The following is a 103095-nucleotide window of genomic DNA, read 5'->3' on the forward strand; positions in this document are numbered from 1 at the left end:
CGTCCGCGCCGCTGGTACACCTCGGGCAGTTTCAACCCCTACTCGGAACGGTTTGCCAGCAACGCCGAGCAATTGCGCACCCTGGGCATCCCCACACCGCAGATCCTGGGCCTCTATGGTCTGCGCGATGCCAGCAGCGCCGTCAGCTACACGCCACTGCCCGGACTGACCCTGCGCCAGGCCCTGCAAAGCCTGGACAGCAGCCTGCGCGAGTCGCTGATCGAACGCTTTGGCCAGTTCATGGCCCAGCTGCATGAGCGCGGCGTGTACTTCCGCTCTCTGCACTTGGGTAATGTGCTGCTGATGGATGACGGTGAGTTCGGCCTGATCGATATTGCCGACCTGCGCATCTTCCCGTCGCCGCTGCGCAATGCTTTGCGCCAGCGCAACCTGCGTCATATGCAACGCTACCCGCAGGACCGCGCCTGGTTGTTCGAGACACACTTCGAACAGCTCGCCAAAGGTTATGCGTCCGTTGCCAGCCAAGGCGCCACAGCCAAGATCCGTGAGCAAGTGCTGGCATTGGCCAGTCCCGCCGCCTGATAAAAAAGGCGACTATCACTGCTGATAGTCGCCTTTTTCATTCCCCTCGCTACCTCACTTCTTGAGGGGCGCCAGATATAACCGCACCAACCCGCGCAAGGTCTTGCGCCCCCAGAACTTCAGCGGGATCTGCTTGAGGATCTCCCGCGCCAGTGGCCGATCACGATCGGCCGTCTTGAGGAACATCGAGTTCAGGAAGTTGTAGCGCACCGCGTCATAGGCCGGGTGATCGCTGAACTTGGCGTAGGTCTTGAGAATGTTCTGGATCATGTAGCGGTGGTTCTTGTAGGTGTTGGCCGCATGCTGCCGATAGCGCGCCATCACCACGGCGAGGGCGTCGATGGTGTAGCCCGCGGCGGTGATTTTCAATTGGATCAGCAGGTCTTCAAGGGGAATCTGCGGATCGAACCCACCGACTTCCTCCAGCACTTCCCGGCGAATCAGCATGGTCGGCGCCGGCGGAAAAGGCTTGCGGTCCATGAACATGTCGTCGAAATCCAGGCTGCGGAACGGCACGTCGCGGCGCTGTTTTTTCTCCGGGTGCAGGTTGCCGTCGCCATCGATCAGCTCGATGTTACCCGCACACATCCCCACCGTTGGCTTGCCTTCCATGTAGGCCACCTGGGTGGCGATGCGGTCCGGCAACATGATGTCATCCGACCCGAACGGGGCGATCAGGCTGCCCTTGGCGCGGGCGATGGCACCATTGAGCGTGGCGGTGAGGCCCTGGTTCTGCTGCACCTGGAAATCAAAACCGTGCTCGGCCTGCAGCCGCTGGATGCGCTCGACACTGTCATCCTTGGAGCCGTCGTCCACCACCAGCAGCTCGATATTCGGGTACGTCTGGCCAAGCACACTGAGGATGCTCTCTTCGATATACCGGCCGTGGTTGTAGGACGCGATAATCACCGAGACCAGGGGTTGCTGCGCTGTCATGCTCTACCTACTTCTTTCAAACCGGTTTCAATGAGGTTCAGGTACTTCTGCTGGAATTCGGCCAGGGCGTGGTTTTCTTCCAGGTAACGGAACACCTGTTCACCCTTGGCGCGCAATTGTTCGTCACTCATGGCCAGGTAAGTGTCCAGGGCCACTGTCAGTTGCTCGACATTGCCGGGCTCGTGGGACAAACCGCCCGCCCCTTCCACCAGCGGCAGCATGGCCGGCCCGTTGGAAGCAATCACCGGCAAGCGCCCGCTCATGCCTTCCAGCAGCGCCAGGCCCAGGCCTTCAAGCAAGGAAGGCATGGTCCAGATATCGAAGGCGCGCACATACTTGAGACCGTCTTCGCGAAAGCCCAGCAGGTGCGCGCGGCCGGTGAGGCCCAGGCGCTCGATGTCCGCACGCAAGTCTGCTTCGGCACGGCCGGAACCGATGATGCCGACCTGGGCATTGGGGTATTTGTCCTTGAGACGGGCAAACGCCTGCAGCAGGTGCGTATGGCCCTTGATCGGCACCAGGCGCCCCAGCGCACCGATGATCCGTGCGTCGAGCGGCAGCCCGAGTGCCTGGCGCGCTTGCTCACGCGGCAGCTGCAAGGCTTCGGCCTGGGGAATATCGATGGCGTTGGTGACGAAGGTGGTGTTCTCGCGGGTGAAGCCGCAGTTGAGGCCGATCAGGTAATCCCTGACCGCCGCCGACACCCCGACAAACCGCCAGGCCGGGCTGACCAACCGGCGGGTCTGACGCCGGCGATAGGCGCGCTCGTACTCGCCAAAACCATGGGAGATCCCGATGCACAATGGGATCTTCAACCAGCGGTTGAGGGACAGCATCATGTTCACCGATTTGAAGCGGTTACAGATGACCACGTCAAACTTCTGCTCGCGGCAATACTTGTAGATCTCCCACATGGCGCCCAGGCGAATGCCCTTGAGCGCCTTCTCGGGAAACTCGAAATACTTGGAGTGGTCCGCCACGCTCAACGGTTGGCCCGGCTGCGGTCGCCCGCTGAGAAAGGCCGACGTCACCTCAAAGCGCTCCGTCGGCAGCGCCTTGACGATCTGCTCGCCGAGGTCGGCGAAATCATTGAGCTTGACGTTGTAGTCCGGCTGCAACTGCAAAACCTTGAAACGAGGCTTCATATCACTCCATGAGGCAATCGGGCTGCTACGCGCGGGCAGCCCGACGAAAAAAGTCAATTTCAGTCCTGCTTCAGCACCCAAAGCAGCTCGTGACGGCGCACGGCCTTGCGGAAAAATTCGTTCTCGCCGTAAGGCGATGGACCACGCCCCGCCAGTAATTGCTGCAACAGGCGACGTACCCGACGCTTGAACGGCGCACGGGGCTGCAGGTCATGCATCATGCCCAACGCCATGGCCTTGTCTTGCTGCTGGCTCAGGCTCAGCACCCGGCAATAAGGCTCAAGCACCTGGGCGGCATCGAACTGCGGCGGCAAAGCGATGCCGGCGCCTGAATCACCCATGGGCCAGCGGTCATTATCATGCAGATGGTTGGCATAGCCGAGCAAGGTACCCGGTTGCCACTCAAGCCCCTGCAACGCTTGCACCACCGCAGTGTGTGCACAAATATGGTCCGGGTGAGGGTCGAGCACCGGCGTCGGCAACACAATCACCTCGGGGCGCGCCTTGAGCAGCACCGCGCGCAGGTCGGCAATCAAGTTGTCCCAGGTCGGCGCGCCGTCCACATCGCCCGGCAACGCCAAGGCATTGAACTGGCGGAACAGCCGCGTATCGTCCAACTGCGCTTCGCGCGAGACCTGGGGCTGATCGGGGGCGTCGCGCATAGCCGGCAGCTGCAGGCAAAAGTACCCCAACTGCACGCAGTGCGCCTCGGGCACGCCGGCCCAACGCGGCACGGCAATGCTGTCCCAGGCACGCAGGCGCCCTTTGATCCGCGCCGCTTCAGCCGTGGGCATGCCCATCTGCTGATAGTGTTCGGCCTCGATTTCACCGGCGGTCAGGGTCACGATCCAGCTTTCATCGGCCTGGCCATACAGGCCGAAGGCGGCCAGTTCAGCATCGTCGGCATGGGGCGCGATCACCATCACCCGCTGACGGGCAGCGTCCGGCTGACGAAAGACCCACAAGACAGGCTGGCCGATCACGCGGCAAAAACGACCGCGCAGGCGCAGTTCACCGCCGGCCAATGCCGCCGCCGAACCGGTGAGGTTGAGGTAACGCTTGCCGGCCACGCCGCGCTCGAACGCCTGGCGATCGTCCAGAAACTCAACCGCAGGATCAAAGAAACGGCCCCATAGGTTGCTTTTGAGCTGTACTTCGACGATCAGCGTTTCATCGCCAGCCAGCTCGAGCGGCGTATCGGCGAGCAACTTGCCGCCTTCCAGACGCAAGCCGACCTGCTGGCCACTCGACGCAAAACGGTAGTGGTAGTCATCCTTGGGCGAATAAAACAGATGGTCGGCAAACCAGGCTTCATGGGCCACCCACAGCACAATCGCGAGGATCAACGGCAGCCACCAGGCCACCAGCACACCGGCCGCAATCAACACCAGCAGGCCGATCAGCAGCGCAATGCGTTTATTGCGGCGGTGGCGCTTGAGCAGTTGCTGTTTACGGCTCATACGCTGAACACCGGCACTCGGTTGCACCAGCGCTCCTTGTACTCGCGGTCGGCACGCCCGAAGGAAAAGCGCAGCGGTTTCTCCACCGCCCGCGCCTGTTCCCAGGCGCTTTGCGTATTGAGAAAACTCAGTACGCTGCCGGGGCTGAATGCACGGGTTTCAGGGTCGACACCGCCGTTGACGTATTCAATGCTGACCCACTCAGGCGACTCGACGCGATACACCAACTGCACGGCAATCGGCGCATCGTTGAGAAACAGCACCGAGCCCATCAGGAAATCCTTGAGCAACGCCAGCACCTCAGCCAGGCGCTCGGCGCCGGTGGCGGGGAAACCCCAGCGGCGCTGGAACAGATCGCAGTAGATGGCCGCCAGTTCCGTACTGGAAAACTCATTCACCGCCCGCACCACGCCACCCGCCTCTTCCAGCAGACGCAATTCGCGGCGCTGGTTGTAGCGAAATTTCTTCGACAGGTCTTCGGGGGTGCGCGCCATGGCCAACTGCTCGGCCTGCGGCTTGAGGGTGCTGATGCGGCCCTCGTTCAGCGCTGACAAGTAGCGCCCACGATGGCGCACCGGCAACTGCGCATCGGCGGCGATCGGCAGGATGATCTCGGCATTGCCGAGGTCAAACAGGCCTTTCTTGCCGCTGCGCTTGAGCACGTCCTTGGACAGGGCCAAGTCGCGTCCCCAGGTGGCAATTGCCCCCTTGAGTTCGCCGTCCTGTTCCCAGCCCAGGTAACGCACCGGAATCTGCGCCAGGTTCGCCAACCGCTCGACAACCTGCGGATGGGTCGCCACGCTGCCGCCAAACCGCTGCCAGGCCTGGGCGTAAACCTCGGCCTCGACAGGCGCCCAGCCACGCTCACGCCAAGCCTGGAAGCGGTTCAGCATTTAGACCACAGCGTCATAAGGGTCCACGCCGTCCTTGACGACCAGGATGTCTTCCATGATCAGGTACTGCAGGTCGGAGCCGAAGAACATGTTCAGCGCGTCGGTCGGCGAGCAGATCATCGCTTCGCCACGACGGTTGAGCGAGGTGTTCAGCGACACGCCGTTACCGGTCAGTACTTCCAGCTCTTTCATCATGTCGTAGTAGCGCGGGTTGTACTCGCGCTTGAGCACCTGGGCGCGGGAGGTGCCATCTTCGTGGACCACTTCCGGCACGCGGGTTTTCCACTCTTCCGACACTTCAAAGGTGAAGGTCATGAACGGCGCCGGGTGATCGACCTTGATCATCTGCGGGGCCACGGTGTCGAGCATCGACGGGCAGAAAGGCCTCCAGCGCTCGCGGAACTTGATCTGGTGGTTGATGCGGTCAGCCACGCCGGTAGCGCTAGGGCAACCGATGATCGAACGACCGCCCAAGGCACGCGGGCCAAACTCCATGCGCCCCTGGAACCAGGCCACCGGGTTGCCGTCGACCATGATCTTGGCGATGCGCTTAGGCATGTTTTCGATCTTGCGCCAGTTCGGCTTGCTCTCGTGCTTGGCGCACGCGGCAATCACGTCTTCGTTGCTGTAGGACGGGCCGAGGTAGACGTGTTCCATCTTCTCGACCGGCACACCACGGGCGTGGGACACATAGGCCGCCGCACCTACCGCGGTGCCGGCATCGCCGGACGCCGGCTGCACGAACAGCTCTTTCACGTCGTCACGGGCGATGATCTTCTGGTTCAACTTGACGTTCAGTGCACAACCGCCGGCGAAGGCCAGCTTGCCGGTGTCCTTGAGGATGTCGCCCAGGTAGTGGTCGATCATCTGCAGGGCCAGCTTCTCGAACAGCGCCTGCATGCTGGCCGCGTAGTGGATGTACGGTTCGTCGGCGATATCGCCTTCGCGCTTCGGACCCAGCCACTCGATCAGTTTGGGCGAGAAGTAGAAACCCTTGCCCTTCTCTTTATAACGGCGCAGGCCGATGACGTTGGCGTAGTCGGTGTTGATCACCAGTTCGCCGTTTTCAAAGGAGGCCAGACGCGAGAAGTCGTATTTGCTGGCGTCGCCGTACGGCGCCATGCCCATGACCTTGAACTCACCGTCGAGCATCTCGAAACCGAGGAACTCGGTGATCGCGCCGTACAGGCCGCCGAGGGAGTCCGGATCGTAGAATTCCTTGATCTTGTGGATCTTGCCGTTTTCGCCGTAGCCGAAGAACGTGGTGGCGTACTCACCTTTACCGTCGATACCGAGGATCGCGGTTTTTTCCTGGAAGCCGGAACAGTGGTAGGCGCTGGAAGCGTGGGCCAGGTGGTGTTCAACAGGCTCGATCTTGATTTTCTTCGGATCGAAGCCCAGTTGCTCCAGGCACCAGACGATCTTGTTGCGATAGCGCTTGTAGCGACGGTTGCCCATCAGGATCGCGTCGAGGGCGCGGTCCGGGGCGTACCAGTAACGTTTGGCGTAGTGCCAGCGCGCCTCGCCGAACAGGCTGATCGGGGCGAACGGGATCGCCACCACGTCAACGTCGGAAGGCTTGATGCCGGCCTGCTCCAGGCAGAACTTCGCCGACTCGTAGGGCATGCGGTTCTTTGCATGTTTGTCGCGCACGAAGCGCTCTTCTTCGGCGGCCGCGATCAGCTTGCCGTCGATATACAAGGCTGCGGAAGGATCATGGCTAAGGGCGCCGGACAGGCCAAGAATCGTCAATGCCACAGGGGTCTAGCCTCTTTTAGTCTGCATGCAGGCGGGTTGCGCCTGAAAAAAGTGTGCTTCCCGCCTGGGCAGGAAACAGCTAAAGGGCGGGATTATAGCGTAAAAGAGGTGGGAAACTGTTAGCGGCAAGCGTCAAGAGGGACTAGCGGAAGATCTCGATGCTGCCGTCCTTGTTTTGACGGTAGATCGTGTAGGGCAGCACCAGCGTGTCCAGCACGCCGGAGGCCACGAATTCGATGGCGATGATAGGGACGGCACCGGCACCGAGGTCTATCAGGCTTACATCGTTGAGGCTTTTTTCAGGCTTGGGTTCGCCATTGAGCGTACAGAACCCGTACATCACCCCGCTGTAGATGCGCGGCACGTTTTCGCAGTGAGTGCGCGAATCCTTAAGGTTCTGACTGGCCACGGCGTCCGGACGGAAAACGGTGTTGATGGTTCCGCAACCGGCAAGCACCAGGCAGGCAACCAGCCACAGGACGTTCGATGCATTCCTCACGAACCACTCCTTTTGACCCATCGGCCATTGTCGACGAAGCGGTTCACGCTACCATCGACGGGCCTGGAGCCCCAGTGTCGAAGCACCGATTCGCACCGTAGGCTGATTCCTAAATGATAAAAATCGCCTGACTCACTAAACTCGCGACCTTTTGCGCGTTTACACACTAAGCGCCACGGATTCCGGCTGACTCATGAACAACCTCACCCGTCTTACCCTGTTGTTGCCCAGCCTGCTCGCCTTGTGCGACACCGCCCAGGCAGACGACACAGCCCTGATCCTCGACCCCAGCGTCGTCACCGGCTCGCGCAGCGCCAGCCCGACCTTCGATCTGCCCTACTCGGTGGACGGCATCAGCCACGAGCAGATCAGCGACGGCCAATTGGGCATCAACGCCTCCGAAGCCCTGTCCCGCGTGCCCGGCCTGGTGGTGCAGAACCGTCAGAACTATGCCCAGGACCTGCAGATTTCTTCCCGTGGCTTCGGCGCCCGCTCGGCCTTCGGCGTGCGCGGACTCAAGCTGATCGCCGACGGTATTCCCGCCAGCACCCCGGATGGCCAGGGCCAGGCAGCCACGTTCAACCTCGACACCGCCGAACGTATCGAAGTGCTGCGCGGCCCGGCAGCCACCTTGTATGGCAGCAATGCCGGCGGCGTGATCCAGATGTTTTCCCGCGACGGCGAAGGCTCGCCCCGTATCGGCGCCGAGACCCTGGTGGGCAGCGACGGTCTGAACAAAAACCACCTGACCGCCGAAGGCGCCGCCAACGGCGCAGGTTTCGTGCTGGACGCCTCGCGGATGGACACCAACGGCTATCGCGACCACAGCAGCGCGCGGCGAGACCAGACCTTTGCCAAGCTCAACTTCCGCCCGGATGACGACAGCAAGCTGGCGCTGGTCTACAGCAGCCTGGAGCAGAACGGCACGCAGGACCCGCTGGGGCAGACGTGGGCGGCGTACAAGGCTGATCCGCGCTCGGTGAGTGCCAACGCGCTGACGTACAACACGCGTAAAAGCATCGATCACCAGCAATTGGGCATGAATTACGCGCGCTATTTCGGGGATGCGACGTTGCAGGTGAATGGGTATACGGGGCGGCGGAGTGTGATTCAGTATTTGTCGATTCCCGACAGGTTTCCCACCAGTGGCGCGATCAACCCTGCGAACGCCCGTGGCGGCGTGGTGGCTTTTGACCGTAAGTTCTACGGCGGCTCCATACACTGGCTTCAACCCATCACCAGCGCTCCTGGCGATCTGACGCTGATTGCTGGCCTCGATTACGACCGCAGCGTGGATGATCGCCAAGGCTACTCCAACACCGTCAAAGGTGTGCAGGGTGTCAAAGGTGCCCTGGGCCGTGACGAAATCGACACCGCCACCAGCCTCGACCCATTCGTTCAAGCCAACTGGCTGCTGGGTGACTGGACCCTGCAAGCAGGGCTGCGCCACAGCACCATGGAAATGGAGGTGGGCGACCACTTTCTCAGCGACGGTAACGACAGCGGCAGCAAGACGTACCAAAAGAACACTCCGTCGGTCAGCGTTATGTACGCCTTCACCGAGGATTTGCACGGTTACGTCAGCGCAGGCAAGGGTTTCGAAACCCCAACCCAGGCCGAATCGGCGTATTCCAGCACCGTCAACGGTTTCAACTTCGCGCTCAAGCCATCGGTCAGCAAACAATATGAAATCGGCGTGAAGGCGCGGGTCGGACAGGACACCCGCGTCAACGCCGCCATCTTCCAAATCACCACCGAAGACGAGTTGGTGGTACAGCAATCCAGCGGCGGCCGTACCACTTACCAAAACGCCGGCCGCACCCTGCGTCGCGGCTTCGAACTGGGCGTCGAAAGCCAACTCAGCGAACAGTGGTCCGCCAACCTCGCCTACACCCGCTTGCAAGCCACCTACGACAGTGACTTCGTCAGCGGCGGCAGCACCGCCGTCGACAAGGGCAACTACCTGCCCGGCGTGCCGCAAACCACGCTGTTCGCCGAGCTGAACTGGAAACCCCGCGACTGGGTCAGCACTGCCATCGAAGGCCTGTACCGCAGCAAGGTCTACGTCGAGGACACCAATAGCCAGCACGCCGCACCGGCCTACAGCGTATTCAACTGGCGCGCCCGTTTCGAACAGAAGGTCGAACACTGGACCTTCCACCAGACCCTGCGCCTGGATAACCTGCTCGACCGCCAGTACGTCGGCTCAGTGATCGTCGGCGACGGCAACAACCGCTACTACGAAGCGGCGCCAGGGCGCTCCTGGTATGCCGGCGCCGGTGCGGAGTACCAATTCTGATCACTACGCCCGCACAAAAAACCCTGCGGGCGGTCGAAAGCCCCTGATCACCTGTCTTCTCTGCAAGGAACGCTCATGAAACACATCGCGGTTATCGTCGCCCTGGGCCTGCTCAGTGGTTGTGGCGGGCAAGGCATGAAGCACGGCGGCACGGCCGAGGCCCCGTATAAAGACATGCTCAAGAAGCCGCTGCTGGCCGACTCGGTCATGCGTGACGGCGACGACCTCAGTTATCAGGTTCACGTCACGCTGACCGACAATGTCGCCGTGCCGGATATCGCACAGCTTCAGGCGTCCTGTGCCACCCCGAGCGGGAGCCTGTTGTATATGGAGGCACCCGGCACCCCAGGTGCCGATGGCCAGCCCACGCGCATCACCGTCATGCGCAACCTGGCGCCGGAAGTGATCGGCGAACTGCAACAGAACGCCAGCTTTACCGACGCGTGCGCCCGCACGCCGCGCCCGGACTGGCGCCTCGTCAGCACGACAGACACCCAACGCCAATTGTTGATCGACCGTGCCAGCCTCAAGACCGTGGGCGAGAAAATCGAGTTCTGGGGCGCCTACGATGAGCCGCTCATTCTGATCAATACACTCAAAAAAATGCCCTATGCCCAGACCCGCCTGCACTGGGAGGTCAGTTGCAGCCGCCAGACCTATCGGACCCTGGCCGCCTTCAGCCTCACGCCGAAAAACACCGTGACCTTCGGCAACGTGGTAGCCGTCCCCATCGACCAGCCCTTCAGCACCGCCGAGGCGGACACCCGGACCCTGCTCAAGGCCGCGTGCTCGCCAACAGCAGCGCAGCTGCCGGTAGCCGTTACGCGCACCAAGCTCATGCAAACCCTGACACCCGCGCCTGTCCCGGCAACGGTGACGGAGGCGATCTCCGCACTGGGCATGCCCGCCCCAGCCAAGCCTCTGCACCACCTTGTGGAGAAGCGCGAATTGGGCTCCTCCAGCTTGCGCACTGAGGTGTTCATTGAGCCCGGGGCGGGGAACAACCTGCTTAAACTCCGCCGTGCCACCCCATCCTCAAGTGCCAAGATCACGACATTCAGAGGCTTGTTCAGCCTCACCTTCCAAAGCGAATTTGAACTGCGCGGGATGAACGTCTCGGCCGCCAGCACGGTTGAGCAACTCAGTTTCAGCGGCGACTGGAAGCACATGCCGATCGGGACAACGCTGGGGTTCAAGCTCAAAGAGCTCAATCGCAACACGGCTGAAGAGGACCGCGTGCTGTCACGCGACGCGACGTGTGTGGTAGCACGCGAAGTGCCGGCCAGCGACATCAACTCGGCGCTGAGTGGCACTGCCAAGGCGCTCAATTGCACCACGACGGGTGATAACTACCAGGCGACCAACACCGTCATGTACCTGCAGGACTACGGGTATTTCTTCACCCAACAGGACGTCGTCAAGGGCAAATACACAACCCGCACGACGCTGGTCAACGCACAATAGCGCCGATCAATAGCGCTCAAGCAGGCGCCGACTGGCAAAGCTGAAGGTCAACACCCCGAAAATCAGCACACCGGTCGCCACCTGCTGCCAGTAGAAATTCCAGCCAATCAGCAGCAGGCCGTTGGCGATTACATTGATGAACAGCACGCCCAGCAGGGTCCCTGGAATATTCGCCCGACCCTGTCGGCTCAGGGTTGTGCCGATGAACACCGCGCCAATCGCGTTGAGCAAAAATGCGTTGCCGGACAGCGGCACATAGGCGCTGACCGTTGAGCTGAGCAGCACCCCGCCCACCCCACACGCCAACGCAGTGGCCAAGGCCACGACGGTGACGATACGCCGCACCGACAACCCTGAGTAATACGCCAGCAGCGGCTGCGTACCTTGTGCGAGCAGCTCCCGCCCCAGGCGTCCGCGCGCCAGTGCCACACCGTAGAACAGCGCCAGCCCCAACACGATCGACAACGGCGCCAGCCCCGTCAGTTCAGGTTTCAGACCTTGGACGATATAGATGGGCTGGCCCCCGTCCGAGAGCAATTGCTGGGCGCTGGTGCCGATGAACAATGTGCCCAGGGTGGCAAGGAACGGGCTGATCCGCAGCCCGGCGATCAGCCCCGCGTTCACCAGGCCCACCAGCAGCGCGGCAAGCAACGCACCGGTCGCGGCAAACGCCCAGCCATGCCCGCCATTGAGCAGCACCACAAAGCTGAAACTGGCGAAGTCCAACGCCGTGCCCACCGACAGATCAATGCCGCCGGCCGCCACGGCGTAGGTCATGCCGATGGCCACAATCGCCAGCAACACGAAATTGTTCAACACCAGGCTTTGCAGGTTACCGGCGCTGAGGAAGCCCGGCGCCTGCAACGCAAACACGCCGACGATCAGCGCGAACACCAGGGGTAATGTCAGCGGTAACCAGGCGCGCAGGTTCATGCCGTCGCTCCCCGGTTCAGCGCGCTGGACGCCGCGACCACCAACAAGATCAACACGCCCTGTCGATTTCCTGCAGGTAATGGGAGATGTACAGAATCGACAGGCCTTGGTCGCGCAGGCGCTTGACGATGCGCAGCAACTGGTCGACCTCGCGCTTGCCGGCCAGCACCTTGATCAACGTCGACTTGCCTGCGCCGTTCTCGCCGACCAGGCCATGGATGGTGCCGCGCTCGACCTTGAGGCTCGCATCGTCCAGCGCCAGCGTGGCGCCAAAGCGTTTGTGCAGATTCTGCAGGTGCAACGCCGCCATCAGTCACCCCGCAGTGCTTGGACCTGCGCCAGGTTGTCGGCGGTGGTCAGCAACGTGGCCACATGGGTCTCCTTGGGCAAGTCACGTTGCCCGGCCAGGTAACGCGCCACGTTCTGCACGGCGGTCTTGCCGATCAGCGCCGGTTGTTGCGCCACCACTGCACCGACCGGCGAGTTCGTCTGGCTGAGCAGCGCGAGCACTTCGGGGGTGCCGTCGACGCCATAGGTCTTGATCTCGGTACGCTTGGCATCGATCAACGCCTTGCTCGCACCCAACTGCGGGATGTCCCACGCCGACCAGATCGCCGAAACACTGCCCGCCGGGTACTTGTTGAGCAGCGCCGACACCTGGGAATAGGCATCCTGCACGGTATTGGGGATCACATCGCGCAACTCGGGCTGGATGATCTCCAACTGCGGGTGGTCCTTGAGTGCCAGCTTCAACTGGTCATAACGGATCGCACACACCGGCACACCGTAGAAGCCGTTGAACACCAGAATCTTGCCCTTGCCGCCGGCGTCCTTGATCAACTGATCGGCCAGCGCCTTGCCGGTGGCGACGTTATCGGAGGTGGTGTTGTTGAGGCTGTATTGCGACGGCGCGTCGATGGTGAACAGCGGAATGCCGGCCTTGCTGATGCGCTTGAGCCAGGGATCGATCACGCTGAGGGTGCCGAGGGTCTGGATCACCGCGTCGGGCTTCTGGGTGACCACGGTTTGCAGCTGCGTCACCAGGTTCTTGTCGTTGCGCCCGGCATCAAGGGTGATCGGCGTGCCGCCCAGGCGCTTGATCTCATCGACCTGCGCCTGGAATGCCTTGATATCGAAGTAGTGACTGGTGCCGGTCATGCTCACAGCGATGCGCTTGCCGGCCAGGGACGGCACGGTGTCGTCACCGTCTGCGGCATAGGCCGCACCGCTCAACAACAGCGCGGCGCCGAGGCAGATCAAACGGGAAAACGAGGAAAGGCTGGAAGGCATACAGGGCTCCTGAGCCACCGGTGAAAGGGTTCACCCAGTGACATTGCAGAGCCCGTGCCAGGATTTTTATCGCATTAAATCAACGATATAAAAACCCTGGATGAAAATAGACTGTCGTTCTTGGGCACAACTGCCCACCGACTGTTGCTCACGCAACACTTGCAGGCGATGAGCATAGGTACCTACACATCTTTTGATGGGAGCACGAGCATCCTGTAGTGAGCGGGCTTGCCCCGCGCTGGGTGGCGAAGCCGCCCCAAACCCAAGCACCTCGGTCTTGCTGAAAAAACGCGGCGGTTTTATTAGGGCGGCTTCGCCACCCAGCGCGGGGCAAGCCCGCTCACTACAGTGGTAGACGATGAGGCCCTTGAGCCTTGCTGCGGCACCTACAGGGGTCCGGTGATCTGCTTAGGCAAGCGCTGATCAATCAGTTGGTACAACGCACTGTCCTGCGGCCAATTACGCATGAACCGCGCACGGTCCTTGGCATACGCCGGGGCGAAGCTGGCGGCGGAGGTGTGTTGGCACATCGCATCAAGGTCGATCAGCGACCAGCGGTCCTGGTCCCAGAACAGGTTGTGGCCCTTGAAGTCACCATGGCTGATGCGCTCGCGGATCAGTTCGGCGAACAGGTGATCCAGCGCCTGCAGTTCGTTCTCCGGCGCTTCACCGCTTTCAACATACGGCGCGAAGCGTTCGATGATGTCCGGGCCCGGCAGGTATTCGGTGATCAGGTACGCGCGGCTGCGCAGCCAGAAAAAGCGCTTCTCCAGCACGGCCAGCGGCTTTGGCGTGGCAATACCGAGGAACGCCAGGCGGTTGCCTTCGCGCCAGGAATGCCAGGCTCGACTCGGGCGCCAGAAACGTTTGAGCCAATGGGCAAAACCCTTGATGTTGTAGCGCTTGATCACCAGCGGCCGGCCAGCGACCTCGACTTTGGCGACGCTGGCGGCGCCGCCGGTTTTATACAAATGGCCTTGGTCCAGCAGCGCATCGGCCTGCTCAAGCACCGGCAACATCGCCGGCGCTTCTTCACGACGACTCGCGCGCAAAGCAAAGGCGCCACGCACCACGCTGAACAGCGTGCATTCGCGGCCGGTCTTGTTCAAAAAGTCCTTGAGGCGCCAGGCGCTGACTTTGCGCACCTGTTTCTCCAGGGCTTCCAGCGGCAGGGCGTGCTCGCCGTTGCTCAGCAGGTAGTACACCAGCAGTTCTTCGGTAAACGGCTCGAGGTTTTTTGGCAACTGAGCGAAAAACACCCCGAGGTTTTCCAGCACGCGGTTGCGCGACAGCGGCTTGCCGGCCTCTTCGACGCGAATCCCGGCACCGTCGATCAAATACAGCTTGCCGTTCTGGCGCAGCAGGTTGTCCAGGTGCAGGTCTTCCTGCCACAGCCCTTTGGTGTGCATCTGCGCTATCGCACCCAGCGCTTCAGCCAGCACGGCGGTTTGTTCGTCAGCCAACGGCGGCAACGCTTCGACGGCGTGCCAGGCATCTGCCAAGCTCTCGGCGCCCTCGATGAATTCGAACAGCAGCCAGCCGCCCTCGCCTTCCTGCAAGCCATCGGCCAACAACAATGGCGTGGTCAGGCCTTGCTCGGCCAGCAAACGCACGCCGCTGAGTTCACGCTGGAAGTGCCGCGCGGCCTTGCTGCCCACCAATAACTTGGCCAGTACCGGACGCCCGCGCCATACCGCTGCGCCGACATACCGCTCGCCCGGCAACACGCGCAGCAGGCTGAGCAGTTGCAGTTGGCCAGGGCCTGCGGCATCCGCCAGGTCCAGGGTAAGGGGCAGGCTCGGGGTGCGGCCGGCGCTTTTCAGCTCGGACAGGCGCATCAACGGTTCTCCTTGTGGCTACGTCGGGCCGTCAGGCGCTGCAGCCAACTGCCGACCAGTGCACTGTCCTCAGGCTGATCGAGGTAAGCGGCCAACAGCTGACGCACCTGCGCGTCCGACCACTGCGGCGCCCGGCGCAACAGCGGCTCGAGGTCCTTGACCCGGTCACGCCAGCCAAACAGCAACGGGCGGGTTTTCTCCAGGTCGATCAATTGCGCGGCATAACCGTCACCGGTCGCCTGCAGGAAAATATGCTTGGGGTAAAAACAGCCGTGCACCTGGCCGACGCTGTGCAGCCGGCGTGCCAGTTGGCCGCAGGCCAGCAGGATTGCACAGTGCTGGGCGTCGCTCAGTTGCGACCACTGCTCCAGCAAGGAATCCAGGTCATTCCAACCGTCGAGCGCGCGGGTCAGCAGCATCGCGCGGTGCTCGCCAGCGACCTTGCGCTCCCCGTAGAACGCCGCCTGCAACGCTGGAATGCCAAGGGTGCGGTAACGGCTGATATTGCGAAATTCGCGGGAAAAACTCGGCTCGCCAAACGGACGGTGCAGGCTGCGCGTCAGGTAGTTGCTCTGGCGCTTGAGGTAGTAGCCGTGGCCGTCGAGCTCCAGGCGAAACACACTGCTCCAGCCGCCACGGCTGGTATTGGGCTCGTCCACCGCCTCCAGCTGCTTGGCCCACAAGGCGTCGAACGTCGCCAGGCCGTTGCGCTCCAGCAGCGCACGGTCTTCAGCCGCCAGGAAATCACTCATTCGCGTCCCTCGAAAAACTTCACCACGTGGCGAATACGCCGTTTGTCCGACGCACTCAGGTGCCGGCTCTGACGGTACTGCAGGTAGAAGCGCAGGCGCTGGGTGGCGGACAGGTGATACTTGGCCACCTTGTCCAGGCAGGCCAGGTCTTTAGTGATACGGTACTTGAGCCAGAACCCGCGCCAGAAATCGCCGTTGGGGCAATCGATCAGGTACAGCGTGGACTGGTCGTCGATCAGCAGGTTGCGCCACTTCAAGTCGTTATGGGTAAAGCGGTGATCGTGCATGGTGCGCGTGTATTCGGCGAGCTGGCGGCTCACCGCGTCGACCCACTTGGGGTCGCGCAGGCGTGCATCGTTACGCTCGGCCAATACCGAAAGGTCTTCGGTTTTCGGCAACTCGCGCGTGATCATCGCGCCGCGCTCGTAGGCCAGGCCCTTACGCTCCAGCCCCCAGGCCACGACGTCAGCGGTGGGAATGCCCCACTTGGCGAAACGCTTGAGGTTCTGCCATTCGGACTTGACCCGCGGCTTGCCCAGGTAACGCCGCAGGCCCTTGCCGGCGCCGGTGTAGCGCTTGACGTAGTAATTGATCCCGCCGCGCTCCACGCGGATCACTTCCGACAACGGGTCGCGGGTCAGCCGCTCGCCTTGCAGGGCGAATACCGCTTCGAGGCTTCCAAAATCATCCGCCAGGGTGGCGTAAGCAGGTTCCAGGTTCCAACCCGCCATCAGATCGCGTCCCCATAACGTTGCTTGCGCGCATACAGCTTGTCGGCCTTGCGCTGCATCAGGCTCAACGATGCCGATTGCTCGGCCAGGATCTGGCGCAATGGCTGGCGGAAGTAACCCTTGAGGAAGCGCAGTTTGTCGCGACGGGTCAGGCCGATCTCCAGCGCCGAGTAGTACAGCGCGGACAGGTCCTTGTCGCGCCAGCGCAACGGCAGATGGGCACGCAGTTGGGCGCGGTGCAGGTCGATCACCGACAGCTTGATGTTGTTCGCATCAATGGGGCTGGAGGTGTCCAGCAAGAAGTGGCACAGGTAGCAATCGCGGTGATTGACGCCACCCCGGTGCATGTCGCCGACCATGCGCGCCAACTCGGCCGTGAGGGCGTGGCGCAACGCAGGTGTTGGCGGTTCGGCGACCCAGTTAAGGGTCACGTCTTCGAGGCTGATGGTCGGCGCCAGCTCTTCGGTGATGATGAACGAGTGCTGGTCTGCCGGGTTGCTGCCTTTTTCGCCGAAGGCCACGCCGGTCATGGTCGGTACGCCAAGCGCCTGCAAGCGGTGGATGGCGTCCCACTCCAGGCCGGCACCCAGTACCGGCAACTTGGCGGTGATCAGGTTCTTGAAGATTTCCGCCCAACCAATGCCGCGGTGGATTTTCACAAAATACGGGCGGCCAGCGACCTCGGTGCGCAACGTGCGACGCGCCGCCAACTCACGGAAGACCTGGCCTTGCAGTTTCTCGACTTCGGCAAAGGCATCAAGCCCGGCCCACAACGTCTTGAACGGTTCGGCAAGAATCAATTTCATCGTTTTGGCTCCGCCAGAATCACATCCGCAGCGTGCTGCGGCATGCTGTAGAGGTCGGCCGTCTCGGCAAAGGCCAACCCATTGCGGCTCCAGGCCGCGCGCTGTGCAGTGTCGGTGAGCATGTGCGTCAGGTACTGGTTGAGCTGGCTCTGCTCGAACGGCTCGTCCAGCACCAGGCCGCTGTCGGCTTCGGCAATGTAATGGGCATACCCACACACGGCCGAGACCAGCACCGGCAACCCGGCCACCAGGGCTTCGAGCAATACGGTACCGGTGTTTTCGTTGTACGCCGGGTGGATCAACAGGTCGGCGCCCAGCAGGAAACGCGGGATATCGCTGCGGCCCTTGAGGAACTGCACGTTGTCCCCCAGCCCCAGCGTCGCGCTTTGCAGTTGGAATACTTTGGGGTCGTCCTGGCCGATTACAAACAGGCGCGTGCGTTTTTTCAGCTCAGACGGCAGCGCGGCCACGGCCTTGAGGCTGCGGTCGACGCCTTTGGTCTTGAAGCCCGAGCCGATTTGCACCAGCAGCAGGTCGTCGTCGCCGAGGTTGAATTCCTGACGGAAACCCTCGCGAATCTCGGCGGCATTCGGCGGCGCACGGCGGTCCTGGGCAATGCCCGGCGGCAGCAGGTGGAAGCGCTCCAGCGGCGTGTCGTAATGCTTGATGAACAGCGGTTGCTGCACTTCGGAAATCATCAAGACCTCCGTCTTGGCGTCCTTGGCGAACACCGCACGCTCGTACTCGGCGAAGTGCTTGTAGCGACCAAAATAGCGGTAGAGCGAGTGGCGCAGGTTTTGCGCCTTGTCTTCAAAGCAGCCGTCGGCGGCGTAGTACACATCCAGGCCGGGCATCTTGTTGAAGCCAATCAAACGATCAACCGGGCGCTTGGCCAGGTCGGCTTCCATCCAGGCGCTGAGCTTTTCATTGCGCCGATGGTTGAAGAACGCCTTGACCGGCGCCACCAGCACTTCGAAGCCAGGCGGGATGTCGCCTTCCCAGATCAACGTGTACACACGAATCTGATGGCCGCGCTGCTGGCACTCCAGGGCGATGCGCATGAAGTCACGCTGCAGGCCACCGAAGGGGAAGTATTTGTACAGAACAAAAGCCAGTTGCATCAGTGCAGCTCCTCAGCCAATAACAACGTGCTCAGTCGGCTGGCCACACGCTCAGGGTTCAGGCGCGTGAAGCACAGGGGCGACTCGCGCTTGAGGTCGAACCGACGCAGGTCGTCGGCCGTCGGTTGGTAGGTACAGTGTTTTTGCAGGCACGGTGCGCAGGGGAAGTCACTCGCCAGATGAATCTGGCCCTTGCCGTAGGCGCCGGTGAGCCCGGGGTTGGTCGGGCCGAACAGGGAAATGGTCGGCACATCCAGCGCGGCAGCGAGGTGACCGAGACCGGTGTCCACCGCCACACAAGCACGAGCGCCGGCCAATACACGGGCGACACCGGCCAGGTTCAATTTGGGCAGTACTTCAGCGTTTTGCAGGCCCTGGGCCAGGCGCTCGGCGCGGGCCTTTTCATCAGCGGTGCCCCACGGCAACTTCACGTCCACGCCCAGTCGCCCCATGCGTTCGGCCAGCTCACGCCAATAGGCTTCGGGCCAATGCTTGGTGTCCCAGGTGGTGCCGTGCAGCAGCAACACGAACGGTTTTTTCGGCGGCAGGCCGAGCAATTTGTCGACACTCAGGCCATAGTCGCCCAGGCCTTTGGGCAAGTCGTAGCCGAGGGCGACGGCAAACAACTGGCGCAGGCGCTCCACCGCATGTTGCCCACGGGCCACGGCCAGGCGCCGGGAATAGAAGCGCGCGGCGATGGGCTCGCGGGCCGAGTGCTTGTCGAAACCCGCCACCGGTGCCCGCACATAGCGGGTCAGCCAGGCGCTTTTGAGCAGGCCCTGGGCGTCGATCACCAAGTCGTATTTGGTCGACTGGATGCGTTGCTTGAAACGCCGCCATTCGCCACTTTTAAGGGTCTGCCAGAGGTTTTTGCGCCAGCGGCGGATCGCCACCGGGATCACCTTGTCGACCGCCGGATGCCAGGTGGGAATCTCGGCGAAGCCTTCTTCCACCACCCAGTCGAATTGAATGCCGGGGATCGCCCGCGCGGCATCGGTCAGTGCCGGCAAGGCATGGATCACGTCGCCCAGGGATGAGGTCTTGATTACCAGTACGCGCAAACTATCGGACCTCGACCGCAGAGCCCTGCAACCGCTGCAAGGCCTCGTTCACCGGCTGCGGCAGCAACTGGCGCATGCAGTTGTAGTGGCCGAAACGGCAGGTGCGATCAAAACACGGGCTGCAATCCAGGCCCAGGCGTACCACTTCGACCTGGTCGGCCAATGGCGGGGTGAACCCCGGCGAGGTGGAACCGTATACCGCGACCAGCGGGCGGTTCAGCGCGGCAGCCACGTGCATCAGCCCGGAGTCGTTGGACACCACCGAATCGGCGCAGGACAACAAGTCGATGGCCTCGGCCAGGGACGTGTCGCCGCTGAGGTTCACCGCCTCTTCGCGCAGACCGGGGATCAGGCGCTGGCGAATGTCTTCACCCACCGGGTGGTCCTTCTTCGAACCAAACAGCCACACCTGCCAGCCTTCGCGGATCTTGGCCTCGGCGACCTTGGCGTAGTGTTCCGACGGCCAGCGCTTGGACTCGCCAAACTCGGCGCCGGGGCACAGCGCCAGGACCGGACGATCAAGTGCCAGGCCGAACTTGGCCAGGGCCGCGTCGCGGCTCACCGGGTCAATTTGAAGGCTGGGGCGCGGGTACGGCTTGGGCAACTCGGCGCCCGGCTCGTACGCCAGGGCCATGAAGCGTTCGATCATCAGCGGGTAGCGGGCTTTATCCAGCGTGCGCACATCATTGAGCAGCACGTAACGAAACTCGCCACGCCAGCCGGTGCGTTTTGGGATGCCGGCAAAATACGGCACCAGCGCCGATTTGAGCGAGTTGGGCAGCAGGATTGCCTGGTCGTATTGCCCCGCCAGGGATTTACCGATGCGACGGCGGGTCGCCAGTTCCAGGGCACCGTGGCCGAGCGGAAAGCTCAAGGCCTTGCGCACCTCGGGCATGCGCTCGAGGATCGGCCGGCTCCACTCGGGGGCGAGCACGTCGATCTGGCAGTCCGGGTAGCGCATACGCAAACACTGGAACAGTGTCTGCGCCATCACCATGTCACCGACCCAACTGGGCCCAACGATCAGAATATTCATGTAGTTTCCACAAACGATGCGGGGAGGCTTATGCCTCCCCGCCCTAATAGTGTTTCAGCTCAACCCCAGCGCCTGCCAGATTCGCATCACTTGGCGCCGTTCGTCGGCGAACTGATCCCCGGCCACCGTACCGGCCTCGTTCTGCAAGGCCTGGCGGTGTGCAGCGGAACGGTAGGCCTTATACACCTCACGCAGCAAATGGGCATCGGCGGCGGGCATCAAACCCACCTGCTCCAAGCCTTCCAGAATGCGGATATTGTCGGTGTAGCGCAGCAACGATGGATGCTGCGCAGACCACGCCAAAGCCGCGTATTGCACCATAAATTCAATATCGACGATACCTCCGGCGTCCTGCTTGAGGTCGAACGCCGCCGTGGCTTCAAAGGCGTTGGCGCCGGTGCCGGCCGTCGTGGCCTTGGTGCCCAGGTTGTCACGCATTTTCGCGCGCATCTCGCTGACCTCCTGGCGCAGCTTCGCCAAGTCCCTTTCGCGCCCCAATACTTTAGCCCGCACCTGCTCGAACGCCTGGCCCACGTCCTGGCTGCCGACCAGCACCCGCGCGCGGATCAGGGCCTGATGTTCCCAGGTCCAGGCTTCATTTTGTTGATAACGATCAAATGCGCCCAATGAACTGACCAACAGCCCGGACGCGCCGGAAGGTCGCAGGCGCATGTCCACTTCATACAGCTGGCCCGAGTTGGTCTGGGTGGTCAGCAGGTGAATGATGCGCTGGCCCAGGCGCGTGAAAAACTGCGCACCGTCGATCGGCTTGGCGCCATCGGTTTCAGCCTGCGGGTCGCCGTCATGGATAAACACCAGGTCCAGGTCCGAACCATGCCCCAGTTCGATCCCGCCGACTTTCCCATAACCGACAATGATGAACCCAGGATCGCACAGGGTGCCGTCCAACCGCTGCGGCGAGCCGTGGCGCGCAACGGTCTGGCGCCAGGCCAGGGCCAGCACTTGCTCGAGGATGGCCTCGGCGAGCCAGGTGAGATAGTCACTGACTTTCATCAGTGGCAGGCTGCCGGCGATTTCCGACGCGGCCACGCGCAGGCGGTGGGCCAACTTGAAGTGACGCAGGGCTTCCATCTGTTGCTCAAGGTCATCTTCGGGGATACGCGTGAGGCGCTCGCGCAGCTCGGCGGCCAACTCCGGCGCCAACGGTGGCTTGAACAGGCGGCCTTCGTTGAGCAATTCGTCGAGCAGCAACGGGAAGCGCGTGATCTGCTCGGCGATCCACGGGCTGGCGGCGCACAGGGTCAACAGGCGACGCAGGGCGTCGGGGTTTTCCGTGAGCAGTACCAGATAGGCGGAGCGCCGGGCCACGGCTTCCACCAGCGGCAACACGCGCTCCAACACCAGGTCCGGGTTGGCATGTTCGACGGCCTGGGCGAGCAGGCGCGGGATAAATGCATCCAGGCGTTCGCGGCCCAGGCGCTGCATGGCACGCAATTGCGGGCTGTTGCGCAGGCCGGTCAGCGCTTTGAGGGCCTTGGTCGCATCGCTGAAGCCGCCTTCGGCCAATTGGCGGCACGCAGCTTCGTCGTCTTGGGATTCTTCCCACAGCGGCAACCACTCACCGCCCACGACCAGTTCGCTCTCTTCACCCTCTTCTTCGTCTGGATCGGCAATGACTTGGCGGAAGTGCCAGTCCACCCGCCCGCGCCAGTACATCAGGCGCTCATGAAACGCGGCCCAGTCGGCGAACCCCAGCATAAAGGCAATGCGCGCCTGATCTTCCGGGTCGTCCGGGAGCATTTGCGTCTGGCGGTCGGCGATCGCCTGGATGGCATGTTCGGTGTAACGCAGGAATTCATAGCCATTGCGCAACTCGGCAATCACCGCCGGTGGCAAGTAACCCTGGCCCTCCAGCGTGCCGAGCACCTTGAGCAGCGGCCGCTGTTGCAGGCTGAGGTCGCGGCCGCCATGGATCAGTTGGAATGCCTGGGCGATAAATTCCACTTCGCGGATGCCGCCCGAGCCCAGCTTGATATTGTCGGCCATGCCTTTGCGCCGCACTTCCTGCTGGATCAACTGCTTCATGGTGCGCAGCGCTTCGATGGCGGAAAAGTCCAGGTAACGGCGGTAAACGAAGGGCCGCAGCATGTCGAGCAGTTGCGCACCGGCCACCTGGTCGCCGGCAACCACGCGCGCCTTGATCATGGCGTAGCGTTCCCAGTCACGCCCCTGGTCCTGGTAATACTGTTCCAGCGCGTTGAAGCTGAGCACCAGCGCGCCCGCCGAACCATAAGGACGCAGGCGCATATCGACGCGGAATACGAAGCCGTCGACGGTCATCGGGTCAAGGGCCTTGATCAATTTTTGACCAAGGCGGATAAAAAATTCCTGGTTGTCCAGGGCGCGTTTGACGCCGACGGTTTCGCCGCCCTCAGGGTAGGCGAAGATCAGGTCGATATCCGACGAGAGGTTCAGCTCCACCGCACCGAGCTTGCCCATGCCGAGGATCACCATGTGCTGCGGCTCGCCGCTGCGCCGCCCGGTAGGCGTGCCGAACTGTACGCAATGGCGCAGGTACAGCCACTGGTAAGCCTGGTCGATGCTTGCATCGGCCATGTCGGAGAGGTCACGGCAGGTTTGCACCAGGTCAGCCTGGCGGGTCAGGTCGCGCCAGATGATGCGCACCTGCTGGCGCGTGCGCTGGCGACGCAGGACACGGCCCAGTTGGTCTTCTGTTTCTGCTTGTTGCACGGCGCCAGCAATCTGCCCACACAGCTCGCCGGGCGCGAAACCACGGTCCAACTCGCCCCAGGCCACCAGTTCGAGCAACATCAAAGGGTCACGAACACTCTGTTCAATCACGAAATCACTGGCGGCGCACACGCGGGTGAAGTCGGCCCACCGTTGCGGCGTCCACGCAGAAAGTCCATGATCGTCGTCCAGCGCGGCCACGGCGTCACGAAATGACTGCTCGGCCCGCTGGGCTTTTGGCAAGAGAATGGCCGGCAGTTCGGCCAGTGTTGGCAGGCTCATGGTCTATCCTTGATCGGCGCGTAAATGGCTTGTTGCTGTGGACGTGATACCGGCGCTACATGAAGGACTGTCGAACAAAGGTTATAAATAGCTGAAAATTCATAGTTGTTGGCAGGGAACATTAAACTTCTACCTTTTCTTGTTCGCAAAAGATCAACAATAACGATTATGCTCACCAGCCAGACCGAGCCATACGCTCAGTCTTGTGTAGTTTTACTACTCGTATATACATTCGAAAGGCTGAAATGGCCGACGATTTGTAGTAAAACTACAGGACGCCGAAGCAACCTTCGGCCATCCAAGAATTTATGTCGTCTGCCCACAAGGCCAGTCGCAAACTTCAGGCAACCGATTCTGGTAGCCTTTCCGCCCTGGAGCAAGCCATGCAAGACCTCGATCCCGTCGAAACCCAGGAATGGCTGGACGCCCTGGAATCGGTTCTCGACAAAGAAGGCGAAGACCGTGCTCACTACCTGATGACCCGTATGGGCGAACTCGCGACCCGCAGCGGCTCGCAACTGCCTTACGCCATCACTACGCCATACCGCAACACCATCCCCGTTACCCACGAAGCACGCATGCCTGGCGACCTGTTCATGGAACGCCGCATTCGCTCGCTGGTACGTTGGAACGCCATGGCGATGGTAATGCGCACGAACTTGAAAGATTCGGACCTGGGCGGTCACATCTCCAGCTTCGCTTCCAGCGCAACCCTGTATGACATCGGCTTCAACTACTTCTTCCAGGCCCCGACCGACGAACACGGCGGCGACCTGATCTACTTCCAGGGCCACACCTCCCCAGGCGTCTACGCCCGTGCGTTCATGGAAGGCCGCATCACCGAAGAACACATGAACAACTTCCGCCAGGAAGTGGACGGTAACGGCCTGTCGTCGTACCCGCACCCTTGGCTGATGCCTGATTTCTGGCAGTTCCCGACCGTTTCCATGGGTCTGGGTCCAATTCAAGCGATCTACCAGGCACGTTTCATGAAGTACCTGGAAGCCCGTGGCTTCATCCCTGAAGGCAAGCAGAAAGTCTGGTGCTTCCTGGGCGACGGCGAGTGCGACGAGCCGGAATCCCTGGGCGCTATCTCCCTGGCCGGCCGCGAGAAGCTCGACAACCTGATCTTCGTCATCAACTGCAACCTGCAGCGCCTCGACGGCCCGGTTCGCGGCAACGGCAAGATCATCCAGGAACTCGAAGGCGTGTTCCGCGGTGCTCAGTGGAACGTGACCAAAGTCATCTGGGGCCGTTTCTGGGACCCACTGCTGGCCAAGGACGTCGACGGTATCCTGCAACGTCGCATGGACGAAGTCATCGACGGCGAGTACCAGAACTACAAGGCCAAAGACGGCGCGTTCGTGCGTGAACACTTCTTCAACACGCCTGAACTCAAGGCGATGGTTGCCGACCTGTCCGACGACGAGATCTGGAAGCTCAACCGTGGCGGCCACGACCCGTACAAGGTCTACGCGGCGTACCACGAAGCGGTCAACCACAAAGAACAACCCACCGTCATCCTGGCCAAGACCATCAAGGGTTATGGCACCGGTGCCGGCGAAGCGAAGAACACTGCGCACAACACCAAGAAAGTCGACGTCGACAGCCTGAAGTTGTTCCGCGACCGCTTCGACATCCCGGTCAAGGACGAAGAGCTGGAAAACCTGCCGTTCTTCAAGCCGGAGCCGAACAGCGCCGAAGCCCGTTACCTGAGCGAGCGTCGTGCCGCACTGGGCGGTTTCGTGCCACAGCGCCGCGCCAAGTCCTTCGACATTCCTACACCGCCACTCGATACCCTCAAGGCTATCTTGGACGGCTCGGGCGACCGTGAAATCTCCACCACCATGGCCTTCGTGCGGATCCTCGCGCAGCTGGTCAAGGACAAGGAAATCGGTTCGCGCATCGTGCCGATCATCCCGGACGAAGCCCGTACCTTCGGTATGGAAGGCATGTTCCGTCAGTTGGGCATCTACTCCTCCGTCGGCCAGCTCTACGAGCCAGTCGATAAAGACCAAGTGATGTTCTACAAGGAAGACAAGAAGGGCCAGATCCTCGAAGAAGGCATCAACGAAGCGGGCGCCATGAGCTCCTTCATCGCTGCCGGTACTTCGTACTCCAGCCACAACCAACCGATGCTGCCGTTCTACATCTTCTACTCGATGTTCGGCTTCCAGCGTATCGGCGACCTGGCGTGGGCAGCTGGCGACAGCCGTACCCGTGGCTTCCTGATCGGCGGCACCGCCGGCCGTACCACGCTGAACGGCGAAGGCCTGCAACACGAAGACGGTCACAGCCACATCCTGGCTGCCACCATCCCGAACTGCCGCACCTTTGATCCAACCTACGGCTACGAGCTGGCGGTGATCATCCAGGACGGCATGAAGAAGATGACCGAAGAGCAGCAGGACGTTTTCTACTACATCACCGTGATGAACGAGTCCTACCAGCAGCCAGCCATGCCGGCCGGTGTCGAGGAAGGCATCATCAAGGGCATGTACCTGCTCGAAGAAGACACCAAGGAAGCAGCGCACCACGTACAGCTGATGGGCTCCGGCACCATCCTGCGTGAAGTGCGTGAAGCGGCGAAGATCCTGCGTGACGAGTTCAACGTCGGCGCTGACGTGTGGAGCGTTACCAGCTTCAACGAACTGCGTCGCGACGGCCTGGCCGTAGAGCGCAACAACCGCCTGCACCCAGGCCAGAAGCCACAACTGAGCTATGTCGAAGAATGCCTGAACGGCCGTAAAGGTCCGGTCATCGCGTCCACCGACTACATGAAGCTGTTTGCTGAACAAATTCGCCAGTGGGTCCCGTCCAAGGAATTCAAAGTCCTGGGCACCGACGGTTTCGGCCGCAGTGACAGCCGCAAGAAGCTGCGTCACTTCTTCGAAGTTGACCGTCACTTCGTGGTGTTGGCAGCCCTGGAAGCCTTGGCTGACCGTGGTGAGATCGAACCTAAGGTGGTGGCTGACGCTATCGTCAAGTTCGGGATCAACCCGGAAAAACGCAACCCACTGGACTGCTGAGGAGACTTTTTGTGAGCGAACTCATTCGCGTACCTGACATCGGCAGCGGTGAAGGTGAAGTAATCGAGCTGTTTGTGAAGGTCGGCGACACCGTCGAAGCCGACCAGAGCATCCTGACCCTGGAGTCGGACAAGGCGAGCATGGAAATCCCTGCTCCCAAGGCCGGCGTGGTCAAGAGCCTGAAAGTGAAGCTGGGCGACCGCCTGAAAGAAGGCGACGAACTGCTGGAACTGGAAATCGAAGGGGCTGCTGATGCAGCGCCTGCGGCGGCGCCTGCCGCCGCTGCCGCACCCGCGCCTGCTGCTGAAAAACCTGCTGCTGCCGAGGCCCCTGCAGCCTCTGCGGCTGCAGAACCTGCCGCCGCCAGCGTTCAGGACATCCACGTCCCGGACATCGGCTCGTCGGGCAAGGCCAAGATCATCGAGCTGCTGGTCAAGGTCGGCGACACCGTCGAAGCCGACCAGTCGCTGATCACCCTGGAGTCCGACAAGGCCTCCATGGAAATCCCTTCGCCGGCCGCCGGCGTGGTGGAAAGCATCGCGGTCAAGCTGGAAGACGAAGTCGGCACCGGTGACTTCATCCTCAAGCTGAAAGTACAAGGCGCTGCGCCTGCAGCCGCTCCAGCACCGGCCGCCGCTCCGGCTGCCAAGGCTGAAGCTGCTCCGGCTGCTGCCGCCCCTGCGCCTGCTGCAAAAGCTGAGGCCGCTCCGGCCCCTGCTGCTGCCGCGCCTGCGCCAAGTGGTGCCAAGGTTCACGCCGGTCCTGCCGTGCGTCAATTGGCCCGTGAATTCGGCGTTGAGCTGAATGCTGTGTCGGCAACCGGCCCTCACGGCCGCGTGCTGAAGGAAGACGTGCAGGTCTACGTCAAATCCATGATGCAAAAAGCCAAGGAAGCGCCGGCTGCCAGTGGCGCTACCGGTGGTTCGGGCATTCCGCCAATCCGCACCGTGGACTTCAGCCGCTTCGGCGAAACCGAAGAAGTGCCGATGACCCGCCTGATGCAAATCGGCGCGTCGAGCCTGCACGCGAGCTGGCTGAACATCCCGCACGTGACTCAGTTCGACCAGGCCGACATCACCGACCTGGAAGCTTTCCGCGTTGCGCAGAAAGCCGTGGCCGAGAAGGCCGGCGTGAAACTGACCGTGCTGCCACTGCTGCTCAAGGCGTGTGCGCACCTGCTCAAGGAACTGCCGGACTTCAACAGTTCGCTGGCGCCAAGCGGCAAGGCGATCATTCGCAAGAAATACGTACACATCGGCTTTGCGGTCGACACCCCGGAAGGCCTGCTGGTACCGGTCATCAAGAACGTCGACCAGAAGAGCCTGCTGCAGCTTGCCGCTGAGGCTGCTGCGCTGGCTGCCAAGGCCCGCGACAAGAAGCTCACCGCAGACGATATGCAGGGCGCATGCTTCACCATCTCCAGCCTCGGTCACATTGGCGGCACTGGCTTCACGCCAATCGTCAACGCGCCGGAAGTGGCGATCCTGGGTGTGTCCAAGGCCACTATCCAGCCAGTGTGGGACGGTAAAGCGTTCCAACCGAAGCTGATGCTGCCACTGTCGTTGTCCTACGATCACCGCGTGATCAACGGCGCCGCAGCTGCACGCTTCACGCAGCGCCTGAGCCAACTGCTGAACGACATCCGCACTATCCTGCTGTAAGCCACAGCGGCCTCCTCCGCACCGAGGAGGCCTGTCGGCAACGATTTTCGAGCGCCACGCTCGTACCTCAACCCCGCCACTTGGCGGGGCTTTTTTTGCCTGCGTTCCGCGCCTGAATTTGGACAATACAAACAGGTTTGTACACCTTCCATCGCTCCGATTGAAGAAACCCCTCACGCGGCCGATAACCCCCTTATAGCACTTAGCCTTCATCCTCTCTTGTCAGCCCGCGCCGCATGATGCAACCTTGCCGCAGGCAACCGAAAAGAGGGCGTGAGCCCGGCGCCAAGTGCGTTATTTCAAGTGAGTCTCCCCATGAAAAGCCAGCCCGATGTCGCCCGAATGGCGGCCGAGGTAGTGACGCAGTTACCGGTGCCTTCGCGCCTCGGTATGCTGCGTTTCGAGCGGCTTAATGAGGCAAGCTGGGCCCTTCTTTACCTCGACCCCAATTGCGAACGCCAATTCGGCCTGTCAGCCGTCGAGCTTTGCGCCCTGATCGGTACGCCATATGCCAGCCTGATGGAGCCCCAGGCGCGCTACGAATTGCACGACACCATCCAGCAGCAACTGGCCCTGAGCCCTCACTATCTGGTGCGCTACACCCTTCACACCAGCGACGGCCCACTGAGCCTGCTGGAAATGGGCGAAGCCTACAAACAACACAATCGCCATCTGCTGCGCGGCTACCTGATGGTGGTCGATGGCCTGTTCAGTGAAATCCCCACTGCCGTTCCCACGGCAGACCTGGAAAACCAGAACAGTCGCCTGCAGATCGCCCTGGAGCTCAACCAGCGCGCCCAACAGGAACAGCTGCAGCATCTGGAGCGAGTCCGCGCCCAACAGGAGTTGATCCTGCTGCTGGCCCGACAGCGCTACACCACCCATAACTCGTTGCAAGAAGCGGCGGAGCTGATCACCCGCAGCGCCTGTGACATCTACCGGATCGACTGCGCCAGCATCTGGAACCTCGAAGGCCAACGCCTGGTGCCCATCTCGGCCTACCACCGCGACGACCAGCAGCACCACCTGCCCGAATCCATTGACGCAAGCTGCTTCCCGGATTACCTCGAAGCCCTGCACACCAGCCGCGCCATTGACGCCACCAACGCCTTACGCGATCCGCGTACCCGGGAAATGGCCGAGAACAAAGACATTCACGCCATGCTCGACGCGAGCATCCGCGTCGATGGCCAGGTAGTCGGCGTGCTGTGCCTGGAACAAAGCGGCTGCACGCGCGCCTGGCAGGCCGATGAAATTGCCTTTGCCGGCGAGCTGGCGGACCAGTTCGCGCAAGTCATCAACAACCACAACCGCCGCACCGCCACCAGCGCCCTGCACCTGTTCCAGCGCGCCGTGGAGCAAAGTGCCAACGCCTTTCTGCTGGTCAACTGCGACGGCGTGGTGGAGTACGTCAACCCGAGCTTCACCGCGATCACCCAGTACAGCGCCGAAGAGGTCCACGGCCACCGCCTGGCGCAATTGCCGGCACTGGAGAACCTCAGCGAATTGCTTTTCGACGCACCGTCGAGCCTCGCCAAGAGCAACAGCTGGCAGGGTGAATTCAAGAGCCGGCGCAAGAACCTCGAACCCTACTGGGGCCAGTTGTCGATTTCCAAGGTGTACGGCGACAACCGAGAGCTGACGCATTACATCGGCATCTACGAAGACATCACCCAAACCAAGCTGGCCCAGCAGCGCATCGAGCGCCTGGCCTACACCGACAACCTGACCAACCTGGGCAACCGCCCGGCGTTCATCCGCAACCTCGATGAACGCTTTGCACGTGACAGCGACAGCCCGATCAGCCTGTTGCTGGTGGACATCGACAACTTCAAGCGCATCAACGACAGCCTCGGCCACCAGACCGGCGACAAACTGTTGATCAGCCTCGCCCGCCGTTTGCGCAATAGCCTGAGTACCGGCGGCAGCCTGGCGCGCTTTGCCAGTAACGAGTTTGCGGTGTTGCTCGACGATACCGACCTGGAGACCGGCCAACTGGTGGCCAGCCAACTGCTGGCGACCCTCGACAAACCGATGTTCGTCGACAACCAATTGATCAGCGTCACCGGCTCCGTGGGCCTGGCCTGTGCGCCGCTGCATGGCCGCGACCCGCAAACCCTGATGCGCAACGCCGGCCTGGCCCTGCACAAGGCCAAGGCCAACGGCAAACACCAGGTACAAGTGTTTACCGAAGCGCTGAACGCCGAGGCCAGCTACAAGCTGTTCGTCGAGAACAACTTGCGCCGCGCCCTCACCCAGAACGAATTGGACGTGTTCTACCAGCCCAAGCTGTGCCTGCGCAGCGGCCGCCTGTTGGGCATGGAAGCACTGTTACGCTGGAACCATCCGGAAAAGGGCATGATCCGCCCCGACCAATTCATCAGCGTGGCGGAAGAGACTGGCCTGATCATCCCCATCGGCAAATGGATTGCGCGCCAGGCTTGCCGCATGAGCCGGCAGTTGACCGCCGCAGGCATGGGCAACCTGCAGGTGGCGATCAACCTGTCACCCAAGCAGTTCTCCGACCCGGACCTGGTGGCCTCGATTGCCACGATCCTCAAGGAAGAACGGCTGCCGGCCAACCTGCTGGAGCTGGAGCTGACCGAAGGCTTGCTGCTGGAGGCCACAGAAGACACGCGCCTGCAACTCGACCAGCTGAAAAGCTTCGGCCTGACCCTGGCCATGGACGACTTCGGCACCGGTTACTCGTCGCTGAGCTACTTGAAAAAATTCCCCATCGATATCATCAAGATCGATCGCAGCTTCATCCACGAAATCCCGGATAACCAGGACGACATGGAAATCACCTCCGCCGTGATCGCCATGGCCCACAACCTCAAGCTCAAGGTCGTGGCCGAAGGCATCGAGACCGCCGAGCAACTGGCGTTCCTGCGCCGGCATCGTTGCGACGTGGGCCAGGGTTACCTGTTCGACCGGCCAATCCCCGGCGCAGAGCTACTGGCGATGCTCAAACGTTACCCGCGCGGGCCAATCGCCTGACAGCGTCGTAACACTCGGGCACACTGGCGGTCTGAATCTTTACTGCTAACTCAACCTGACGAGAGGACTGATCATGGTCTTGCGCTCGGAAATTCTGGTGAACAAAAACGTGCTGCCTACTCAAGAACAAGCTCTGCCTGGTCGTGAAACCCCAATGGCGCTGCCAGAGACGCACTTCGTCAACGGCAACCCGCTGCTGGGTCCGTTCCTCGATGACGTCGGCTTTGCAATCTTCGGCCTGGGTTGTTTCTGGGGCGCCGAGCGCAAGTTCTGGCAACGCGACGGCGTGGTCAGCACCGTGGTCGGTTACGCCGGCGGCTATACGCCGAACCCGACCTATGAAGAAGTCTGCTCGGGCCTGACCGGCCACAGCGAAGTGGTGCTGGTGGTGTATGACCAGGCCAAGGTGAAATACGAAGACCTGCTGAAAATGTTCTGGGAACTGCACAACCCGACCCAGGGCATGCGCCAGGGCAACGACATCGGCAGCCAGTACCGTTCGGTGATCTATGCGACCACCCCGGAGCAACTGGCGGCGGCAAAGGCCAGTGCCGAGGCTTATCAAGGTGAATTGACCAAGGCCGGCCTGGGTGTGATAACCACAGAGATCGAAGAGGCGCCGACGGTGTACTTCGCCGAAACGTATCACCAGCAGTACCTGGCGAAGAATCCGCAGGGCTATTGCGGGATCGGCGGCACGGGCGTGACCTGCCCAATCTGACGCTATACCCAGACGAACAGGGTCATGTAGTGAGCGGGCTTGCCCCGCGCTGGACTGCGAAGCAGCCCCAACACCTCACACTGCGGTTTACCTGAAACATCTCAGTGGATTTATTGGGGCTGCTACGCAGCCCAGCGCGGGGCAAGCCCGCTCACTACAGTTATTCAGCGATCAGCCAATCCATTTGCCACCCACCCTGGGTCTGGCCAAGCTTCTTGGACAACCACGGCAGCAGCTCACGCAGTTCCTCTTCCAGACCCCACGGCGGGTTGGCGATCGCCAGGCCCGAGCCGGTCAGGGTGTTGGGGGTGTCCAGCGGGTGCACCAGCAATTCCACACGCAACAACTTTGGTGCACCGGTACCGGCCAGGTCCTGGTAGAAACGGCGCAGCATGCGCTGGTCCTTGACCGGGTACCAGATGGCCGCGACGGTCTGGCGCATGCGGCCCACGGCTTCCTTGAGGGATGCGGCGCAGCGTTGCATTTCGTCGAGCTTCTCGAACGGCGGATCGATCAGCATCAACGCGCGCTTTTCCGGCACCGGCAGCAAGGCACGCGGCACATGCCAGCCTTCGCCCAGGTGCACTTTGACACGGCGATCACCCTTCATGTTGTCCTTGAGCAGCACGCCGTCTTCCGGGTGCTTTTCATTGAGCAGCACTCGGTCCTGGGGCCGCGTCAGGCGTCGCGCCAGCTCCGGCGAACCGGGGTAGTAGCGCAACTCGCCATCCGGGTTCATCTCATGCAGCACGCGCATGTAGTCGGCGGTCAGCGGCGGCAGGTCGCTTTCGCCCCACAGGCGGGCGATGCCTTCCAGGTACTCACCGGTGCGGTTGGCCTGGTCGCCCTGCAGGTCGTACAGGCCAATGCCGGCGTGGGTGTCGAGGTAGGCGAACGGCTGCTCCTTGCGCGACATCAGGGCGATGAGACGGGTCAAGGTCAGGTGTTTGAAGACATCGGCATGGTTGCCGGCGTGAAAGGCGTGACGATAATTCATGGTTGCTCCTGCGCAGGGGGCGAAGTTTACCTTTTACGCGGGCTCAAGTGCAGGGCGGCGTGCCGGGCGGTGCTTATGTCGAAAAGGCAGGCTTGCGACTGAAAAAAATCTAAATGCCGGCGCCGGGGCGGATTTATTGTGGCGATCCACCATCCAGGGAGGTCAGTAACCCCATGAAAGACGCCACCATCGCGCTGCACCACGGCTTCAAGTCGGACCCGACCACCAAGGCCGTCGCCGTGCCGATCTACCAGAACGTCGCGTTCGAATTCGACAACGCCCAGCACGGCGCCGACCTGTTCAACCTGGATGTGCCTGGCAACATCTACACGCGGATCATGAACCCCACCAATGACGTGCTGGAGCAGCGCATCGCCGCGCTCGAGGGCGGTATCGCAGGCCTGGCGGTATCGGCGGGCAGCGCGGCCATCCACTACGCGATCCAGACCCTCACCCGGGCGGGCGACAATATCGTCACCACCCCGCAGCTCTACGGCGGCACATACACCTTGTTCGCGCACTTGCTGCCGAGCTTCGGCGTCGATGTGCGTTTCGCCCGTGATGACTCTGCCGCCGCCATCGCGGAACTGATCGACGACAATACCAAGTTGGTGTACTGCGAAAGCATCGGCAACCCCGCGGGCAATATCATCGACATCGAAGCCCTGGCCAACGTCGCCCACGCCCGCGGCGTACCGCTGGTGGTGGATAACACCGTGGCCACGCCGATCCTGTGCAAGCCGATCCAGTTCGGTGCCGATATCGTGGTGCACTCGGTCACCAAATACATCGGCGGCCATGGCAACTCCCTGGGCGGCGTGATCGTCGACAGCGGCACCTTCCCCTGGACCGATTACCCGGACAAATTCCCCGGCCTCAACACCCCAGAGCCCGCTTACCACGGCGTGGTCTACACCGAAAAATTCGGCCCTGCCGCTTTCATCGCCCGCGCTCGCACCGTGCCGCTGCGCAATACCGGCGCGGCGCTGGCACCGATGAATGCCTTCCTGCTGTTGCAAGGCCTGGAAACCCTGGCACTGCGCATGGAGCGCCATACCGAAAACGCCTTGAAAGTCGCGCAGTTCCTGCAAGGGCATGCCGATGTGGAGTGGGTCAGCTACGCCGGCCTGCCGGATCATCCGCACCACGCACTGGCGCAGAAATACCTGCAGGGCAAACCCTCAGCGATCCTGTCCTTTGGTCTGAAGGGTGGCTACGACGCCGGTGTACGCTTCTATGACGCACTGCAAATCTTCAAGCGTCTGGTGAACATCGGCGACGCCAAATCCCTGGCCTGCCACCCCGCCTCCACCACCCACCGGCAGATGAACGAGCAGGAACAAGCCAAGGCCGGCGTAAAGCCGGAGATGATTCGCCTGTCGGTCGGCATTGAGGCGATTGAAGACCTACTCGAAGACCTGCAGCAGGCGCTGGGTTCAACTCAGCTCTGAGGCCAGGTAGTCGGCCAGCGCCTGATAGTGGGTATCCGCACCGCGCGCGAAGTAGGCGACCTTGTGCTGCAAGGTCGTCGGTGCACAGGCGGTGTAGAGGTCGGGTCGTTGCTCTTCGAGCCATTGCAACAGGTTGTGGATAAGGGTGTGTGGCGATTGCTCAGCCAGGTGCTCCAGTAACGCTGATGGCACTCGCCACCATGGGCTGGCCTTGGCCGCAGTGACCGGGCCCGTCGCGCCCGCCAGCGACTGGCCATTGATCAGGTAGCGCTGGAAAACCGGCAATATCTCATCACTTCGCTGCTGAATGATCGGCAGAAACTGCGCCCCATCCCAAAAGCGCAAAAACACTTCCTGGCCATCCGGTAGGAACACCTTGGTCAGGCTTTGCAGGTGTGCAATCACGCTTTCCAGCGGGCTGGACGATACGGCCAGCCAGCCCCAATCCATAGCATCAGTGGAAGCGGCCCACTCAAGGAATGGGCTGTCCGGCTCGACAACAGCCACATAGGGCATGACCTCCGCCCACGTCGCATAGGCCGTGCCGGCCCACACGGATTGTGGCGAGGTTCCGGCGGCAAGCGCTCGCCAAGCCTCCAGGGGCTTGGCGTCACTGGCAGCGCCCATGACCGCGAAGATCTGTTCACCCGCACGCAAGGGTTGAAGCATCGGCATACAGTCCTTTTAAGGTTGGGGTGCATTGCTGTGTCGGAGGAGATCGCACTGGCCGTTCTTGCAGCGCTCACACTCTTCGCAAAACGGTGCGCTACGCTTGAAGCTGGCCACTTGCACACGGCTCAGCGGCGCCGGAATCACGGCCAGTAACGTCTCTTTCACGCCAGGCATCAACGGTGCGGCCGCCGGAGCGGGCGAGCTGCCAAGCTGGATCGGCACACTGCTGAAAATCCCACCGGCCGACAGCGTAATCGACTGCCCACCCGCCTGGATCGTGACAGTCGCGCCCGCATCAATGACGACGCTTTGCCCTGCCCCTATCTGAATAGTCCGCTCGGCGCGCACCTGCTGCGAACCGGCGACCACCACGTGATCATCCTGCTTGAGCTGCGTCAGACGATTGCCGTGGGTAATGCGCTGCTCTTCACCGCGCAACTCATGGTGCGACTCGCCACCCACGGTGATACGACGCCCGTTATCGACCTGCACCTGTTGATCATGCAGTACATGCTGCGTCCAATCCCGCTGGGCGCGCAGGTAAATTTCCTCGGCGCCCTTGCGGTCCTCGATACGTAGCTCGTTGTAGCCACCGCCGCCCGGGCTGCTCTGGCTGCGCAAGATACTGCGGGTCTTGTCCGCCGGCAGGTCGAGGGGCACCTGGGTCGCCGCGTTGGGCAAACAGCCCATCACCAACGGCATGTCCATGTCGCCATTGACGAAACCCACCAGCACTTCCATGCCGACTCGCGGGATCAGCACCGAACCATAGCGATCATGCGCCCACCCACTGGCAACCCTCAGCCAGCAACTGGAATGGTCGTTATGTTCACCGGCACGGTCCCAGGCCAGTTGCACCTTGACCCGGCCGTACTCATCGCAATGGATTTCACTGTCGGCGGGGCCGGTCACCACGGCATGTTGATAACCCGAGATCACTGGGCGCGCATGCTCGTCCAGAGACGGGCGGAAAATCACGTCCCACGGCGCGGCAATAAAGTTGTTGCGATAACCCTGGCGAAAGTCCCCACCGGCGACCTCGGTCACAGCCTCTTCCAGGACTTGCGGTTGTTTACCCTCGTGGGTCACGTGTGTCGCCAACCACAGGCCATTCCAGTCTCCCCGTGGGTGGCCCGCCAGCCTGAGGAACCTGCCGCCGGCCAATGCCGGCTCATCACCGTTGCCATGGGCGATGCGGTAATCACTGCGATGACGCTCCAGGCCTCGCTGCGCAAGGTATTTGCCATGGGCGCGGTCGCTGAAATGACCGGGGTAATCCTGCGTTTCAAGCATCGGAAGCTGCTCGCCAGCGACCGCGCTTTCCAGGCCCAGGTTCGGCTTGCGAAAGTCGTAATCGCGCAGGTTCACAGCCGTGGTGCGGGTCTGCACCTGCACCGCAAACCGCTTGATTGCCGGGGTATCCGCCACCATCCCGGAACCGGGGGTGTAAGGCGTGGGCTGTTCGGGCTGGGCAAAGACCGTCTGGTCATCCCCAAACACCAGCAAATGCCCCTCGGCCGAATGCTGGAAGTGATAGTGAATGCCCAACTCCGCGCACAGCCGCTGAATGAACGCCAGGTCAGTCTCGCCAAACTGCACACAATACTCGCGCTCGGGGTAGGCACCGCTGAGCCGGAATTCGAAGCGGTCACTCTGGATGCCCTGCCCCTCCAGTACCTGCGCAACAATCTGCGGCACCGTCTTGTGCTGGAAAATGCGCTGGTGGCTGCTGTGCGCCAGATAGGCCAGCTGCGGCACAAGCGTCAACTGATAACGCGTCAGGCGCCGTCCGGAATCGCCCTGCGCCACCCGGTAGACCAGCCCATGAACACCATGGCCCTGATCATCGAACCCGAGATACACCTGGCGATGCAGCAAGCCTTCCAGGTCGAGATCGGGCTGTTCGCTGACCAACTCGAGATCAAAATGGTAAGGCTGGCTGATGGATTCACGGCCCGTAAACTCGAACACCTTGAGTTCACTGAGCTCACCGTCGAGGGACAGGGTAAAGGCACTTTGATTGGCAGGAGCGAACATCCGGTGTTTCTCTGCGAGGGGTGGGGGGCTGATTTTGCATCACTGTTCCCCCCTCCTGGGCCCGCCCCGGACAAATCAGTAAAACCCTACACAAACGCGTCGGAATCCTCTTCGGAGCGGCGTAAAACACAGGCAAAAAAAGGCCCGCTATCCGTAGGACGCGGGCCTTTCTCTCAACTCAACAGGCGATTAATGCCCGACGAATCATTTGTTGAGGTTGTAGTCCTTCTCCGCCGCATCAAAACGCTCGACCATACCTGCGGTCGGTGCACCCATCTTGCTCACGAAGTAGATCGCCAGGCTGGCGAAAATAAAGCCTGGAATGATCTCGTACAGCCCCAGCAGTTCGAAGTGTTTCCATACGATCACGGTGATCGCGCCGACCAGGATACCGGCCAGTGCGCCGTTACGGGTCATATGTTTCCAGATCACCGAGATCAGCACCACAGGGCCAAACGCGGCGCCGAAACCGGCCCAGGCGTAGCTGACCAGGCCGAGTACGCGGTTGTTGGGGTTGGCGGCCATGGCGATGGCGATCAGCGCAACCAGCAGCACCATCAAGCGACCGACCCACACCAGCTCAACCTGGGAGGCGTTTTTGCGCAGGAAGGTTTTGTAGAAGTCTTCGGTCAGGGCGCTGGAGCACACCAGCAATTGGCAGCTCAGGGTGCTCATCACGGCAGCCAGAATGGCCGACAGCAGTACACCGGCGATCCACGGGTTGAACAGCAGCTTGGCCAGTTCAATGAACACACGTTCGTGGTTTTCGGTCACAGGACCGGCCACTTCCGGGTGCGCCGAGAAGTAGGCGATACCGAAGAAGCCCACGGCCACGGTGCCACCCAGGCACAGGATCATCCAGGTCATGGAGATGCGACGTGCGTTGGCAATCGACTTGACCGAATCCGCCGCCATGAAACGCGCGAGGATGTGCGGCTGGCCGAAGTAACCCAGGCCCCAGCCCATCAGCGAGATGATGCCGATGAAGGTGGTGTTTTTCAGCATATTGAAGTTGTCAGGGTTCTTGGCTTCGATCGCCAGGAAGGTGGTATCGACACCACCAGTAGCCAGCAGCACGATGATCGGCGTAAGGATCAGCGCGAAGATCATCAGCGTGGCTTGTACGGTGTCGGTCCAGCTCACGGCCAGGAAACCACCGACGAAGGTGTAGGCAATCGTTGCAGCAGCACCGGCCCACAGCGCAGTCTCGTAAGACATGCCGAAGGTGCTTTCGAACAGGCGGGCACCGGCGACGATGCCGGACGCGCAATAGATGGTGAAGAACACCAGGATCACCACGGCGGAGATGATCCGCAGCAGGCCGCTTTTATCTTCGAAACGGCTGGAGAAGTAATCCGGCAGGGTCAGTGCGTCGCCGTTGTGCTCGGTCTGTACCCGCAGGCGACCGGCGACGAACAGCCAGTTGAGGTAGGCACCGACGATCAGGCCAATGGCAATCCAGCTTTCCGACAAACCAGACATGTAGATCGCGCCCGGCAGGCCCATCAACAACCAGCCACTCATGTCGGAAGCGCCGGCCGACAAGGCAGTCACCACGCTACCGAGGCTGCGACCGCCCAGGATGTAATCGGAAAGGTTGTTGGTGGAGCGATAGGCCATGAAGCCGATCAGCACCATTGCTGCGATGTAGATCACGAACGTGATCAGGGTTGGATTACTAACGCTCATAAGAGTGACGCCCTGGCTTTGTTTTTATGTAGCGACGGTCTGTCAGACGGCCACCCATTGGAAGTAGGTAGACGTAGCTGCGTGCCGCGCATTTATGACTGACGTTTCCCCAGGAAAGCCGTCAGCCGATGAACCGACCCGTGGAGGTGGTTGCACCTTGGCCGCGAATGCTATTCAACAAAGCAAATAAGGTGCAACCAGTTTCGCGAGAATAAGTTGCACCCAGGTGTGAAAAGTGCAAAACACCCCGTTTTTGCTCCTTTTCGGAGCAAGAACAGCCGATCTCAGAAGCAAACGCACCAGGGCGAAGCGGATTGTGTCGAAGGCCAAATTATTTCCGATCAAGCGTTAGAAATTTCATGAACAAAATGGGTTGCACCCGGTTGCACCTATTCATGCGCAAAGCTAATCTGGCGGCCAGCTGATGCCACTCGGTAGTGGCACCCATGAGGATAACAAAATGGCTACGACCACCCTTGGGGTCAAACTTGACGACCCGACCCGCGAGCGCCTCAAGGCGGCCGCGACCTCCATTGATCGCACGCCGCACTGGCTGATCAAGCAGGCGATTTTCAATTACCTGGAGAAACTGGAGGGTGGTGCAACCCTGACTGAACTCAATGGTTTGAGCAGCAACGGCACTGACGACGCAGGCGACGTCCAGACGGATCACGCCCACCAGTGCTTCCTTGAGTTCGCTGAAAGCATCCTGCCGCAATCCGTGCTGCGCGCCTCGATCACCGCCGCTTACCGCCGCCCAGAGCCGGAAGTCGTGCCGATGCTGATCGAGCAGGCCCGCCTGCCGGCGCCAATGGCCGAAGCCACCAACAAGCTGGCGGCGTCGATTGCCGAGAAACTGCGTAATCAGAAAAGCGCCGGCGGCCGTGCCGGGATTGTTCAGGGCCTGCTGCAGGAATTTTCCCTGTCATCCCAGGAAGGCGTGGCCTTGATGTGCCTGGCCGAAGCGCTGCTGCGCATCCCGGACAAAGGCACTCGCGACGCGCTGATCCGCGACAAGATCAGCACCGGCAACTGGCAGCCGCACTTGGGCAACAGCCCGTCGCTGTTCGTCAACGCTGCGACCTGGGGCCTGCTGTTGACCGGCAAACTGGTCGCCACCCATAACGAAGCGGGGTTGACCTCGTCCCTGAGCCGCATCATCGGCAAGAGCGGCGAACCGATGATCCGCAAGGGCGTCGACATGGCCATGCGCCTGATGGGCGAGCAGTTCGTCACCGGCGAAACCATCGCTGAAGCCTTGGCCAATGCGAGCAAGTTCGAAGCCAAGGGCTTCCGCTACTCCTACGACATGCTCGGTGAAGCCGCGCTCACCGAACGTGATGCGCAGAAGTACCTAGCCTCGTACGAACAAGCCATTCACTCCATCGGCAAAGCCTCCCACGGCCGTGGGATTTATGAAGGCCCTGGTATTTCCATCAAGCTGTCGGCGCTGCACCCGCGCTACAGCCGTGCGCAGTACGAGCGCGTGATGGACGAGCTGTACCCGCGCCTGCTGTCGCTGACGCTGCTGGCCAAGCAATACGACATCGGCCTGAACATCGACGCCGAAGAGGCCGACCGCCTGGAGCTGTCCCTCGATCTGCTCGAGCGCCTGTGCTTCGAACCGCAACTGACCGGCTGGAACGGCATCGGCTTCGTGATCCAGGCCTACCAGAAACGTTGCCCGTACGTGATCGACTACGTCATCGACCTGGCGCGCCGCAGCCGCCATCGCCTGATGATCCGCCTGGTGAAAGGCGCGTACTGGGACAGCGAAATCAAACGCGCCCAGGTCGAAGGCCTGGAAGGCTACCCGGTGTACACCCGCAAGGTGTACACCGACGTTTCCTACATTGCCTGCGCACGCAAACTGCTGTCGGTGCCGGAAGTCATCTACCCGCAATTCGCCACGCATAACGCCCACACCTTGTCGGCCATCTACCATATCGCCGGTCAGAACTATTACCCGGGCCAGTACGAGTTCCAATGCCTGCACGGCATGGGTGAACCGTTGTACGAGCAGGTGGTAGGCAAGGTTTCCGACGGCAAGCTGAACCGTCCGTGCCGCGTGTACGCACCGGTCGGCACCCACGAAACGCTGCTGGCTTACCTGGTACGTCGCCTGCTGGAAAACGGCGCGAACACCTCGTTCGTCAACCGCATTGCCGACCAATCCATCTCGATCCAGGAGCTGGTGGCCGATCCAGTGGCCAGCATCGAGCAGATGGCAACGCTGGAAGGCGGCTTCGGCCTGCCGCACCCGCGTATTCCACTGCCGCGCGACCTGTACGGCAGAGACCGCGCCAACTCGGCCGGCATTGACCTGGCTAACGAACACCGTCTGGCATCGCTGTCCTGCGCCCTGCTGGCGACCGCGCACAACAACTGGAAAGCCGCACCGATGCTCGGTTGCGCTGCCAGCGAGCAAGCGGCGGCGCCGGTGCTGAACCCATCCGACCTGCGTGATGTGGTCGGCCATGTGCAGGAAGCCACCGTCGAAGACGTCGACAACGCCATCCAGTGCGCCATCAGCGCCGGTCCGATCTGGCAGGCCACCCCGCCCGCCGAGCGTGCCGCGATCCTGGAGCGTGCCGCCGACCTGATGGAAGGTGAGATCCAGCCATTGATGGGCCTGCTGGCCCGCGAAGCCGGCAAGACCTTCGCCAACGCCATCGCCGAAGTGCGTGAAGCCGTAGACTTCCTGCGCTACTACGCGGTGCAGGCGCGCAACGATTTCACCAATGACGCCCACCGCCCACTGGGCCCCGTGGTGTGCATCAGCCCGTGGAACTTCCCGTTGGCGATTTTCAGCGGTCAAGTGGCTGCCGCACTGGCCGCCGGCAACCCGGTATTGGCCAAGCCGGCCGAACAAACCCCGCTGGTCGCCGCACAAGCCGTGCGCATCTTGCTGGAAGCCGGCATTCCGGAAGGCGTGCTGCAACTGCTGCCGGGCCAGGGCGAAACCGTCGGTGCCCGCTTGGTAGGTGATGATCGCGTCAAAGGCGTGATGTTCACCGGCTCCACCGAAGTGGCGCGCCTGCTGCAACGCAATGTCGCCGGTCGCCTGGATGCCCAGGGCCGTCCGATTCCGCTGATCGCCGAAACCGGTGGCCAGAACGCGATGATCGTCGACTCCTCGGCGCTGACCGAACAAGTGGTCATCGACGTGGTGTCCTCGGCCTTCGACAGCGCTGGCCAGCGTTGCTCGGCCCTGCGCGTACTGTGCCTGCAGGAAGATTCGGCAGACCGCGTCATCGAAATGCTCAAGGGCGCCATGGCGGAATGCCGCCTGGGCAACCCGGAGCGCTTGTCCGTCGATATCGGCCCGGTGATCGATGCCGAAGCCAAGGCCGGCATCGAGAAACACATCCAGGCCATGCGCGACAAAGGCCGCAACGTGTACCAGGTTGCGATTGCCGACGGCGAAGAGATCAAGCGCGGCACCTTCGTGACACCTACCCTGATCGAGCTGGAAAGCTTCGATGAACTGCAACGTGAAATCTTCGGCCCGGTGCTGCACGTGGTGCGCTACAAGCGCAAAGAGATCGACCAGCTCATCGGTCAGATCAACGCTTCCGGCTACGGCCTGACCCTCGGCGTGCATACGCGCATCGACGAGACCATCGCCAAGGTGATCGACAACGTCAATGCCGGCAACGTCTATGTGAACCGCAACATCGTCGGTGCCGTAGTGGGCGTACAACCGTTCGGCGGCGAAGGCCTGTCGGGCACTGGCCCGAAAGCGGGTGGCCCGCTGTACCTGTATCGCCTGCTGTCGACTCGTCCTACGGATGCCATCGAGCAATCCTTCGTACGCGGCGACGCATTGGCCGCACCGGACGTGCGCCTGCGCGACGCCATGAGCCAACCGCTGACCGCCCTGAACACCTGGGCCGACAGCAATAAGCTCAGCGAACTGAGCGCCTTGTGCAGCCAGTTCGCCGCGCAATCGCAAAGCGGCATCACCCGCCAACTGGCCGGCCCGACCGGCGAGCGCAACAGCTACGCCATCCTGCCCCGCGAGCACGTGCTGTGCCTGGCGGACGTGGAAGGCGACCTGCTGACTCAACTGGCGGCGGTGCTGGCCGTCGGCGGCTCGGCGGTATGGCCGGAAACCGACCTGACCAAGGCCTTGTTCCCACGCCTGCCGAAGGAGATTCAGGCGAAGATCAAGCGCGTGGCCGACTGGACCAAGGACGAGGTGGTGTTCGACGCGGTTCTGCACCACGGCGATTCCGACCAGCTGCGTGCGGTGTGCCAGCAAGTGGCCCAGCGTGGTGGCGCGATTGTTGGGGTGCATGGTTTGTCGCAAGGCGAGACGGCGATTGCGCTGGAGCGTCTGGTGATTGAGCGGGCGTTGAGTGTTAACACGGCGGCAGCCGGCGGTAACGCCAGCCTCATGACTATCGGTTAACTGCCTGAAGGAATGCAGTCAGGCATGTGGGAGGGGGCTTGCCCCCGATAGCGGTGGATCAGCCAATGCACTTGGTGACTGACACATCGCCATCGGGGGCAAGCCCCCTCCCACATTTGCCTGTGCATCACCCAAATCAATCTTGCTATCCAGCTTCTATTCGCACACTTAGACTCAGGCCAACTCCTCCAAAGGTAAGCCGCCATGTCCGAGACGCTGCTCAGTTCCCGCAATCTGGCTTTCGAGCTGTACGAAGTCCTCGATGCCGAGGGCCTGACCCAGCGCGAGCGGTTTGCCGAGCACACTCGCGAAACCTTCGACGCGGCCATCAGCACCGCCCGCACGATCGCCGAGAAGTATTTCGCCCCCCACAACCGCAAGAACGACGAAAACGAACCCCGTTACGAAGACGGCCAGGCGATCCTGATTCCGGAGGTGAAACCGGCGGTGGATGCGTTCCTTGAAGCCGGCTTTCTCAACGCGGCGCGTAGTTTCGAAGCGGGCGGCATGCAACTGCCCACGCTGCTGTCTCAAGCCTGTTTCGCGCACTTCCAGTCGGCCAACGCCGCCTCGACGTCCTACCCGTTCCTGACCATGGGCGCCGCCAACCTGATCGAAAGCTTCGGCACCGACGATCAGAAACAGCGCTTTCTGCAACCGATGATCGACGGCCGTTTCTTTGGCACCATGGCCCTCACCGAACCCCACGCCGGTTCATCGCTGTCGGATATTCGTACCCGCGCAGAGCCTGCGGCCGACGGCACGTATCGACTCAAGGGCAACAAGATCTTCATCTCCGGCGGCGATCACCCGCTGTCGGAAAACATCGTGCACATGGTGCTGGCGAAGCTGCCGGACGCACCGGCTGGGGTGAAGGGCATTTCGCTGTTTATCGTGCCCAAGTTCCTGGTCAACGACGACGGCAGCCTGGGCGAGCGCAACGACGTACTGCTGGCGGGGCTTTTCCACAAGATGGGCTGGCGCGGCACCACGTCCACGGCGCTGAATTTCGGCGATAACGGCCACTGTGTCGGCTATCTGGTGGGCAAGCCGCACCAAGGTTTGAGCTGCATGTTCCAAATGATGAACGAAGCACGCATCGGCGTGGGCATGGGCGCGGTGATGCTCGGTTACGCCGGCTACCTCTACTCCCTGGAGTACGCCCGCGAACGCCCGCAAGGGCGTCTGCCCGACAGCAAAGACCCTACGACCGCGCCGGTCTCGATCATCCAGCATGCCGACATCAAACGTATGCTGTTGACGCAAAAAGCCTACGTGGAAGGCGCCTTCGACCTGGGCCTCTACGCCGCACGCCTGTTCGACGACACCACCACCCTGGAAACCGACGCCGAGCGCAAGCACGCCCACGAACTGCTGGACCTGCTGACGCCCATCGTCAAATCCTGGCCCTCGGAGTTCTGCCTCAAGGCCAACGAACTGGCGATCCAGATCCTCGGTGGCCACGGTTACACCCGTGAATACCCGGTGGAACAGTACTACCGCGATAACCGCCTGAATCCGATCCATGAAGGCACCCATGGCATCCAGTCCCTGGATTTGCTTGGGCGCAAGCTGGCGCAGAACGGTGGCGCGGGCTTGAAGCAACTCATCAGGCTGATGGCCGAAACCGGTGCCCATGCGCAGGAATACCCAAGCCTCAGCCCACTCAGGGAACCGCTGGAACAGTTGGTCAACCGCCTGCAAAGCGTGACGATCGGCCTGCTGACGGATCTCGCCCACGGCAAGGTCAACAGCAGCCTGGCGAACTCGGCGCTGTACTTGAAGGTGTTCGGGCATACGGTGATTGGCTGGCGCTGGCTGGAACAGGCGATTCGCGCCGAAGAAGGACTGGCCAAGGGCGAGGCGGCCGATATGGCCTTCTATAAAGGCAAGCTCCAGGCGGCCCGATACTTCCTGACCTTGGAAGTACCGAGCTGCCATCATGAGCTGGCAATTCTGGAGGCCCGCGATGATACGTGCCTCAGTATGCAAGATGAGTGGTTCTAAGGCGTTCCGATCGCCTTGGAAATCACATCGACCGTGGCGCTGACTTGCTCTTGGTAACGGTCGAGTTCCTGCTGGTGCGCCTGCTGCATTTCGATCTGCTCGGCGCACAGGTTCAGCGCCGCCAGCACCAGTAACTTGTCACCGATCAGGGTCGGGTACTTTTTCTTGGTGTTGGCCAGGGAGGCCTTGAGCAGGGTCACGGCGTGCATCAGGGTTTTATCTTCGCCGGCCGGTGCCTTGATCGAGTAATCCTCTCCGAGAATCGAAACGACCTTTATCCCTTCACTCATGCGCTGACAGGCCCTGCGCTCACACGCTCAACCAGCGCCTGGATACGCGCGGCGGTCGCGCCGTGTTTTTCTTCCTGCTCCATGAGGTTCAGTTGCAGGCTGTCGTTCTCATCCTTGGCACGCGCCAGTTCGGCCTTGAGGGATTCGTTGCTGCCCAACAGGTCCTGATTCTGCTGTACGAGGTCGCTGACCAGTTGTTCCAATTGGCTGAGGGATGCTTCTAACATTTTGATTTCTCGGGCTTTTTCAAAGGGCGGTGACGATAAAGAAAATTCACCTCGGATGCCAGGGTTATCCCCGGCGCGCAGCCCGTTTTTTAAGGGCCGGGCCGCACTTTCGAGCCTTAGTGACTGCATTTACCCGATCTGGTTCCTGAATAGACCAAACCCCTCGTCAGATGCGACAAAACCGCACAGGCCCCTTTAGACTTTAGTCGTACGACCGATAGAGAGGCACAGACCGTCTCATGGCCGCACGGATCGCGCTCTCCCCCAGGATTCCCGCATGTCGCTACGTAATATGAATATCGCTCCGAGGGCCTTCCTCGGCTTCGCGTTTATTGGCGCATTGATGCTGCTTCTCGGTATTTTCGCGCTGAATCAGATGAGCAAGATCCGTGGCGCCACCCAGGACATCACCCTGTCCAGCGTCCCGAGCATCCGCGCCCTTGATGACTTCACCCAACTCACCTTGCGCCTGCGGGTGTTGTCCTATCGCTTGCTGACCAACCGCGAGCCGGACGTTCAGCAAAAGACCCTGGAAGCCTTCGAACTGCGCAACCAGCAGATCCGCGCCGCTCAGGGCACTTACGAAAAACTGATCGACAGCAGTGAGGAGCGCTCGATCTACGACGAATACACCCGCCTGCTTGCCCAGTACCAACAGATTGAAGCGCGCATGAAGAGCCTGTCGCGCGCCAACCAGGTCGAAGAGCTGCGCACCCTGCTCAACACCGAGCTATTGAGCAACTCCGAGCAGGTCAACACCGTGCTCAACCGCCTGCTGGACTACAACAACAAGGCCGCCCTTGCCACCAACCAACAGGCCGAAGACCAGTACAACATGGCCTTCGACTGGGTGATTGGCCTGCTGATTATCGCCACGGCACTGACAATGCTGTTCGCCTGGCTGCTGACCCGCAGCATCACCCTGCCCATTTCCCTGGCATTGGAAGCGGCGGAAGAAGTGGCCGAAGGCAACCTGACCCGCCCGATCAAGGTCGACGGCAACGACGAAGCCGGACGCCTGCTGGCGGCCATGGCCAAGATGCAGGACAAACTGCGTGACACCCTGCAACGCATCGCGGGTTCCGCCAGCCAGTTGGCGTCGGCCGCCGAAGAACTGAACGCGGTCACCGACGAAAGCGCCCGTGGCCTGACCCAGCAAAACAACGAAATCGAACAAGCCGCCACGGCGGTGAACGAGATGACCAGTGCCGTCGAAGAAGTCGCACGCAATGCGGTCAGCACGTCCGAAGCTTCGCGCAACGCCACCACCTCCGCCGGGGATGGCCGTGATTTGGTGCAGGAAACCGTCAGCGCCATCGAACGCATGAGCGGCGACGTACAAGCGACCGCAACACTGATTGGCGACTTGGCCAATGAATCGCGCGATATCGGCAAGGTGCTGGACGTGATTCGCGGCCTGGCTGACCAGACCAACCTGCTGGCCCTGAACGCCGCCATCGAAGCGGCCCGTGCGGGTGAAGCCGGCCGTGGCTTTGCGGTGGTCGCCGATGAAGTGCGAGCCCTGGCCCATCGCACCCAGCAGTCGACCAGCGAAATCGAACGGATGATCGGCAGCATCCAGGCCGGCACCGAGCACGCGGTGGACTCGATGCGCAACAGCACCGAACGCGCCGAATCGACACTGAACATCGCCAAAGGCGCCGGGATGTCACTGGACACCATCAACACCGCGATTGTGGAGATCAACGAACGCAACCTGGTCATCGCCAGCGCGGCGGAAGAGCAGGCGCAGGTGGCGCGGGAAGTGGACCGTAACCTGGTGAACATCCGTGATTTGTCGGTACAGTCGGCTACCGGCGCCAGCCAGACCAGTGCGGCGAGCAGCGAGTTGTCGCGCCTGGCGGTGGATCTGAACGGGCTGGTAGGACGCTTCCAGCTCTAACTGACACCCATCAGAAAAGTTTTGTAGTGAGCAGGCTTGCCCTGCGCTGGGCTGCGAAGCAGCCCCAACCGTCACACCTCATTTTTACAGATAGACCGCGGTGAATGGTTTTGGGGCTGCTTCGCAGCCCAGCGCAGGGCAAGCCTGCTCACCACAACAAGCCCTGCTCATCACAACAGGCCTGCCCAACACAACAAGCGCCCTGCCACATTCGGATCCCTGTGAATCAGAAAAAGCTTTTTGACAGCGCAGCAATTCAACAGGTTAGAATCGCTGGCACGCAGACTGCATGGTCAGTTTGCGCCCTGTCTTGTTTGCTCATGGAGTATTGCCTTTGAATGCGACGACCATCAACAGCCTGTTCTTGATCGGCGCGTTGCTGGTGAGTGCGAGCATTCTGGTAAGTTCTCTGTCGTCCCGCCTGGGCATCCCGATCCTGGTGATCATCCTGGCCGTGGGCATGGTCGCCGGCGTCGATGGCGGCGGCATCATCTTCGATAACTACCCGACCGCCTATCTGGTGGGCAACCTCGCGTTGGCAGTGATACTGCTCGACGGTGGCCTGCGCACGCGGGTGGCGAGTTTCCGCGTGGCACTCTGGCCGGCGTTGTCGCTGGCCACAGTGGGGGTGTTGATTACCACCGGCCTCACCGGCATGGCGGCAGCCTGGCTGTTTGACCTCAATATCATCCAGGGGCTGTTGATCGGCGCGATTGTCGGTTCCACGGACGCCGCGGCGGTGTTCTCGTTGCTCGGCGGCAAGGGCCTGAACGAACGGGTCACCGCCAGCCTGGAAATCGAATCCGGCAGCAACGACCCGATGGCGGTGTTCCTCACCGTCACCTTGATCGACATGCTCGCCAGCGGCCAGACCGGCCTGCACTGGAGCCTGCTGACGCACCTGGTGCGCGAGTTCGGCATCGGCGGCGTGGTCGGCCTGGGTGGCGGCTGGCTGATGCTGCAGATGGTCAACCGCATCAACCTGGCCACCGGCCTGTACCCGATCCTGGTGATCGCCGGTGGCCTGTTCGTGTTTGCCGTGACCAACGCCCTGCACGGCAGCGGCTTCCTCGCCGTGTACCTGTGCGGCCTGGTGATCGGCAACCGCCCGGTGCGCAGCCGTCATGGCATTTTGCATATGCTCGACGGCATGGCCTGGCTGGCGCAGATCGGCATGTTCCTGGTGCTGGGCCTGCTGGTTACACCCCACGACTTGCTGCCTATCGCGCTGCCGGCCCTGGGCCTGGCGCTGTGGATGATCCTGTTTGCGCGGCCGCTGTCGGTGATGGTCGGCCTGCTGCCATTCAAGGCGTTCCACGGCCGCGAAAAAGCCTTTATCGCCTGGGTCGGCCTGCGCGGCGCGGTACCGATCATTCTGGCGGTGTTCCCCCTGATGGCCGGGCTGCCGCATGCGCAGCTGTACTTCAACCTGGCGTTCTTTATCGTGCTGGTCTCGCTGCTGGTGCAGGGCACCAGCCTGCCGTGGGTGGCCAAGCTGCTCAAGGTCACCGTACCGCCGGACCCGGCGCCGATTTCCCGCGCAGCACTGGAAGTGCATGTCACCAGCGAGTGGGAGCTGTTCGTCTACCGCCTCGGTGCGGAAAAATGGTGCATCGGCGCCGCCCTGCGCGAACTGAAAATGCCTGAAGGCACGCGGATCGCCGCGCTGTTCCGTGGCCAGCAACTGCTCCATCCGTCGGGTAGTACCGTGCTGGAAGTCGGCGATTTGCTCTGCGTGATCGGCCATGAACACAACCTGCCGGCCCTCGGCAAACTGTTCAGCCAGGCACCGCAACGCGGTTTGGATTTACGCTTCTTCGGCGACTTCGTACTCGAAGGCGACGCCCAGCTGGGCGCGGTTTCCGCCCTGTACGGGCTGAAGCTGGAAGGCATCGACCCGGACATGCCACTGAGCCGCTTCATCACCCAGAAAGTTGGGGGGGCGCCAGTCGTCGGCGACCAGGTGGAGTGGAACAACACCATCTGGACCGTCGCGGTCATGGACGGGAACAAGATTGGCAAAGTCGGCGTCAGATTCCCCGAAGGAAGTCGCCCGGGCCCCGGACTCTTCCTCTAAACTGCGGGGCGACGACGCCCCCGATTCTTCACCTTGCTCGACCGGTCTCTATGCCAACCCTGCGCACTTTTCTCGCCACTGCCCTGCTGGGCTTGACTCTTTGTATCGGCACCGTTCACGCGGCCGACCCGCCCAGCGCCGACGCCATCCAGCAAACCCTGGACAAGCTGCCTGACCGCAAGCTGCCCGATGCCGACATGAAGGCGCTGCAGACCATCCTGCAACAGACCCTGACCTACCTCGGCAACAAGCAGGATTACGAGCAGCGGCTGGTCGATCTCAAGCGCCAATTGGAAGATGCGCCGCGCCAGACCGTCGAGAACCAGCGCGAGCTGACCCGGCTCAAGGCCACCAAAATCATCCCGGTCGCCCAGCGCTACGCCAGCCTGCCGGTGCCGCAGCTTGAGCAATTACTGGTGCAGCGCAGCACTCAGCAAGGCGACCTGCAGAAAGAAATGGCCGACGCCAACAGCCTGTCCATCGCTGCCCAGACTCGCCCGGAGCGCGCCCAGACCGAGATCAGCAGCAGCCAGACACGTATCCAGCAGATCAATTCGATCCTCAAGGCCGGCAAAGACAACGGTAAATCCCTCAGCGGCGACCAGCGCAACCAGCTCAACGCCGAACTCGCGGCCCTCAACGCGCTGATCCCGCTGCGCCGCCAGGAACTGGCCGGCAACAGCCAACTGCAAGACCTGGGCAACAGCCAGCACGACCTGGTGATGGAAAAGACCGCGCGCCTGGAACAAGAGATCCAGGACCTGCAGACCTTGATCAACCAGAAGCGTCTGGCCCAGTCCCAGCAGACCGTGACCCAACAGTCCATCGAAGCGCAAAAGGCCGGCGGCAGCAGCCTGCTGGCCACGGAAAGCGCGGCCAACCTGAAACTGTCCGACTACCTGCTCAAAAGCACCGACCGCCTCAACGACCTGACCCAGAAAAACCTGCAGACCAAACAGCAACTCGACACCGTAACCCAGAGCGATTCGGCCCTCGACGAGCAGATCAACGTGCTCAAAGGCAGCCTGCTGCTGTCGAAGATCCTCTACAAACAAAAGCAGGCCTTGCCACGTCTGACGGTCGACCGCGACCTGGCGGACGATATCGCCAACATTCGCCTGTACCAGTTCGAGGTCAACCAGCAGCGCGAGCTGATCAGCTCGCCCAGTGCCTATGTGGATAACTTGCTGGCGAACCAATCGCCGGAAGACGTCACCCCGCAACTGCGCCGTACTTTGCTGGAACTGGCGATCACCCGCAGCGACCTGCTGGAGCGCCTGAGCCGCGAGCTGAGCGCGCTGCTCAACGAGTCCATCACCCTGCAACTGAACCAGAAACAACTGCTCAGCACCGCCACGACATTGCGGGCGACGCTGGATGAGCAGATGTTCTGGATTCCCAGCAACAAGCCGTTGGATACCGAGTGGCTGGAAACCGTCCCGGCGCATCTGAGCAAGCAAGTCACCACCCTGCCCTGGGCGTCCAGCGTCAGCGAACTGTACGACGGCCTGACCCAACGCCCGCTGCTGTTCCTGCCGCTGCTGCTGTTGATCGGCGCGCTGCTGTGGCGACGCAAAGCCCTGTACCAGCGCCTGAACAAGGTCCACCTGGACATCGGTCACTTCAAGCGCGACAGCCAATGGCACACGCCGCAGGCCATCCTGATCAATATCCTGCTGGCGATGCCGGTGTCCCTGGGCTTGGCGCTGTGCGGTTACGCGCTGCAGATCGACGCCCGGGGGCAAAACGCCAACTTGGGCGCGGCCTTGCTGCAGATCGCCCAGGCGTGGCTGGTGTTCTACACCGCCTACCGCATCCTGGCGCCAGGCGGCGTGGCCGAACTGCACTTCCGCTGGGAAAAACCCCAGGTCGAATTCCTGCAAGGTTGGGTGCGCAAGCTCGGGCTGGTGGTGCTCGCGCTGGTGGCCGTGGTGGCGATTGCCGAGCACCAACCGGCGGCGCTCGCCGACGACGTGCTGGGCATCGGCGTGGTACTGACCTGTTATGCGCTGATGGCCTGGCTGCTGGGTCGCCTGCTGCTGCATAGCCCGACCCATGAAAAAGCCTCGCTGTTTCGCAAGGCCGTGGGCCTGTTATTCACCGCACTGCCCGTCGCGTTGTTTATCGCCGTGTGCTTCGGCTATTACTACACCGCGCTCAAGCTCAGCGACCGGCTGATCAACACCCTGTACCTGCTGATGTTCTGGCTGGTGATCGAAGCCACCTTCGTGCGCGGCCTGGGCGTTGCCGCCCGGCGCCTGGCTTATGCGCGCGCCCTGGCCAAACGCCAGGCCGCCAAGGAAGCCGGCGACGGTGAAGCGGTGATCGAAGAGCCGACCCTGGACATCGAGCAGGTCAACGAACAGTCCATGCGCCTGATCCGCCTGGCCCTGCTCGGCGGCTTTATCGCAGCGCTGTACTGGGTGTGGTCGGACTTGATCTCGGTGTTTTCCTACCTCGACAACGTCACCCTCTACGAATACACCAGCGGCACCGGCGCGAATATCAGCATGGTGCCCATCAGCATCGGCGACTTGCTCGGCGCGCTGATCATCATCGGTATTACCTTCGCGCTGGCGCGCAACCTGCCCGGCCTGCTGGAGGTGCTGGTGCTGTCCAAGCTGGAGCTGGCCCAGGGCAGCGCCTACGCGACCACGACCTTGCTGTCGTACGTGATTGCCGGCGTCGGTTTTGTCTCCACCTTGTCGACCCTCGGTGTGAGCTGGGACAAGTTGCAATGGCTGGTGGCGGCACTGTCGGTGGGCTTGGGCTTCGGCATGCAGGAGATCTTCGCCAACTTTATCTCCGGCATCATGATCCTGTTCGAACGCCCGGTACGCATCGGCGACACCATCACCATCGGCAACCTGTCGGGCACGGTGAGCAAGATCCGCATCCGCGCCACCACGATCACCGACTTTGATCGCAAGGACATCATTGTCCCGAACAAGACCTTCATCACCGGGCAACTGATCAACTGGTCGCTGACCGACACCATCACGCGGGTCACCCTGAAACTCGGCGTGGACTACGGCTCCGACTTGGACCTGGTGAAGGAGCTGCTGCTCAAGGCCGCCAGGGAAAACCCTCGGGTACTGAAAGAACCCGAACCGCACGTGTACTTCCTCAACTTCGGCGAAAGTACCCTCGACCACGAACTGCGCATGCACGTGCGTGACCTGGGTGACCGCAACCCGGTGCTGGACGAGGTCAACCGCTACATCAACCGTGAATTCAAGAAACAGCACATCAACATCTCGTTCCGGCAGATGGAGGTGTACCTCAAGAACATGCACGGTCAGGAGTACAAGCTGGTGCCGGTCGAGGATGATCGCAAGACCATCGCTGGGCCGGCCCCGGAGCAGGACGCCCCCGAGCCCCCAGCCAGCAAAGTTGATGACGCGCCGGAACCGCCGCCGAGCAAACTCGACTAACCGCGCTATCCCCAGCAGAATGCTCGGACATTCTGCTGGAGATGGCCGGTGAAAGCCCTCGACGAACTGACCTTCGACAACCGCTTCGCACGCCTGGGCGACGCGTTTTCAACCCACGTACTGCCCGAGCCCCTCGACGCACCGCGCCTGGTCGTGGCAAGCCCGGCCGCCATGGCCCTGCTCGACCTTGACCCCAGCGTTGCCGAAACACCGGTGTTCGCCGAGCTGTTTGGCGGCCATAAGCTGTGGGCCGAGGCGGAACCGCGGGCGATGGTCTATTCCGGGCATCAGTTCGGTGGCTACACCCCGCAACTGGGCGATGGCCGTGGGTTGTTGCTGGGCGAGGTGTACAACGAGGCCGGCGAACACTGGGACCTGCACCTCAAGGGCGCCGGGATGACGCCTTACTCGCGCATGGGCGATGGGCGCGCCGTGTTGCGCTCGTCGATCCGCGAGTTCCTGGCGTCCGAAGCCCTGCACGCGCTGGGCATCCCCAGCAGCCGTGCATTGTGCGTGATCGGTTCCGACACGCCCGTGTGGCGCGAGAAGCAGGAACGCGGCGCCATGGTGTTGCGCATGGCTCACAGCCATATCCGCTTCGGCCATTTCGAATACTTCTACTACACCAAGAAACCCGAGCAGCAGGCCGAGTTGGCCGAACACGTGCTGAACCTGCACTACCCCGAATGCCGCGAACAGCCTGAACCCTACCTGGCCATGTTCCGCGAAATCGTCGAGCGCAATGCCGAACTGATCGCCAAATGGCAGGCCTATGGCTTTTGCCACGGGGTGATGAACACCGACAACATGTCGATCCTCGGTATCACCTTCGACTTCGGGCCGTTTGCGTTCCTGGACGACTTCGACGCGCACTTCATCTGCAACCACTCCGACCACGAGGGGCGTTACTCCTTCAGCAACCAGGTGCCGATCGGCCAGTGGAACCTCAGCGCCCTGGCGCAGGCGCTGACGCCGTTCATCGGCGTTGATGCCTTGAAGGAAGCGCTCGGCCTGTACCTGCCGCTGTACCAGGCCAATTACCTGGACCTGATGCGCCGCCGCCTGGGACTGACCACCGCCGAAGACGATGACCAGAAGCTGGTCGAGCGGTTATTGAAGCTGATGCAGAGCAGCGGCGTGGATTACACGCTGTTCTTCCGGCGCCTGGGGGATGAGCCCGCGGCGCTGGCGGTGACGCGGCTGCGCGATGACTTTGTCGACCTGGCCGGGTTTGATGCCTGGGCCGAGCAGTACAAGGCCCGCGTTGAACGGGATGGCGACAACAGCGAAGAACAACGCCGTGCGCGGATGCATGCGGTGAACCCGCTTTACATCCTGCGCAACTACCTGGCGCAGAACGCTATCGCGGCCGCCGAGTCCGGGGATTACAGCGAGGTGCGGCGGTTGCATGAGGTGCTGTCCAAGCCGTTCGAGGAACAAGCGGGGATGGAGCAATACGCGCAGCGGCCACCGGATTGGGGCAAGCATTTGGAGATTAGTTGTTCGTCGTAAACCTTTAAATGAAGGTTTCTACTGATACGCCGAAGCGCTCAGCCAGCCAACGAATTTGCCGTATGTTGAGTTGGCGTTTTCCACTCAATACCTCAGAGACCACTGACTGGGCACCAACCCCCGGCAGGTCGCTCTGAGTGAGGTTGTGTTCGCGCATCATGTAGCGCAATACATCAGCACCACTGGCGACGGGCATTGGGCGGTGCTTATGATCGTAGGCCTCGATCCAGTCACTGAGGATATCCACCAGGCTCATCAGCGGACTGTCTTCATTTTCACCGATCAGGCTCAGCAACTCGTCCAAACCACATACCAGCGCGTCGTAGTCTGCCTCGTTTTCTGGTTTGCGCATCACGGGTGAAACAAATTGCCAGTGTTCGGCGGCTACTCGCATAAGCGCGCTCATCTGATGTTTTCCTTCCATTTATCTTTCTCATAATCGCGGTGATCAAGCAGATGCTTGATGTAGACGCGCTGCGCCTGATACTCCACGCCAGCAATCAACCTCAGCTTATTGCCTCCAATATCGAAAACGTGAAACTCCCCGACCTTATCCGTGGCGGGGAACATGGCTTTCATCGGCGCGAAATCTTTGGGGGCATTTCGCTTCATTACTCGATACCACTGATCCAACGCGGTTGCTGACCGTGGCCACTTTTCCTTTGCTTCCCAGATCCTTTTCTCGCTGATCACTCGCATGCAACATCCTTATCGCATCTTGCTATGAAGGTTAAACTCGAATTTCGAATATCGCAATTTGCGATAACCGCAAACAGACCAATGGTTCAAAACAGAACAGGCTCTGACAGCCTAGATAGGCGACCCCACATCAGCACGGGCAAAACTGTCAGTGGATAAGTCACCCTCTCCCCGCCTTGATAAACACCTCGCCCGACTCCAGATACAGTCCATTGGCAACACCCAAGGAGCCCATCATGTCCGAACCGCTTGTAATCCCCTGCCCTCATTGCAACGGCCTCAACCGCATACCCGGTGAACGCCTGGGCGATGCGCCCAAATGCGGGCGCTGCAAGCAGCCGGTTTTACTGAACAAGCCTTTTGAGCTGAAGCAAGGCGATTACGCCAGCCAGATCAAAGGCGATTTGCCGTTGCTGGTGGATGTGTGGGCCGACTGGTGTGGGCCGTGTAAATCGTTTGCGCCGGTGTTCGAGCAGGCGGCCGGGCAGTTGGCGGGCAAGTGCCGCTTGGCCAAGCTGGACAGCGAGGCCAATCAGCAGTTGTCGGCGCAGTTGGGGATTCGCTCGATTCCCAGTTTGATTCTGTTCAAGAACGGCCGCGAAGTGGCGCGCCAGAGTGGGGCGTTTCCATTGCCGCAGTTGATGAGCTGGTTGCGTAGCCAGGGCGTGTAACTCGACCTTGAAAACCACCCAGCCCCCTCCCACATTTTGACCGCGCTTTACCTTGAGGCCAGCGGGGCTTCACGGTCCATCATCTGGCTGACCAGCAGTACGCCCAGTTCGCTCAATTGGTGGATGGCCAAGGCAACGTCGCGGTGTTCGCCGCTGAGGTCGTTGGACAGGTTGAGCAACAGGGTTCGGACGGAGGAGAAGGTTTCGTAGCTGTTGAGGATGAGGGTTTCGGTGGGGAGGTTGGGTGCAACGGTATAAAGGTTAACCATGGATCGTCTCCGAGCAGGAGCCGCAGCCAACCGCTACTAAACGGAGGGTGGCAGCTGTACGCAGGTTAGTAGACCGGGGAGACGCAACCGGCGCGCCCGAAAGCGCCCTCCGTACAGCCACCGTCAAGTTCAGGAAGGTCCTGATTGACGAATTACTGCACGTCTCAACACGGGCTACTAAACCCGATCACTGAACATTCAGCAACCCAGGAACCTTAGAGACGCCCATCCAGACGCACAAGCCAGCGGATTCTGGCTTACCTGTAGGCAACGTTACAAGACACAACCCCCATTGCCAGACCCGTCCTACAGACTGTGTGGGACACATCCATTTCCATCTGCCGAAACGCGATAAAAATGTGGGAGGGGGCTTGTGGGCTTGTGTTGTCGTTTAGATCACGCGTTTTCCAGCAGGTTATGCAGCTCCACAAACTGCTGCGTCAGCTTATGCCGTGGGTCCAGGTGGATCAGGGGTTTATTCTCCTGGTGCGACTCACGCATGCGCACGGAACTGGCCAGGTACACCGGCAGCACCGGCAAGCCTTCGGCAATCAATTCATCCAGCATCTGCTGGGGCAGGCTCGCCCGGGCCTGGAACTGATTGACCACGATGCCTTCCACTTCCAGGCCTTCGTTGTGGTCTTCCTTCAGTTCTTCGATTTCAGCCAGCAGGCCATACAACGCCTGGCGCGAGAAGCTGTCGCAATCGAATGGAATCAGTACACGATCAGCGGCGATCAACGCCGAAACCGCATAGAAATTCAGCGCCGGTGGCGTATCCAGGTAAATCCGGTCGTAATCCTCGCTCAGCTCATCCAGCAGCTTTCGCAGCTTGTTGATCTTATGCTTGGCCTCAAGCTTGGGCTGCAGGTCCGCCAATTCGGCGGTCGCGGTGATGACGTGCAGGTTGTCGAAGGGGGTTTCGTAGATATCCACCCGGTTTTTCTTCGAAAACGGCCCGGAAGACAAGGTCTGCTTGAAGAATTCGGCAATGCCCATCGGTATATCGTCGCCGGTCAGCCCGGTGAGGTACTGGGTTGAATTGGCTTGTGCATCGAGGTCCACCAACAGGGTTCGATAGCCTTCGCTGGCGCTCACCGCCGCCAGGTTGCAGGCGATGCTGGACTTGCCCACGCCGCCTTTCTGATTGAACACCACACGCCGCATGGAAAAACCTCCGTGTATCAATGAATGTCCGAGTGTAGAGGGCAAAAGCGCCTGTTAGCTACCTCGTTCATCCATGCACTGCTGCATCACGAACCATTGGCGATCTGGCTGTCATACACAGCTCACAGGTTAAAAAGAACCGTCCCACGCACCATCCCAGCCCCAGGTGAAGGAAAATCTGTAAATCTTTTTCATCTATTTGTAATTCCCTATGCACAATTCTTTACCAAAGTTTGCTAGAACCCCACGGCACCGGGATAATGCGCGCCATTCGGCTATTGCTCCCTGTCCCGGTATTCGGGGCCAACTGCCGCACATGGAAGCCCGCAGGGGCGGGATAACGTCTCAGTGATCACTTTCAACATCGCCCAATGGCGCGCCTGGGCCCCTGGCCTGGAGAGTGCGGACGACTGGCACGCCTGGTGCCAGGCCCCGGTGTTGCTGCCTGCAAGCGAAGCCTCCCCCGACGTCTCGTTCCTACCCGCCATGCAACGTCGCCGCCTCAGCCGCCTGGCGCGCATGGCATTCAGTGTGGGCTGGCCGCTGGCTGAGGGCTTGGAAGACTTGCCGCTGGTGTTTATCTCCCGGCATGGCGAAACCCCACGCACCCTCGATATCCTCAGCGACCTGGCCAACGACCAGCCACTGTCGCCGACCCAGTTCAGCCTGTCGGTGCACAACGCGGTGATAGGCCTGTGGTCGATCCTGCGCAATGAAACCAGCGAAATGACCGCCCTCGCCGCCGCAGGCGACGGCCTGGAACACGGCATGCTCGAAGCCGCCGCGCTGCTCAACGAAGGCGCGCCGGCCGTTTTGCTGGTGATTACCGAAGAGCAGCCGCCTGCCGCCTACGCCAGTTGGATCGTTGACGTGCCCTTCCCCTACGCCCTCGGCCTGTTGCTGACACCGGGCGACGAGTGGCAACTGGAACTAAACAGCGGCGGTGTCCAACTCACACAAGCCCAGTGGCCCCACGCCCTGAACCTGCTGCGCACCCTGCTCACTGATCAGGGTGCCTGCCAACATGCCTGGAAGAACCGAGTATGGAACTGGCAACGCAAGCCGTGAACGACAAGCCACGGGACGCTTACTACTGGCGCCTGTTCGCCACCGCCGCCAGTTTCTTTGTGTTCGGCATCGGTGGGCTGTGCCTGCGTTTGCTGGTATTTCCGCTGCTCGGCTGCCTGCCAGGCAGCGCCGAAAAACACCAGCGCCGTGCCCGCCACACCATCAGCAAACTGTTCTGGTTCTTTATCCGCCTGATGCAGCGCGCCGGTGTGCTGACCTACAGCGTCGAAGGCGCGGAAAAACTCGGCCGCCCGGGCCAGATGATCATCGCCAACCACCCGTCGCTGATCGACGTGGTGTTCCTGATCGGCCTGATGCGCCAGACCAACTGCGTGGTCAAGCAGAGCCTGTTCGAAAACCCGTTCATGCGTGGCCCGGTGCGCGACGCAGGCTACATCAGCAATGACGGCAGTTCGGACATGCTCGATGCCGCCGCCGACGCCCTGCGCGCAGGCCAGACGCTGATCATTTTCCCTGAAGGCACCCGCACCACACCCGGCGCAGCGCCTGCCTTTCATCGCGGTGGCGCCGCCATTGCACTGCGGGGTGCGACAATCATCACCCCGGTGGTGATCAAGGTGAGCCCCACCACGCTGACCAAGGCCGAACCCTGGTATCGCATCCCAAAATGCCGCTTTCACTTCAGTTTGCGCGTGGGTGCCGATATAGAACCACAGGCGTTCGCAACACTGGGCCCCGCGCCTCAGGCCTCACGCAAGCTCAACGATTACCTGCATCACTATTTTATTAAGGAGCTCGCCGAAGATGAGCGACCAACACCGCCTTGAGCACGACATAAAGATGCTGATCATCGAGGCCCTGGGCCTGGAAGACATCGGCGTCGACGACATCGGCAGCGAGCAAACCCTGTTCGGCGAAGGCCTCGGCCTGGATTCGGTAGACGCCCTGGAATTGGGCCTGGCGATCCAGAAAAAGTACGGCATCAAGATCGATGCCGACGCCAAGGACACGCGCAATCACTTCACCAACGTGGCCAGCCTTGCGGCGTTCGTCACGGCCAGACAGGCAGCTTGAGACCGGACCATGCAAACTCGTGACGATATTTTCAACACCTTGCGCGACGCCTTGGTGGAACTGTTTGAACTGCCGCCGGAACGCGTCACCCTTGACGCCAACCTGTACCAGGACCTGGAAATCGACAGCATCGATGCCGTCGACTTGATCGACCATATCAAGCGCCAGACCGGCAAGAAGATCGCCGCCGAGGAATTCAAGGCGGTGCGTACGGTGAACGACGTGGTTGAGGCGGTGTACCGTCTGGTCCAGCCTGCCGCATGAGCCGGCTGATCGGCCTTGGCCTGCTGCTGGCGGGGCTGCTGTACCCTTTTGCGGTGTATTACGGCACCGAACACTTTGCGCCATGGCAATTCGGCCTGCTGCTGGGCGGCCTATGGCTGCTGCGTGCGCTGACCGGTGCACGACGCCCCGGCAGCCGCTGGATGGCACTGGCGGTGATCGTGTTCTGCCTGCTGCTGGCCTGGTTCGACAACCCCCGCCTGCTGCGGTGGTACCCGAGCCTGGTCAGTGCGTTCATGCTGGCGCTGTTCGGCTTGAGCCTCAAGTACGGCCCGCCGATGGTCGAGCGCCTGGCGCGCATGACCGATCCTGTGTTGCCGCCCCATGCCGTCGTGTATACCCGCCGGGTGACCGTGGTGTGGAGCGTGTTTTTTCTGTGTAATGGCCTGCTCGCCGCCGCCCTCACCCTGTGGGCGCCGTTGAGCTGGTGGACGTTGTACAACGGCCTGATTGCCTACGGGTTGATGGGGCTGTTGTTTGCCGTGGAATGGCTGGTACGACAAAGGGTTCGAGGCCGCGTATGAATGGGTTGAAACTTGAGCACTTGCTGCTTGAGCCGCTGGAACAGCGTTCGGTCACCACCGAACCTGCAATGAGTCACGCCCAGCTGTGGGAGCAATCCCTGAGCCTGGCGGCGGGCCTGCAAGCGCGGGGTATCCGGCGCCTGGCCGTGTACCTGGAAGATGCAGGCCTGCTGGCGGTGGCCCTGCTGGGTGCTTGGCGGGCCGGGGTCAGCGTGCTGCTGCCCGCCGACTTACAACCTCAGACCCGCCAACGCTGGGATGAAGCCGTCGACGCCTGGCTGACCGAAGCTGAGGACCTGGATGCGCTGTACCAGGCACCACTGAGCGCTGCCGCCCTCGACCTGGACGCGTGCCAACTGAGCCTGTGCACCTCCGGTTCCAGCGGCGAACCCAAGCGCATCGACAAGACCCTGCGCCAACTGGCCAACGAGGTCGAGGCCTTGGAAACCTTGTGGGGCCCGGACCTCAAAGACGCCTGCATCATCGGCAGCGTCGCCACCCAACACATCTACGGCTTGCTGTTCCGCGTGCTGTGGCCGCTGTGCGCCGGCCGCACTTTTGTGCGCAAACAACTGGCCTTCCCCGAAGACTTGCAGCGCGCCAGCCGCGAGCACACGCAATTTGCCTGGGTTGCCAGCCCGGCGCTGCTCAAGCGCATGGGTGACAACCTTGACTGGCCCGCGCTGAGCCAGGTGTCGCGGGTGTTTTCGTCCGGCGGCGCGCTGCCGGTGGAAGCCGCGGGCAGCCTGTACGACCGCTTGCAACAATGGCCGACAGAGATCCTCGGCAGCTCGGAAACCGGTGGTATCGCCTGGCGCCAGGGTGCGCAGCCGTGGCAGCCGTTTGCCGACGTGCACCTGAGCCAGGATGCCGACGGCGCCCTGCGCATCGCCTCGCCGTATCTGCCTGCGGGGCATGTCGAACAAACCGCCGACGCGGCACGCATTCATGCCGATGGCCGTTTCGAACTGCTGGGCCGCCTGGATCGCATCGTCAAGCTGGAAGAAAAACGCATCTCCCTGCCCATGCTGGAAAACGCGCTGATGGCCCACCCGTGGGTCGCGGAAACCCGGCTGGGCGTGGTGCAGGAAAACCGCGCCTCTCTCGGCGCGCTGGTGGTGTTGAGCGCCGAGGGCCTGCATGCCCTGCGCAATCAGGGGCGACGCACGCTCACCCAGACCCTGCGCCAGCATTTGAGCCAACATTGCGAAGCCCTGGCGCTGCCACGGCGCTGGCGACTGCTGAGACAGCTTCCCCTGAACAGCCAGGGCAAGCTGCCACAGGCCGATGTCGAGGCGCTGCTGTTGGCGCCACGGCCGAAGGCGCCGGAAGTGCTGGAGCACGTCGAAGCCGACGGCGAATGGACCGTGCAACTGAGCGTGCCGCCGGACCTGGCCTATTTCAGCGGGCACTTCCCGGTCACACCGGTGCTGCCGGGGGTGGTGCAGGTGGAATGGGCCTTCAACCTGGGCCAGCAACTGCTCGATGTGCCGCCGACCTTTGCCGGTATGGAAGTGCTCAAGTTCCAGCAACTGGTGCGGCCGGGTGATGCGATCGAACTGCACCTGCGCTTCGACCCGGAGCGCAGCAAGCTTTACTTTGCATATCGCAATGGCGTCGCCGCCTGCTCCAGCGGCCGGATTCAACTGGAGCCAGCGCATGCATAAGCTGTTGTGGCGAGGGAGCTTGCTCCCGCTGGAGTGCGAAGCGCTCCCAACCCAGGCACCGCACTGTACCAGGATGATTTCGGTCGCCTGTGTTGGGGCTGCTGCGCAGCCCAGCGGGAGCAAGCTCCCTCGCCACAGGGGGCCATTTCATGCATAACCCCTGCGCCCTGATCCCGATCTACAACCACGAAGCCGCCGTACCCGCCGTGGTCCACAGCCTGTTGAGCAGCGGCCTGCCCTGCCTGCTGGTCGACGACGGCAGCAGCCCGGCCTGCGCCGCCGTGCTGGCGCAATTGGCGACCCTGGATAACGTCACCCTGCTGACCCTGCCAAGCAACCAGGGCAAGGGCGGCGCCGTCATGGCCGGTTTCCGCGAAGCCGCACGCCAGGGCTTCAGCCATGCCTTGCAAGTCGACGCCGACGGCCAGCACGACCTGCGCGAAGTCGAGACCTTTATCGACACCTCGCGCCGGCACCCCGACGCGATCATCTGCGGCTACCCGGAATACGACGACAGCGTGCCCAAAGGCCGCCTGTACGCGCGCTACTTGACCCACGTGTGGGTGTGGATCAACACCCTGTCGTTGCAGATCCGCGACTCGATGTGCGGCTTTCGCGTCTACCCGCTGGCGCCGGTGCTGGCGCTGATGGACTCGGCCTACATCGGCACGCACATGGATTTCGACTCGGACATCCTGGTGCGCCTGGCCTGGCGCAACCAGCCGATGCGCTGGCTGCCGACCCAGGTGCACTACCCCGCCGATGGCCTGTCGCACTTCCGCCTGTTCCGGGACAACGTGCGCATCTCGGCGATGCACACCCGGTTGTTCTTCGGCATGCTGGTGCGCGCGCCGATGATCCTGTGGCGACGGTGGCAGGCATGAGCGACAGCACCAAGCACTGGGCCGACCGCGAAGAGCGCGGCAGCTACCGGCTGATGAAGCTCACCGCCTTTGCCGCCAAGGTCCTTGGCCGCCGCGTGTTGAGCCCGCTGTTGTACGGCATCGTGTTGTATTTTTTCCTGTTCGGCCGCACCGCACGCCGGAGCGCCTGGCAATACCAGCAGCGCCTGGCCGAGTGGAGCGGGCGCGAGGAACTGCGGCCCACCCACTGGAAAGTCTTCGGCCAATTCATGGCGTTTGCCGATTCACTGCTCGACAAACTCGACGTGTGGAACGGCAAGCTGCGCCTGGAACAGATCGAGATCAACGACCCGGCGCAATTGCGCGGGAAGCTGCGCGGCGGGCGCGGGCAGATGCTGGTGGGTGCACACCTGGGCAACCTCGAAGTGTGTCGCGCGCTCGCCGAGATCGGTGAACAAGTCACCATGAACGTGCTGGTGCACACCAAGCACGCCGAGCAATTCAACCGCCTGCTGGGCGAAGCCGGCGCCACCCACTTGCGCCTGATCCAGGTCAGCGAGCTGGACCCGGCCACCATGCTGCTGCTCAGCCAGCGCCTGGACGACGGCGAATGGCTGGCCATCGCCGGCGACCGCGTGCCACTGCATGGCGGGCGCACGGTGCGCGTGGACTTCCTCGGCCATGACGCCGCCTTCCCTCAAGGCCCGTGGCTGCTGGCCGGTTTGCTCAAATGCCCAGTGAACCTGCTGATGTGCCTCAAGCACAAAAGCCGCTATCGCCTGAGCATTGAGCCTTTCGCCGAATCGATCGAATGGAAACGCAACACCCGCGAGCAGGTCATCGCCCTGTGGACCGCGCACTACGCCGCACGCCTGGGCCAGTTCTGCCTGGAAGCGCCCCAACAATGGTTCAACTTTTACCCTTTCTGGAAGACCGATGACGACGCATCTTGAGCCGGTAACCTTTGGCGAACGCGCCTTGCGCATCGAAGACGTACTGGCCCTGGCCAACCGTCAGGCGCCGACCCAATTGCAGGGCGACGCCGCGTATCGCCAACGCATTGCCAAAGGCGCGCAGTTCCTCGACTCGCTGCTGGACAAGGAAGGCGTGATCTACGGCGTCACCACCGGCTACGGCGACTCTTGCGTGGTGGCGGTGCCGTTGCAGCACGTCGAGGCCCTGCCCCGTCATTTGTACACCTTCCACGGTTGCGGCCTGGGCAAGTTGCTCGATGCCCAAGCCACCCGCGCGGTGCTGGCCGCACGGTTGCAGTCGCTGTGCCACGGCGTTTCCGGTGTGCGCGTGGAGTTGCTGGAGCGCCTGCATGCGTTCCTTGAGCACGACGTACTGCCGCTGATCCCGGAAGAAGGCTCGGTCGGCGCCAGCGGCGACCTGACGCCGCTGTCCTATGTGGCTGCGACCCTGTCCGGCGAACGCGAAGTGATGTTCCGTGGCGAACGTCGCCAGGCGACCGACGTGCACCGTGAGCTGGGTTGGGAGCCGCTGGTCCTGCGCCCCAAGGAAGCCCTGGCGCTGATGAACGGCACCGCCGTGATGACCGGCCTGGCGTGCCTGGCCTTCGCCCGTGCCGACTACCTGCTGCAACTGGCCACGCGCATTACCGCGTTGAACGTGGTGGCGCTGCAAGGCAACCCGGAGCACTTCGACGAGCGCCTGTTCGCCGCCAAGCCGCACCCAGGGCAGATGCAGGTCGCCGCCTGGCTGCGCAAGGACCTGGCGATCGATGCGCCGACCGCGCCGCTGCATCGCCTGCAGGACCGTTACTCACTGCGTTGCGCGCCCCACGTGCTCGGCGTATTGGCGGACAGCCTGAACTGGCTGCGCTCGTTTATCGAAATCGAGCTGAACAGCGCCAACGACAACCCGATCATCGACGCCGAAGAAGAACGCGTGCTGCACGGTGGGCACTTCTACGGTGGGCATATCGCTTTTGCGATGGACAGCCTCAAGACCCTGGTCGCCAACGTCGCCGACCTGCTGGACCGCCAACTCGCGCTGCTGGTGGATGTGCGTTACAACCATGGCCTGCCGAGCAACCTGTCCGGCGCCCCGGCGGACCGCGCAATGATCAACCACGGCTTCAAGGCGGTGCAGATCGGCACCAGCGCCTGGACCGCCGAAGCCTTGAAAAACACCATGCCGGCCAGCGTGTTCTCGCGCTCCACCGAGTGCCACAACCAGGACAAGGTGAGCATGGGCACCATCGCCGCCCGCGATGCGATCCGCGTACTGGAACTGACCGAACAGGTCGCCGCCGCAACCCTGCTCGCCGCCAACCAAGGCGTGTGGCTGCGGGCCCAGGCCGAGGATGCGCGCCCGCTGCCGCCAGCCCTGGCCGCCATGCATGACGAACTGGCCAAGGACTTCCCGCCGGTCATCGAAGACCGCGCGCTGGAAGGCGAACTGCGCCTGTGCCTGCAACGCATCGCCGAGCAACACTGGAGGCTGCATGCGTAGCCAGGGCGTGTTGCACAGCGACACCGAAATCCTCGTGCCGTTTTTTGACGTCGACACTATGAACGTCGTGTGGCACGGGCACTACGTGAAGTACCTGGAAGTGGCGCGCTGCGCGCTGCTGGACAAGATCGGCCACAACTACACGGCGATGCTCGAATCGGGCTACGCCTGGCCGGTGATCGACATGCAACTGCGCTACGTACGCGGCGCCGTGTTCGGCCAGACGATCAACGTGCGCGCCAGCCTGGTGGAGTGGGAGAACCGCTTGAAGGTCAATTACCTGATCACCGACCTCGCCAGTGGCGAGCGCTTGACCCGTGCCAGCACCGTGCAGGTGGCGGTGGAAATCGCCACTCGCGAAATGCAGCTGGCCTCCCCCAAAGTCTTCACCGACACCGTAGAAAGGGCTCTGAAATGAAATCACATGTGGGAGGGGCGGTGCGACGACTCGACTTGCCCCCGATGGACTTCAACGATAACGCGATCCGCCGGACACTACGCAGCGCCCTCAGGCTCATCGCGGGCAAGCCCGCTCCCACATTTTTGATCGGTTTTTTCCTGAGCTTTAGTGCACATGCTTTTGACTTGCAGCAGCTGAGCGACCAACTTGCAAAACCCTCAGTGATCCACGGCAGCTTCACCCAGGAAAAACACCTGCGTGCCCTGCCCCAGCCGCTGGTCAGCAAAGGCACCTTCGTGCTCGCCAAGGACCACGGCCTGCTGTGGCTGCTGAAGACCCCGCTGCAACAGGACTACCGCATCAGCGCCCAAGGCATTGCCCGCCGCGACGCCAACGGCTGGCAACTGCTGCCGAACAAGAGCGCCGGCGCCGAACAGAACCGCCTGTTCCTTGCGGTGCTGCAGGGTGACAGCAGCGGCTTGCAGCGTGACTTCGAATTGCACCTGCAAGGCGAGGCCAAGCGATGGACATTGACGCTGGTCCCGCGCTCACTGCTGCTCAAGCAGGTGTTCACCCAGATCAATATCGACGGTGGCGACCTGGTGCAGAACATCGAATTGCTGGAAACCCAGGGCGACAGCACCGTGCTGCGCATGCAGGACAGCCACGCCGACCTGCCGTTGAGCGAAGCGGAGCAACACGATTTTGCCCAGTGAACGCCTGCTACCCCGCCTGTTCCTGATCCTGCTGGTGGCCGTGCTGGCCCTGGCCGGCTGGCAGTGGCGCCACGGTGCGCCCTTGTCGGCCAACCTGATGGAACTGGTGCCGGGCAACACGCCGGACGCCTTGGAACAGCAAGCCGAACAGCGCATGCAAGAGCCGCTGAACCGCGAGATGTTGGTGTTGGTGGGGCATGCCGACCGCCAGCAAGCCGTCGCCGTGGCGCAACAGTTAGGCGAGCGCTGGCAGGCCAGTGGGCTGTTTGAAAAGGTGCAGTGGAACCTGCAAGCCGACTTGCCGGCGCTGCGCGAGCAATTGCTGCGCGGCCGCCTGGCGATGCTCTCGGCCAAGGACCGTGAGCAACTGGTTAAACAGCCCGACGCGTTTATCCAGCAGCGCGTACAAGCGCTGTTCGACCCCTTCACCGGGTTCAGCCTGGTGCCGAGCCAGGACGACTGGCTGGGCCTGACCGGGCGTATCCAGAACAGCCAGCCGCAACACGGCTCGGTGCAACTGGATATCGGCAGCGGCGCGTTGATCGCCGATGCCGACGGCAAAAGCTGGGTGCTACTGCGTGCACGCACCACCGGCAATGCCTTCGACATGACACTGCCGCTGCACGTGGCAGACCTGCTCCAGGTCAGCCGCGAACAGGCCAGCGGGCAAGGCGCGCAATTGCTCGCCGCCAGCGGCTTGCTCTACGCCGCCAATGGCCAGCAGCAGGCCACGCGGGAAATCACCTGGGTGGGCGGCGGCGCTACCGTCGGCATCCTGTTGTTGCTGTTGCTGGCGTTCCGGCGCTGGCGCGTGCTGCTGGCCTTTGTGCCGGTGCTGGTGGGCATGCTGTTTGGCGCGGTGGCCTGTGTGGCACTGTTCGGCCATATGCATGTGATGACCTTGGTATTGGGTTCCAGCCTGATCGGCGTGGCGGTGGATTACCCGCTGCACTATCTGTCGAAAAGCTGGAGCCTGCAGCCGTGGCGCAGTTGGCCGGCGTTGCGTCTGACGCTGCCGGGACTGAGCCTGAGCCTGGCGACCAGTTGCATCGGTTACCTGGCGCTGGCCTGGACGCCGTTCCCGGCACTGACCCAGATTGCAGTGTTCTCCGCTGCCGGTCTGGTCGGTGCGTACCTGTCTGCCGTGTGCCTGTTGCCGGCGCTGCTCAAGGGTGTCGAACTGCGCCCGGCGCAATGGCCGCTGCGCATCGCTGAATGCCTGTGGCTGGTACGCGCCTCGTTACTCAAGCGCGTGCCGAGCCCCGTCCTGCTGGCGTTGCTGCTGCTGTTTTGCGCGGGCGGCCTATGGCACCTGAACAGCAAAAACGACATTCGCCAATGGATCGGTGCACCGCCGCAATTGCTGCAGGAAGCGCAGGCCGTGGCACGCATTACCGGGTTCCAGCCCACCAGCCAGTTCTTCCTGGTACGCGCGGACAATCAGCAGCAGTTGCTGGAGCGCCAGGCAGCCTTGGGCCAGCGCCTGGATCAGTTGGTGAACATGGACAAACTCCAGGGCTACCTGGCGCTCAACCAACTGGTCAGCCTGCCCGCCGAGCAACAACAGCTGCGTGATGCGCTGAATAAACTCCCGGAACATTGGCAGCCGCTGCTGGACCTCGGCGTCCCCGCCAGCGCCCTGCAAGCCGAAGTGGCGCAACTGCAAGCGCTGCCCACCGAAGACATCGACAGCGCACTGGTGGGCCCGTTGGCCGAACCTTGGCGCACCCTGTGGCTTGGCCCGGTCGACGGCGGCGTGGCGGCGATGGTCAGCCTGCAAGGCTTGAACAACCCGGCGCTGCTGCGGGTGCAAGCGCTGGATTTGCCGGGCGTGCAATTGGTCGACCGTCTGGGCGACTTGAACCGCGTGTTCGCCGACACGCAGATCAGCGCCGCCGAATTGAAGTTGATGTCGTGCGTGCTGATCGTGCTGCTGTTGATCCTGCCATTCGGCTTTGGCGGCGCCCTGCGCATTGTCGCCCTGCCGCTGCTGGCAGCCCTGTGCAGCCTGGCCAGCCTCGGCTGGCTGGGCCAGCCGCTGACGCTGTTCAGCCTGTTCGGCCTGCTGTTGGTCACGGCCATCAGCGTCGACTACGCGATCCTGATGCGCGAGCAAATCGGCGGCCCTGCGGTCAGCCTGTTGGGCACATTGCTGGCGGCGCTGACGACCTGGTTGTCGTTTGGCCTGCTGGCGGTGTCCAGCACGCCGGCAGTGAGTAATTTCGGCTTATCGGTCAGCCTCGGCCTGGCATTCAGCTTTATGCTGGCGCCTTGGGCCGGGCAACAGAAGCACGCCTTATGAATGTGATTATCGCCAATGTGGCAAGGAGCCCTCGTGCCCACAGTTGAAATGGAACGTCGCCAGGTGGTGGTGATCGGTGCCGGTCCATCCGGGGCCATCGCCGCCGCGCTGCTCAAGCGCAAAGGGCATGATGTATTGATCGTCGAGCGCCAGCATTTCCCGCGGTTCTCGATTGGCGAAAGCCTGCTGTCCCACTGCATCGACTTTATCGAAGAAGCCGGCATGCTGGAGGCCGTGCAGGCCGCGGGTTTCCAGGTGAAAACCGGTGCTGCGTTCGCCTGGGGCGAGCGCTACAGCGCGTTTGATTTCGGCGATACGTTCAGCAACGGCAAGCCCACCACCTTCCAAGTCCAGCGCGGCGAGTTCGACAAGCTGCTGGCGGATCAGGCCGCGCTGCAGGGTGTGGAAATCCGCTATGGCGAAACCATCGTCGGCGTGGATTTCAAGGGCGAATCCCGCTACCTGCACGTGCGCCGCGAAAACGGCAGCGAGTATCACCTCAAGGCCAAGTTCGTGCTGGACGCCAGCGGCTACGGCCGCGTGCTGCCGCGCCTGCTGGAGCTGGACGTGCCGTCGGACTTTCCGGTGCGCCAGGCGGTGTTCACCCACGTCGAGGACCGCATCGAACACCCAGGCTTCGATCGCACCAAGATTCTGGTCACCACCCATCCTACGCAGCGCGATATCTGGTTCTGGACCATCCCGTTCAGCAACGGTCGCTGCTCGGTGGGTGTGGTCGCGGCCAAACAGCACTTCGACGGCCGCGACAGTGACCTCGACGCCTGCCTGCGCGGTTTTATCGACGAAACCCCAAGCCTGTCCGGCGTGCTGAAAAACGCGGTATGGGATACACCGGCGCGGACCATCGGCGGCTACGCGGCCAATGTCAAAAGCCTGCACGGGCCGGGCTTTGCACTGCTGGGCAACGCAGCGGAGTTCCTCGACCCAGTCTTCTCTTCCGGGGTGACCATCGCCATGCGTTCGGCGAGCATGGCGGCCGGTGTGCTGCACCGTCAGCTCAACGGCGAGACCGTGGACTGGCAAACCGAATTTGCCGAGCCATTGAAGCGTGGCGTCGACACCTTCCGCTGCTACGTCGAAGGCTGGTACGCCGGGACCTTCCAGGATGTGATTTTCCATCCGAGCAGCTCGCCGGAGATTCGTCGGATGATCAGTGCGATCCTCGCCGGCTACGCGTGGGATGAGCGCAACCCGTTTGTGAGTGAGCCCAAGCGGCGGTTGCGGATGTTGTCGGAGATTTGTGCGAGTGAGCCGGTATGAGCAGTCCTACTCTTGATAAAAACTATTTAAGTAAGCACTACGTCGAAGAAACCAAATTCGGCCTCTGGTTCCTGCGCAGTCACACCTGGCAGCATCGCGTGTTGCGCGTGGCGATCAACGACTTGCGCAGCCTGTTCACGGAGCCATTGCCTGAGGCGCCGGTATTGCTGGATGCCGGTTGCGGACAAGGCAAATCCTTCACGCTGTTGCAGCAGGTATTTGCGCCTTCACGGTTGATAGGCCTGGACGCCGACCCCCACAGCCTGGCGTTGAGCCAGGTTGAGGCCACGCGCCAAGGCTTGAGCGTAGAACTGATCGGCAGCGACTGCGCCACCCTCGACGTGCCGGACGCCAGCGTCGACATCCTGTTCTGCCACCAGACCTTCCACCATCTGGTTGAACAGCACCGCGCCCTCAAAGAGTTCTACCGCGTGCTCAAGCCCGGCGGCTATCTGTTGTTTGCCGAATCCACCGAAGCCTATATCGACACCTGGGTAATCCGCTGGCTGTTCCGCCACCCAATGCATGTGCAAAAAAGCGCCGAAGAATACCTGGAGATGCTCCGCGAGCAGGGTTTTGAATTCGGCCCACAGAACGTCTCGTACCCGTACTTGTGGTGGAGCCGCTCCAGCGACTTCGGCCTGCTGGAACGCTGGGGCCTGCGCAAGGCGCCGCCGGTGGGCCAGCGCGAAGAAACCCTGGTCAACTGCGTGGCACGCAAACCCTTGGCGGGTGCCGCACCATGATGCGCTGGCTCTTGATCGGTTGCCTGTTGCTGCTGAGCGCCTGCGCCAGCCAGCCGCCGCTGCCCGAGAAAGCCCCAACCCTGGCCTTGCCGCTGCAACTGCATGTGCAGCGCCTGGCCGACGGCCAGAGCCAGGACTGGCTGCTGGTGATCCAGCGCGAAGGCGCGGGCATTCGTTGGTCGATGATGGACCCGCTGGGCATCCCCCAGGCCCGTCAGAAGCTGATCAATGGCGAATGGCAGGCCGATGGCTTACTGCCGCCCAATCCCCAGGCCCGCGAGTTGTTTGCCGCGTTGCTGTTCGCGCTGACCTCCCCGGATGACCTGCGCGCGCTGTACCCCAGCGCGCAGGCGATGGACTTGACGCGCACTCTGCCGGGCCATTGGCAGATCGTGTATCAATCGTCTGAGGTCTTTCGCGTGAACATCAGCGGGCAGCCGTTGAGCTATCGCATCACGCCACTTGGAGCGGCCCGATGAGCGCCTACCTCAATGCCCTCGGCGTGATCTGCGCCCTCGGTCGTGGCCAGGACGAGGTCAGCCGCAGCCTGTTTGCCGGCGACTGCTCCGGCATGCGCCCCGAAAGCGGCTGGGTGCCGGAGCGCGTGTTGCCGGTGGGCGCCGTGAAAGGCGACTTGGCAACCATCCCGCCCGAGTTGGGCCAGCAAAGCAGTCGCAATAACCAGTTGCTGCTGGAGGCCGCGTTGCAGATCGAGGGCGAGATCCGCCTGGCGATCCAGCGCCACGGCGCGGCCCGGGTCGGTATTGTGCTGGGCACCAGCACCTCGGGAATCGATGAGGCCAGTCGCGGCATCGCCCATTACCTGCGCGACCATCAGTTCCCCAACGACTACGACTACCAGCAACAGGAGCTCAGCGCCCCGGCGAATTTCCTCGTCGACTGGCTGCAATTGAGCGGCCCGGCCTATGTGATCTCCACCGCCTGCACGTCCAGCGCCCGCGCGTTGATGAGTGCCCAGCGCCTGCTGGACTTGGGCGTGTGCGATGCGGTGATCTGCGGCGGCGTCGACAGCCTGTGCAAGCTGACGCTTAACGGTTTCAGCTCACTGGAAGCGGTGTCGAACGAGCGCTGCAAGCCGTTTTCGGTGAACCGCGACGGCATCAACATCGGCGAAGCGGCGGTGCTGTTTCTGATGAGCAAGGAGCCTGCGCCCATCGCCCTGCTGGGCAGCGGCGCCAGTTGCGATGCGCACCATATCTCCGCCCCCGAGCCTACCGGCAAAGGCGCATTGCAATCCATGCGCAAGGCCCTGGCCAGCGCCAAATTGCAGCCTGGGCAGATCGGTTACCTGAACCTGCACGGCACCGCCACCCAGCACAACGACGCCATGGAGAGCCTGGCCGTCGCCAGCCTGTTCCCGGAAGGGGTGGCGTGCTCGTCGACCAAACCCATGAGCGGCCACACCCTGGGTGCAGCCGGCGCGCTGGAAGCGGCGTTCTGCTGGTTGAGCCTGGTTCACAATCGGCTGCCACCGCATGTGTGGGACGGCCAGCCCGACCCCGCGCTGCCCGCCTTGCACTGGGCTACCGCCGGCGCCACCCTGGAAAAACGCTGCCTGATGAGCAACTCGTTTGCCTTCGGCGGCAACAATGTCAGCCTGATTATCGGAGAGGCCCCATGATCGATTGGCCACTCGCCGAACTGCTGCCCCACGCGGGCGACATGATCCTGATCGACCAGGTGCTGTCGTTCGATGAAGAGCAGATCCGCACCTGCACCCTCGTCAAGCCCGGCGGCCTGTTCAACCGCCCGGACGGCAGCCTGCCGGCCTGGGTCGGCATCGAGTTGATGGCGCAAAGCGTCGCGGCCTACGCCGGGTGCCACGCGCGCCAGAAAGGTCAAGCCGTGGCGCTGGGCTTCCTGCTCGGCACACGTAAGTTCGAATGCAACGTGGCGTCTTTCCCGGCAGGCACCGAGCTGAGCATCCACGGCCTGCGATCCCTGGAAGACGACAACGGCATGGGTGTGTTCGAATGTCACCTGACCGGTGACGGTATCCAGGCCAGCGCCCGCTTGAATGTATTTCGACCGCCCCAGGCGGCCAATTATTTAGAAGAATCGAAGGACGTAACGCCATGACTGAATCCGTACTGGTCACCGGCTCCAGCCGTGGCATCGGCCGCGCCATCGCGCTGCGCCTGGCCCAGGCCGGGCATGACATCGTGCTGCACTGCCGCAGCGGCCGTGCCGACGCCGATGCGGTGCAGGCTGAGGTTGAAGCCCTGGGCCGCCAGGCGCGGGTGTTGCAATTCGATGTGGCGGATCGCGCGCTGTGCAAGGAAATCCTTGAGGCGGATGTGGAGCAACATGGCGCCTATTACGGCGTGGTGCTCAACGCCGGCCTGACCCGTGACGGTGCATTCCCAGCATTGTCGGAAGACGATTGGGACGTGGTGATGCGCACCAACCTCGACGGTTTCTACAACGTGCTGCACCCGGTGATGATGCCGATGATTCGTCGTCGCGCGGCCGGGCGTATCGTCTGCATCACCTCGGTTTCCGGCTTGATCGGCAACCGCGGCCAGGTCAATTACAGCGCCTCGAAAGCCGGCCTGATTGGCGCAGCCAAGGCCCTGGCCATTGAGCTGGGCAAACGCAAGATCACCGTCAATTGCGTGGCTCCCGGCTTGATCGACACGGCGATGCTGGATGAAAACGTGCCCGTGGAAGAGCTGATGAAGATGATCCCGGCGCAGCGCATGGGCACCCCGGAAGAGGTGGCCGGCGCGGTGAATTTCCTGATGTCGGCCGAGGCGGGCTATATCACGCGCCAGGTGTTGGCCGTGAATGGAGGCCTGTGCTGATGAAACGCGTCGTCGTCACCGGCATGGCCGGCATGACCTCCCTGGGCGGCGATTGGGAGACCATCTCGGCCAACTTTCGCGCCAACCGCAGCGGCATCCGCCGCATGGACGAGTGGGACCGCTTTACCGAATTGAACACGCGCCTGGCCGGGCCGATCGACGATTTCGTCGTGCCCGCCCATTGGACGCGCAAGCAACTGCGCAGCATGGGTCGCGTCTCGCGCCTGGCGGTGTGGGCGGCGGAGCAGGCGTTGCGGGACGCCGGCTTGCTCGGCGACGAGTCGATCAAGGACGGACGCATGGGCGTGGCCTGTGGCTCGTCCACCGGCAGCACCGACGAGATCAAGGCGTTCGGCAATATGCTGCTGAACTCAGTCGCCGAGGGGCTGAACGCCAACTCCTATGTGCGCATGATGCCGCACACCACAGCGGCAAATATCAGCATCTTCTTTGGCCTCACCGGGCGGCTGATCCCTACCTCCAGCGCCTGCACCAGCGGCAGCCAGGGCATCGGCTATGCCTATGAGGCGATCAAGTTCGGCCGCCTGCCGTTGATGCTCGCCGGCGGCGCCGAAGAGCTGTGCCCCACCGAAGCCATGGTGTTCGACGCACTCTACGCCACCAGCCTGAAAAACGACGCGCCGCAAACCAGCCCGCGCCCGTACGACAGCGGCCGCGATGGCCTGGTGATCGGTGAAGGCGGCGGCATGCTGGTGCTCGAGGAACTGGAACATGCGTTGGCGCGGGGTGCGCATATCCACGCCGAGATCGTCGGTTTTGGCAGCAACGCCGACGGCCAGCACACCACCCGTCCGGAACAGAAAACCATGCGCCGCGCGATGGAGCTGGCCCTGGAAGATGCCGGGCTTGAGCCTTCCGCGATCGGCTACGTGAACGGTCATGGCACCGCCACCGACCAAGGCGACATCGCCGAAACGCTGGCGACCAGTAGCCTGTTCGGCAGCCGGATGCCCATCAGTTCGCAGAAAAGCTTTCTCGGCCACACCCTGGGCGCCTGCGGTGCGCTGGAGTCCTGGTTCAGCATCGAGATGATGAACCGCGACCAGTACGTGCACACCTTCAACCTGCATTCGGTAGACCCGCAATGCGGCGAGCTGGATTACCTGCAAGGTGAATTCCGCGAGATGCACCACGACTACGTGATGAACAACAACTTTGCCTTTGGCGGCGTCAACACGTCGCTGATCTTCCGCCGCTGGTCCTGACTTTTTAATCGATTGGAGAATACGGAATGTCTTCCTTGCTACGCGTCACCCTGATCACCCTGGCCCTGCTGGTCACCGCCGGCTGCACCAGCAAGCCGATCCTCAACACCCAGCACGACCTGCCAGCCAACGCCCAGGTCAGCGAAGAAAAAATGAAAACGGTGATCGTCAACGCCCTGCAAAAGCGCGAGTGGACGGTTCAACGCCTGAGCCCGCAACTGGTGCAGGCCGAGATCAACGTGCGTAACCAGTACTACGCGGCCATCGACATCCGCTACACCCGCAACAGCTACGCGATCACCTACCGCGACAGCCGCGAACTGAGCTACAAGGACGGCAAGATCCATCGCAACTACAACCGTTGGGTGAACAATCTGGACAGCGACATCATGGCGGGCTTGCGCAGTAATGGTGTGAATGAGGCGGGGACGGCGGCGCAGTTGTTTGAGCAGACCGGTACTTCGAAATAAAACCAAAACCTGGCACAACACTGTGGTGAGCGGGCTTGTCCCGCGCTGGACTGCGAAGCGCTCCCAAGATCTTTGGGGCCGCTACGCAGCCCAGCGCGAGCAAGCTCGCTCACCACAACAAGCCCGCTCACCACAACAAGCTCGCTCACCACAACAGCCTAGTTGCAGGAGGTTATTGGATAGCCTTGCGCGTCAACAACTCGACAAACGCCTTCGCCATGGGCGTCTGCACGCCCTTGCGTTGCACCAGCCACACCGCCGTCATCGCCTCCTGGTCCAGCAACGTGCGATACACCACGCCATCGATCCTTATCCGCTGGTACGACGCCGGCAGCACCGATACCCCCAGCCCCGCCGCCACCAGACCGATGATGGTCATCGCCTCCCCCGCTTCCTGGGCAAAATGCGGGCTGAACCCGGCGTCACGGCACAGGCTTAGCAACTGCGCGTAGAGACCACTGCCGTAGCTGCGCGGGAAAAAAACGAACGGTTCTTCCGCCAGCTGCGCCAGGTGCAGGCCACGCTCACTGCCTGCTACCAACGGGTGGCCAGCGTTCATTACGGCCACCAGCGGCTCACGCATCAACTCAACCACACTCAGCGAATCCGGCAACGGCAGGGGGCGCATCAGCCCAACCTGGATCGACTCATCCACCAGCGAATCAGCCACTTCGGTGCTGCTCATCTCTTGCAGATTGAGATGCACTGCCGGGAACGCCTGGCGAAACGCAAAGATCGCTTGGGGAATGCTGGAGTTAAACGGTGCCGATGACGTGAAGCCGATCTTCAATTCACCCAGCTCACCCAACTGCGCCCGGCGCGCCACATCTGCCGCCTTGTCGACCTGCGCCAGCACCAACCGCGCCTCATGCAGGAACAACCGCCCCGCCTCGCTTAGCTCAACCCGACGATTGGTGCGCTCAAACAAGCGTGCGCCCACCTCCTGCTCCAGCGCCTGTATCTGCTGGCTCAGAGGCGGCTGCGAGATGCCCAGCACCTGGGCAGCCCGGCCAAAGTGCAGTTCTTCGGCGACGGCAATGAAGTACCGCAAGTGACGCAATTCCATGCAAGCCTCATTAGGTCGTAAAAGCTATCAAACAGGTCGAACAATATATTGGAAAGAATCATTAGCCAGCTATATTCTTTTTTGCATGGCCGGTCCTGGCACGCCCTTCCTCCCCGAGGTCCCCGTGAATTCTGCTGTCGCTCCACTCGCTCAAGAAGTCCCGCCCACTGCCCTCGATGAGGTGGTGGCCCAGCTCAATGACGCGTACATCGAAAAAGGCACACCGATGTTCATGCGCACGGTGCTGGCGCTGTTCTCCGGCGGTTTTGCGACCTTTGCCCTGCTGTATTGCGTGCAGCCGATGATGCCGGCGCTGTCCCACGAGTTTTCCATCAATGCAGCGCAAAGCAGCCTGATCCTGTCCGTGTCCACCGCGATGCTCGCACTGGGCCTGCTGATTACCGGGCCGATTTCCGACACCCTTGGACGTAAACCGGTGATGGTCGCCGCGTTGTTCTGCGCAGCGCTCGCGACGATTGCCAGTGGCTTGATGCCGTCCTGGGAAGGGATTTTATTCATGCGCGCGCTGGTGGGTTTGTCATTGAGCGGCCTGGCCGCCGTGGCCATGACGTACCTGAGCGAAGAGATCCACCCACAGCACATCGGCCTGGCGATGGGCTTGTACATCGGCGGCAACGCGATTGGCGGGATGAGCGGGCGCCTGATCATCGGCGTGTTGATCGACTTCGTCAGTTGGCACACGGCAATGTTGATCATCGGCGCCCTGGCGTTGATCGCCGCGACGGTGTTCTGGAAAATCCTCCCGGAATCGCGCAACTTCCGCGCCAGCAGCCTCAAGCCACGCAACCTGGTGGACGGCTTTGTCATGCACTTCAAGGACGCCGGCCTGCCGTGGCTGTTCCTCGAAGCCTTCCTGCTGATGGGCGCATTCGTGACGATGTTCAACTACATCGGCTATCGCCTGCTGGCCGATCCCTACGACCTGAGCCAGGCCGTGGTGGGCCTGCTGTCGCTGGTGTACCTCTCGGGTATCTACAGCTCGGCGAAGATCGGCTCCCTGGCCGACCGCCTCGGTCGCCGCCGTGTGCTGTGGGCCACCATCGTGCTGATGCTCGCCGGTATGGCCCTGACCCTGTTCACGCCCTTGTGGCTGGTGGTGCCGGGCATGCTGATCTTCACTTTCGGCTTCTTCGGCGCCCACTCGGTGGCCAGCAGCTGGATCGGCCGCCGCGCGGTGAAGGCGAAGGGGCAGGCGTCGTCGCTGTACCTGTTCTGCTACTACGTGGGGTCGAGTATTGCGGGGACGGCGGGCGGGTTTTTCTGGCACTTTGCCGGGTGGAATGGGATTGGAGCGTTCATCATCGCGCTGCTGATCGGCGCGTTGCTGGTGGCGTTGAAGTTGGCGAAGTTGCCGCCGTTGGGGAATGTGCGGGCCTGACGCGATCTTGCTTTTAATGTGGGAGGGGGCTTGCCCCCGATTGCAGTGTGTCAGCCAATGAATCTGGTGACTGACACACCGCTATCGGGAGCAAGCCCCCTCCCACATTTGTTTTGCGTGTTATTCGTGATACTGCGCCGAGAGTTCGTGCACTGCGCGCAGGAAGGCGCCGGCATGTTCCGGGTTCACTTCCGGGGTGATGCCATGGCCCAGGTTGAACACGTGCCCGGTACCCTTGCCGTAGCTGGCGAGGATGCGGCCGACTTCGGTGCGGATCGCTTCCGGCTTGGCGTACAGCACGGTCGGGTCCATGTTGCCTTGCAGCGCGACCTGGCCGCCAACGCGACGGCGAGCTTCACCAATGTCGCAGGTCCAGTCCAGGCCCAGTGCATCGGCACCGGCGTCGGCGATGCTTTCCAGCCACAGGCCGCCGCCCTTGGTGAACAGGATCACCGGAACCTTACGGCCTTCGTGTTCACGGATCAGACCGCTGACGATCTTGCGCATGTAGGCCAGGGAGAACTCCTGGTACGCCGCCGCCGAGAGATTGCCACCCCAGGTATCGAAGATCTGCACCGCCTGGGCGCCGGCCATGATCTGGCCGTTGAGGTAACTGGTGACTGACTGCGCCAGCTTGTCCAGCAGCAGGTGCATGGCTTGCGGGTTGTCGTAGAGCATGGCCTTGGTCTTGCGGAAGTCTTTCGACGAGCCGCCTTCGACCATGTAGGTAGCCAGGGTCCACGGGCTGCCGGAGAAGCCGATCAGCGGCACGCGGCCGTTAAGCTCGCGGCGGATGGTGCTGACGGCGTCCATCACGTAACCGAGGTCTTTGTGCGGATCAGGGATCGGCAGGGCTTCGATGTCGGCCAGGGTGCTGACGACCTTTTTGAAACGCGGGCCTTCGCCGGTTTCGAAGTACAGGCCTTGGCCCATGGCGTCAGGGATGGTGAGGATGTCGGAGAAGAGGATCGCCGCGTCCAGTTGTGGGTAGCGGTCCAGCGGCTGCATCGTGACTTCGCAGGCGAACTCCGGGTTCATGCACAGGCTCATGAAGTCGCCGGCGTTGGCGCGACTGGCGCGGTATTCCGGCAAGTAGCGACCGGCCTGGCGCATCATCCACACAGGGGTGACGTCCACGGGTTGCTTGAGCAGGGCACGAAGGAAACGGTCGTTCTTGAGGGCAGTCATGTCGGCATCCGCAAAAAAAGTGCGGGCATTTTCTCAGAGCCAGACGCAAAAGGCACGGAGTGAGCCGTGCCTTTTGTCTATCGGGTCAATTTGTCGCGGTAGCTTGAACCCACCGCAAAACAAATGTGGGAGGGGGCTTGCCCCCGATTGCAGTGTGTCAGTCCCAGTATCTTTGACTGATACACCGCTATCGGGGGCAAGCCCCCTCCCACAGTTTGATCCCATTTCAACTTGAGATCAGGATCAGACCTGCAGGTAATCCAGGATCCCTTCAGCCGCATTGCGGCCTTCGAAGATCGCCGTCACCACCAGGTCAGAGCCGCGCACCATGTCGCCACCGGCGAAGATTTTCGGGTTGCTGGTCTGGTGTTTGTACTTCCCTTGCTCCGGGGCAACCACGCGGCCCTGGCTGTCGGTCTGAATCTCGAACTGCTCGAACCATGGCGCCGGGCTTGGGCGGAAGCCGAAAGCGATGACCACGGCGTCGGCCGGGATGATCTCTTCGGAGCCCGGGATCGGCTCGGGGCTGCGACGGCCACGGGCGTCCGGTTCGCCGAGACGGGTCTCGACCACCTTCACGCCTTCGACGCGGTCTTCACCGACGATAGCGATCGGCTGGCGGTTGTAGAGGAATTTCACGCCTTCTTCCTTGGCGTTCTTCACCTCTTTGCGCGAGCCCGGCATGTTGGCTTCGTCACGGCGATACGCACAGGTCACCGACTTGGCACCCTGGCGGATCGACGTACGGTTGCAGTCCATCGCGGTGTCACCACCGCCGAGTACCACGACCTTCTTGCCTTTCATGTCGACGAAGTCTTCCGGCGATTTTTCAAAGCCCAGGTTGCGGTTGACGTTGGCGATCAGGAAGTCGAGCGCGTCATACACACCCGGCAGGTCCTCACCGGCAAAGCCGCCCTTCATGTAGGTGTAGGTGCCCATGCCCATGAACACGGCATCGTATTCTTCAAGCAACTGCTCCATGGTGATGTCTTTGCCGATTTCGGTATTGAGGCGGAACTCGATACCCATGCCGGTGAACACTTCACGACGGTTGCTCAGTACGGTTTTTTCCAGCTTGAACTCGGGGATGCCGAAGGTCAGCAGGCCGCCGATTTCCGGGTTCTTGTCGAACACCACCGGGGTCACGCCGCCACGCACCAGTACGTCGGCACAGCCCAGGCCCGCCGGGCCCGCGCCGATGATCGCGACGCGCTTGCCGGTCGGCTTGACCTTGGACATGTCCGGACGCCAGCCCATGGCAAACGCGGTGTCGGTGATGTACTTCTCCACCGAACCGATGGTCACCGCGCCGAAGCCGTCGTTGAGGGTGCAGGCACCCTCGCACAGACGGTCCTGCGGGCACACCCGGCCGCAGACTTCCGGCAGGGTGTTGGTCTGGTGCGACAGCTCGGCGGCGGCGAGGATGTTGCCCTCGGCCACCAATTTCAGCCAGTTGGGAATGAAGTTGTGCACCGGGCACTTCCATTCGCAATACGGGTTACCGCACCCCAGGCAGCGGTGGGCCTGGTCGGCCGAGTGCTGGGGTTTGAAGGGTTCGTAGATCTCCACGAACTCTTTCTTGCGTTGACGCAACAGTTTCTTCTTCGGATCTTTGCGCCCGACATCGATGAACTGGAAGTCGTTATTCAGACGTTCAGCCATGTTAAAACCTCATCAAACTCTTCAGGCGCATATCACTGCGGGTTGGCACGGATGCTGGAAAGCAACGATTTCAGGTTGGCAGCCTTGGGCTTGACCAGCCAGAAACGACGCAGGTAATCATCGAGGTTCTCGGCGAGGTTACGACCCCATTCGCTGCCGGTCTCCTCGACGTACTCGTCCAGCACGTGCTGCAAGTGGTTCCGGTAGGATTCCATGGCTTCGCCGCTGATCCGCTGGATCTCGACCAACTCATGGTTGACCTTGTCGACGAAGGTGTTGTCCTGGTCGAGCACGTAGGCGAAACCGCCGGTCATGCCCGAACCGAAGTTGTAACCGGTCTTGCCCAGTACCGCGACAAAGCCCCCGGTCATGTACTCACAGCAGTGATCGCCCGTGCCTTCCACCACGGTGTGGGCACCGGAGTTACGCACGGCGAAACGCTCACCGGCGGTACCGGCGGCGAACAGCTTGCCACCCGTGGCGCCGTACAAGCAGGTGTTGCCGATGATGGCACTGTCCTGGGTCTTGTAGACGCTGCCTTTAGGCGGAACGATCACCAGCTTGCCGCCAGTCATGCCCTTGCCCACGTAGTCGTTGGCGTCGCCTTCCAGGTACATGTGCAGGCCGCCGGCGTTCCACACGCCGAAGCTCTGCCCAGCGGTGCCCTTGAAGCGGAAGGTGATCGGCGCTTTCGCCATGCCCTGGTTGCCGTGCTTGCGCGCGATTTCGCCGGAGATGCGTGCACCGATGGAGCGGTCGCAGTTGCAGATATCCAAGGCGAATTCGCCGCCGCTGGCGTCATTGATCGAGGAGCCGGCCATGTCGACCATCTTCTCGGCCAACAAGCCTTTGTCGAACGGTGGGTTGCGGTCAACCTGGCAGAATTGCGGCTTGTCGGCCGGGATGTGATCGCTGCCCAACAGCGGCGTCAGGTCCAGGTGATGCTGCTTGGCGGTCTGGCCTTCGAGGATGTCCAGCAGGTCGGTACGCCCGATCAGCTCTTCGAGGGAACGCACGCCCAGCTTGGCCAGCCACTCACGGGTTTCTTCGGCCACGTAGGTGAAGAAATTCACCACCATGTCGACGGTGCCGATGTAGTGATCCTTGCGCAGCTTCTCGTTCTGAGTGGCGACACCGGTGGCGCAGTTGTTCAGGTGGCAGATGCGCAGGTATTTGCAGCCCAGGGCGATCATCGGTGCAGTGCCGAAGCCAAAGCTTTCGGCGCCGAGGATCGCGGCCTTGATCACGTCGAGGCCGGTTTTCAGGCCGCCGTCGGTCTGTACCCGAACCTTGCCGCGCAGGTCGTTACCGCGCAGGGTCTGGTGGGTTTCCGCCAGGCCCAATTCCCACGGTGCACCGGCGTACTTGATCGAGGTCAGCGGCGAAGCGCCGGTGCCGCCGTCGTAGCCGGAGATGGTGATCAGGTCGGCATAGGCCTTGGCCACACCGGCGGCGATGGTGCCCACGCCGGCTTCTGCTACCAGTTTCACCGAGACCAGGGCCTGCGGGTTGACTTGTTTCAGGTCGAAAATCAGCTGCGACAAATCTTCAATCGAATAGATGTCGTGGTGCGGTGGCGGCGAAATCAGCGTCACGCCCGGCACTGCATAACGCAGCTTGGCGATCAGACCGTTGACCTTGCCGCCTGGCAGCTGGCCGCCTTCACCGGGCTTGGCGCCCTGGGCGACCTTGATCTGCAGCACTTCGGCGTTGACCAGGTATTCCGGGGTTACACCGAACCGGCCGGTCGCGACCTGCTTGATTTTCGAGCTCTTGATGGTGCCGTAGCGCGCCGGGTCTTCGCCGCCTTCGCCGGAGTTGGAACGCGCACCCAGGCGGTTCATGGCTTCGGCCAGGGCTTCGTGAGCCTCAGGCGACAAGGCACCCAGGGAAATGCCGGCGGAGTCGAAGCGCTTGAGGATCGATTCCAGCGGCTCGATTTCGCTGATAGCCAACGGCGTGTCCAGGGTTTTCACCTTGAACAGGTCGCGGATCATCGACACCGGGCGGTTATCCACCAGCGCGGTGTATTCCTTGAACTTCGCGTAGTCGCCCTGCTGCACGGCGGCTTGCAGGGTGCTGACCACGTCCGGGTTGTAGGCGTGGTATTCGCCACCGTGTACGAATTTGAGCAGGCCACCTTGCTGGATCGGCTTGCGCGCGCTCCAGGCTTCGGCTGCCAGGGCTTTCTGTTCGGCTTCGATGTCGACGAAACGCGCACCCTTGATGCGGCTCGGTACGCCACGGAAGCTCAGGTCGCACACTTCTTCAGACAGGCCGATGGCTTCGAACAGCTGTGCGCCACGGTAAGAGGTGACGGTGGAGATGCCCATCTTCGACAGGATCTTCAGCAGGCCCTTGGTGATGCCCTTCCGGTAGTTCTTGAACACCTCATAGAGGTCGCCCAGCACTTCACCGGTACGGATCAGGTCGCCCAGCACTTCGTAGGCCAGGAACGGGTACACCGCCGAGGCGCCGAAGCCGATCAACACCGCAAAGTGATGCGGGTCGCGGGCAGTGGCGGTTTCCACGAGGATGTTGGAGTCGCAGCGCAGGCCTTTTTCGGTCAGGCGGTGGTGCACTGCACCGGTAGCCAGCGACGCGTGGATCGGCAGCTTGCCCGGCGCAATGTGACGGTCGGTCAGTACGATCTGGGTACGACCGGCGCGCACAGCTTCTTCGGCCTGGTCGGCGACGTTACGCACAGCGGCTTCAAGGCCGAGGCTCTCGTCGTAGTTCAGGTCGATGATCTGGCGGTCGAAGCCTGGGCGCTCCAGGGTCATCAGCGAGCGCCACTTGGCCGGCGAAATAACCGGCGAGCTGAGGATCACGCGAGAAGCGTGCTCAGGCGATTCCTGGAAGATGTTGCGCTCGGCACCGAGGCACACCTCCAGGGACATCACGATGGCTTCGCGCAGCGGGTCGATCGGTGGGTTGGTCACCTGGGCGAACTGCTGGCGGAAATAGTCGTACGGCGTACGCACGCGCTGGGACAGCACGGCCATTGGCGTGTCGTCACCCATGGAGCCGACGGCCTCGTAGCCTTGCTCACCGAGCGGGCGCAGCACCTGGTCGCGCTCTTCGAACGTGACCTGGTACATCTTCATGTACTGCTTGAGCTGGTCGACGTCATAGAAAGCCGAACCGTGGTCATTGTCTTCCATGGTCGCCTGGATGCGCAGGGCGTTCTTGCGCAGCCATTGCTTGTACGGGTGACGGGACTTCAAGCGGTTGTCGATTGCGTCGGTGTCGAGGATCTGCCCGGTTTCGGTGTCCACGGCGAGGATCTGGCCAGGACCTACGCGGCCTTTGGCGATGACGTCTTCGGGCTGGTAGTTCCACACGCCGATTTCCGACGCGAGGGTGATGAAGCCGTTGGTGGTGGTCACCCAACGCGCCGGGCGCAGACCGTTACGGTCGAGCAGGCACACCGCGTAGCGGCCGTCGGTCATGACCACGCCGGCCGGGCCGTCCCACGGTTCCATGTGCATCGAGTTGTACTCGTAGAACGCACGCAGATCCGGGTCCATGGTTTCGACGTTCTGCCACGCAGGCGGAATGATCATGCGCACGCCACGGAACAGGTCGATGCCGCCGGTGACCATCAGCTCGAGCATGTTGTCCATGCTGGAGGAGTCGGAGCCCACGCGGTTGACCAGCGGGCCGAGCTCTTCCAGGTCCATCAAGTCGTTGGCGAACTTGGTGCGACGGGCCACGGCCCAGTTGCGGTTGCCGGTGATGGTGTTGATCTCGCCGTTGTGGGCGAGGAAGCGGAATGGCTGGGCCAGCGGCCACTTCGGCAGGGTGTTGGTGGAGAAGCGCTGGTGGAACACGCAGATTGCGGTTTGCAGGCGCTCATCGCTCAGGTCTGGATAGAAGGCGGTCAAGTCCGCCGGCATCATCAGGCCTTTATAAATGATGGTCTTGTGGGAAAAGCTGCAGATGTAGTGTTCGGTGTCGGCGGCGTTGGACACCGACGAGCGACGACGGGAGGTGAACAGCTTGATCGCCATGTCCTGGTCGCTCAGGCCGTCGCCGGCGATGAACACTTGTTCGATCTGCGGCAGGCGCTCCAAGGCCAGGCGGCCGAGCACGCTGGTGTCGATCGGCACTTTGCGCCAGCCGACGAGTTGCAGGCCGGCAGCGAGGATCTCGCGGTTCATGTTCTCGCGAGCGGCTTCGGCTTTGACCGGGTCCTGGTTGAAGAACACCATGCCCACGGCGTACTGCTTGGGCAGGTCGGCCGCAAAGTGCTCTTTGGCGACAGCGCGCAGGAACAGGTCGGGCTTTTGAATCAGCAAGCCGCAACCGTCACCGGTCTTGCCGTCGGCGTTGATCCCACCGCGGTGGGTCATGCAGGTCAGGGCCTCGATGGCCGTTTGCAAAAGGGTATGACTGGGCTCGCCCTGCATATGGGCTATCAGGCCGAAACCGCAGTTATCCTTGAATTCATCGGGTTGGTACAGACCTGCTTTCATAGACACTTTCTCACCAGGCTGCCTCTTATACCGAGGCAAATTTCTTTTCAATTCAACCGGTTACCTTCCACGTCGAACGTACGCCGACTTAGCGGGGGCAAAAGGGAGGTCATTGTACACACCGACACAGACGCCCACAAATTTAGCGACGAAATGTCGCAAATCTATGTCGCATTTATGAAAGGTTTAAAGCGATATGCTGTGCTAGTCAAAACTTTTTTAATTCTGACCGCTACGACTCAAAAGCCACTGTGACGCAGACACCACAAAGCGCGCGGCCTGGAGGGGCTGCACGCCTTGCGATCTTTTTTGAGGTGCCGGGAGGGCGGCCTGGGTAAGGCCGCCGGATCTTCAGCGAGTTGCTGCCAGTTCTTGTTGAACGCTGGCGACAGTGCGAGGCCAAGGTTTACCAGCCTGAACCTTCGCTGGCAAGGCTTTGATGGCAGAATCAGCTGCAGCACGGCTGGAGAAGTTGCCGTAGGTGATCACGTAGAGAGGCTTGCCGTTGAGCACTTTCTTGAAATAACGGTACTCGCCGCCCTGCTCTTTCACGAACGCCTGGGCGTTGGCTTCGGAGCTGGTGCCGAGGATCTGCACCACGAAGTTGCCGGTAGGTTGGCTGGCGTACCAGCTGCTGCCAGCGGCGCCGGCTTTGGCGACAGTGGCGGCGGGTTTTTCAGCAGGCTTGGCCGCTGGCGCTGGCTTGGCGGCCGGTGCAGGGGCGACAGGCTTGGTAACCGGTGCCGGCTTCGCGGTGGCGACCGTTGGCGCAGGCGTTGGCTTGGCGGCTGGCTGACCCGCTGGCACGCCCGCAGGCGGTGCAGTCGTGGTCACGGTCGGCGGCGTGGCACTGGAGCCTTCCACCGGCACACCGTCGTCACCTTCGGAGATACCACCGGCTTCTTCGGCGAGTGGGCCGCGCATCACAGGTTGGCCCACCATCGGCAGGCTGGTCGGTTGACCGGAGTTGGCAAATTCGACATTTGGCGTGGGCTTGCCCAGTGGCAACTGCGCCTGTTCGGTTGGCGCGCCGGCGGTCGTCGGTGCCTTGCTGCGGCCTGGGATCAACCAGGCGGCGGCGACAGCGACCACAACAACGGCGGAAATAGCCAATACGTGTTTCTTAGGCATCGTGAACCCCATCTTTGGACGCTTGACCGCAGTGCGGCTGGCAATCATGGCTTCGATCATGGCATCGCGGGCGACCTGGTTGATGGTGCCAGGCCAGCCGTCGGAGCTTTCGTGAATATCAGAGATCTGTTGAGCAGAGAAAAGTTCGATGCCCGCCCCTGCGCCTTCCAGGCGTTGAGCCAGGTATTCGCGGGTTTCTTCCTCTTCGTACGGCTGCAACTCGATAACGTGGAACAGCTCCTGTTCACCGCTGATCTGCTCCAGTTCGGAGATCAACGACGACTCACCAAACAGGAACACGTGCGGGCGGCCTTCCGGCGTACCCGCCGCCAGCGCCAGCAGCGCTTCAAGGGCGGATTCGTCGAGCTGCTCGGCATCATCCACCAGCAGGTAGACTTCCTGGCCGGTCAGGCCCAGTTGCACGACCTGCTTGAGGATCGCGTTCGGCTCAGCGGTGGCCACCTCCAGCGCTTGGGCGACCTGGCGCAACACGCCCGCCGCATCACCGGCACCACGGGCCGACACCACCACGCTCTGTACCGACTGCTTGTTGGTGCTGGCTACCAGGGCCTGGCGCAGCAGGGTCTTGCCACTGCCCAACGGGCCGGTCACGACCAGCAGCAGTTGGCTGTAGCGCGCCAGATGGTGCAACTGACCCAGCACCGGTTTGCGCTGGGCCGGGAAGAATTTGAAACCAGGCACCCGCGGAGCAAAAGGGTCGTGGCTTAACTGGTAGTGGCCGAGGAACGCCTCGTCGGCATGCAAACTAGTCATCGGGTCTTATTAACCTTTCAGCTGAGCCAGGGCGCGGTAATCCGCTCCCAGCGTGGCCTGTAAAATCTCTTTCGGATAATCGTCGGTCACGACCGCTTCGCCCATGTGGCGTAGCAGCACCAGTCGCAGTCGACCGTCGATCACTTTCTTGTCTATCGCCATATGTTCGAGGAAGTCCGCCTCGGTCATCTCCTCAGGCGGAATGACCGGCAAACCGGCGCGCTGGAACAGACGGATGCCACGATCACGCTCCTGGGCGCTGATCCAGCCCAGGCGCTGCGACATGTCCAATGCCATCACCGTGCCAGCCGCGACGGCCTCCCCATGCAACCACACACCATAGCCCATGTGCGTTTCGATCGCATGGCCGAAGGTGTGGCCCAGGTTCAAGGTGGCCCGTACACCGGACTCCCGTTCGTCGGCATTCACCACCAGCGCCTTGGCGGCACAGGAGCGCGAAATCGCCTCGGTGAGCGCCACTTGGTCGAGGTTGCGCAACGCATCCACGTGTTCTTCCAGCCAGGTCAGGAACGGCTCGTCGCAGATCAACCCGTACTTGATGACTTCCGCCAGGCCCGCCGACAACTCACGCGGTGGCAGGGTATTGAGGGTCGCGGTGTCGATCAACACGGCTTGCGGCTGATAGAACGCACCGACCATGTTTTTGCCCAGCGGGTGGTTGATACCGGTCTTGCCGCCCACTGACGAATCGACCTGGGACAGCAGGGTGGTCGGCACCTGGATAAAGTCCACGCCACGCTGGTAGCAGGCCGCTGCAAAGCCGGCCATGTCGCCGATCACACCGCCGCCCAGGGCGATCACGGTGGTGCGGCGGTCATGGCGAGCGGTGAGCAGGCCATCAAAAATCAGTTGCAGGGTTTCCCAGTTCTTGTGGGCTTCGCCGTCGGGCAAGATCACAGAAATCACTGAGTACGCCGCCAGGCTGCGGTTCAGACGCTCAAGATACAACGGCGCGACCGTTTCGTTGGAGATGATCGCCACTTGCCGCCCGGCAATATGCGGTGCGAGCAGCTCGGGTTGGTCCAACAGACCTTCGCCGATATGGATCGGGTAGCTGCGCTCGCCTAAATCGACCTTAAGTGTCTGCATGTGTCCCCGCGTTGAAGATGTATTGACGACCGGCAACGCCAAGCGCTGGCGTCACCTGATGGCTCTACGCCACACCCCACAGGGTGATAGCGCGCCGCCGAGAATAGCGCATTTCGGGCCTGGCTTTAACGGGGTGGCAGCCGTTGCAGGCGCTCAAGAATGTCGAGGACCACCATTCGAGGTGGCCGCTCATCGGTTTCTACCACCAGATCGGCGATTTCCCGATAGAGCGGATCACGCAAGGTGAGCAGGTCCCGCAAGGTTTTCTCCGGGTTGGCCGTACGCAGCAACGGACGATTGCGATCTCGGGCAGTGCGGCCCACCTGCTGCTCAACCGACGCATGCAGGTACACCACCCGACCACCGGCATGCAGCGCGCGGCGGTTTTCATCGCGCATCACTGCACCACCGCCCGTGGCCAATACCACGCCATCGCAGCCGCACAGCTCGGCGATCATCGCCTGCTCGCGGTCACGAAAGCCCAGCTCGCCTTCCTTATCGAAGATCCATGGGATATTGGCACCCGTGCGCAATTCAATTTCCTTGTCGGAATCTTTGAATGGCAGGCGCAGCTCTTTGGCCAGCAAACGGCCGATGGTGCTTTTTCCAGCCCCCATCGGTCCTACAAGAATCAAATTTCGCACAGAATCAACGACTCACAGCAATCGCCTGGTTATTCATAATACGCGGAGTCAGGAATACCAGCAGCTCGGATTTTTTCTCCGCCACCACATCGCGCCGGAAAAGGCGGCCAAGATACGGCACATCGCCCAAAAATGGCACTTTATCTACCACTTTGCTTTGGGTATTGGAGAAAACCCCGCCGATGACAATGGTCTCGCCGTCCTTGACCAACACCTTGGCGTTGACCTCGTTTTTCTTGATCGGCGGCACGTCGTTGAGTTTGTTCAGGTAGTCAGGCTCATCCTTGGTGACCTTGACCTCCATGATCACCCGGTCGTCTGGGGTGATCTGCGGGGTGACTTCCAGCGACAACGAAGCCTCCTTGAAGGACACCGACGTGGCGCCACTGGAGCTGGATTCCTGATAGGGGATCTCGGTGCCCTTGAGGATGCGCGCGGTTTCCTTGTCAGACGTGACCACCTTGGGTTGCGAGACGATTTCACCATTGCCGGTTTTCTCCATGGCGGTCAGCTCCAGATCCAGCAGCAGGTTATCGGTGATAAAGGCGATGCCCAGGCCCGAGGTGCCCGTCAGCGAACCCAAGTCGACAAAGGGCGAACTGGGCGGGTTTTCCGGCGGTTCAGCGCCTTCAGGTTGAGGTTTGGGAATGCCGCCCGCGCCCCAGTTACCGCGGTTGAGTCGCCCACCCCATCGTGCGCCCAGACTTTTGTCGTAATCGACATTGGCCTCGACAATCCGCGCCTCAATCATGACCTGGCGCACAGGAATATCCAGCTGTGCCACAATCCGCCGCAGCTCTTCCAAACGCTCCCCGGTCTGGTAGGCGATGATGTTGTTGGTGCGGTCATCGACGGCTACCGAGCCACGCTCGTCGGTGACGCCCTCAAGGCCGGTGACCGACTGGAACAGTTTGGCCAAGTCGGCCGCCTTGGCGTAATTGACTTGCAGCAGCTCCCGCCGCAAGGGCGCCAGTTCAGCCATTTGCTTGCGCGACTCGAGGGTCAGCAGCTCACGCGCAGCCAACTCTTCGGCGGGCGCCACCAGCAATACGCCGGCCTTGACCCGCTTATCCAAGCCTTTGGCTTGCAGCACCAGGTCCAGCGCCTGGTCCCAGGGCACATCCTTGAGGCGCAGGGTGATCGAGCCCTGCACATCGTCGCTGGCGATCAGGTTGAGGCCCGCCACATCGGCAATTTGCTGCAGCGCGGTGCGCAGCTCGATGCTCTGGAAGTTGAGGTTAAGCCTGTCGCCTTTGTAGGCGCCCACTGTGGCGCTAGCGGGGGGCGGCAACTGGATCAGGTCTACGCGATTGGGCACAGCAACAGCCATCGGTGTCGTGAACGCTATCCATAGCGCCACACCGAAGGACGAGAAAGTCCTTTTCATTGTTTGATTCCATTATGAGTTGACGTTTAACACGAGAGTTCGAGGGCGTTCCAGCCAGGCTCCCTGGCCATCAGGAAACAGTTCGACCAGTTCTATATAACGCTCATGAATGGCCGTGACCCGGCCATGGTCCGGCCCCAAATAGTCACCGACCGCCAGGCGATGCACCTTGGATGCGGCACGCAGCAGGGCAAAAGCCTGCAGCCCACGGGACAGCGTGCCGACCATCTGGAACTGTTCCACCGCAAGGCTTTCCAGGGCTCCGCGCGGCCGGCCGAGGTCCGGCGCACGGGCTGGCCGACCAGGGACATGATCGACTTGAACGGCAAGCCGCCGGAACGGGTCGCGTAAGCCGCTGATATCGTAGGCAAAGGGCTGCCTCCGCTGGACCTGCCCAGCCACCCCGCCGCCTTGCCGCCAGTAGGCCTTGGCCAGCAGATCGAGGCGCACCAGCGTGCCCTCACGCCGTAGGGTAACGTCGTGCACCGTGGCGATTCGCGGCAGGCTACCCAGGCTGCTCAGGAACATTGCCTGGTCGTGATAAGCCCCGGTCAAACCGATCTGCACCGGCTGCTCGTGATAGAACGACCGAGGCTGCTCATCCAGCGGAGTGACACTCTCGACCAGCAAACCATTGGCCAACGCCAAGCCAGCGATGTCTTCCAGCAAGCCGGGCATTTCGGACGCTCCAGGCAGCGCCTGAAAAAGCTCATCGGCTGTCGACTGCATCAGCTGGAGCTGTTGCGTGCGTGCCTCAAGGCTGGCGGCCAGGACTGTCTTCTGTGTGACGTGCTGCTGCAGGGCCACTTCCCGCGCCTCGACCTGGCGCAACCGCTCCCGCGAAGGGCTCAGGTACACAAGGTCGCCCACCACAAACACCACGCCCGCCAGTGCACAGCCCAACAGGGCCTTGCCAGGTAGGGGCCATTTCGCAGCGTTGTGAGTGAGTGCAGAAAGAGTGAGCCTTGGCAGGCTCAAGGTTGAGCCCCGGAGGACTGGCCCTGGCGCACCATCAGCTGGAATTCGTTGTTGCCGCGTGCGCCATCCGTTCGCACCTGTTGCAACCGAGTGGAATGGGCACCTTGCGCCGCCTCCAGGCGGCGCATCAACTGGGCGATGTCCTGGCTGGATTCGGCGCTGCCGCTGATACTCACCGTATCGCCCTTCGCCACCACTTCGTGCAGGTGCACCCCGTCGGGTACCGCGCGCGCCAACTGATCCAGCAGTTGAGCACCGGATGAGCGGGCATCGTGCAGGTCTTGCACGACCTTCATGCGTTGCGCCAATTGCTGGCTTTGCTCCTGCAGATCGTCGATGGTCTTGATACGCGAATCCAGGCCAGCGATGTCCTTGCCCAGATGGTCATTGCGGGTCACCTGCCGGTCAATCGCCTGGTCGATCACCTGGTCCGCCAGCCATACGGCGGCGAGCGCGGCGCAGGCGAACGCCAGCAAAAACGCCAGCCAATACTTGCGTCGCCGCTCTGCCAGCGCCTGGCGCCATGGCAATAGGTTGATTCGTGTCTTCAAGCGAAACTCCTCAGGGCCAGCCCGCAAGCAATTCCCATCCCTTGGGCATCCACGGCCCATTGTGCACCATCGACTCGATGGCCCGGCGTGAAGCTGGCGAAATCCTGACTGCAAGCGCGCGCCAATGCAAACGCTTCGACGTCGACCACCCTCGGCACCAACCCGGCCAGGGCCAGAACGGCTTGCCGCGCTTCCACCTGTTCTTTCAGGCACGCGGCCAGCAGTACCTCGACACGGCCTGGATTTAGGGCTGTTGGCCCGCGCACTTGAAAGTCGATAGCCACGTCATCCAGTGGATAAGGAATGTACTGGTCCGCCTCCATCTGGATCATCCAGGTCATCTCATCGTCAGTGAGCCCGGCCTCCATCTCGATCATCCGCGTGATCACCGAAGGCCCGGCCACGGCAGCCGCAGCGCCACGGGCCGACGTCGACAACCGCGATAACGCGCTGCGCAGGGCGCGTGCCACACCGTCGAGATCGAGGAATGTGCCGTCGACCACCGCGTGCGCAGGCAGTGCCTGCGTGACGTAGCCCTGAACGCTGTAGCCTGAAGTGCAGCGGCCCAACTCGACCAGCCGTATGGCCGTGTCATTGATGTCGACACCCAGAAGCGTGTCGACTTTGCGCGTGAAAAATCCCTTTCCCATAAAACTCCCCAACACTTTGTCTGTCATACCGCCTGATTGCCGCCGGGCGCCATGCATTCGGTCGACTTGTTGAACAGGCGCGAATGACGCCCGAAGTCGAAAAATGCTTTAATGCCCAGCGTTTTTTCCCGCTTTTATCTGCAGCTCGGGTCGATCCATCGTTTGCCATGCATGCCCCGACGCCTAACTCATTCTTTTCTCTGGAAATCCAAAAGCCTTGATTCGTCTGCTGAAGTTTTTCGGGTACTCCATTGTCGCCATCGTTTGCGGGCTGCTGCTCGTGCTCAGCGGGGCCTACCTCTACCTTAGTCCGGGTTTGCCCTCCGTAGAGGCCCTCAGAAGTATCCAGTTGCAGATTCCTTTGCGGGTCTACAGCAGCGATGAAAAACTGATCGCGGAGTTCGGCGAAATGCGCCGCACACCGATCCGTTTTGCCGATATTCCGCCCAATTTCATCAGCGCCCTGCTCTCGGCCGAAGACGATAATTTTGCCAACCACTATGGCGTCGACCCCAGCAGCCTGGTGCGTGCGGCGACACAATTGGTAAAAAGCGGACACATTCAATCCGGCGGCAGCACCATCACCATGCAGGTGGCGAAGAACTTCTTCCTCACCAGCGAGCGCAGCTTTTCGCGCAAGGCCACCGAGATCCTCCTGGCACTGCAGATCGAACGTCAGCTGACCAAGGACGAGATCCTCGAGCTGTACGTGAACAAGATCTACCTGGGCAACCGCGCCTACGGAATCGAGGCGGCCTCCCAGGTCTACTATGGCAAGTCCATCCGTGACGCCAGCCTGGCGCAGATGGCCATGATTGCCGGCCTGCCCAAAGCGCCATCGCGCTTTAACCCACTGGCCAACCCGGCCCGCAGCAAAGAACGTCGCGACTGGATCCTGGGCCGCATGTACAAGCTGGGCAAAATCGACCAGGCCGCTTACGAAAGCGCCGTGGCCGAGCCTTTGAACGCCAGCTACCACGTGCCGACACCGGAAGTGAACGCCCCTTATATCGCCGAGATGGCGCGTGCCGAGATGGTCGGTCGTTACGGCAGCGAGGCCTACACAGAAGGCTTCCGCGTGACCACCACCGTACCGAGCAACTTGCAGGACATCGCCAATGAGGCGGTGCATTCAGGCCTCATCACCTACGACCAGCGCCACGGTTACCGGGGCCCTGAATCGCGCCTGCCGGGCAAAACGCTGAGCGCCTGGACCACAGAGCTTGGCAAACAACGCCCTATCAGCGGCCTGGAGCCGGCCATCGTCACCCAGGTGAAGAAAGATGGCGTGCAGGTGCTGACCCGTACAGGCGAAGCCCATGTGGCGTGGGACAGCATGAAATGGGCGCGCCCTTTCCTGAATACCAACAGCATGGGCGCGATGCCTAAGCAGCCGTCGGACGTGGCGCAAGTGGGCGATCTGATCCGCGTACAACGCCAGAAGGACGACAGCCTCAAATTCAGCCAGGTGCCACTGGCCCAAGGCGCGCTGGTTTCGCTGGACCCACAGAATGGTGCAATCCGCGCCCTGGTCGGCGGCTTCGCGTTTGAGCAGAGCAACTACAACCGCGCGACCCAGGCCAAGCGCCAGCCGGGCTCGAGCTTCAAACCGTTTATCTACAGCGCCGCACTGGACAACGGCTACACCGCCGCCAGCCTGGTCAACGATGCGCCTATCGTGTTTGTCGACGAGTACCTGGACAAGGTCTGGCGCCCGAAGAACGACACCAACACCTTCCTCGGCCCGATCCGTATCCGTGAGGCGCTGTACAAGTCGCGTAACCTGGTGTCGATCCGCTTGCTGCAGGCCATGGGCGTGGGCAAGACCATCGATTACATGACGCGCTTTGGCTTCGCCAAGTCGGACCTGCCGCCGAACCTGTCCCTGGCCTTGGGTACCGCGACCCTTACACCGATGGAAATCGCCACCGGCTGGAGCACGTTTGCCAACGGCGGCTACAAGATCGCGCCGTATCTGATCGACAAGATCGAAAGCCGCAATGGCGACACCCTGTTCACGGCCAACCCCCCGCGCGTGCCGGGTGATGTGGTCAACGGCGTGGCGGCGACTGATGGCCTGGCAGCCCCGAGCAACGGAGGCATCACCATCGAGCCGACCCCAGGCACAACGCCTGCGGCCAACGGCACGCCGGCTGAGCCCCAGACGCCTGCAGTCGCCGAGCGCATCGTCGACGGCCGTACCACTTATATCCTCAACAGCATCCTGGAAGACGTCATCAAGAAAGGTACCGGCCGCCGCGCACTGGCGCTGAACCGTCCGGACATCGCCGGCAAGACCGGTACCACCAACGAGTCCAAGGACGCCTGGTTCTCCGGCTACAACGCCGACTACGTGACCACCGTATGGACCGGTTATGACCAGCCGGAAAGCCTGGGCCGCCGCGAGTTCGGGGGCACCGTCGCACTGCCGATCTGGATGAGCTACATGGGCGCGGCCTTGAAGGACAAGCCGCCGCATACGCAGCCTGAGCCGGAAGGCATCCTCAGCCTGCGCATCGACCCGGTCAGCGGCCGCGCGGCCTCGCCAAGCACGCCGAATGCGTACTTCGAACTGTTCAAGAGCGAAGACACGCCGCCATCGGTCAATGAGCTGGGCAATGGCGTTGCGCCCGGCAGCCCACTGCCGGCGGACGAGGCGGCGCCGATCGATTTGTTCTGACCTTGTAGTGAGCGGGCTTGCCCCGCGCTGGGTGGCGAAGCCGCCCCAATCCAGGCACCGAGTTTCTCTAATTAGAACGAAGTGTCAGGTGTTGGGGCGGCTTCGCCACCCGGCGCGGGGCAAGCCCGCTCACTACAAGGGCCATGCGAACACCACACAGCAAAAAGCCCCGACTCGTGAGAGCCGGGGCTTTTTGTTGGTGCGCTACAACGGCTTAGCCGTTGAACACATCATCCACGCTTTGCAGCGGGTAGTTTTTCGGATACGGCAGGGTGGCCACACCGGTCTCGATGGCGGCTTTGGCCACGGCATCGGAGATCAGGGTGATCAGGCGCTTATCCATTGGTTTCGGAATGATGTACTCACGACCGAATTCCAGCTTGGCGCCGCCGTAGGCATCGCACACATCCTGAGGCACCGGCAGCTTGGCCAGTTCGCGCAGGGCGTTGGCAGCCGCCACTTTCATCTCTTCGTTGATGCGCTTGGCGCGAACGTCCAGGGCGCCACGGAAGATGAACGGGAAGCCCAGTACGTTGTTGACCTGGTTCGGGTAGTCCGAACGGCCGGTGGCCATGATCACGTCGTTACGGGTGGCGTGCGCCAGTTCCGGGGAGATTTCCGGGTCTGGGTTGGAGCAGGCGAACACGATCGGGTTGGCCGCCATGGACTTCAGGCCTTCGGCGCTCAGCAGGTTCGGACCGGACAGGCCGACGAACACGTCGGCACCGTTCAGGGCGTCAGCCAGGGTGCGCTTGGAGGAAGGGTGGGCAAACATCGCCTTGTACTGGTTCAGGTCGGTACGCTCGGACTGGATCACGCCCTTGCTGTCGACCATGTAGATGTTTTCCAGCTTGGCGCCCATGCTGACGATCAGCTTCATGCAAGAGATGGCTGCAGCGCCGGCGCCCAGGCAGACGATCTTGGCATCAGCCAGGGTCTTGCCGGCGATTTCCAGGGCGTTGATCATGCCGGCCGCGGTAACGATCGCGGTGCCGTGCTGGTCATCGTGGAATACCGGAATGTCGCACTGTTCGATCAGGGCCTTTTCGATCTCGAAGCACTCAGGTGCCTTGATGTCTTCCAGGTTGATGCCACCGAAGGTGATGGAAATGCGCTTGACCGTGTCGATGAAAGCCTGCGGGCTTTCGGAGTCGACTTCGATGTCGAAAACGTCGATGCCGGCAAAGCGCTTGAACAGCACGCCCTTACCTTCCATCACCGGCTTGGAAGCCAATGGGCCGAGGTTACCCAGGCCGAGAATCGCGGTGCCATCGGAAATCACTGCAACCAGGTTGCCTTTGCCGGTGTACTTGTACGCCAGTTCAGGGTCGCGGGCGATTTCACGTACGGGCTCGGCAACACCAGGGCTGTAGGCCAGCGACAGGTCGCGGGCGGTAGCAGTGGCCTTGGTGAGCTCTACACTCAGCTTTCCTGGACGAGGATGGGCATGATATTCGAGAGCGGCAGTTTTCAAATCAGACATATCGGCATTCCGCTTTTACTGTTGGTCGACGGACCGCCGAGGATACGCGTGTCGTAAAGTCCCTACAAGACTGGGCAGTCACAGGTGTCAAGGCCCCAAAGCGCCGTACTTTGGTCTAAGGCCACGGGATACAAGGGCTCAACTGTTCACAATCGACGAAAAAAATGTCTACAATTTTTTCTTATTCAGTCGATTTAAGCATGCTGGGATCGGTCAGCGGCAACAGCCAGCGGGCCTGGTCGTTTTTCAGGCCGCCACGCTCAGCACGGTCCTGCACCCAGCCACGGGCCTCAATTGTCTTACCTTGCAGACCACTGAGCCATGCGGGGTCGAATTGGCGGACGAGGTCGGGTGCAATGCGTAATACCAGTGCACCCTGTAATTCGATCCAGATTCCGCCGCGATTGCGTTCGATTTTACTTACCCGCCCGCTGACCAAGGCAAAGCCGGATTGCTTGAGTTGCGCCACATTTTGCACGGGTGATTGCCGCCAAAGACCCAGCCGCGCCTTGCGGGCAGCGTTTTCGGCAGCCTGCTGGCAAGCGACGAGATCGACATTGGGCGCAACACCTACTTGAAACCCCAGCCCCTGGGCCAGCAGTTGTGCTTCCAGGTTCTCACCATCAGCGCTGTAGAGGTGAGCCAACGTTCGGCCGTAACGGTCCTTGCTCTCGCGGCCTGGCACCAGCCCGACGCGGTGGTTGCTGGCATCCACCAAGGCCTGCAAATGCTGGCGGGCAGCGACGGCATAGGGCTCATCGGAGCGGCCACGCTTGCCGGTTTCCGGTGCATTGAGGCCAATCATCCGCACGCTGCGACCATCCTTGAGGCGCACCGTGTCACCATCCACCACGCGCTGCACCTCCACCTGGGCCAGGGCGGCCGGAGCGGGGCAAAACACCTCGGCCTGGGCGACTGAAAGCCAAATCCCAGGCATAAAAAAGGCGCCCGCGAGGGACGCCTTTTTCAACAGCTGGCAAAAGCCCATAAGGCTTTTGAGCCTTACTCTGCTGGAGTAGCAGCAGGCTTCTTGCCGAAAGCACCAAAGCGATCTGCGAAGCGCTGTACACGGCCGCCGGTGTCCAGAGTTTTCTGCTTACCGGTGTAGAACGGGTGGCACTCGTTGCATACGTCAGTACCCAGTGGCTTGCACAGGTTCGAACGCGTTTCGAACTTGTTGCCGCAGCTGCAGGTGACTTCGATGGTTTCGTACGCTGGATGGATATCGGCTTTCATGGCACTTCCTCGGGCTAGCGTGCCGCCACTCGACACTATTGTCGAATACCGCACGTAATTAGGCCGCGGATTCTACCAGACCTTTTCAATCGCGCAAGCGGCGACACTATTTGCTTGTAAAGATAAAAGCACCTTTCATCAGAAAAGCGCGGCATACCCAAGCCACCCCTCGTCTGCTAGGCTCGCGCCCCTGCGCCACCGCCTGCCTTTATATGAGACCCCTCGCGTGCCCGACGCCATATTGCGCCTAGCCCTGCCCTCGCCCCTGCGCCGCCTGTTCGATTACCGGGCCCCGGCCGGCGTGCTGCGGGCGCAGTTGCAGCCGGGCATGCGCGTGCGCGTACCGTTCGGGCGCCGCGAGATGATCGGCATCCTGGTAGAAATCGCCGACCACAGCGAAGTGCCGGCCGAGAAGCTCAAGCCGGCCTTGGCGATCCTCGACGCCACCCCACCGCTGCCACCCGCGCTGTTCAAGCTGTGCCTGTGGACCGCCCAGTATTACCAGCACAGCCTGGGCGACACCTTGAGCTGGGCGCTGCCGGTGCTGCTGCGCCAGGGCGAACTGGCCGAAGCGCGCCAGGAACGCTTCTGGTCGATGGTCCCCGGGGCGCGACTCGACGACCCGCGCATCGCCCGCGCGCCGCGCCAGCGTGAAGCCTTGGCCACATTGGCGCAGCACCCCCATGGCGTGGCTCACCAGCTATTAAGCAAGCTGATGCTGAGCAAAGACAGCCTCGACCTGCTGTTGGCCAAAGGCATGGTGCAGGTGGAAATCCGCAAGCACGCCCCCGATGCCCGTCACGAACACTGGCTGGCGCAACCGGAACTGCCGCTGAACCCCGAACAACGCGCCGCTTATGAGGCGATTCGCGCCGGCTTCGACAGTTTCCACGCCTTCCTGCTGGCCGGCGTCACCGGCAGCGGCAAGACCGAAGTCTATCTGCAGTTGATCCGCGAAACCCTGCAGGCCGGCAAACAGGCGCTGGTGCTGATCCCCGAGATCAACCTGGGCCCGCAGACCCTGGCGCGCTTCGAACAGCGCTTCAACGCACGTATCGCGCTGGTGCACTCGGCGGTCAACGACCGTGAACGCCTGGAGTCCTGGCTGGCCGCGCGAGATGGCGACGCCGACATTATTATCGGCACCCGCTCGGCCCTGTTTACGCCGATGAAAAACCCCGGGCTGATCATCATCGACGAGGAGCATGACGGCTCCTACAAGCAGCAGGAAGGCCTGCGCTACCACGCCCGCGACCTCGCACTGGTGCGCGCACGCCAGGAAGACATCCCGATTGTGCTGGGTTCGGCCACGCCGTCCCTGGAAAGCCTGCACAACGCCTACACCGGCCGTTACGGCCTCCTGCGCCTGAACGAGCGGGCGGGCGGCGCCAAGCAGCCACGTTTCCTGCGCCTGGACGTCAAAAGCCGCCCGCTGGACAGCGGCATTTCCGGTCCGATGCAACAAGCCATCGGCCAGACCCTCGCCGCCGGCCAGCAGGTGTTGGTGTTTCTCAATCGCCGAGGCTTTGCGCCGACCCTGCTGTGTCATGACTGTGGCTGGATGTCCGAATGCGAGCGCTGCGATGCGCGCATGACCGTGCACCAGCGCCATGGCGAGTTGCGCTGCCACCATTGCGGCCATGTGGAACGGGTGCCGCGTCACTGCCCGCAGTGCGGCAAGGTCGACCTGCGACCGGTAGGCGCAGGGACCGAACGGGCCGAAGAACGCCTGGGCATCCTGTTCCCAGACTACCCGGTACTGCGCGTCGACCGCGACAGCACGTCGCGCAAGGACGCGATGAACCAACTGTTCGCCACCATCCAGAAAGGCCAGCCGTGCATCCTGATCGGCACGCAAATGCTTGCCAAAGGGCACCACTTTCCACGAGTGACGCTGGTATCGATCCTGGATGCCGATGGCGGGCTGTTCTCCGGGGATTTTCGCGCCAGCGAACGCATGGCACAGTTGATCGTCCAGGTCGCCGGCCGCGCGGGCCGCGCTGAAGAGCCAGGCCGGGTGATTATCCAGACGCACCTGGCCGACCACCCACTGCTGATCCAACTAACGGAACAAGGCTACTTTGCCTTCGCCGAACAGGCGCTCAGCGAACGCCGCGCCGCCGGCCTGCCGCCGTTTTCCCACCTGGCCTTGCTGCGCGCCGAGGCCCACAAACCGGGGCAAGCAGAGAGCTTTCTGGATGAAGCGTGCAGCGCCGCCGAACGTTTGCTCGGCGAACTGGGTCTGAGCGGCATCGAACTGCTCGGCCCGGTGCCCGCGCCCATGGAGCGCCGCGCCGGGCGCTATCGGGCTCAGCTACTCTTGCAGGCAACCTCGCGCGCGCCCCTGCATCGGCTATTAAGTAGCTGGTTGCTTGCCCTGGAGCAAATGCCCAGCGGCCGACAGGTGAGATGGTCGTTGGACGTTGACCCGGTAGACCTTTATTGAATTGCCCTTGTGGCGAGGGAGCTTGCTCCCGCTGGGGTGCGAAGCGGCCCCAACGATTTTGGGCGTGCTCCGCACTCCAGCGGGAGCAAGCTCCCTCGCCACAGGTTAATCGTCTGTGAAGGTCCGACGAAGGTTGGCAAGCCCGCCCTCGCCACGGATAATGCCCAGTTTTTCCACCTGCGCATCGCGCGCCGCCGCTTGCGGTCGAAAGAGAACACCATGAAAGACACCATTCGCCAGCTGATCCAGCAAGCCCTCACCCAACTCGTCAACGAAGGTGTGTTGCCTGAAGGCCTGACGCCGGCGATCCAGGTGGAAAACACCCGCGACAAGACCCACGGCGACTTCGCCAGCAACATCGCGATGATGCTGTCCAAGCCTGCCGGCATGAAACCGCGCGACCTGGCGGAAAAAATCATCGCTGCGCTGCCTGTCGACGATAGTGTGACCAAAGCCGAAATCGCCGGCCCAGGTTTCATCAACTTCTTCCAGAACACCCAGGCGTTGGCCGGCCGTCTCGACGCGGCCCTGGCCGATGCCCGCGTGGGCGTGCGCAAGGCCGGTCCGGCCCAGCGCACCGTGGTCGACTTGTCGGCGCCTAACCTGGCCAAAGAGATGCACGTTGGCCACTTGCGTTCGACCATCATCGGCGACGGCGTGGCCCGGGTATTGGAGTTCCTCGGTGATGAGGTCGTCCGCCAGAACCACGTGGGCGACTGGGGCACGCAGTTCGGCATGCTGATGGCCTACCTGCAGGAAAACCCGATCACCAGCGACGAACTGTCGGACCTGGAAAACTTCTACCGCGCCGCCAAGAAACGTTTTGACGAGTCGGAAGCGTTCGCCGACCGCGCCCGCGGCCTGGTCGTCAAGCTGCAAGCCGGTGATGCCGAATGCCTGGCACTGTGGACCAAGTTCAAAGACATTTCGCTGTCCCACTGCCAGAAGATCTACGAACTGCTTAACGTCAAGCTGACCATGGCCGATGTGATGGGCGAGAGCGCCTACAACGACGACCTGATCAACGTGGTCAATGACTTGAAGGCAGCGGGCATGTTGGTCGAGAGCAACGGCGCCCAGTGCGTATTCCTCGACGAATTCAAGAACGCCGACGGCGAGCCGCTGCCGGTGATCATCGTCAAGGCCGATGGCGGCTACCTCTACGCCACCACCGACCTGGCCGCCGTGCGCTACCGCAGTGGCACGCTCAAGGCTGACCGCGCCCTGTACTTCGTCGACCAGCGCCAGGCCCTGCATTTCCAGCAAGTGTTCGCGGTGGCGCGCAAGGCCGGTTTCGTGACCCACCCGATGGACATGGAACACATGGGCTTCGGCACCATGAACGGCGCCGATGGCCGCCCGTTCAAGACCCGTGACGGCGGCACCGTGAAGCTGATCGACCTGCTGACCGAAGCCCAGGAACGGGCCTACACCCTGGTGAAGGAGAAGAACCCTGAGCTGGCCGAGGCTGACCTGCGCAACATCGCCCGCGTGGTGGGCATTGGTGCGGTGAAATACGCCGACCTGTCCAAGCACCGCACCAGCGACTACAGCTTCAACTTCGACCTGATGCTCAACTTCGAAGGCAACACCGCGCCGTACCTGCTGTACGCCTACACCCGCGTGGCCGGCGTGTTCCGCAAGCTGGGCAAGGACTTCAGTGAAGTCGAAGGCCAGATCGACCTGCAAGCGTCGCACGAACAGGAACTGGCCGCCAAGCTCGCGCAATTTGGCGAAGTGCTGAACAGCGTGGGTGAAAAAGGCACGCCGCATATCCTCTGCACCTACCTGTACGAAGTCGCCGGCCTGTTCTCCAGCTTCTACGAGAACTGCCCGATCCTCACCGCCGACGACGAAGCCCAGAAGCAAAGTCGCCTGCGCCTCGCCGCACTGGCTGGACGGACCCTCAAGCAAGGCCTGGAATTGTTAGGCCTGGAAACCCTGGAGCGTATGTAAGTTGGCTGCCAAGAAAAAACCTGCACCCAAGCGCGGCGCCAGCCGCTACCAGGCTCCAGCGAAAAAGCCGATCCCGGGCTGGTTGTGGATGGCGATCGGCCTCACGGTCGGCGCGTTTGTCGTGTTTCTGATGAAGCTGGACCCCGGCCAGGGTGACGACGTCAAACGCGTCAAACAGGAGCAGCAGAAAGCCACCAAAATGGCCGAAGCCAACAAGACCGCACCAAGCCCGACGGCACCGGTGAAGCCGAAGTACGACTTCTACACGCTGCTGCCGGAATCGGAAGTGATCGTGCCGCCTGACGCCGTACCGGAGAAAACCCTGCCGACGCCGCAAGTGCCGACCACACCGGTGACCCCGGCGGAAGCGGCAAAAATCGACACCGCGCGTGCCCAGGCCGCACTGGCCGGGATTACGCCGCCGCCAGCCCCGCCGGTAGCAGAGACCAAGGCCGCACCGGTGACCAAGTTCTTCCTGCAGGCGGGCTCGTTCCCGAAACAGGCGGACGCGGATCGCGTGCGGGCGCAGATCATTCTGCTGGGCCAGTCGGTGACGGTTGAGTCCGGCACGGTGAAGGATGCAACCTGGTATCGCGTGCTGGTGGGGCCGTTCAGCAACCGTGAACAGCTGACCGTGGCGCAGAAACAACTGGCCGGGGCAGGGTTTAGCAACCTGTTGTTACAACAACGCCAGAGCCGCTGACCTTCAGCCAACCTGGATCAAATGTGGGAGGGGGCTTGCCCCCGATAGCAGTAGATCAGTCAACATTTTCGGTGACTGACACACTGCCATCGGCGGCAAGCCCCCTCCCACATTTGGTTTTGCACCGCTCTGGAATGGGTGTCAGACCGATAAACACCACTCGTCCGCCATAAACCCCTACAGTTGAAATCCCTGTCTCTTATA

At 62.0% G+C, this 103095-nt stretch carries 78 protein-coding genes and 4 pseudogenes (1 of these 82 cut by a window edge); 41 read left to right on the forward strand and 41 right to left on the reverse strand.

The annotated features are described in order from the left end of the window. On the forward strand, positions 1-543 hold the 3' portion of the coding sequence (locus K7431_RS15855) for a bifunctional O-antigen ligase/aminoglycoside phosphotransferase family protein (protein ID WP_043204684.1). The gene continues 1320 nt to the left of window position 1, outside the view; 543 of the gene's 1863 nt are visible here — the last part of the coding sequence; its start codon lies beyond the left edge, outside the window; its stop codon occupies positions 541-543. Between the two features lie 54 nt (positions 544-597). Here the strand turns inward: K7431_RS15855 and K7431_RS15860 are convergent, their stop codons facing one another. From K7431_RS15860 to K7431_RS15885, 6 genes are all read right to left on the reverse strand, one after another. Beyond that, a complete protein-coding gene (locus K7431_RS15860) occupies positions 598-1479 on the reverse strand; it encodes a glycosyltransferase (RefSeq protein WP_012721877.1) in 882 nt (293 codons plus the stop codon). Beyond that, positions 1476-2624, reverse strand: a complete 1149-nt coding sequence (locus K7431_RS15865) for a glycosyltransferase (protein ID WP_012721876.1) — start codon at positions 2622-2624, stop codon at positions 1476-1478. The genes K7431_RS15860 and K7431_RS15865 overlap by 4 nt, the downstream gene beginning before the upstream one ends. A gap of 59 nt (positions 2625-2683) precedes the next feature. Then, positions 2684-4084 (reverse strand): PIG-L deacetylase family protein, encoded by a 1401-nt coding sequence (locus K7431_RS15870; protein ID WP_043204682.1) that lies wholly within the window; start codon positions 4082-4084, stop codon positions 2684-2686. Beyond that, entirely contained in the window at positions 4081-4977 is an 897-nt protein-coding gene (locus K7431_RS15875) for an antimicrobial resistance protein Mig-14 (RefSeq protein ID WP_012721874.1), read from the reverse strand. The genes K7431_RS15870 and K7431_RS15875 overlap by 4 nt, the downstream gene beginning before the upstream one ends. After that, entirely contained in the window at positions 4978-6735 is a 1758-nt protein-coding gene (locus tag K7431_RS15880) for a carbamoyltransferase family protein (protein ID WP_003187998.1), read from the reverse strand. 142 nt (positions 6736-6877) lie between these two features. Continuing rightward, positions 6878-7255, reverse strand: coding sequence for a YceK/YidQ family lipoprotein (locus K7431_RS15885; RefSeq protein WP_012721873.1), 378 nt, complete (start codon positions 7253-7255; stop codon positions 6878-6880). 172 nt (positions 7256-7427) lie between these two features. Here K7431_RS15885 and K7431_RS15890 point away from each other — a divergent pair, with 172 nt between their 5' ends. Both K7431_RS15890 and K7431_RS15895 read left to right on the forward strand, forming a co-directional pair. Then, positions 7428-9533 carry a TonB-dependent receptor family protein gene (locus K7431_RS15890; protein WP_012721872.1) on the forward strand — a complete coding sequence of 702 codons (2106 nt, stop codon included), beginning with the start codon at positions 7428-7430 and terminating at the stop codon, positions 9531-9533. Positions 9534-9608: 75 nt separating this feature from the next. Next, positions 9609-10997 carry a hypothetical protein gene (locus K7431_RS15895; RefSeq protein ID WP_012721871.1) on the forward strand — a complete coding sequence of 463 codons (1389 nt, stop codon included), beginning with the start codon at positions 9609-9611 and terminating at the stop codon, positions 10995-10997. A 6-nt stretch (positions 10998-11003) separates the two neighbouring features. On the opposite strand, the gene K7431_RS15900 is transcribed toward K7431_RS15895, so the two are convergent. The 11 genes and pseudogenes from K7431_RS15900 to glnE all read right to left on the reverse strand — a co-directional run bounded on the left by K7431_RS15900 (position 11004) and on the right by glnE (position 23559). Beyond that, on the reverse strand, positions 11004-11930 hold the full coding sequence (locus K7431_RS15900) for an ABC transporter permease (protein ID WP_012721870.1): 927 nt from the start codon (positions 11928-11930) through the stop codon (positions 11004-11006). A gap of 52 nt (positions 11931-11982) precedes the next feature. Further along, positions 11983-12240, reverse strand: a pseudogene (locus tag K7431_RS30950) (ATP-binding cassette domain-containing protein); the annotation flags it as partial. After that, positions 12240-13220, reverse strand: a complete 981-nt coding sequence (locus K7431_RS15910; RefSeq protein ID WP_012721869.1) for a sugar ABC transporter substrate-binding protein — start codon at positions 13218-13220, stop codon at positions 12240-12242. The pseudogene K7431_RS30950 and the gene K7431_RS15910, both read right to left, overlap by 1 nt. 386 nt (positions 13221-13606) lie before the next feature. Beyond that, positions 13607-15058 carry a lipopolysaccharide kinase InaA family protein gene (locus tag K7431_RS15915; RefSeq protein ID WP_012721868.1) on the reverse strand — a complete coding sequence of 484 codons (1452 nt, stop codon included), beginning with the start codon at positions 15056-15058 and terminating at the stop codon, positions 13607-13609. After that, the gene (locus tag K7431_RS15920; protein WP_012721867.1) at positions 15058-15810 is read right to left on the reverse strand and encodes a lipopolysaccharide kinase InaA family protein; all 753 of its coding nucleotides are present in this window, start codon (positions 15808-15810) and stop codon (positions 15058-15060) included. Before K7431_RS15920 ends, K7431_RS15915 begins: the two co-directional genes overlap by 1 nt. After that, the gene (locus K7431_RS15925) at positions 15807-16541 is read right to left on the reverse strand and encodes a lipopolysaccharide kinase InaA family protein (RefSeq protein ID WP_012721866.1); all 735 of its coding nucleotides are present in this window, start codon (positions 16539-16541) and stop codon (positions 15807-15809) included. The genes K7431_RS15920 and K7431_RS15925 overlap by 4 nt, the downstream gene beginning before the upstream one ends. Continuing rightward, positions 16541-17347 carry a lipopolysaccharide core heptose(I) kinase RfaP gene (gene rfaP / locus K7431_RS15930; RefSeq protein ID WP_012721865.1) on the reverse strand — a complete coding sequence of 269 codons (807 nt, stop codon included), beginning with the start codon at positions 17345-17347 and terminating at the stop codon, positions 16541-16543. The genes K7431_RS15925 and rfaP overlap by 1 nt, the downstream gene beginning before the upstream one ends. After that, complete coding sequence (locus K7431_RS15935; RefSeq protein ID WP_012721864.1) at positions 17344-18468, reverse strand: glycosyltransferase family 4 protein; 1125 nt, start codon at positions 18466-18468, stop codon at positions 17344-17346. Before K7431_RS15935 ends, rfaP begins: the two co-directional genes overlap by 4 nt. Then, entirely contained in the window at positions 18468-19529 is a 1062-nt protein-coding gene (waaC, locus tag K7431_RS15940) for a lipopolysaccharide heptosyltransferase I (protein ID WP_012721863.1), read from the reverse strand. Before waaC ends, K7431_RS15935 begins: the two co-directional genes overlap by 1 nt. Position 19530: 1 nt before the next feature. Beyond that, positions 19531-20565, reverse strand: a complete 1035-nt coding sequence (gene waaF / locus K7431_RS15945) for a lipopolysaccharide heptosyltransferase II (protein ID WP_012721862.1) — start codon at positions 20563-20565, stop codon at positions 19531-19533. A 54-nt stretch (positions 20566-20619) separates the two neighbouring features. Continuing rightward, a complete protein-coding gene (glnE, locus tag K7431_RS15950; protein ID WP_012721861.1) occupies positions 20620-23559 on the reverse strand; it encodes a bifunctional [glutamate--ammonia ligase]-adenylyl-L-tyrosine phosphorylase/[glutamate--ammonia-ligase] adenylyltransferase in 2940 nt (979 codons plus the stop codon). 383 nt (positions 23560-23942) lie between these two features. On the opposite strand from glnE, the gene aceE reads away from it, so the two are divergent. From aceE to msrA, 4 genes are all read left to right on the forward strand, one after another. After that, complete coding sequence (aceE, locus tag K7431_RS15955) at positions 23943-26588, forward strand: pyruvate dehydrogenase (acetyl-transferring), homodimeric type (RefSeq protein WP_012721860.1); 2646 nt, start codon at positions 23943-23945, stop codon at positions 26586-26588. An 11-nt stretch (positions 26589-26599) separates the two neighbouring features. Next, positions 26600-28249, forward strand: coding sequence for a dihydrolipoyllysine-residue acetyltransferase (aceF, locus tag K7431_RS15960; protein WP_012721859.1), 1650 nt, complete (start codon positions 26600-26602; stop codon positions 28247-28249). Between the two features lie 315 nt (positions 28250-28564). Next, positions 28565-31249, forward strand: coding sequence for a putative bifunctional diguanylate cyclase/phosphodiesterase (locus tag K7431_RS15965; RefSeq protein ID WP_012721858.1), 2685 nt, complete (start codon positions 28565-28567; stop codon positions 31247-31249). 73 nt (positions 31250-31322) lie between these two features. Beyond that, positions 31323-31970: a peptide-methionine (S)-S-oxide reductase MsrA gene (gene msrA / locus K7431_RS15970; protein ID WP_012721857.1), complete on the forward strand. Its 648-nt coding sequence runs from the start codon at positions 31323-31325 to the stop codon at positions 31968-31970. A gap of 160 nt (positions 31971-32130) precedes the next feature. On the opposite strand, the gene K7431_RS15975 is transcribed toward msrA, so the two are convergent. After that, positions 32131-32967 carry a 23S rRNA (adenine(2030)-N(6))-methyltransferase RlmJ gene (locus K7431_RS15975; RefSeq protein WP_010213693.1) on the reverse strand — a complete coding sequence of 279 codons (837 nt, stop codon included), beginning with the start codon at positions 32965-32967 and terminating at the stop codon, positions 32131-32133. A gap of 173 nt (positions 32968-33140) precedes the next feature. Between K7431_RS15975 and K7431_RS15980 the strand changes: the two genes are divergently transcribed. Then, positions 33141-34418: an O-acetylhomoserine aminocarboxypropyltransferase/cysteine synthase family protein gene (locus K7431_RS15980; protein WP_012721856.1), complete on the forward strand. Its 1278-nt coding sequence runs from the start codon at positions 33141-33143 to the stop codon at positions 34416-34418. Here the strand turns inward: K7431_RS15980 and K7431_RS15985 are convergent. From K7431_RS15985 to putP, 3 genes are all read right to left on the reverse strand, one after another. Further along, complete coding sequence (locus tag K7431_RS15985) at positions 34404-35087, reverse strand: DUF4123 domain-containing protein (RefSeq protein ID WP_043204675.1); 684 nt, start codon at positions 35085-35087, stop codon at positions 34404-34406. The genes K7431_RS15980 and K7431_RS15985 overlap by 15 nt on opposite strands. 15 nt (positions 35088-35102) lie before the next feature. Then, positions 35103-37127 (reverse strand): type VI secretion system Vgr family protein, encoded by a 2025-nt coding sequence (locus K7431_RS15990; RefSeq protein WP_012721854.1) that lies wholly within the window; start codon positions 37125-37127, stop codon positions 35103-35105. Between the two features lie 204 nt (positions 37128-37331). After that, positions 37332-38816, reverse strand: coding sequence for a sodium/proline symporter PutP (gene putP / locus K7431_RS15995; RefSeq protein ID WP_012721853.1), 1485 nt, complete (start codon positions 38814-38816; stop codon positions 37332-37334). 460 nt (positions 38817-39276) lie between these two features. On the opposite strand from putP, the gene putA reads away from it, so the two are divergent. Then, complete coding sequence (putA, locus tag K7431_RS16000) at positions 39277-43230, forward strand: trifunctional transcriptional regulator/proline dehydrogenase/L-glutamate gamma-semialdehyde dehydrogenase (RefSeq protein ID WP_012721852.1); 3954 nt, start codon at positions 39277-39279, stop codon at positions 43228-43230. Between the two features lie 204 nt (positions 43231-43434). Then, positions 43435-45237: an acyl-CoA dehydrogenase gene (locus K7431_RS16005; RefSeq protein WP_012721851.1), complete on the forward strand. Its 1803-nt coding sequence runs from the start codon at positions 43435-43437 to the stop codon at positions 45235-45237. Here K7431_RS16005 and K7431_RS16010 read toward each other — a convergent pair. Then, the gene (locus K7431_RS16010; RefSeq protein ID WP_012721850.1) at positions 45234-45527 is read right to left on the reverse strand and encodes a cell division protein ZapA; all 294 of its coding nucleotides are present in this window, start codon (positions 45525-45527) and stop codon (positions 45234-45236) included. The genes K7431_RS16005 and K7431_RS16010 overlap by 4 nt on opposite strands. Continuing rightward, positions 45524-45754: a hypothetical protein gene (locus tag K7431_RS16015; RefSeq protein ID WP_012721849.1), complete on the reverse strand. Its 231-nt coding sequence runs from the start codon at positions 45752-45754 to the stop codon at positions 45524-45526. Before K7431_RS16015 ends, K7431_RS16010 begins: the two co-directional genes overlap by 4 nt. Before the next feature lie 343 nt (positions 45755-46097). Here K7431_RS16015 and K7431_RS31425 point away from each other — a divergent pair. The 5 genes and pseudogenes from K7431_RS31425 to selO form a co-directional block, all read left to right on the forward strand. Further along, a pseudogene (locus K7431_RS31425) lies at positions 46098-46754 on the forward strand (MCP four helix bundle domain-containing protein); the annotation flags it as partial. Between the two features lie 303 nt (positions 46755-47057). Then, a pseudogene (locus K7431_RS31430) lies at positions 47058-47657 on the forward strand (methyl-accepting chemotaxis protein); the annotation flags it as partial. 334 nt (positions 47658-47991) lie between these two features. Then, a complete protein-coding gene (locus K7431_RS16025; protein WP_012721847.1) occupies positions 47992-49734 on the forward strand; it encodes a potassium/proton antiporter in 1743 nt (580 codons plus the stop codon). A gap of 50 nt (positions 49735-49784) precedes the next feature. After that, entirely contained in the window at positions 49785-53168 is a 3384-nt protein-coding gene (gene mscK / locus K7431_RS16030) for a mechanosensitive channel MscK (protein ID WP_012721846.1), read from the forward strand. A 48-nt stretch (positions 53169-53216) separates the two neighbouring features. Further along, complete coding sequence (selO, locus tag K7431_RS16035; RefSeq protein WP_012721845.1) at positions 53217-54680, forward strand: protein adenylyltransferase SelO; 1464 nt, start codon at positions 53217-53219, stop codon at positions 54678-54680. Positions 54681-54684: 4 nt separating this feature from the next. On the opposite strand, the gene K7431_RS16040 is transcribed toward selO, so the two are convergent. Together K7431_RS16040 and K7431_RS16045 are read right to left on the reverse strand one after the other, a co-directional pair. Then, a complete protein-coding gene (locus tag K7431_RS16040; protein WP_012721844.1) occupies positions 54685-55086 on the reverse strand; it encodes a helix-turn-helix domain-containing protein in 402 nt (133 codons plus the stop codon). Beyond that, positions 55083-55379 carry a type II toxin-antitoxin system HigB family toxin gene (locus K7431_RS16045; protein ID WP_012721843.1) on the reverse strand — a complete coding sequence of 99 codons (297 nt, stop codon included), beginning with the start codon at positions 55377-55379 and terminating at the stop codon, positions 55083-55085. Before K7431_RS16045 ends, K7431_RS16040 begins: the two co-directional genes overlap by 4 nt. 236 nt (positions 55380-55615) lie before the next feature. Here K7431_RS16045 and trxC point away from each other — a divergent pair, with 236 nt between their 5' ends. Next, the gene (gene trxC, locus K7431_RS16050; protein WP_012721842.1) at positions 55616-56050 is read left to right on the forward strand and encodes a thioredoxin TrxC; all 435 of its coding nucleotides are present in this window, start codon (positions 55616-55618) and stop codon (positions 56048-56050) included. Between the two features lie 47 nt (positions 56051-56097). Here trxC and K7431_RS16055 read toward each other — a convergent pair whose 3' ends face one another. Together K7431_RS16055 and K7431_RS16060 are read right to left on the reverse strand one after the other, a co-directional pair. Further along, a complete protein-coding gene (locus tag K7431_RS16055) occupies positions 56098-56319 on the reverse strand; it encodes a DUF6124 family protein (RefSeq protein ID WP_012721841.1) in 222 nt (73 codons plus the stop codon). A 396-nt stretch (positions 56320-56715) separates the two neighbouring features. Beyond that, positions 56716-57486 carry a ParA family protein gene (locus tag K7431_RS16060; protein WP_012721840.1) on the reverse strand — a complete coding sequence of 257 codons (771 nt, stop codon included), beginning with the start codon at positions 57484-57486 and terminating at the stop codon, positions 56716-56718. 348 nt (positions 57487-57834) lie between these two features. On the opposite strand from K7431_RS16060, the gene K7431_RS16065 reads away from it, so the two are divergent. From K7431_RS16065 to K7431_RS16160, 20 genes are all read left to right on the forward strand, one after another. Then, positions 57835-58554: a beta-ketoacyl synthase chain length factor gene (locus tag K7431_RS16065; RefSeq protein WP_012721839.1), complete on the forward strand. Its 720-nt coding sequence runs from the start codon at positions 57835-57837 to the stop codon at positions 58552-58554. Further along, complete coding sequence (locus K7431_RS16070; protein ID WP_012721838.1) at positions 58530-59342, forward strand: lysophospholipid acyltransferase family protein; 813 nt, start codon at positions 58530-58532, stop codon at positions 59340-59342. The genes K7431_RS16065 and K7431_RS16070 overlap by 25 nt, the downstream gene beginning before the upstream one ends. Beyond that, entirely contained in the window at positions 59320-59589 is a 270-nt protein-coding gene (locus K7431_RS16075) for a phosphopantetheine-binding protein (RefSeq protein ID WP_012721837.1), read from the forward strand. The genes K7431_RS16070 and K7431_RS16075 overlap by 23 nt, the downstream gene beginning before the upstream one ends. Positions 59590-59598: 9 nt before the next feature. Next, positions 59599-59853, forward strand: coding sequence for an acyl carrier protein (locus K7431_RS16080; protein WP_003187949.1), 255 nt, complete (start codon positions 59599-59601; stop codon positions 59851-59853). Further along, the gene (locus K7431_RS16085; protein WP_012721836.1) at positions 59850-60395 is read left to right on the forward strand and encodes a membrane protein; all 546 of its coding nucleotides are present in this window, start codon (positions 59850-59852) and stop codon (positions 60393-60395) included. The genes K7431_RS16080 and K7431_RS16085 overlap by 4 nt, the downstream gene beginning before the upstream one ends. Then, on the forward strand, positions 60392-62062 hold the full coding sequence (locus K7431_RS16090) for an acyl-CoA synthetase family protein (RefSeq protein ID WP_012721835.1): 1671 nt from the start codon (positions 60392-60394) through the stop codon (positions 62060-62062). The genes K7431_RS16085 and K7431_RS16090 overlap by 4 nt, the downstream gene beginning before the upstream one ends. Before the next feature lie 149 nt (positions 62063-62211). Continuing rightward, complete coding sequence (locus K7431_RS16095; RefSeq protein ID WP_043204672.1) at positions 62212-62946, forward strand: glycosyltransferase family 2 protein; 735 nt, start codon at positions 62212-62214, stop codon at positions 62944-62946. Beyond that, on the forward strand, positions 62943-63878 hold the full coding sequence (locus tag K7431_RS16100) for an LpxL/LpxP family acyltransferase (RefSeq protein WP_043204670.1): 936 nt from the start codon (positions 62943-62945) through the stop codon (positions 63876-63878). Before K7431_RS16095 ends, K7431_RS16100 begins: the two co-directional genes overlap by 4 nt. Beyond that, on the forward strand, positions 63862-65403 hold the full coding sequence (locus tag K7431_RS16105) for an HAL/PAL/TAL family ammonia-lyase (RefSeq protein WP_012721834.1): 1542 nt from the start codon (positions 63862-63864) through the stop codon (positions 65401-65403). The genes K7431_RS16100 and K7431_RS16105 overlap by 17 nt, the downstream gene beginning before the upstream one ends. Continuing rightward, positions 65396-65821, forward strand: coding sequence for an acyl-CoA thioesterase (locus K7431_RS16110; RefSeq protein WP_012721833.1), 426 nt, complete (start codon positions 65396-65398; stop codon positions 65819-65821). The genes K7431_RS16105 and K7431_RS16110 overlap by 8 nt, the downstream gene beginning before the upstream one ends. 44 nt (positions 65822-65865) lie before the next feature. Next, positions 65866-66519 (forward strand): outer membrane lipoprotein carrier protein LolA, encoded by a 654-nt coding sequence (locus K7431_RS16115; protein WP_043204668.1) that lies wholly within the window; start codon positions 65866-65868, stop codon positions 66517-66519. Next, positions 66509-68821, forward strand: coding sequence for an MMPL family transporter (locus K7431_RS16120; protein ID WP_012721831.1), 2313 nt, complete (start codon positions 66509-66511; stop codon positions 68819-68821). Before K7431_RS16115 ends, K7431_RS16120 begins: the two co-directional genes overlap by 11 nt. Before the next feature lie 33 nt (positions 68822-68854). Continuing rightward, the gene (locus K7431_RS16125; protein ID WP_012721830.1) at positions 68855-70102 is read left to right on the forward strand and encodes an NAD(P)/FAD-dependent oxidoreductase; all 1248 of its coding nucleotides are present in this window, start codon (positions 68855-68857) and stop codon (positions 70100-70102) included. After that, positions 70099-70848, forward strand: coding sequence for a class I SAM-dependent methyltransferase (locus K7431_RS16130; RefSeq protein WP_012721829.1), 750 nt, complete (start codon positions 70099-70101; stop codon positions 70846-70848). Before K7431_RS16125 ends, K7431_RS16130 begins: the two co-directional genes overlap by 4 nt. Further along, entirely contained in the window at positions 70845-71327 is a 483-nt protein-coding gene (locus tag K7431_RS16135; RefSeq protein ID WP_012721828.1) for a hypothetical protein, read from the forward strand. The genes K7431_RS16130 and K7431_RS16135 overlap by 4 nt, the downstream gene beginning before the upstream one ends. Continuing rightward, complete coding sequence (locus tag K7431_RS16140) at positions 71324-72490, forward strand: beta-ketoacyl-[acyl-carrier-protein] synthase family protein (protein ID WP_012721827.1); 1167 nt, start codon at positions 71324-71326, stop codon at positions 72488-72490. Before K7431_RS16135 ends, K7431_RS16140 begins: the two co-directional genes overlap by 4 nt. Beyond that, a complete protein-coding gene (locus tag K7431_RS16145; RefSeq protein ID WP_012721826.1) occupies positions 72487-72948 on the forward strand; it encodes an ApeP family dehydratase in 462 nt (153 codons plus the stop codon). The genes K7431_RS16140 and K7431_RS16145 overlap by 4 nt, the downstream gene beginning before the upstream one ends. Further along, positions 72945-73673, forward strand: coding sequence for a 3-oxoacyl-ACP reductase FabG (gene fabG / locus K7431_RS16150; RefSeq protein ID WP_012721825.1), 729 nt, complete (start codon positions 72945-72947; stop codon positions 73671-73673). The genes K7431_RS16145 and fabG overlap by 4 nt, the downstream gene beginning before the upstream one ends. Next, positions 73673-74899, forward strand: coding sequence for a beta-ketoacyl-ACP synthase (locus tag K7431_RS16155; protein ID WP_012721824.1), 1227 nt, complete (start codon positions 73673-73675; stop codon positions 74897-74899). Before fabG ends, K7431_RS16155 begins: the two co-directional genes overlap by 1 nt. 26 nt (positions 74900-74925) lie before the next feature. Next, positions 74926-75369, forward strand: a complete 444-nt coding sequence (locus K7431_RS16160; protein WP_012721823.1) for a hypothetical protein — start codon at positions 74926-74928, stop codon at positions 75367-75369. 172 nt (positions 75370-75541) lie between these two features. Here the strand turns inward: K7431_RS16160 and K7431_RS16165 are convergent, their stop codons facing one another. Further along, positions 75542-76435 carry a LysR family transcriptional regulator gene (locus K7431_RS16165; RefSeq protein ID WP_012721822.1) on the reverse strand — a complete coding sequence of 298 codons (894 nt, stop codon included), beginning with the start codon at positions 76433-76435 and terminating at the stop codon, positions 75542-75544. 124 nt (positions 76436-76559) lie between these two features. Between K7431_RS16165 and K7431_RS16170 the strand changes: the two genes are divergently transcribed. Next, positions 76560-77834: an MFS transporter gene (locus K7431_RS16170; protein ID WP_012721821.1), complete on the forward strand. Its 1275-nt coding sequence runs from the start codon at positions 76560-76562 to the stop codon at positions 77832-77834. A 120-nt stretch (positions 77835-77954) separates the two neighbouring features. On the opposite strand, the gene hemE is transcribed toward K7431_RS16170, so the two are convergent. The 10 genes and pseudogenes from hemE to pilM form a co-directional block, all read right to left on the reverse strand. Next, entirely contained in the window at positions 77955-79022 is a 1068-nt protein-coding gene (gene hemE, locus K7431_RS16175; RefSeq protein WP_012721820.1) for a uroporphyrinogen decarboxylase, read from the reverse strand. Positions 79023-79265: 243 nt separating this feature from the next. Continuing rightward, positions 79266-80684, reverse strand: a complete 1419-nt coding sequence (locus K7431_RS16180; protein ID WP_012721819.1) for an FAD-dependent oxidoreductase — start codon at positions 80682-80684, stop codon at positions 79266-79268. Between the two features lie 32 nt (positions 80685-80716). Then, the gene (gene gltB / locus K7431_RS16185) at positions 80717-85162 is read right to left on the reverse strand and encodes a glutamate synthase large subunit (protein ID WP_012721818.1); all 4446 of its coding nucleotides are present in this window, start codon (positions 85160-85162) and stop codon (positions 80717-80719) included. A gap of 351 nt (positions 85163-85513) precedes the next feature. Continuing rightward, complete coding sequence (locus K7431_RS16190) at positions 85514-87067, reverse strand: SPOR domain-containing protein (RefSeq protein WP_012721817.1); 1554 nt, start codon at positions 87065-87067, stop codon at positions 85514-85516. Positions 87068-87076: 9 nt separating this feature from the next. Further along, positions 87077-88177 carry a 3-dehydroquinate synthase gene (aroB, locus tag K7431_RS16195; RefSeq protein ID WP_012721816.1) on the reverse strand — a complete coding sequence of 367 codons (1101 nt, stop codon included), beginning with the start codon at positions 88175-88177 and terminating at the stop codon, positions 87077-87079. Between the two features lie 125 nt (positions 88178-88302). Beyond that, positions 88303-88821, reverse strand: a complete 519-nt coding sequence (gene aroK, locus K7431_RS16200) for a shikimate kinase AroK (RefSeq protein WP_010213757.1) — start codon at positions 88819-88821, stop codon at positions 88303-88305. Positions 88822-88825: 4 nt separating this feature from the next. Beyond that, positions 88826-90082: pseudogene (locus K7431_RS16205) on the reverse strand (type IV pilus secretin PilQ); the annotation flags it as partial. Between the two features lie 138 nt (positions 90083-90220). Further along, positions 90221-91186 carry a pilus assembly protein PilP gene (locus K7431_RS16210; RefSeq protein WP_012721815.1) on the reverse strand — a complete coding sequence of 322 codons (966 nt, stop codon included), beginning with the start codon at positions 91184-91186 and terminating at the stop codon, positions 90221-90223. Next, positions 91183-91737: a PilN domain-containing protein gene (locus K7431_RS16215; protein ID WP_012721814.1), complete on the reverse strand. Its 555-nt coding sequence runs from the start codon at positions 91735-91737 to the stop codon at positions 91183-91185. Before K7431_RS16215 ends, K7431_RS16210 begins: the two co-directional genes overlap by 4 nt. After that, entirely contained in the window at positions 91734-92387 is a 654-nt protein-coding gene (pilM, locus tag K7431_RS16220) for a type IV pilus assembly protein PilM (RefSeq protein WP_043206113.1), read from the reverse strand. The genes K7431_RS16215 and pilM overlap by 4 nt, the downstream gene beginning before the upstream one ends. Before the next feature lie 220 nt (positions 92388-92607). Between pilM and K7431_RS16225 the strand changes: the two genes are divergently transcribed. Next, a complete protein-coding gene (locus tag K7431_RS16225; RefSeq protein ID WP_370636104.1) occupies positions 92608-95067 on the forward strand; it encodes a penicillin-binding protein 1A in 2460 nt (819 codons plus the stop codon). A 214-nt stretch (positions 95068-95281) separates the two neighbouring features. On the opposite strand, the gene K7431_RS16230 is transcribed toward K7431_RS16225, so the two are convergent. The 3 genes from K7431_RS16230 to rpmE all read right to left on the reverse strand — a co-directional run bounded on the left by K7431_RS16230 (position 95282) and on the right by rpmE (position 97786). After that, positions 95282-96550: a malic enzyme-like NAD(P)-binding protein gene (locus K7431_RS16230; protein ID WP_012721812.1), complete on the reverse strand. Its 1269-nt coding sequence runs from the start codon at positions 96548-96550 to the stop codon at positions 95282-95284. A gap of 181 nt (positions 96551-96731) precedes the next feature. After that, the gene (locus tag K7431_RS16235) at positions 96732-97538 is read right to left on the reverse strand and encodes a thermonuclease family protein (RefSeq protein ID WP_043204663.1); all 807 of its coding nucleotides are present in this window, start codon (positions 97536-97538) and stop codon (positions 96732-96734) included. A gap of 14 nt (positions 97539-97552) precedes the next feature. Further along, positions 97553-97786 (reverse strand): 50S ribosomal protein L31, encoded by a 234-nt coding sequence (gene rpmE / locus K7431_RS16240; RefSeq protein ID WP_005784030.1) that lies wholly within the window; start codon positions 97784-97786, stop codon positions 97553-97555. Positions 97787-98012: 226 nt separating this feature from the next. Here rpmE and K7431_RS16245 point away from each other — a divergent pair, with 226 nt between their 5' ends. From K7431_RS16245 to K7431_RS16255, 3 genes are all read left to right on the forward strand, one after another. Continuing rightward, the gene (locus K7431_RS16245; RefSeq protein WP_012721810.1) at positions 98013-100232 is read left to right on the forward strand and encodes a primosomal protein N'; all 2220 of its coding nucleotides are present in this window, start codon (positions 98013-98015) and stop codon (positions 100230-100232) included. Positions 100233-100451: 219 nt separating this feature from the next. After that, positions 100452-102188: an arginine--tRNA ligase gene (gene argS, locus K7431_RS16250; RefSeq protein WP_012721809.1), complete on the forward strand. Its 1737-nt coding sequence runs from the start codon at positions 100452-100454 to the stop codon at positions 102186-102188. Position 102189: 1 nt separating this feature from the next. Then, the gene (locus tag K7431_RS16255) at positions 102190-102891 is read left to right on the forward strand and encodes an SPOR domain-containing protein (protein ID WP_012721808.1); all 702 of its coding nucleotides are present in this window, start codon (positions 102190-102192) and stop codon (positions 102889-102891) included. Positions 102892-103095: the final 204 nt, after the last annotated feature.

The sequence above is a fragment of the Pseudomonas fluorescens group sp. genome (genome assembly GCF_020093335.1).
GTDB lineage: Bacteria > Pseudomonadota > Gammaproteobacteria > Pseudomonadales > Pseudomonadaceae > Aquipseudomonas > Aquipseudomonas petroselini.

Excerpts from the sequence above, each read along its gene's own strand:
- K7431_RS15860 (WP_012721877.1), bottom strand. The coding sequence starts at position 1,479 with ATGACAGCGCAGCAACCCCTGGTCTCGGTGATTATCGCGTCCTACAAC.
- K7431_RS15865 (WP_012721876.1), bottom strand. The coding sequence starts at position 2,624 with ATGAAGCCTCGTTTCAAGGTTTTGCAGTTGCAGCCGGACTACAACGTC.
- K7431_RS15870 (WP_043204682.1), bottom strand. The coding sequence starts at position 4,084 with ATGAGCCGTAAACAGCAACTGCTCAAGCGCCACCGCCGCAATAAACGC.
- K7431_RS15875 (WP_012721874.1), bottom strand. The coding sequence starts at position 4,977 with ATGCTGAACCGCTTCCAGGCTTGGCGTGAGCGTGGCTGGGCGCCTGTC.
- K7431_RS15885 (WP_012721873.1), bottom strand. The coding sequence starts at position 7,255 with ATGGGTCAAAAGGAGTGGTTCGTGAGGAATGCATCGAACGTCCTGTGG.
- K7431_RS15890 (WP_012721872.1), top strand. The coding sequence starts at position 7,428 with ATGAACAACCTCACCCGTCTTACCCTGTTGTTGCCCAGCCTGCTCGCC.
- K7431_RS15895 (WP_012721871.1), top strand. The coding sequence starts at position 9,609 with ATGAAACACATCGCGGTTATCGTCGCCCTGGGCCTGCTCAGTGGTTGT.
- K7431_RS15900 (WP_012721870.1), bottom strand. The coding sequence starts at position 11,930 with ATGAACCTGCGCGCCTGGTTACCGCTGACATTACCCCTGGTGTTCGCG.
- K7431_RS15910 (WP_012721869.1), bottom strand. The coding sequence starts at position 13,220 with ATGCCTTCCAGCCTTTCCTCGTTTTCCCGTTTGATCTGCCTCGGCGCC.
- K7431_RS15915 (WP_012721868.1), bottom strand. The coding sequence starts at position 15,058 with ATGCGCCTGTCCGAGCTGAAAAGCGCCGGCCGCACCCCGAGCCTGCCC.
- K7431_RS15920 (WP_012721867.1), bottom strand. The coding sequence starts at position 15,810 with ATGAGTGATTTCCTGGCGGCTGAAGACCGTGCGCTGCTGGAGCGCAAC.
- K7431_RS15925 (WP_012721866.1), bottom strand. The coding sequence starts at position 16,541 with ATGGCGGGTTGGAACCTGGAACCTGCTTACGCCACCCTGGCGGATGAT.
- rfaP (WP_012721865.1), bottom strand. The coding sequence starts at position 17,347 with ATGAAATTGATTCTTGCCGAACCGTTCAAGACGTTGTGGGCCGGGCTT.
- K7431_RS15935 (WP_012721864.1), bottom strand. The coding sequence starts at position 18,468 with ATGCAACTGGCTTTTGTTCTGTACAAATACTTCCCCTTCGGTGGCCTG.
- waaF (WP_012721862.1), bottom strand. The coding sequence starts at position 20,565 with ATGAATATTCTGATCGTTGGGCCCAGTTGGGTCGGTGACATGGTGATG.
- glnE (WP_012721861.1), bottom strand. The coding sequence starts at position 23,559 with ATGAGCCTGCCAACACTGGCCGAACTGCCGGCCATTCTCTTGCCAAAA.
- aceE (WP_012721860.1), top strand. The coding sequence starts at position 23,943 with ATGCAAGACCTCGATCCCGTCGAAACCCAGGAATGGCTGGACGCCCTG.
- K7431_RS15965 (WP_012721858.1), top strand. The coding sequence starts at position 28,565 with ATGAAAAGCCAGCCCGATGTCGCCCGAATGGCGGCCGAGGTAGTGACG.
- msrA (WP_012721857.1), top strand. The coding sequence starts at position 31,323 with ATGGTCTTGCGCTCGGAAATTCTGGTGAACAAAAACGTGCTGCCTACT.
- K7431_RS15975 (WP_010213693.1), bottom strand. The coding sequence starts at position 32,967 with ATGAATTATCGTCACGCCTTTCACGCCGGCAACCATGCCGATGTCTTC.
- K7431_RS15980 (WP_012721856.1), top strand. The coding sequence starts at position 33,141 with ATGAAAGACGCCACCATCGCGCTGCACCACGGCTTCAAGTCGGACCCG.
- K7431_RS15985 (WP_043204675.1), bottom strand. The coding sequence starts at position 35,087 with ATGCTTCAACCCTTGCGTGCGGGTGAACAGATCTTCGCGGTCATGGGC.
- K7431_RS15990 (WP_012721854.1), bottom strand. The coding sequence starts at position 37,127 with ATGTTCGCTCCTGCCAATCAAAGTGCCTTTACCCTGTCCCTCGACGGT.
- putP (WP_012721853.1), bottom strand. The coding sequence starts at position 38,816 with ATGAGCGTTAGTAATCCAACCCTGATCACGTTCGTGATCTACATCGCA.
- putA (WP_012721852.1), top strand. The coding sequence starts at position 39,277 with ATGGCTACGACCACCCTTGGGGTCAAACTTGACGACCCGACCCGCGAG.
- K7431_RS16005 (WP_012721851.1), top strand. The coding sequence starts at position 43,435 with ATGTCCGAGACGCTGCTCAGTTCCCGCAATCTGGCTTTCGAGCTGTAC.
- K7431_RS16010 (WP_012721850.1), bottom strand. The coding sequence starts at position 45,527 with ATGAGTGAAGGGATAAAGGTCGTTTCGATTCTCGGAGAGGATTACTCG.
- K7431_RS16015 (WP_012721849.1), bottom strand. The coding sequence starts at position 45,754 with ATGTTAGAAGCATCCCTCAGCCAATTGGAACAACTGGTCAGCGACCTC.
- mscK (WP_012721846.1), top strand. The coding sequence starts at position 49,785 with ATGCCAACCCTGCGCACTTTTCTCGCCACTGCCCTGCTGGGCTTGACT.
- K7431_RS16040 (WP_012721844.1), bottom strand. The coding sequence starts at position 55,086 with ATGAGCGCGCTTATGCGAGTAGCCGCCGAACACTGGCAATTTGTTTCA.
- K7431_RS16045 (WP_012721843.1), bottom strand. The coding sequence starts at position 55,379 with ATGCGAGTGATCAGCGAGAAAAGGATCTGGGAAGCAAAGGAAAAGTGG.
- trxC (WP_012721842.1), top strand. The coding sequence starts at position 55,616 with ATGTCCGAACCGCTTGTAATCCCCTGCCCTCATTGCAACGGCCTCAAC.
- K7431_RS16055 (WP_012721841.1), bottom strand. The coding sequence starts at position 56,319 with ATGGTTAACCTTTATACCGTTGCACCCAACCTCCCCACCGAAACCCTC.
- K7431_RS16060 (WP_012721840.1), bottom strand. The coding sequence starts at position 57,486 with ATGCGGCGTGTGGTGTTCAATCAGAAAGGCGGCGTGGGCAAGTCCAGC.
- K7431_RS16070 (WP_012721838.1), top strand. The coding sequence starts at position 58,530 with ATGGAACTGGCAACGCAAGCCGTGAACGACAAGCCACGGGACGCTTAC.
- K7431_RS16075 (WP_012721837.1), top strand. The coding sequence starts at position 59,320 with ATGAGCGACCAACACCGCCTTGAGCACGACATAAAGATGCTGATCATC.
- K7431_RS16080 (WP_003187949.1), top strand. The coding sequence starts at position 59,599 with ATGCAAACTCGTGACGATATTTTCAACACCTTGCGCGACGCCTTGGTG.
- K7431_RS16085 (WP_012721836.1), top strand. The coding sequence starts at position 59,850 with ATGAGCCGGCTGATCGGCCTTGGCCTGCTGCTGGCGGGGCTGCTGTAC.
- K7431_RS16090 (WP_012721835.1), top strand. The coding sequence starts at position 60,392 with ATGAATGGGTTGAAACTTGAGCACTTGCTGCTTGAGCCGCTGGAACAG.
- K7431_RS16095 (WP_043204672.1), top strand. The coding sequence starts at position 62,212 with ATGCATAACCCCTGCGCCCTGATCCCGATCTACAACCACGAAGCCGCC.
- K7431_RS16100 (WP_043204670.1), top strand. The coding sequence starts at position 62,943 with ATGAGCGACAGCACCAAGCACTGGGCCGACCGCGAAGAGCGCGGCAGC.
- K7431_RS16105 (WP_012721834.1), top strand. The coding sequence starts at position 63,862 with ATGACGACGCATCTTGAGCCGGTAACCTTTGGCGAACGCGCCTTGCGC.
- K7431_RS16110 (WP_012721833.1), top strand. The coding sequence starts at position 65,396 with ATGCGTAGCCAGGGCGTGTTGCACAGCGACACCGAAATCCTCGTGCCG.
- K7431_RS16115 (WP_043204668.1), top strand. The coding sequence starts at position 65,866 with ATGGACTTCAACGATAACGCGATCCGCCGGACACTACGCAGCGCCCTC.
- K7431_RS16130 (WP_012721829.1), top strand. The coding sequence starts at position 70,099 with ATGAGCAGTCCTACTCTTGATAAAAACTATTTAAGTAAGCACTACGTC.
- K7431_RS16135 (WP_012721828.1), top strand. The coding sequence starts at position 70,845 with ATGATGCGCTGGCTCTTGATCGGTTGCCTGTTGCTGCTGAGCGCCTGC.
- K7431_RS16140 (WP_012721827.1), top strand. The coding sequence starts at position 71,324 with ATGAGCGCCTACCTCAATGCCCTCGGCGTGATCTGCGCCCTCGGTCGT.
- K7431_RS16145 (WP_012721826.1), top strand. The coding sequence starts at position 72,487 with ATGATCGATTGGCCACTCGCCGAACTGCTGCCCCACGCGGGCGACATG.
- fabG (WP_012721825.1), top strand. The coding sequence starts at position 72,945 with ATGACTGAATCCGTACTGGTCACCGGCTCCAGCCGTGGCATCGGCCGC.
- K7431_RS16155 (WP_012721824.1), top strand. The coding sequence starts at position 73,673 with ATGAAACGCGTCGTCGTCACCGGCATGGCCGGCATGACCTCCCTGGGC.
- K7431_RS16160 (WP_012721823.1), top strand. The coding sequence starts at position 74,926 with ATGTCTTCCTTGCTACGCGTCACCCTGATCACCCTGGCCCTGCTGGTC.
- K7431_RS16165 (WP_012721822.1), bottom strand. The coding sequence starts at position 76,435 with ATGGAATTGCGTCACTTGCGGTACTTCATTGCCGTCGCCGAAGAACTG.
- hemE (WP_012721820.1), bottom strand. The coding sequence starts at position 79,022 with ATGACTGCCCTCAAGAACGACCGTTTCCTTCGTGCCCTGCTCAAGCAA.
- K7431_RS16180 (WP_012721819.1), bottom strand. The coding sequence starts at position 80,684 with ATGGCTGAACGTCTGAATAACGACTTCCAGTTCATCGATGTCGGGCGC.
- gltB (WP_012721818.1), bottom strand. The coding sequence starts at position 85,162 with ATGAAAGCAGGTCTGTACCAACCCGATGAATTCAAGGATAACTGCGGT.
- K7431_RS16190 (WP_012721817.1), bottom strand. The coding sequence starts at position 87,067 with ATGACTAGTTTGCATGCCGACGAGGCGTTCCTCGGCCACTACCAGTTA.
- aroB (WP_012721816.1), bottom strand. The coding sequence starts at position 88,177 with ATGCAGACACTTAAGGTCGATTTAGGCGAGCGCAGCTACCCGATCCAT.
- pilM (WP_043206113.1), bottom strand. The coding sequence starts at position 92,387 with ATGGGAAAGGGATTTTTCACGCGCAAAGTCGACACGCTTCTGGGTGTC.
- K7431_RS16230 (WP_012721812.1), bottom strand. The coding sequence starts at position 96,550 with ATGTCTGATTTGAAAACTGCCGCTCTCGAATATCATGCCCATCCTCGT.
- K7431_RS16235 (WP_043204663.1), bottom strand. The coding sequence starts at position 97,538 with ATGGGCTTTTGCCAGCTGTTGAAAAAGGCGTCCCTCGCGGGCGCCTTT.
- rpmE (WP_005784030.1), bottom strand. The coding sequence starts at position 97,786 with ATGAAAGCCGATATCCATCCAGCGTACGAAACCATCGAAGTCACCTGC.
- argS (WP_012721809.1), top strand. The coding sequence starts at position 100,452 with ATGAAAGACACCATTCGCCAGCTGATCCAGCAAGCCCTCACCCAACTC.